Consider the following 87078-nt stretch of genomic DNA (forward strand, 5'->3'; position numbering starts at 1 on the left):
GCGCCCGCGGCAGACGCTGTGGCGGCACAGCCCGCCGCACCAGGGCTGCCAGAGCCCGGCGCAACGCCGGCACCTGCCGGGGCCGCGCCGCAGGCCGCCGCCGCGGAGGCGCAGCGCAGCGGCTGGATCGACCGGCTCAAGAGCGGGCTGCGCAAGACCGGCTCCAGCATCACCACGGTGTTCACCGGCACGCGCATCGACGATGCGCTGTACGAGCAGCTCGAAGAAGCCCTGCTGATGGCGGACACCGGCGTCAAGGCCACGCAGTGGCTGCTCACCGACCTCAAGCGCCGCGTCAAGGACAGCAAAACCACCGATCCCGCGGCGGTCAAGGATTTGCTGGCCGATGCGCTGGCAGACCTGCTGCGCCCGCTCGAAAAGCCCCTCGTCATCGGCCGGCACACGCCCACGGTCATCATGGTCGCGGGCGTCAATGGCGCGGGCAAGACCACATCGATCGGCAAACTCACCAAGCACCTGGCCAACGAAGGCGCGCACGTGCTGCTGGCCGCGGCCGACACCTTCCGCGCGGCGGCGCGCGAGCAACTCGGTGTGTGGGCCGACCGCAACCTGGTCGAGATCGTCAGCCAGGAAGGCGGCGACCCGGCCGCCGTGAGCTTCGATGCCGTCACCGCCGGCAAGGCGCGCGGCAAGGACGTGGTGCTGGTCGACACCGCCGGGCGCCTGCCCACGCAGCTGCACTTGATGGAAGAGCTGAAAAAAATCCGCCGCGTTGTCACCAAGGCCGATGCCACAGCGCCGCACGAGGTGCTGCTGGTGATCGACGGCAACACCGGCCAGAACGCGCTGGCCCAGGTGCGCTCGTTCGACGACGCGCTGCAGCTCACTGGCCTGATCGTCACCAAGCTCGACGGCACGGCCAAGGGCGGCGTGCTGGCGGCGATTGCGCAGGAGCGGCCGCTGCCGGTGTATTTCATCGGCGTCGGCGAGAAACTCGAAGACCTCGAAACCTTCAGCGCGCGCGAGTTCGCCCAGGCCCTGCTGGCCTGAGGCCCGCAGCAGCGCCCCTTCTGCGGGAATGCCCGTGCAGTCCGGCGGCGCTGCACGGGCACATTTACGGCCGGCACCAATTCCCCGATCATGGGAGGCCCTCCACTCCCGTGGCTTTCATGCTCCTTGAACTGTTCAAAGGTGCCGCCCTGCTGCTGGCGCTGTGCTTTCTGCACGGCGCCAACATGCGCCTGTGGCGCCGCCGGCCACGGGTGGGCCAGGCCATGTCGGGCCTGCTGTTCGGCGGCATCTGCGTGGTCGGCATGCTCAGCCCGGTGGCGCTGATGCCCGGGGTCATCATCGACGCGCGCTCGGTAGTGCTGGGCATGGCGGGCCTGTTCGGCGGCCCGGTGGTCGCCGGCATGGCCGCCGCCATGGCGGCGGCATGGCGCCTGTGGATCGGCGGCGCGGGCGCGCCGGTGGGGGTGCTGGTCATCGTGCTGTGCGCTCTGCTGGGCCTGGGCTACCGCCAGGCGCGCCGGCGTGGCCGCGTGGGCGTGGGGCCAGGGGCGCTGCTGCTGTTCGGCCTGCTGCTGCATGTCATGGTGCTGGCCTGCCTGCAGCTGCTGCCCGCCGACGTGGCCCGGCACTTCAACGGCATGCGGGCCTGGGCCTTTTTGCTCATCTTCACGCCAGCCACGGTGCTGATAGGCCTGCTGCTGGGCGACGTCGAAGCACGCCTGAACACCGAACAGGCCCTGGCCGACAGCGCTGCGCGGCTCAGCGCCATCGCCCACGCCATCCCCGACGTGCTGCTGGTGCTGGACGCGCAAGGCCGCTATGTCGAGGTGCTGTCGCCCGACGAATCCCAGCTCGTGGCGCAGGCGCCGGCGCTGCTGGGCAAACGCGTGCACGACGTGCTGCCCACGCAGCAGGCCGATCGCTTCATGGAGCTGATCACGCGGACGCTGCACAGCGGCCAGACCGAGAGCTTTGAATACGAGATGGAGACGCTGTCGGGGCCGCGCCACTTCGAGGGCCGCGCGCAGCCGCTGGGCACGGCGGTCAACGGACGGGCGGCCGTGGTGTTCCTCGCACGCGACATCACCGAACGGCTGCGCAGCGAGACCGCCCTGCGCGAATCCGAGCTGCGCTTTCGCTCGCTGCTGGGCGACATTCCATCGATCTCGGTGCAGGGCTACCTGGCCGACGGCACCGTGAGCTACTGGAACCAGGCGTCCGAACAGCTCTACGGCTACAGCGCGCAGGAGGCGCTGGGCCAGAACCTGCTGGACCTGATCGTGCCGCCGGCCTTGCATGCCGAGGTGCGCCACCAGATGCGGCAGATGTTCGCCACGGGCGCGTCGATCCCCGGCGCGGAAGTGCAGCTGCGGCGCAAGGACGGCACGCCGGTGGACGTGTTCTCCAGCCACACCTACATCGCGGTGCCGGGCCAGCCGCCCGAGATGTTCTGCATCGACATCGACATCTCGGGGCGCAAGGCCGCCGAGAGCGAGGCGCGCTACCTGGCCTTCTATGACGCGCTGACCGGGCTGCCCAACCGGCGCCTGCTGATGGACCGGCTGCAACAGGTGCTGGCCGGCAGCGCGCGCTCGGGGCTCCACGCGGCCGTGCTGTTCGTCGACCTGGACAACTTCAAAACCCTCAACGACAGCCGCGGCCACGCGGTCGGCGACCTGCTGCTGCTCGAAGTCGCCCAGCGCCTGCAGGACTGCGTGCGCGGACAGGACACCGTGGCCCGGCTGGGCGGCGACGAATTCGTGGTGGTGCTGCAAAACCTCAGCGCCGACGCGATCGAGGCCGCCGACCAGGTGCGCCACCTCGGCGAGGCCATGCTCGCGCGGCTGCGCCAGCCCTACGCGCTGGCCGGGCAACGCCAGCACGTCACCGCCACCATGGGCGCCACGGTGCTGGGCGAGCAGTCCGTGACCATCGACGAAGTGCTCAAGCAGGCCGACATGGCGATGTACCGCGCCAAGGACGCGGGCCGCAACACGCTGTGCTTTTTCGACCCCGACATGCAGGATGCCGTCAACCTGCGTGCGCGGCTGGAGGCGGCGCTGCACGCCGGCCTGCGGCTGGCGCAGTTTGTTCTGGTCTACCAGCCGCAGGTGGACAGCGCAAGCCGCGTGACCGGCGCCGAGGCCCTGCTGCGCTGGCAGCACCCGACCAAGGGCCTGGTCGAGCCCGCGGTGTTCATCGCGCTGGCCGAGGAGACGGGCCTCATCCTGCCGCTGGGCCAGTGGGTGCTCGAGACCGCCCTGCGCGAGCAGGCGCGCTGGCGCAGCGACCCGGCATTGGCGCCGCTGCGCATGGCCATCAACGTCAGCGCGCGGCAGTTCCGCCAGGACGATTTTGTCGCGCAGGTGCTGGGCCTGCTGGAGCACAGCGGCGCCGACCCCGAGCGCATCACGCTCGAGCTCACCGAAAGCCTGCTGCTGAGCGACGTGGACGGCGTCATTGCCACCATGCGCGCGCTCAAGGCGCATGGCCTGCGCTTCTCGCTCGACGACTTCGGCACCGGCTACTCGTCGCTGAACTACCTCAAGCGCCTGCCACTGGACCAGCTCAAGATCGACCAGGGCTTCGTGCGCGGCGTGCTGCACAACGCCAGCGACGCCGCCATTGCGCACGCCATCATCGCGCTGGCGGACACGCTGGGGCTGGGGATCATCGCCGAAGGCGTCGAAACCGCCGAGCACCATGCGTTCCTGCAGGCCCATGGCTGCCGGGGCTTCCAGGGCTACCTGTTTGGCCGCCCCGAGCCGCTGGCGGACTTTGAGCAGCGCGTGCGCAGCGCAGGCGCCGCACCGGTTCCGGCTTGAACGACCGCTGACCGCGGGGCACCGCGCTCAAGCAGCGCCGGACGCCCCGGGCGCAACCTCCTGCGCCACCCACTGGGCATAGTCGGCGCTGGCCTGCAGCGGCTGCACCACCAGCTCGGGCACGGTGTAGGGGTGCTGGGCGCGCAGCAGTGCCAGCAGCGCGGGCACGGCCTGCGCCGTGGTCTTGCAGTCCAGGCGCTGCTCGGCCTCTTCGTGCAGCGCGCCCTGCCAGCGGTAGTGCGAGGTGATGGCCTGCACCTGCACGCAGGCCGCCAGCCGCGCCTGCAGAGCGGCCTGGGCCAGGCGGCGCGCGTCGGCCGGCGTGGCCACCGTGGTGGTCACCAGGGAGAGGTCGGGGATGGCGGGCATGGGTGGGGGGAGGGCCGTGGGGCGCACAGTCTGCCACGGCCCGCAGGCTGCGCGCAAGGCAGGTGCGTTCACTATCCATTTTATAGCTTGCAGCGCTTTCCCATTCAGCGTTTGCGGCGCTTTTGACCACAAATCTTCAGCACTGCGGCGGGCCTATCCCCCCGCCAACGCCGCGGCGCGTCGCCAGCGTGCGACCTCGGCCGGAAGCGACCCGATGGCCTGCACCGGCAGCACGCCGGGCAGCGGGCGCTGGTAGAGCACCGGGCACCCGCCGCCGACCCAGATGGCAGTGCGCGGCGGCAGCTGTCGGCGCAGCGCACGCAGCGCCGCGACCACCGCGGGCGCGCCCTGCACCCCAGTGAAGCTCAGGGCGACGATGTCGGCGTCGTGCACCTGGGCAGCGCGCGCAATGTCCCCGAGCGGTGTCTGAGTTCCCAGGGAGAGGCAGTGGCAACCCTCCAGCGCCAGCAGCGCCTCGACCATCAGCAGGCCCAGGCCATGGGCCTCTTGCGGCACGGTGGTCAGCAGCACGCGCGGCGTGCCGCGGCCCGGCGGCGGCGCGATGCTGGCGATGGCCTGGCGCAGCACGCCGGTCAGGCATTCGGTATAGAGGTGTTCCTCGAAGACCTGGAAGCGCCCCTGCATCCAGGCCTCGCCCACGGCCGTGTTCAGCGGCGCCACCAGCTGCGTGACGAAGGCCACCAGGCCCAGGCGCAGCGCGTCCTGGCCGAGCGCGTGGCGCAGACGGTGCATGTCGTGCTGGGCAATCAGCGCCAGGTAGCTCTCCAGCGCCGGCGCACTGGCGGCGGCCACGGGCGCAGCCGGCGCCGCATCGGCCAGCGCCTGCAGCGCCTCGGGTGCCAGCGCCACGATGCGCCCGGGCCGGTGCCCGGCATCCATCAGGCGGCGGATGGCGTACAGGCGCTCGACCTGCTCGGGCGGGTAGAGCCGGTCGCCCGCACCGTCGCGCTCGGGGCGGGGGAAGCCATAGCGGCGCTCCCACACACGCAGCGTGTCCTTCGACAGGCCTGTGTCGCGCTCGACGGCGGCAATGGACAGGTGCTGCGCGAGCACGCGTTCGCGCTCATTCATGGGGATCGGCGCCCTCAGGGCGAAAAAGTGGCATGCAAAAACCGCTCGGCTGCGTAAAGAACACAGGAGCGATTAAAGCGCAAGTGGACAAAATGTGCTGAAATAGCTTCATTGTCTTGGACAAATCAATGGAGCGTCTAATGCGAACCCTGTCCACTCTTTTCCTTGCCGCCATGCTCTTGCCCTGGGCGCCGGCCATCGCGCAGGCCACTGGTGCACCGGCGCCGGCTGCGGCGCCCGCCGCCTGTCCCGCGCTCCTGCAGCACACGGTGCTGCGCCTGCAGGACGAGCAGCCGCAGTCGCTGTGCCAGTACAGCGGCAAGGTGCTGCTCGTGGTCAACACGGCCAGCTACTGCGGCTTCACGGGCCAGTACGAGGGACTCGAAGCGCTGCACAAGCGCTACCAGGGCAAGGGCCTGGTGGTGCTGGGTTTCCCGTCCAACGACTTTGCGCAGGAGGGTGGAGACAACGCGCAGATCGCCGCGTTCTGCGAAAACACCTATGGCGTCAAATTCCCAATGTTTGCCAAGAGCAGCGTCACGGGGACCGGGGCGTCGCCGCTGTACCGCCAGCTGGCGCAGCAGACCGGCAAGGTGCCGCGCTGGAATTTCTACAAATACCTGGTGGGGCGCGACGGCCGTGTGGCGGGCAGCTATTCGAGCCTCACGGCGCCCGACAACGCCGGCCTGGTGCGCGCCATTGAAAAGGCGCTGGCCCAGCCCGCGCCCCCGTCCCGGAGCACGCCATGAAGATCGCCATCGTCGGCTCGGGCATCGCGGGCCTGGCGGCCGCACACCGGCTGCAGGGCCAGGCGCAGCTCACGCTGTTCGAGGCCGGCAGCTACTACGGCGGCCACACGCACACCGTCGATGTGACGCTGCCCACGCCCGCGGGGCCGGTCACGCACGGCGTGGACACGGGCTTTCTGGTGTTCAACGAGCGCACCTACCCGCAGCTGATCGCGCTGCTGGCCGAGCTGGGCGTGGCCACTGCGCCGTCCGACATGTCGTTCTCGGTGCAGGTGCCCGGCAAGGCGGGCGCCCGGGCGCTGGAGTGGAGCGGCTCCCACCTCTCGACCGTGTTTGCCCAGCGCAGCAACCTGCTGAGCCCGCGCTTCTGGGGCATGCTCGCCGACCTGCTGCGCTTCAACCGGCTGGCCACACGCATCGCAGAGGCCAACGAAGAGGCCGCGCTGGCGCAGCCGCTCGGCGAGTTCCTGCAGGCGCACCGCTTTGGCGACGCGTTCCGCGACTGGTACTTTTTGCCCATGCTCGGCTCCATCTGGAGCTGCCCGACGGACCAGATGCTGCGCTTTCCGGTCGCCACGATGGTCCGCTTCTGCCACAACCACGGCCTGCTGCAGATCAGCGGCCGCCCGCAGTGGCACACCGTGGTCGGCGGCGCGCGCCACTATGTCGACAAGATCGTCGCGCGCGTGGCCGACAAGCGCCTCAACACGCCAGTGCGCCGCATCGAGCGCGACGCCGCGGGCGTGCGCGTGCTCACCGACCACGGCGCCGAGCGCTTTGACCGCGTGGTGCTGGCCACGCACTCCGACCAGGCGCTGGCGCTGCTGGCCGCGCCCACGGCGCAGGAACTCGCGGTGCTGGGCGCCATCCGCTACCAGCCCAACCGCGCCGTGCTGCACACCGACGCCTCGGTGCTGCCCATGCGCCGCGCCGCCTGGGCGGCCTGGAACTACGAGCGCGCGCCCACGCAGGCCGGCGAATCGGCGCGCGTGTGCCTGCACTACTGGCTCAACCGGCTCCAGCCGCTGCCGTTTGAGCAGCCGGTGCTGGCGTCGTTGAACCCGGTGCGCGCCATTGCATCGCAGCACATCCTGGGCGAATACGACTATGACCACCCGGTGTTCGACCAGGCCGCGATCCGCGCGCAGGCCCAGGTGGCACAGCTGCAGGGCGTCCAGCACAGCTGGTTCTGCGGCGCCTGGACGGGCTATGGCTTCCACGAGGACGGCCTGGCATCGGGACTGGCCGTGGCCGAGGCCTTGCAGGCCGAGCTGCGCACGCCGCGCGCGGAGGCCGCATGACCGCCGCGGCGCTGCCCGTCGCCACACCGCTGATCGGCTTCGGCCAGGTGCGGCACACGCGGCTGCGCCCGACGCGGCACGCGTTCAGCTACCGCACCTTTTTCCTGATGCTGCCGCTGCGCAGCCTGCGTGCCCACCCGGAGAGCGCCGGCGCGCTGGCCTTCAACAGGCGCGGCGCGCTGAGTTTCCACGAATGCGACCACGGCGATGGCCGCAGCCTGCAGGAAGGCGGCGCGCTCGGCTGGCTCGACGCGCTGCTGCAGGCCGAGGGCATTGACGACGCCAGCGGCGAGGTCTGGCTGCACTGCTATCCGCGCGTGTGGGGCTACACCTTCAAGCCCGTGAGCTTCTGGTACTGCCACCGCGCTGACAACTCGCTGCGCGCCATCGTCGTCGAGGTTCACAACACCTTCGGTGAGCGCCACTGCTACCTGCTCGACCACCCGCGCCTCGGCGCCGAACTGCAGGCGCACAAGGTGTTCCATGTCTCGCCGTTCTGCCGTGTCACAGGCCGCTACCGCTTCCGCTTTGTGCGCTCCAACCAGGGCGGGCGCGATCGCACCGTGGTGCGCATCGACCACGACGATGAGGCTGGTGCGCTGCTGCAGACCAGCGTCAGCGGCGAGCTGCTGCCGCTGTGCGCGCGCACCGTGCGCCGCGCCCTGTGGGGCTACCCGGCCATGACGCTGGCCGTGACCGCGCGCATCCACTGGCAGGCGCTGCGGCTGTGGGCCAAGCGCGTGGGCTTCCAGCGCAAGCCCGCGCCGCCCGCCGCCAGCATCACACGCTGACCCCTTCTTATGCCCCCAAAAGCCATGAACAGCACCACCGCCTCCCCCTCCAGCGCCGCGGCCCTGCCGCCCGGCGTCCCGGCCGCCGCGCGCACCGCACTGCAGCTGCTGCAGCGCCTGCAGCACGGCACGCTCACGCTGCAATTGCCCGACGGCACGCTGCGCCACTACGGCCACGGCAGCCCCGTGGCCGCCATCGCGCTGAAGAACTGGAACGTGTTCGGCGCCGCGCTCAAGTCGGGCGACATCGGCTTTGCCGAGAGCTACATCGCCGGCGACTGGACCACGCCGCACCTGACCGAACTGCTCAAGCTGTTCATCGCCAACCGCCAGCAGATCGAGGGCATGGTCTACGGCAGCTGGGCCGGGCGGCTGCTGTTTCGCCTCAAGCACCTGCTGCACCGCAACACGCGCGCCAACAGCCAGAAAAACATCCACGCCCACTACGACCTGGGCAACGCCTTCTATGCGCTGTGGCTGGACGAGACCATGAACTATTCGTCCGCTTGGTTTGAAGGCGGGCTGGGCGGGGCCGGCACCGACCTGCCCAGTGCCCAGCGCGCCAAGGTGCGCCGCGCGCTGCGCCAGACCGGCGTGCGGCCGGGCGACCGCGTGCTCGAGATCGGCTGCGGCTGGGGCGCGCTGGCCGAGATGGCAGCGACCGAGTTCGACGCCACGCTCACGGGCGTGACGCTGTCGACCGAACAGCTCGCGTTTGCCCGGCAGCGCCTGGAGACGCTGGGCATGTCCGGGCGCGCCGACCTGCGCCTGCAGGACTACCGCGACATCGGCGACGGGCCCTACGACGCGGTCTGTTCGATTGAAATGGTCGAAGCCGTCGGGCGCGAATACTGGCCGACCTACTTCCAGGCCGTGCACCGCCTGCTCAAGCCCGGCGGCAAGGCCTGCATCCAGAGCATCGTGATCGACGACGCGCTGTTCCGGCGCTACATCGGCTCGACCGATTTCATCCAGCAGTACATCTTCCCCGGCGGCTGCCTGCCCTGCCCGAGCGAATTCCGGCGCGCGGCCGAGGCCGCGGGCCTGCGCGTGCAGCAGGAATTCGCCTTCGGCCCCGACTACGCCGAGACCCTGAGGCGCTGGCGCGAGCGCTTCGTCGCGCAGCGCGCGCTCATCCTGCAGCAGGGCTTTGACGAGCGTTTCCTGCACCTGTGGGAGTTCTACCTGGCCTACAGCGAGGCCGCCTTTGCCATGCACAACATCGACGTCGTGCAGTACACGCTGGTGCGCGACTGAGGCACGGCCGGGCGATTACTATGAAAAACAGAGCTGCTTGCGCTTTACTGGTATGGGCTACAGCCGTTTTTCATGCAGAAACGGCGCAGGCCCAGGGTGCCGACACCGCGGCGCCGCTGGCCGGACTGCAGCGCGCCGGCGAGGGCACGCTGCGCGTGTGGGGGCTGGAGATCTACCGCGCCCGCCTCTGGGTCAGTCCGGGCTTCGCCCCCGCCGACTACGCCGCGCTGCCGCTCGCGCTGGAGTTGAGCTACGCGCGCAGCTTCAGCGCCGCGGCCATTGCCGAGCGCTCGATCGCCGAGATGCGCCGCGCCGGGCCCTTCAGCGCCGCGCAGGCCACGCGCTGGCAGCAGGCGCTGCAGGCCGCGCTGCGCGACGTGCAGCCCGGCGACCGCATCACCGGCCTGTACCAGCCGGGGCGCGGCGCGACGTTCCGGATGCGCGGGCGTACCGTGGGCACGGTCGCCGACCCCGAGTTCGCACGCCTGTTCTTCGGCATCTGGCTTGCGCCCCAGACCTCCGAGCCGGGTCTGCGCGCCGAGCTGCTGGGCACCGAGGCCCCGCCATGACGTCGGCCGCCACGCTGTCCGCCCGCCAGGGCCTGACGTATGGCCTCCTCGGCCTGCCGCTGGCGTTCGTGGCGCTGCCGCTGTATGTGCTGCTGCCGCACCACTACGCCAGCGCCTTCGGCATGCCGCTGGCCACGCTGGGAGCGCTGCTGCTGGGCGCGCGACTGTTCGATGCCGCGATCGACCCGCTGCTGGGCCGTTGGAGCGACCGGCTGTTTGCGCGCTCGCTGCGCGCCGTGTGGGCGGTGGGCGCGGTGGCGGCGCTGGTGCTGTCGTTGGGCTTGACGGGGCTGTTTTATCCGGCGCGCACCGGGCCGCAGGCACTGGTGGTCTGGGCGCTGGGCTGCCTGCTGGTTACGTATACCGCGTTCAGCCAGCTGAGCATTGCCCACCAGGCCTGGGGCGCGCGCCTGGGTGGCGATGAACTGCAGCGCGGGCGCATCGTCGCCTGGCGCGAGGGCTGCGGTCTGGTCGGCGTGGTGCTGGCCTCGGTGCTGCCGGGGCTGTTCGGGCTGCCCGCCATGCTGGGCGTGTTTGCCGCCGCGCTGGCGCTGGGCTGGCTGGCCTGGACGCGCGCGCCGCGCCCGCCGGCAGCCGCACCCCACGCCACACACCCGGGCGCGGCAGCCGCCAGCCCGTGGCACCCCTGGCGCTGCGCGCCGTTCCGCCGCCTGCTGGCGGTGTTCATGCTCAGCGGCATCGCCAGCGCCGTGCCGGCCACGCTGGTGCTGTTCTTTGTGCAGGACCGGCTGCGCGCCGCGCCGACCCTGGAGCCGCTGTTTCTCGGCAGCTACTTCGTCTGCGCGGCGCTGGCGATGCCGCTGTGGCTGCGCGCCGTGGCGCACTGGGGCCTTGCGCGGACCTGGCTGGCGGGCATGCTGCTGTCGGTGGCCGTGTTCGCCAGCGTGGCCGGGCTCGGTGCGGGCGACAGCGCCGCCTTCGTGGCCGTGTGCGCGCTTTCGGGCGCGGCGCTGGGCGCCGACCTGGCCCTGCCCGGCGCGCTGCTGGCCGGCGTGATCGCGGGCCAGGGCGACAGCGGCCGCCACGAGGGCGCGTATTTTGGCTGGTGGAACTTCGCCACCAAGCTCAACCTGGCGCTGGCCGCGGGCCTGGCCCTGCCGCTGCTGGGCGCCCTCGGCTACAGCCCCGGGACGCGCGACCCCGAGGCGCTGCGCACGCTGGGCCTGGCCTACGCCGTGCTGCCCTGCGCGCTCAAGCTGCTGGCAGCGGCGGCGCTGGCCTTCTTTTTTGTGCGCCGCAGCCCGCGTGCGCCACTTTTGGTGTGAGGTGTCCCATGGCCCGAAAACGCTTTCTTCTGCTCGCGGCCGCTGTGGCTGCCGGCGTCTCCGTCGCCGCCCTGTCGGGCTGCGCCGCGCCCCAGGCCTCGGACTACGCGGGCGAAAAACCGGCGCTCGACCTGGCGCGCTACTTCAACGGCCGCGTGCTGGCGCACGGCATGTTCCAGGACCGCTTTGGCAAGGTCGCCAAGCGCTTCACGGTGACGATCAACGGCCAGTGGACCGGCAACCAGGGCGTGCTCGACGAGTCCTTCATCTACTCCGACGGCAGCACCGGCCAGCGCGTCTGGCGCCTGACGCAGCACGCGGGCGGGCGCGTGACCGGCACGGCCGACGATGTGGTCGGCGAAGCCGTGGGGTACACCGCCGGCAACGCCTTCCACTGGAACTACACCCTGCGCCAGCCGGTGGGCGACAAGGTCTACGAGGTGCAGATGGACGACTGGATGGTGCTGGTCGACGAGCGCGTGATGCTCAACCGCGCCACCATGCGCAAGTTTGGCGTGCGCCTGGGCGAGGTCACGCTGGCGTTCACCAAGCCCTGAGCATGGCGCTCAACCCGCGCATCCCCGACTGGCAGGGCCGCCGCGTCTGGCTGGTGGGCGCCTCGAGCGGCATCGGCCGCGCCACCGCCTCGGCGCTGCATGCGCGCGGCGCGCAGGTGGTGGTGTCGGCGCGCAGCGCCGCCGCGCTCGATGCATTCACGGCGCAGCACAGCGGCAGCCAGGCGCTGGTGCTCGACAGCACCGAGCGCGCTGCCGTGCAGACCGCAGCGGCCGACTTGCTGGCACGCGGCCCGCTCGACCTCGTCTGCTACTGTGCCGGCACCTACCAGCCGATGCGCGCCACCGCCTTCGACCTCGATGCGATGCTGCGCCACCAGCAGGTCAACGTCACGGGCGCCCTGCAGGTGCTGGGCGCCGTGCTGCCCGCCATGGTGCAGGCGGCAGCGGGCGGGCGCCCGGGCCACCTCAGCCTGGTGGCCAGCGTGGCCGGCTTTCGCGCGCTGCCGCAAAGCCTGGCCTACGGCCCGACCAAGGCCGCGCTGATCCACCTGGCGGAAGCGCTGTACCTGGACCTGCACGACCTCGGCATCGGCGTGAGCGTGGTCAACCCCGGCTTCGTCGCGACACCGCTCACGGCGACCAACGACTTCGCCATGCCGGCGCTGATCTCGCCCGAGGATGCCGCCGCCGCGATGGTGCGCGGCTGGGAGCGCGGCGCGTTCGAGATCCATTTCCCCAAGCGCTTCACGCGCGTGATGAAGCTGCTGCGCCTGCTGCCGTATGGGCTCTACTTCCCGGCCGTGCGCCGGCTGACCGGACTGTGACCATGCCCTCCACCCCGACCACCAGCGCCGATGCCGCCGACGCGGCGGCCTCCGTGGCCGCCATCGCAGCGTTCTTTGAAACGCTCACACCCGACACCATCGGGGCGATGGACCGCGTCTATGCCGCCGACGCCCGCTTCAAGGACCCGTTCAATGAAGTGCAAGGCCTCGCGGCAATCATGCGCATCTACGCACACATGTTCGAGACGCTGCACGGGCCCCGTTTTGTCGTCACCGGCCGCGTGCTGCAGGGCCGCGAGTGCTTTCTGACCTGGAACTTCTGCTTTCGCTTCAAAGGCATCCAGCCGGCGACCGCGCAGACCGTGCGCGGCTGCTCGCACTTGGTGCTCGACGCCCACGGCCGCATCGCGGTGCACCGCGACTACTGGGATGCGGCCGAGGAGCTGTACGAAAAAATCCCTGTGCTCGGCGGCCTGATGCGCTGGCTGAGGAAACGGGCCAGCAGCTGATCGACCACCCCATTCACCCAATCGCCCGCTCACCCGCCATGTCCACCGCCCTCGTCTGGTTCCGCCGCGACCTGCGCTGCCACGACCATGCCGCGCTGCACCACGCGCTGCGCAGCGCCGAACGCGTGCACTGCGCTTTTGTTTTCGACACCGACATCCTGGACGCCCTGCCCACGCGCTGCGACCGGCGCGTCGACTTCATCCACGCCAGCCTGCAGGAACTCGACGGCGCGCTCGACGCCCTGTCGCGCGCGGCGGGCGGCCAGGGCAGCGGCCTGCGGGTGCGCCACGGGCCGGCCACCGACTGCATCGTGCAGCTGGCGGTGGCGCTGGGCGTGGACCGGGTGTGGGCCAACCGCGACTACGAGCCCGCCGCGATCGCGCGCGACCGTGCCGTGGCGCAGCAGCTGGCCGCGCACGGCATTGCCTGGGCCGACTGCAAAGACCAGGTGGTGTTCGAGCAGAACGAGGTGCTGACCCAGGCCGGCACGCCGTTTGGCGTGTTCACGCCCTACCGCAAGGCCTGGCTCAAACAGCTGGACGGCTCGCAGCTGCGGCCCTACCCGATCGAAAGGCACGCGGCGCGCCTGGCCGCGAAACCGGCGGGCGAAGCCCTGCCGCCGCTGGCCGCGCTCGGCTTTGCGCCCAGCAACCTCGCCAGCCTGCCGCTGCCCCCGGGCACGCGCGGCGGCCGCCAGCTGCTGGCCGACTTTGCGGCACGCATCGACAGCTACCGCGCAGCGCGCGACTACCCGGCGCGCAAGGGCGTGTCCTACCTGTCGGTGCACCTGCGCTTTGGCACCGTGTCGGTGCGTGAGCTGGCGGCCTTGGCACAGCAGCACGGCGGCGACGGCGCCGCCACCTGGCTGTCCGAACTGGTGTGGCGCGACTTCTATCAGATGATTCTGTGGCACCACCCGCAGGTGGTGGAGCGCGCTTTCAAGCCGACCTACGACCACATTGCCTGGGACGACGCCCCCGAACTGTTCGCTGCCTGGTGCGGGGCGGTCACCGGCTACCCGCTCGTCGACGCCGCCCTGCGCCAGCTGCACCAGACCGGCTACATGCACAACCGCCTGCGCATGGTGGTGGCGTCGTTCCTGACCAAGGACCTGGGCATCGACTGGCGCCTGGGCGAGCGCCACTTTGCGCAGCACCTGAACGACTACGACCTGGCCGCCAACAACGGCGGCTGGCAGTGGGCGGCTTCCACGGGCTGCGACGCCCAGCCCTGGTTTCGGATATTCAACCCGACCACGCAGTCGCAAAAATTCGACCCCGAGGGCCGTTTCATCCGCCGCTATCTGCCCGAACTGGCGCGCATGCCCGACCAGTTCATCCATGCGCCTGCCAGCGCCAGCGCCGCCGTGCTGGCGCAAGCGGGCGTGCGCCTGGGGCACGACTACCCGAAACCCATCGTGGACCACGCCCGGGCGCGACAGCGCACGCTGATGCGCTTTGGCTTTGCAGCGGCCGAGGCCCGGATGGCTACAGCCGGAACCTCCCAGCATTAAGCGCCGGGCGGCTTTTATTTTGATAGCACGCACCGCTGCCGGGCTCAGCGCCAAAAGGCAAAATGCCTTGAAACAATATCTCTTTTCCCGCCCGCAAATGGAACGCATGCCGCATGCGCGGGAATATACGCGCTGAACCCTGAAATTCCCCACACCGCAGAACTGCTTCCATGGCGGGTGGCACTCGCCCCCATAAAAACTGGAGTCCTGCATTAAGGAAAAGTGCAAAGGCACCGGCCGCGGTGTTGCAAGCCATGGGCCAGCGCGGGCAACGTAGCGAGGTGCCCCCGCTGGGGCACCCTTCCATCACAGTGGTTGGAGGCGCTTGGCCTCAACGGTCGTTTTTGTGGCTCTGGCGTCCCGCTTCCACATGCTGTTCGTGGCTGCCGCCTTGTGTCTTGCCAGCCGAGCCTGCCGCCGCGCTTCCGCCACTGCCCCCTGAAGTGGATTTGCCTGTCCCGGACTTGCCCGACATGTCGGACGTCCCAGGCTTGGCAGAGGATTTGTCGGAGCTGTGGCTGCCTTGGCCCTTGCCACCATGCTGACCGCCGCTGGCGGTGTGCTGATTATGGCCCTGGGGGTTATTGGTTGACATAAACATTCTCCTGAATGAAAAACAATGCACAGCAGGGAAATTCTTGCTGCGCCGGCATTGTTTTATAATCACTCCATGGTTTATGCCAGCGCGCTCCTACTTTTGTGTAGGCCTTGGCCGATGCCACGATACAAAAAGTAATTTCCTGAACCAAGAAGAAATATTGGGAAAATACGCCAATATCCTTGCTCGGGTTGAAACATCGGTCTGCAGGCATTATCCATGCAACCAAAATGCTACTGCTCAATCCAACGTTTTTGGTACGCTTCTGATGCCCGGTTCCACAATGCTGCAGGGTGGGGTCTTTATCGGCGTTGGATGATCTGGTCGGTGACCTTGCCCAGTGCACAACCCTCCCCTTCCGCACCCTGGGTTGGAGGCAGGATTTTTCTGACAAGCAGACAGGAACTCTGCCTTTAGCAGTCTCTCTAACAGAGTGCTAACATGAACCATCGATAACGTAAAGGACCCCTGAATGGTGACTCCCACTGGATCCGCTGCCACTGCCTTGGCCCCTGCCAATCCTTGGGCTTTGGTGCCGCCGCTGGGCAATCTTGATGCATACATTTCTGCAGCCAACCGCATTCCGCTGCTGACGCTCGAAGAAGAGCAGGCTGCAGCGCGCGCGCTGCGCACCCACAACGACCTCGATGCCGCTGGCCGGCTGGTGATGTCGCACCTGCGCCTGGTGGTGTCCATTTCGCGCCAGTACCTGGGCTACGGCCTGCCGCACGGCGACCTGATCCAGGAAGGCAACGTGGGTCTGATGAAAGCCGTCAAGCGCTTCGACCCCGACCAGGGTGTGCGCCTGGTGAGCTATGCGATGCACTGGATCAAAGCCGAGATCCACGAATACATCCTGAAGAACTGGCGCATGGTGAAGGTGGCCACCACCAAGGCGCAGCGCAAGCTGTTCTTCAATCTGCGCTCCATGAAGCAGGGCTTCAAGGCCGGCGCACTCGACGCCGACACGCACCGCAACACGCTGTCCGAGAACGAGATCGACCTCGTGGCCGACCGGCTCAACGTCAAGCGCGAAGAGGTGATGGAGATGGAAACCCGCATGTCGGGCGGCGATGTGCTGCTCGACCCGGCCCCGTCCGACGATGGCGAGCAGGCCTTTGGCCCGATCGCCTACCTGGCCGATGCCGCCCACGAGCCCACGGCCATGATCGAATCGCGCCAGCGCGACGTGCTCTCGACCGAAGGCATTGCCACGGCACTGTCGGGCTTGGACGAACGCAGCCGGCGCATCGTCGAGGAGCGTTGGCTCAAGGTCAACGACGACGGCTCGGGCGGCATGACGCTGCACGAACTCGCCGCGGTCTATGGCGTGAGCGCCGAGCGCATCCGCCAGATCGAGTCCGCCGCCATGAAGAAAATGAAAAAGACGCTGGCCGAGTACGCCTGAACCCGCGCCACCGGCCTGCGGTACGCGGGCGCAGTGGCGATAATCCGAGCGCGCAATCCATGGGTTGCGCGCTTTTTTTCTTGCGGCGCACCCTGCCCCGCGCCCTGCTTCCAAGGAGTCCCCATGCCCCCCTGCCCCGTTCGCCGCGCCACGCTGGTGCTGGCACTTGCCGCTGCGTGCGGCGCCGCCTCGGCCCAGACCGCGCCTGCCACGCCCGGCTGGCCCAGCAAGCCGCTGAAGATCGTGGTGGGCTTTCCGGGCGGCTCGTCGCCCGACCTGGTGGCGCGCACGCTGGCAGAGCCGCTGGCCAAGGCCCTGGGTCAGCCCGTGATCGTGGAAAACAAGGTGGGCGCTGGAGGCAACATTGCCGCCGACGCCGTGGCCCGCGCCACCGACGACCACACCATCGGCGTGATGATCAACGGCAACATGACGATCGCCAAACTCATCAACCCCAAGGTGAGCTACGACCCGCTCAAGGACCTGGCGCCCATCAGCCTGGTGGGCACCGCCCCACTGGCACTGGCGGCGCCGGCCAATGCCCCGGGCGCCACGGCGCAAGAGTTTCTGGCCGCCGCGCGCAGTGCAGGCGACCAGTGGAGCTACGGCACGCCCGGCGTGGGCACGGTGGCGCACATCGGCATGGAACTGCTCAAGGGCCAGACCGGCATGCAGCCCGTGCATGTGCCCTACCCCGGCAACCCTCAGGTCATCAACGCCATCATTGGCGGGCAGATCCAGCTGGCCCTGCTGCCCCCGGCCATGGCGGCGGCGCAGGCGCGTGCCGGCAAGCTGCGCGTGATCGGCGTCACATCCAGCAGCCGCAGCACGCTGGTGCCTGAGTACCCGAGCCTGGCCGAGGCCGGCGTGAAAGACTTCAACCTGGAAATCTGGAACGCCGTGGCCGGCCCGCGCGCGTTGCCCGCGCCCGTGGTGGCGCGCCTGTCGGCGTTGTTCAGCGAGATCGCGCGCAGCCCGGACGTGCGCGCCAAGCTGTTCCAGCAGGGCTGGCAGGTGACCGGCACCACGGCCGAGGGCCTGGCGCGCCGCATCCAGAGTGACGCACAGCTGCTCGGAGGCGTGATCAAGGCGCGCGGCATTACGGCCGAATAAGCCTGCCGCCCCGGCCGGCCCCAGCGCCTCCGCTGCCCGGGCGGCGGTGCAGCGCAGTCAGCCGGCTTCGTGCAGCAGCGCGCGCACATCGGCCGCGAGGGCCTGCGTGCCGCTGCCATAGCGGTGGTAGACCCGCAGGCGGCCTTGCGGGTCGTACACGTAGCTGCCCGCCGAATGGTCCATGGTGTAACTGGTCGGGGTCTTGCCGTCGACCTTCTTGTAATAGATCTTGAAGTCCTTGGCGACGGCAGCAATCTCTGCAGGGCTGCCGCTGAGCGCCAGAAAGCTCGGGTCGAAGTTGGCCATGTAGGCCTTGAGCATCTCGGGCGTGTCGCGCTCGGGGTCCACGGTCACGAAGATGCCCTGCAGCCGCTCGCCGTCGGCGCCCAGCTGCTGCTTGACTTCGGCCAGCTCCTGCATTGAGGTCGGGCAGACATCGGGGCACTGGGTGAAGCCAAAGAACACCACCACCACCTTGCCGCGAAAGTCCTGCAGATGGCGCGCCTGGCCGTTGTGGTCGGTCAGCGGCAGGTCGCGCGCATAGTCGGCCCCCGTGATGTCCACGCCGCGGAATTCGGGCTTGGCCTTGGAACAAGCACCTAAAAGCACTGTAACGCTTGCTGGTATTGCGCAAGCAGCTATTAATTTAAGAGCATTTCGTTTCAACATGGTGTCTCACAAAGCGTAGTGGTCCACCAGCAGCGCGGCAAACAGCACGCTCAGGTGGATCAGCGAAAAGCGAAAGGTCTTGCGCGCCAGGGCGTCGGAATAGTCGCGCCACAACAGGAATCCATAGGCGCAGAAGCCGGCACTGAGCACCACGGCGGCCGCCAGGTAGATCCATGAGCTCATGCCGTAGACGAAGGGCATCAGGCAGCCGGCGAACAGGATCAGCGTGTACAGGAACACCTGCAGCCGCGTGAACTCGTTGCCGTGCGTCACGGGCAGCATCGGCAGGCCCGACTTGCGGTAGTCCTCGACGCGGTACAGCGCCAGCGCCCAGAAGTGCGGCGGCGTCCACAGGAAGATGATGAGGAACAGGATCAGCGCCTCGGGCCCCACGTCGCCGCGCAGCGCGGCCCAGCCGAGCACGGGCGGCATGGCGCCCGAGGCGCCGCCGATCACGATGTTCTGGGGCGTGAGCGGCTTGAGCACCAGGGTGTAGATGACGGCGTAGCCCACGAAGGTGGCAAAGGTGAGCCACATGGTCAGTGGGTTGATCCAGGCATAGAGCACGGCCGAGCCCGCGGCGCACAGCGCGGCAGAGAACACCAGCGCCTGGGTGTCCGACAGCTGGCCCTTGGCGGTGGGGCGCCACGCGGTGCGCTTCATCTTGGCGTCGATGGTTTTCTCGACCAGGCAGTTGAAGGCGGCCGCCGCACCGGCGACGAGCCAGATGCCCGCACAGGCCACGGCCATCTTCAGCAATTCGGCCGCCGTGGGCAGGCCGGGCACGGCCAGCACCATGCCAATGAGTGCGCAAAACACGATGAGTTGCACCACGCGCGGCTTGGTCAGCGCGTAGTACTGCGCCAGGCGCGAGGGTTCGGAAAAGGCGGTGGCGGTGCTCATGCGGAAACTCTCGGTGCGCCAGCGTGCGCACGGTCATCGGTCAGGGGGTCGCTGGCTCGGCGGGCCATGCGGCTGGAACTCAGGGCCCAGGTCAGCACCACCACCAGCGCGGCGGCGCCGCCGGTGTGCAGCACGGCCGCGATCAGCGGCCAGTCGAGCACCACGTTGCTCAGGCCCGTGGCAAATTGCAGCCCTGCCAGGCCGGCGATCCAGCGCGCCTGCGCCCCCCACAGGGCGCCCGGCGCACCGGCTGGAGCGCGGCGCGCCGCCAGGCGCAGGCGCCAGGCCAACAGGCCCAGCATCGGCAGGACCGCATAGGCCACGAGGCGGTGCGCATAGTGGATGGCCGTGAGGGCCGCAAAGCTGACGTGGCTGCCGTCCTGGAGCACGCCCAGGGCGCGCCAGACCTCGAAGCCCTGCGCGAAATCCATGGCGGGCCACCAGCTGCCCTGGCACAACGGGAACGTGCTGCACGCCAGCACGGCGTAGTTGGTGCTGACCCAGCCGCCGAGCAGCACCTGCAGGGCCACGGCGGCGGCCGTCAGCGCCATCAGAGCGCGCAAGCCCGGCGCCAACACGGCAGGCGCCAGGCCCTGGGCCCACTGCGTGTGTTGCACGGCCTGCACGCACAGCAGGGCCAGCAGCACCAGGCCACCGGCGAGGTGCAGCGTCACAATCGCCGGAAACAGCTTCATGGTCACGGTGAGCGCACCAAAAGCACCCTGCAGGCACACCCACACCAGGGTGGCAGTGGGCCACCAGGGACTGGGCAGTGGCACTGCGTTCTGCGCGCCGCCGTCCGATGGAACGCGCTGCGGGCGCAGCCGCAGCCACTGGCGCCAGGCCAGCGCCGTGAGCACCATGATGAGCACGCCCACGCTGGTGGCCAGATAACGGTGCACCATCTCCACCCAGGCCTTGCCATGGGTCACCGGCCCCGTGGGCATGGCCGTTTGGGCGGCCGAGATTTCTGCGTGCGCGCCCACCGGACTGGCGTTGCCGTAGCAGCCCGGCCAATCGGGGCAGCCCAGGCCCGAGTCGGTCAGCCGCGTGAACGCGCCAAAGAGCACCAGGTCGAAGGTGAGAAACAGCGTCAGCACCGTGAGCGCCTGCAGCCGGCGGCCGCGCGCGCCGCCGGCATGGCGACGCCACACCCACACCAATGGACCCAGCGCGATCACCACGCCGAGCAGCATCAGCTCCAGCAGCGGAGCCAGGTCGTACAGAGGCTGCGCGTCCGCCATCAGGGCTTCTCCGCACGCCCTGCGGTGTCCCACGAGGCCGATGCGCGCAGCAGGCGGTCGAGGTCGCGCTTGGCCTTGGCGGCTGCGGGCGCGTCCATGCCGGCAGGAAAGCGCATCATCCAGTTGCCCATGGGGTCGACCACGTACAGGTGCTCGGACAGCGCATGGCCGCTGGCAGGCTGCAGCCACTGCGCAAGCTGTGCGGCATCCACGCGCAGCACCGTCGCCTGGCGCAGGCCCGGCGCCATGGCGGCGGGCGGCGGGGCGTCGTCCGTGACCAACCAGATCCAATCGAGGCGGTCCTTTTCCTTGCCCAGGCTTTCGCGCAATTGGCGCTGCAGGTACAGGTGGTTCTGGCAGGCCGCATCGCAGGCACCGGGGGCCACGCTCACCAGCAGCCATTGGTCCTTGAGCGCGCGCAGGCTGGCCGTCTGGCCATCGAGGCTGGTGGTGACCAGGTCGGGCATGGGGCGCTGCGGCTGGACCAGTTCACCGTAGTTGCGCCGGCCTTCGGGACGCACGACGTAATAGGTCAAATAGGAGGCAATGACCGGGGCAGCGCACACCAGCAGCAGGCCCAGCATCTTCCAGCGCGCGTGGCGGCTTTTTTGTGCCGCCGCCACCGCAGCACCCGCGGGCGGCAGGCTGTGCACGGTCAGGCCCAGGGGCTGGGCACTGCCCGCCTCAGGCGGCGGGGCGGCTGCGGCGGAAACGTCGGACAAGTTGGAACCAGACATAAAGAATTGCAATCAGGCCGCTGAGCCCGAACCATTGAAAGGCATAGCCGTAGTGTTTTTCGACGCCGGAGTTGACGGCGGGCCAGTCGCGCTGCAAACCATCGCCCGAAGCGCCCGTTTGCAGCACGGAGACATCTGCCAAAGGCAGGCCCGTTTCGGCGCGGAACGCGGCCAGATCGAGATTTTGCCGGATACGCGAAGACCCCTGTGCCTCGGGGTCGCCGCTGAATTCGTACAGCCTCGACGGCGGCGGCGCAATGCGACCCTCTACCAGCACTTCTTCCTGCGGGCTGTCCACGGCAGGCAGGGCCGTGCGGTCCTGGAAGTTGCGCGGCACCCAGCCGCGCTGAACCAGCACGACGGTGGGGCTGTGGGCCAACTGCAGTGGCGTCACGACAAAGAAACCCGGCCGGCCGTGCATCTGGCGGTTGTCCAGGTACAGCGTGTAGCGCGAGAGCCAGCACCCCTGCAGCGCCACGCGGCGGTGCAGCACGCGCGCCAGCGCCGCGCCACCATCCACCCCGTCCAGCGCCGCAGCGCCCAGCGGCGGCAGTTGCGCACGCTGGTCGATCGCGGTTTGCAGCGCCTCTTTTTGCGCTGCCCGGGCTAGCTGCCAGCGGCCCAGCGATGCGGTGGCTGCAACGCCCACGCCAGCGGCCAATGCCACAATCCAAAAACGCACATTCGGTCGCAAACGGGTGGCAGAGGTCACGGGATAATGCGCTCCATGAAATATTTCGTGGTGATCGCCTTCCTGGCCATTCTGGCCAGCCTGGGCTCTGCGCTCTTCTTCATGATGCGCAATGGCCGCGACAACAAGGCCCAGAGCGGCCGCATGGCCAAGGCACTGGCTTGGCGCGTGGGACTGTCCATTGTGCTGTTCGTCTGCATTTTGCTGGCCTGGAAGCTTGGGTACATCCAGCCTACCGGCTTGCCGGCCGGCCCACGGTAACCGGGGACACTCCCATCGGCGGTCCGCGCAAGGGCCAGCAAAAAGGCGCCTTGCGGCGCCTTGGGGGTTGGCATGGCGTGTTTACATCCAGTAGACAACGAGGTACAGCCCCAGCCAAACCACGTCCACGAAGTGCCAGTACCAGGCGGCACCTTCAAACCCAAAGTGTTTGTCGGCGGTGAAATGGCCTTTTTGCAGGCGCAGCGTGATGGTCAGCAGCATCAACATGCCCAGGAACACATGGAAGCCATGGAAGCCGGTCAGCATGAAAAATGTGGAGCCAAAGATGCCCGAGTTCAGCTTCAGGTTCAGGTCGGTGTACAGGTGGTAGTACTCGTAGCCTTGCACGCACAGGAAGGTGAAGCCCAGCAGCACCGTGATCCACATGAACGCGATGGTTTTGGCGCGCTGACTTTCACGCAGCGCGTGGTGGGCGATGGTCAGCGTGACGCCGGAGCTCAGCAGCAAAGCCGTGTTGATGGTGGGCAGCCAGAATGGTCCGACGGTCTGGAACGGCTCGACGATGCCAGCGGGCGAAGCGGTCACGCCAACGGCCATGCTGGGCCACACCGCCTTGAAGTCCGGCCACAGCAAAGCATTGTCAAGACTGCCCAGGGCCGGCACCGAGTGCGCACGCGCCCACCACAGGGCGGTGAAGAAGGCCCCGAAAAACATGACCTCCGAGAAGATGAACCAGCTCATGCTCCAGCGGTAGGACAGGTCGACCTTGTGACCGTAGAGCCCCCCTTCGCTTTCCTGGGCCGCATCGCGGAACCACTGGTACAGCACGAACAGCCACCACGCCAGCCCCAAAGCCAGCGAATACTTGCCCCAGTCGTGGCCATTGATCCACTGGCTGGCACCCAGGATGACGAAGAACAGCCCTGCCGCCGCCATGACGGGATGGCGCGACTCGGCGGGCACAAAATAGTACGGCGTTGCGCCTTGGGTTGATGCACTCATTTCAGCTCCTGACTCTCTATATCTTTGTATTTGGTTTTGCGTGCCTTGGCACTTCAAACGACCCAGTTGACCACGGCGATCAGCGCGAACACCAGCAGGAAAAACGCCACCAGCCCCACGGCAATGATGTGCAGCGGGTTGATTCTTTCCAGGTCCTTCTGGTACTCGCTGCCCTTGCGCAGGCCGATGAAGGCCCACGCCACCGCCCGGATGGTGCGCAGCAATGAACCTTTGCGGCGCAGCGCCTGCTGGTCGTTTCCGTGCTCTTCGCTCACGACCCCGCCCCTTGCAACCCCAGGCCGCTCACGGCCGCGGTCGATGGCGGCGCAGGCGGCGTCTTGCCTCCGACCTCAAAGAAGGTGTAGGAGAGCGTGATGGTCGTGACATCCTTGGACAGCCGCGGATCGATCACGAAGGCCACCGGCCATTCCTTTTTCTCGCCCGGCTCCAGCGTGTACTGGTTGAAGCAAAAGCACTCGAGCTTGGTGAAGTGCGCAGCGGCGCGCGCGGGTGCATAGCTGGGGATGGCTTGGGCGGCCATGCGGCGGTTCTGCACGTTCTGGAATTCGTACATCACGGTGGACAGCTCGCCCGGATGCACCTTCATGGAACGCACGGCTGGCTTGAACTCCCAGGGCCCGCGCGCATTCGCATCGAATTCGACCGTGATGGTGCGGCTCGTATCGACCTGCGTGTTGGCCGGCAGTCGCACATTGCGTCCCGCCGCCCCATTGCCCGGCACCTGGCGTTCGGACAGCGTCAGTATGTTGATACCGGTCATCTCGCAAATGCGCTGGTAGATCGGAATCAGCGCATAGCCAAAGGCAAACATGCCAAACGCAATCACGGCCAGCTTACCGACCATTTTGGCGTTTTCACGGCGAATGTTCATGTCTGGTGCTCAACGGGTCAGCAAGGCAATTTTCACCAGAAACCCGACGAAAAACGCCACCGCAATGGATGCCAATACGAGCGCCATGCGCAGATTGCGTTTTTTTTGCTCGGGTGTCATGGGCATGGTCTTCAACCAATCACGCGGGTGGCCGTGGCATCGAGCTTGGGAGGTGTCTCGAAGGTGTGGAACGGCGCTGGCGAAGGCACTTCCCACTCCAGCCCCTCTGCGCCATCCCATGGCTTGGACGGTGCTTGCACGCCCTTGCCGCGCATGGCCGGCAAAACGACGAACAGGAAGAAGTAGACCTGGGCAATACCAAAGCCAAAGGCACCGACACTGACGATGGCGTTGAAGTCGGCAAACTGCATGGGGTAATCGGCATAGCGGCGGGGCATGCCGGCCAATCCCAGGAAGTGCATCGGGAAGAAAGTGATGTTGAACGAAATCAGCGACCACCAGAAGTGGATCTGCCCGTGGCGCTCGCTGTACATCCGCCCGGTCCACTTGGGCAGCCAATAGTAGGCGCCGGCGAACATGGCAAACAGCGAGCCTGCCACCAGCACATAGTGGAAGTGGGCCACCACGTAGTAGGTGTCCTGCAGCTGGATGTCGATGGGCGCCATCGCCAGGATCAGGCCCGTGAAGCCGCCGATCGTGAACACGAAGATGAAGCCGATGGCGAACAGCATCGGTGTCTCGAACGTCATCGACCCCTTCCACATCGTCGCGACCCAGTTGAAGATCTTCACGGCCGTCGGTACCGAGATCAGCATGGTGGCGTACATAAAGAACAGCTGGCCCGTCACCGGCATGCCGGTGGTGAACATGTGGTGCGCCCAGACGATGAACGAGAGGATCGCGATCGACGAGGTCGCATACACCATGGAGGCATAACCGAACAGTTTCTTGCGCGAGAACGCAGGCACGATCTGGCTGACGATGCCGAAGGCCGGCAATATCATGATGTAGACCTCGGGGTGACCGAAGAACCAGAAAATGTGTTGGTACATCACCGGATCACCGCCGCCCGCGGGGTTGAAGAAGCTGGTGCCGAAGTGGCGGTCCGTCAGCGTCATGGTGATGGCGCCGGCCAGCACCGGCATCACGGCAATCAGCAGGTAGGCCGTGATCAGCCAGGTCCAGGCGAACATCGGCATCTTCATCAGCGTCATGCCCGGGGCGCGCATGTTCAAAATGGTCACGATGATGTTGATCGATCCCATGATCGAGCTGGCACCCATGATGTGCATCGCGAAAATGCTCGAATCCATCGATGGGCCCATCTGCAGCGTCAACGGTGCGTACAGCGTCCAGCCCGCGGCGGGGGCACCGCCGGGCATGAAGAACGAGCCCACCAGCATCAGGGCGGCCGGGACCAGCAGCCAGAAGCTGAAGTTGTTCATGCGCGCGAACGCCATGTCGCTGGCGCCGATCTGCAGCGGGATCATCCAGTTCGCGAAGCCTACGAAGGCCGGCATGATGGCGCCAAACACCATGATCAGGCCGTGCATGGTGGTGAGTTGATTGAACAACTCGGGATTCACCAGCTGCAGGCCGGGCTGGAACAGCTCGGCACGGATCATCAGTGCCAGCACGCCGCCGACCATCAGCATGGTGAACGAGAACAACAGGTACAACGTACCAATGTCCTTGTGGTTGGTGGCAAAAAGCCAGCGGCGCCAGCCGGTGGGACCATGGTGGTGGCCGCCGTCGTGTGCGTGGTCACCAGCGTGCCCGGGGTTGTCGAGAACTGCGCTCATATTGGATTCCTCAATGCTTTTCGACGCTGATTACTTGCTGCGCTGTGCCACGACCTCGGCCGGCTGCACCAGCTGGCCAGTTTTGTTGGACCACGAGTTCTTGGTAAAAGTCACCACAGCCGCCAGATCGGTGTCGCTGAGCTGCTTCCACGCAGGCATGGCCCCATTGGCAGCGCCATGGAGAACCACTTGCAGCTGTTTGCCATGGTCGGCATCCACCACGATGGCCGAGCCATCCAGGGGCTTGATCGGACCGGCACCCTTGCCGTTGGCCTGGTGGCAGGCTGCGCAGTTTGCTGCGTAGACCTTTTCACCGCGTTTCATCATGTCTTCCAGCGTCCAGACCTTGCTCGGGTCGTCGAGCTTGGCGGCGGCCTTCTTGCCCTCGGCTTGCACCCACTGGCTGTAATCTTGCGCCGACAGCACCTTGACATGGATGGGCATGTAGGCGTGCTCCTTGCCACACAGCTCGGCGCATTGGCCATAGTAGTCACCCACCTTGTCGGCACGGAACCAGGTGTCGCGCACAAAGCCGGGGATGGCGTCCTGCTTGATGCCGAATGCCGGCACCATGAAGGAGTGGATCACGTCGTTGGCCGTGGTGATGACGCGCACCTTCTTGCCCACAGGCACCACCAGCGGGTTGTCCACCTTGAGCAGGTAGTCGTTGGGCGCATCGGCGACGTTGCCGCTGTTGGACATCTGGCGATGGCTGCTGTCCAGGGTCGAGATGAAGGCCAGACCCTCGCCTTCCCCGTTGATGTAGTCGTAGCCCCACTTCCATTGGTAACCCGTGGCTTTGATGGTGAGGTCGGCATTGGTCGTGTCCTTTTGCGCCACCAGCACCTTGGTCGCAGGCAAGGCCATGAGGACCACGATGATGAACGGAATCACGGTCCAGACCACTTCCACAGTCACGGACTCGTGGAAATTGGCGGGCTTGGCACCCTTGGACTGGCGGTGCTTCCAGATGGAATAGAACATCACGGCGAAGACCGCCACGAAGATCACCGTGCAGATGATCAGCAGCATCCAGTGCAGGAAATGCTGCTCCTCTGCGATCTTGGTGACCGGCGGATGCAGGTTCAATTGGTTGACCGCGGGACCGCCGGGCAGGTCACTGACAGCGTGGGCGGCGGTACCTACCAGGGCCCCTGCCATCCACAGCGCAGAAGCCAGCTTGTTGAAAATGCTCTTCATAGTTCTCACTTACTTCTAAGCCTCAAATAACCTTGCCACGCCTGCCTGGGAAACAGATCGCAATGCCGCCCCACCACCGGCGGACCAGCCGCTGGCACACACTTCACTCAAAAATCTTTGCAGTTACGGACGCGCATGCCCAAAACGACAGGACCTTAAACCGGACCTGTCGCCATGAACACCCCTGAAAACCATCAGTGCGCTGGAGGAATGGCGTCTCATACAGTGCAGGGCACATGCATTGCGTAACAGTGCGTGACCCTGGCTTGCAACGCCGGCGATTGTAGCGCGGCTTGTCCCAGGTCATTGACATTGAAAGTGCGTTCGCAGCAAGGGCGCAATGCTTGCGCCAAGTCATTGACACAGCACCGTGAATTCGGCAGAAAACCGGCTATTTCTGCCCCGCACCGCGCAGCATGGCCCGCATGTCTTGCAAGGACACGGCAGTGTGGGGGTTCACCGGCACGCGCCGTGCCGGCTTGAAGGCGTGGCCATAGACGATTTCGAACGTCAGCGCCAGTTGCCCGTCCTGGCGCGGGTCGGCCAGATGCTGCGCCAGTTCTTGCTGCAGGCGCGCATGCCAGTCTCGCCCGCGCAGCCCCCCGAAACGCTGTGGATGCAGGTTGGCGCCGAGTCCACGCAACTCCTCGAGCAGGCGCGGCGCGCTGGCAAAGGTCAGGGTGATGCGCTCCATGTCCATGACCGGCTCGGCGAACCCCGCCTGCACCAGCATGTCGCCCCAATCGTGCATGTCGGTGAATGCATGGCCAGGCACCGGCCAGCCCAGCTGCGCATACATCGCATGCAGTTCGCGCACGGTGTCCGGGCCCAGGCAGGAAAACATCAGGTAGCCGTTCACTGCGAGCGCGCGGTGCCACTGCGCCATCAGCGCCTGCGGGTCCGGCGCCATGTGCAGCGCCATGTTGGCCCAAAGCATCTGCACGCCCCCCTCGGGCGGCAGTTCAAAGCGCGTGGCCCCGTCCTTCCAGCGCGCGGCACTCCACCAGGGTGCCGCCAGTGCCTTCGCCGCCTGCGGTTGGCGAGAAGGCGCGGTCTCGGCCACGAAGCACTGCGCCTGCGGGTAGCGCTGGCGCACCAGCGCATGGGCCTGCAAGCCGCCGCGCACGGCATCCCAGTGGCACCAGGCCGAGGGCGCCTCGCGGATCCACTGCAAGCGGCCTTCCATGCGCCGGGCCACCTCTTCGTGCAACCAAGGCGACGCCGCTGGCGCGGCAGCATGCCAGCGCGCAGCGGCAATGGGATCGATCGTAGGAGGACGCTCTGGCTGCATGGATGGAAGATGGAATATCGGTAAAGGGAAACGACGCGGGGCGCGCTTATATTGGACACCATCATGTTCAGCCGGATGGCATCAAGGATATCCACGCAGTGGCGCAAGCTGGGCGAGCACCTCCCCAGCCAGTGCGCGGTGTGCCGCGCGTGGCCGGCGCAGCGCGTGTGCGACGCCTGCGCCGCGCGCTTTGCGCCACCCCGGCGGCGCTGCGACCGCTGCGCCGGCTTGCTGGCAGCCCCCGTGCAGCGTTGCGGCGCCTGCCTGCGCGAGCCGCCGCCGCTGGACGCGTGCATTGCTGCGGTCGAATACGCCTACCCCTGGACCGGGGCACTGGGCGAATTCAAGTTCCGGGGCGATCCCGGCTGGGCGGGGGCCCTCGCCACGCTGGTGCGCAGCACGCCATGGGCAGAGCCCGCCTTGGAAGCCGCCGACCTGGTGCTGCCCATACCGCTGTCGCACGCGCGCCTGCGCACCCGCGGATTCAACCAGGCGCTTTTGCTGGCGCGCCTGCTGGCGCCCGCCAAGACCGACGCCGCGCTGCTGCTGCGCACCCACGATACCGAGGCCCAGAGCCATTTGACGCGCGCCCAGCGCCTGCGCAACCTGCGCGGCGCCTTTGCCGTTGAACCCCTGCGTGCGCGCCAGCTGCAAGGCACACGGGTGCTGCTGGTCGACGACGTGATGACCACGGGCGCCACACTGCACGCGGCGGCGCTGGCGCTGCGCCAGGCAGGTGCGGCGCACATCACGGGTTTGGTGGTGGCACGCACTGAGCGGCGCGATTGACGCGCACCGACACCCGCAGCGCCAGGCCGCGCCCGGCCGGCACGACAATACGCACATGTTCAATATTGTTCTGGTCGAGCCTGAAATCCCTCCCAATACGGGCAACGTGATCCGGCTGGCGGCCAACACCGGCTGCGCGCTGCACTTGATCGAGCCGCTGGGGTTTTCCATGGAAGACCGGCTGATGCGGCGCGCCGGGCTCGATTACCACGAATACGCAAACGTGCGGCGCCACCCGGGCTGGACTTCCTTTTTGCGCACCATGCAGCCCGATCCGCTGCGCATGTATGTCTTCACCACGCACGGCACCCAGACCGCCTACGAAAGCCGCTTCGAACCCGGCGACTGGCTGGTGTTTGGCGCGGAAACCCGTGGCGTCCCGCCGGAGCTGCGCGAAACCTTTGCACCTGCGCAACGCCTGCGCCTGCCCATGCGGGAGGGCCAACGCAGCCTGAACCTGTCCAATGCCGTGGCGGTGGCCGTGTTCGAGGCCTGGCGCCAGAACGGCTTTGGCACCGTGCCCGCGCGTTCGCAAGCCTGAGCGGCCTGCGGCTGGCTGCAATGCCGCAAAGTGCAGCCTCGAACGATCCATTTCGCCGGGTGGCACAGTCCTGCAGGCTGCCTCTGCGGTGCGAGCCACCTCAGGCCAGGGCACCTGCGCGATGGGCCTCTGAATCACATTTTCGCAACAAAAATGATACCCAATCCGTCATTTACTGACATTGTGGAATTACTTGTTGCGTAATTTGGGGTATTTATTCGGGTTTTCCCTGCCTACAGTGGCTTGGTCGATGACGGACTTCGGAAACAGAAGCTTCACCGAAAAGCGCTCAAGGCACAGGCGATCCACATTTCTTGGGCGCATGGATGTTCAACACACTAGAAGGAACAACACCATGAAAACGCACCTGATTTTCGCTGCCGCCGCCCTTTCACTGGCCGCAGCCGGCGCCCATGCCGCGCCGCACGACACTTCTGGCACCTACGGCGAACAGTACCCCGACTACACCCAGACCATGGCTGGCAGTAGCTTGACGCGCGAAGCCGTCGTCGCCGACCTCATGGAAGCGCGCAGGGCCGGCACCCTGCCGCGCTACGGCGAGTGGGATCAGGACCGTGCCCCGCTGGCTGGCCCACCCAACACCCTGACGCGCGACGCCGTGCGCAGCGAAGGCATGGCCGCCGAACGGGCAGGCACCATCGTCAACGGCGATCAATAAAGAGGGCAGAAGGCTACAGCAGGGTCAGGGGTAGTAGCGCGCCAGCGACTGCGCCACACAGACGGGCTTGTCGGTGCCCTCGCGCTCGACGCTCACATCCCAGGCCATCTGCATGCCGTTGCCCTCGACGGGCTGGCACTCCACTAAACGCAGGTGCGCGCGCAGGCGACTGCCCACGGGCACGGGCGCCGTGAAGCGCACCTTGTTGAGCCCGTAGTTCACACCCATGCCGGTCTGCTCGACGCGCAAGGCCGAGGCGAAGAACTGCGGCAGCAGCGACAGCGTCAGGTAGCCGTGGGCGATCGGCGCCTTGAAGGGTCCGTTGCGCGCACGCTCCACATCGACATGGATCCACTGGTGGTCGCCCGTGGCCTGCGCAAACAGGTTGACCTGCTCCTGCGTGATGGTGGTCCAGTCGCTGACCGCGACGTTCTGGCCGACACAGGCGGCCAAGTCTTGCAAAGTGGGAAAGATTCTCATGCCCGGCACTCTAACCCGCCGCGCGCGGCCCGCTGTCGAGCACGGGACAGGCCGTATGAACCGCCCGCGCTCACACGCTGCGCGCCAGCCGGATGCCCGAGAACTGCCAGAACGCCGTGGTGGGAAAGAAATTGCGGTAGCTGGCACGCACATGGCCTGCTGGCGTGGCGCACGAGCCACCGCGTAGCACGTACTGGTTGACCATGAATTTGCCGTTGTATTCGCCAATGGCGCCCGGCCCGGCCTGGAAGCCGGGGTAGGGGCCATAGCTGCTCGCCGTCCATTGCCAGGCCTCGCCCCATATCTGCGAGAGGCCTGCGCCGGCGCCGCCCGGGTGCAGCCGGCCGGCATCGGCAAACGGACCTTGCACCGGCAGCGCAGCGGCCGCGTGCTCCCATTCCGCCTCGGTCGGCAGGCGCACGCCGCTCCAGCGCGCAAAGGCATCGGCCTCGTAGTACGTCACATGCACCACCGGCGCGTTGGCATCGAGCGCGCTCAGGCCGCCCAGCGTGAACTCGTGCCAGTCGCCGGCCCCGCTGTCGTGCCAATAGCGCGGGTGCGCCAGACCCTCGGCCGCGCGCCAGTCCCAGCCTTCCGACAGCCACCAGGCCGGGTCGGCGTAGCCACCGGCCGCGACAAAGGCGGCGTATTCGCCATTTGTCACCAGGCGCGAGGCCAGCGCATACGGCTCGAGGTAGACACGGTGGCGCGGCAGTTCGTTGTCGTAGCAAAAGCCGCTGCCGCTGTGGCCGATCTCCACCACCCCGCCGGGGAACGGGTGCCACGCGAGCGGCGCCGGCGCTGCCACGGGCCGCGGCGCGCCCGTGTAGGCCGGGTTCAAAGGGTTGCACCAGAGCAGGTGCTTGATGTCGGTCAGCAGCAGCTCCTGGTGCTGCTGCTCGTGGTGCAGGCCCAGCACCACCACGTTGGCCAGCGCCTGGGCCTGGCCGCTGGCGAGCACGGCGCCCATGCGCCGGTCCACGTCGGCGCGGTACTCCAGCACGCGCGCCAGGCTCGGGCGCGTGAGCAGGCCGCGCTGCGGGCGCGGGTGGCGCGCGCCCACGGCCTGGTAATACGAATTGAACAGCACGCGGAACGCACTGTCGAACGGCTCGAACCCGGGTTCGCAGACTTCGAGCACAAAGGTCTCGAAGAACCAGGCGGTGTGCCCCAGGTGCCATTTGGCAGGGCTGGCGTCGGGCATGGACTGCACGCAGCAGTCCTCGGCCGACAGTGGCGCGGCCAACGCGAGCGTGCGCGCGCGCACGGCGCGGTAGTCGTGTTCCGAGGGCATCGCGGCCATGGCGGTGGGGGCAGACACGCGCGGCTCCCGCTTCAAGGCCGCGCCAACAGCACGGCGTACCAGCCCTGCGCATCGGTCCACGGCTGCGCCTGCGAAAAGCCGGCGCGCGCCAGCAGGTCGGTGATGCCGCCGAGGCTGTACTTGTAACTGTTCTCGGTGTGGATCGACTCGCCGCGCCCGAAGGCGCGCGCATGGCCGGGCCAGCGCACGCGCAGATCGCGCAGCGCCCGCAGGTGCATCTCGATGCGCCCGTGCGCGGCGTTGAAGAACGCGTGGTGCTCCCAGTCGCGCTCGGCAAAATCGCTGCCGAGCAGGCGGTTGGCGTGGCGCAGCAGGTTGCGGTTGAACGCCGCGGTGACGCCCGCGGCATCGTTGTAGGCGGCTTCCAGCACGGGCACCGGCTTGAGCAGGTCCACGCCGAGCAGCAGTGCGCCGTCGCGGCCGAGCAGCCGCCGCATGCGCCGCAGCAGGTCGAGCGCCTGCGGCGGGTCGAAGTTGCCGATCGACGACCCGGGATAGAACACCACGCGCCGCTCGCACGGCACGTCGGCTGGCAGCGCCAGCTCGGCCGTCAGGTCGGCCGCCAGCGCGCGCACCTGCACCGCCGGGCAGGCAGCCTGCAGGCGGCGCGCGCCCTCGCGGAGGCAGTCCGCCGAGATGTCCAGCGCGACGAAGCGGGCCGGCGCCAGCAGGCTGCACAGCTGGCGCGCCTTGTCGCAGTTGCCTGCGCCCCATTCGATCACGGTGGCGCCGGGGGCGATCTCGCCTGCCAACGCCGCGGCGTGGGTGGACAGGATGTGCTGCTCGGTGCGCGTGGGGTAGTACTCGGGCAGGCGCGTGATCTGCTCGAACAGCGCCGAACCCCGCGCGTCATAAAAGTACTTGGGCGAGGCCGTGGCCGGCGTGGCCAGCAGGCCGGCGGCCAGGTCGGCGTGCGGCCCGTGCGCTTCTGCGGTGGGCACCGCGGCAGGTGCCAGTTCCTCGGGGCTGTCCATCCAAGCCATCGTGGCCTCCTTGGAAGTGCATGGGCCCGCCCGCTTGCCGCGGGCAGGCCCGTTTTCATGGCAAAAACGCCATCAACGCCCGTCCCCAGGACGTTTTAAGCTATTGAAACAATAGCTAATGCCGGGCGCTCAACCCGTGCGGGTGCCGCGCTGCACAAAAAACAGCCCGGCGCCCACGGCCATGAGCAGGCCGCCAAACACCCGGTTTTGCGCCCGCACGGCGCGCGCGCTGCGCAGCAGGCGGCGCAGCGCGCTGGCGCTGGCCGCGTAGCCGTGCATGACCACGACGTCCACGGCCACCATGGTGGCCGCGAGGATCAGCAGCTGCGGCGCCAGCGGCCGCTGCTCGGTCAGGAACTGCGGCAGCACCGCGACCATGAAGATGATGCCCTTGGGGTTGGTGGCGTTGGTCAGAAACCCCGTCATGCAGCGCTGTTGCCAGCGGCTGGCGGGCGCGGCGCCCGCGCTGCCCGGCAGGGCCACGGCGCCGCTGGCGCGCCACTGGCTCCAGCCGACATAGATCAGGTAGCACGCGCCGAGCACCTTGACGGTGCTGAACGCCACTTCGGACGCCAGCAGCAGCGAGCCCACGCCCGCGCCGGCGATCAGCAAGATCAACAGCAGCCCCAACTGCAGGCCCGCGATGGTGGCGCCCGTGCGGCGCACCCCGTACGACAGACCATGGCTCATGGACAGGACCGCGCCCGAACCCGGCGACACCGCGATCACGCACGCCGCCGCGAAAAAGGCCAACCAAGTGTGCAAGTCCATCGGTGGGGTGGTGTTTCAGAAGGAGGCTGGCATCTTATCAACGCCGGCCGGCGCAGCGCCAGAAAAATGGTAAAAAAGCCTTCCAACGCATATGGGGTATGCGCCACGCGCTATTATTTAAAGAGCATTTCACGCCCACGCCAGCCGCCCCAGCGCGCCGGGTGCGAAAATCGCCGCTCCCCTGCCGCCCCCGCGCCAGCGGACTTTGCACACACCACCATGGCCCACGCCCCGACCTGGCTCACCTACGGATTCCTGTACCTGGCGGCCGCCGTGCTGGCCGTGCCCATTGCGCGCGCGCTCGGCCTGGGCGCCATCATCGGCTATCTGGCCGCCGGCATCGCGATCGGACCGTGGGGCCTGGCGCTGGTGAGCAACGGGCAGGACATCCTGCACTTTGCCGAGTTTGGCGTGGTGCTGATGCTGTTCCTGGTCGGTCTGGAGTTGCAGCCCAGCCGCCTGTGGAGCATGCGCCGCCCGATCTTCGGCTTCGGCAGCGCGCAGATGCTGCTGTGCGCGGCGCCGCTGTTTGCCGTGGCCTGGGCGGCAGGCCTGCCTTGGCGCGTGGGCCTGGTGGGGGCCCTGGGGCTGGCGCTGTCCTCAACCGCCATCGCGCTGCAGACGCTGCAGGAGCGCAATCTGATGCGCACGCAGAGCGGCCAGGCCGGGTTCTCGATCCTGCTGTTCCAAGACGTGGCGGCGATCCCCATCCTGGCGCTGCTGCCGCTGCTGGGCGCGGCCGCCGGCGCGCAGGCCGAGCACGAGCCGATGGAGCTGGTGTGGGAAACCGCAAAAATCGTCGGCGCGGTCGGCGCCATCGTGGTCGGCGGACGCCTGCTGCTGCGCCCGCTGCTGCGCTGGATCGCCAAGAGCAAGACGCCCGAGATCTTCACCGCCGCCTCGCTGCTGCTGGTGGTGGGCATTGCCATGCTGATGGTGCAGCTCGGCCTGTCGATGGCGCTGGGCGCGTTCCTCGCCGGCGTGCTGCTGGCCGACAGCGAATACCGGCGCGAACTCGAGACCGACATCGAACCGTTCAAGGGCCTGCTGCTCGGCCTGTTCTTCATGGCCGTGGGCATGACCATCGACTTCGGCGTGCTGATGCGCTCGCCGTGGACCATGGCCGCCGTCGTGCTGGGCTTTCTGGCGATCAAGGCAGTGGTGATCTACACGCTGGCCACGGGCGCCAAGATCCCCTACCGCGAGCGCCCGGTGTTCACGCTGCTGCTGTCCCAGGGCGGGGAGTTCGCGTTCGTGGTGTTCCAGACCGCAGCGGGCGCCAAGGCGCTCTCGCCCGAAGTGGCCTCGCTGCTGATCGGCGCGGTGGCGCTGTCGATGCTGCTCAGCCCGCTGCTGCTGGCGCTGCTCGACCGCGCGCTGCTGCGCCGCTACGCCGAGGTCAAGGCGCCGCAGGCCGAGGAGATTTCCGAGCCGCAGGAAGCGCCCGTGCTCATCGCCGGCTTTGGCCGCTACGGCCAGATCGTCGCGCGCGTGCTGCTGATGCAGGGCGTGCCGACCACGGTGCTCGACCACAGCGTGGAAATGCTGGAAGTGGCGCACACCTTTGGCTACCGCGTGTTCTATGGCGACGCCACGCGGCTGGACCTGCTGCGCATCGCCGGGGCCGGTCAGGCGCGCATCCTGGTCGTTGCGGTGGACGACCCGGAGCAGTCGCTCCAGATCGCCCGGCTGGCGCGCGAGCATTTTCCGCAGCTGCAGGTGGTGGCGCGTGCGCGCGACGTGACGCACTGGAACCGGCTGCGCGATGTGGGCGTGGCGCTGGTGCAGCGCGAGCTGTTCGAATCGAGCCTGTGCAGCGCGCACACCGTGCTCGAACTGATGGGCCTGCCGGCCCCCGAGGCCAGCGCCATCACGCGGCGCTTCCGCGAGCACAACATCGCTTTGGTCGACCGCATGTACCCGTACTACCAGGACCGCGCCAAGTCGATCGCGGTGGCGCGCGAGGGCCGCAGCCAGCTGGCCGAGCAGATGGCCAAGGAGCGCCAGGAGCGCGCGCTCCAGGCGGCGTCCAAGGCCCCCGTGGCCCCAGACGGCACAGAGGGCGCCGAAAGCGCCCCCAGGGATACAGCCTAAAACAGCCCCCAGCGCTTATGGGATAAGCGCCAGCAGCTATTGTTTTTGATAGCCGATCAGTCGACGCTGGCGCCCGACTCCTTCACGACCTTGCCCCACTTGATGGTTTCGGCGCGGATGAAGGCGGCAAACTGCGCGGGCGTTTCGTTGACGGTCTCACCGCCCTGGGCGCTGATCTTCTTTTGCACTTCGGGGTTGGCCAGCACCTTGGACAGCGCCGCGCTGATCGTCGCCAGCACCGGCGCGGGCGTGCCCGCCGGCGCGAACATGCCGAACCACGACACGGCCTCGTAGCCCGGCACGCCGGCTTCGGCGATGGTGGGCACATCGGGCAGCTCGGGCGAGCGCTTGGCGGTGGTGATGGCAATCGCGCGCAGCTTGCCCGAGCGCACATGCGGGATCACCGAAGGCATGTTGTCGAACATGATGGAGATCTGGTTGCCCAGCAGGTCGGAGACGGCCGGCGCGCTGCCCTTGTAGGGGATGTGCGTCAGATTGACCTTGGCCATCGACTTGAACAGTTCGCCCGACAGGTGGGGCGACGCGCCGTTGCCGGGCGAGCCGAAGTTGATCTTGCCGGGATGGGCCTTGGCGTAGGCGATCATCTCGGGCACGGTCTTGTACGGCTCCGCGGGGTGCGCCACCAGCAGGTTGGGCACGTTGGCCACACGCGACAGCGGCGCGAAGTCCTTGATGTGGTCGAAGGGCATCTTCTTGTACAGGGCGGCGTTGATGGCGTGCGTGCCCACCGTGCCCATGAACAGGGTGTAGCCGTCGGCCGGCGCCTTGGCGGCCAGGGCGCCGCCGATGTTGCCGCCCGCGCCGGCCTTGTTGTCGACCACCACGGGCTGGCCCAGTTCGGTCGAGAGGTACTGGCCCATCAGGCGCGCCAGGATGTCGGTGGTGCCGCCGGCCGAGAACGGCACGACGATGGTGATCGGCTTGGTCGGGAACGCGGTTTGCGCCAGGGCCGGCACAGTGCCCAGCAGGGCCAGGGAGGCGGCAGCGGCCTGCAGGGCAAACTGGCGGCGCGAGGGGGTGCGGAAGGTGATGCTCATGGTGAAAATTCCTGAAAAAATGCTGCGCAAGGCGCGCAAAAGGGCCGCAGCCCCGGACGTCAGACGCGTTCGAGAATGACCGCAATGCCCTGCCCCACGCCAATGCACATAGTGCACAGCGCGTAGCGGCCGCCCGTGGCGTGCAGGCGGTTCACGGCCGTGGTGGCCAGGCGCGCGCCGCTGGCACCCAGCGGGTGGCCCAGCGCAATCGCGCCGCCCCAGGCGTTGACGCGGGCGTCGTCGTCCTGGAGGCCCAGCGCGCGCAGCACGGCCAGGCCCTGCGCGGCGAAGGCTTCGTTGAGTTCGATCACGTCCATGTGGTCGATGGTCAGGCCGGTCTGCGCCAGCACCTTGAGCGTGGCGGGCGTCGGGCCAAAGCCCATGATGCGCGGCGCCACGCCGGCCGTGGCCATGCCGACCACGCGGGCGCGCGGCGTCAGCCCGTACTGCGCGGCGCTGGCTTCGTCGGCCAGCAGCAGCGCGCAGGCGCCGTCGTTGACGCCGCTGGCATTGCCGGCCGTCACCGTGCCGCCCTCACGCACCACGCCCTTGAGCTTGGCCAGCGCCTCGAGCGTGGTCGCGCGCGGGTGTTCGTCCTGGCTCACCACGATGGCGTCGCCCTTCTTTTGCGCAATGGTCACCGGCACGATCTCGCGCGCCAGGTGGCCGGCGGCGATCGCGGCGGCGGCATTGGTCTGGCTGGCCAGCGCCATGCGGTCCTGCGCGGCGCGCTCGATCTTGAAGTCGTCGGCGACGTTCTCGGCCGTCTCGGGCATCGAGTCGACGCCGTACTGCGCCTTCATCAGCCTGTTGACGAAGCGCCAGCCGATCGTCGTGTCGTACACGGCGTTGTTGCGGCTGAACGCGCTCTCGGCCTTGGGCATGACGAACGGGGCGCGGCTCATGCTTTCGACGCCGCCGGCGATCATCAGGCGCGCTTCGCCCGACTTGATGGCGCGCGCGGCCGTGCCCACGGCGTCCAGGCCCGAGCCGCACAGGCGGTTCAGGGTGGCGCCGGGCACTTCGATCGGCAGGCCGGCCAGCAGGCTGGACATGTGCGCCACGTTGCGGTTGTCTTCGCCGGCCTGGTTGGCGCAGCCGTAGATCACGTCGGTCACGGCGGCCCAGTCCACGCCGGGGTTGCGCTCCATCAGCGCCTTGATCGGGATGGCGCCCAGGTCATCGGTGCGCACGCCCGAGAGGGCGCCGCCGTAGCGACCGAAGGGGGTGCGGATGGCGTCGCAGATGAAGGCTTGGGGGGCGTTGTTCATGGTGTCTCCGAAGGGGGGATTTCAAAAAAGTGAGCATCCAGCGCTTTCTGGATAAGCACTGGAGCCGGTTTTGATGCTTATGGCTGGATCGGCAGGCCGACGATGCGCTCGAGTTCCTCGTGCGAGAGACCGGGCACGGTGTCGATCAGGCGCAGGCCTTCGGGCGTGCATTCGAGCGTGCACAGCTCGGTGTAGATGCGCTTGACGCAGGCCAGGCCCGTGAGCGGGTAGCTGCATTCCTTGACCACCTTGCACTCGCCGGTCTTGGTCAGCAAATCCATCATCACCCAGGTGGACTTGGCGCCCACGGCCAGGTCCATCGCGCCGCCCACGGCGGGAATCGCGCCGGGCTCGCCGGTGCTCCAGTTGGCCAGGTCGCCCGTGGCCGACACCTGGAACGCGCCGAGCACGCAGATGTCGAGGTGGCCGCCGCGCATCATCGCGAAGCTGTCGGCGTGGTGGAAGTAGCTGCCACCGGGCAGCAGCGTCACGGGCTGCTTGCCGGCATTGGTCAGGTCGTAGTCTTCCTGGCCTGCGGCGGGTGCGGGCCCCATGCCCAGAATTCCGTTTTCGGAATGCAGCACCACTTCGCGGCCAGCGGGGATGTGGTTGGCCACCTTGGTGGGCATGCCGATGCCGAGGTTCACATAGGCACCGTCGTAGATGTCCTGGGCCACACGGGCTGCCAGTTCATCCTTGGTTCGTTTTTGGTAGCTGCTCACGCTGTATCTCCTTGGGCTGAACGGGCTTTACTGCTTGATTCCGCCGGCCTGGGTGGCCACGCGCGGCACCTTGACGACCTGGCTGACATAGATGCCGGGGGTGACCACGGCCTCGGGGTCCATCTCGCCGAGCTCCACCAGTTCGTGCACGGTGGCGACGGTGTATTTGGCCGCCATGGCGCAGACGGGGCCGAAGTTGCGCGCCGACATGCGGTATGTCAGGTTGCCCCAGCGGTCGCCCTGCTCGGCCTTCACGAGCGCCACGTCGCCGTAGATCGGGTACTCGAGCACGTAGTGCTTGCCATTGATCTCGCGGGTTTCCTTGCCGGCCGCCAGCTCGGTGCCGTAGGCCGTGGGGCAGAAGAACGCGCCGATGCCGGCGCCGGCGGCGCGCATGCGCTCGGCCAGGTTGCCCTGGGGCACCAGTTCGAGCTCGACCTTGCCGCTGCGGTACAGGTCGTCGAACACCCAGCTGTCCACCTGGCGCGGGAAGCTGCAGATGATCTTGCGCACCTGGCCGCTCTTGAGCAGGGCCGCGAGGCCCGTCTCGCCATTGCCGGCGTTGTTGTTGACCACGGTGAGGTCGCGCGCGCCGTGGGCGATCAGGCCGTCGATCAGCTCGACCGGGTTGCCCGAGGTGCCGAAGCCGCCAATCAGCACCGTGGCACCGTCTTTCACGCCGGACAGCGCCTGGGCCACCGAGTCGGCAATCTTGTTGATCATGGATGCGCTCCTGGTAAATTCAAAACCCGGTATTTGTTCGCTATAAGAACAAATGTTCGTATAATGAATTATAGGACGCACGCCGATGCCCCCCCCCAATTTCCCCCAAAGTCCCCGGCCCGGTGACAGCTACGTGCAGTCCTTCGCGCGCGGGCTCGAAGTGATCCGCTCGTTCCGCGCCGAGGCGCCGCAGCAGACGCTTAGCGAAGTGGCCGCGCGCACGGGCCTCACGCGCGCCGGCGCGCGCCGCATCCTGCTGACGCTGCAAACCCTGGGTTATGTCGAAAGCGACGACCGGCTCTTTCGCCTGACCCCACGCATCCTGGAGCTGGGCTTCTCGTACCTGTCGTCGATGCCGCTGTGGAACCTGGCCGAGCCCGTGATGGAGACGCTGGTGGACCAGGTGCGCGAGTCCTGCTCGGCCGCCGTGCTCGACGGCCTGGAGATCGTCTATGTGATGCGCGTGCACACGCACAAGATCATGCGCAACCACCTGGCCATCGGCTCACGCCTGCCGGCCTGCTGGACCTCAATGGGGCGCGTGCTGCTGGCGGCCCTGCCCGACGACGTGCTGCGCGCACGCCTGGAGAGCGTGCCACTGCAGCGGCTCACCCAGCACACCACGGTGGACCGCTCCGCGCTGCTGGCGCACATCCGGCAGGCGCGCGCACAGGGCTGGTGCCTCGTCAACCAGGAGCTCGAAGAGGGCCTGATCTCGGTGGCCGCGCCGCTGACCAACCGCGCCGGCCAGACCGTGGCGGCGCTGAACATCAGCGGCCAGGCCAACCGCACCAGCGCCGACGCCATGCAGGCCGGCATGCTGCCCCCGCTGCTGGAGGCAGCGCAGGCCATCTCGCAGATGCTGGGCGCACCGGGCCGCTGACCCGCTGCTTGCGGCGTCCGCGCGCCGGGCTAGCGCCGGCGAAAGCCCAGCACCAGCACCACGGCCCCCAGCGCCATGGCACCCAGGCTCAGCCATGGGGGCACATTAACGGACTCTTTTTCCGTCACGGTCAGCTCCAGCGGTCCGAGCTTGGCCTGGGTGGTGTCCTTGGTGAAGCTGAACCCTCCGGTGAAGAAGCCGGCCAGACCCAGCACGATCAGCACCACGCCGGTGATTCTCAAAGCATTCATGGGGAAATTTCCTCGGTCTGGTAAAGGGACAGGTCTGGCACTGGCGGGGCAGCCCTCTGCGCCGGCCCAGGCCAATGTAAGGGCCGCGCTGCGCCGCCAGCGTAGGACGGCGCCGCTGCCGCCCCGCGCGCACCTTCCCGTGCGTGCTACGCTTGCCCGCATGTTCAACCCGTCCCAAGCCGATGTGCGGCGCTTCTTCTGCGCCACGCATGCCAAAACCCAGGCCGGCGCCCCGATGGAGGCCATCGAAACGCTGGCCAGCCTCTGGATCGCCGAGCACCCCGAATACCACGCCGACCTCGCCGATACCGATGCCGCCCTGGCGCGCAACTACGACGAAACGCCGCAGCACACCAACCCGTTCCTGCACCTGTCGATGCACCTGTCGATCAGCGAGCAGTGCAGCATCGACCAGCCGCGCGGCATCCGCCAGGCGGTCGAGCTGCTGGCCAAGCGCCTGGACTCGCTGCACGACGCGCACCACGCCGCCATGGAATGCCTGGGCGAGATGCTGTGGGAGAGCCAGCGCTCGGGCCGACCGCCCGACGGCGACGCCTACATCGCGGCCGTGCAGCGGCGCGCCACGCGCGACTGAGGCGCCAGGCCGAAAGCTATCGATTCGATTGCTATCAGCGCTTACCAGTTGGGCCCTGCAGGCCAAAACACCATGAAATGCAAAAACCCGCCGAAGCGGGTTTTGCGGTCAGAGCGTGCGCAGCGCGCTCAGCGGAAGCGCGACTCGGGCACCACCTTTAGGTCGCCCTGGACCGCGCTGATGTAGCTGGACAATGCCTTCAGTTCGGCATTGCTGAACTGCTTTGCGACGCCGCCCATGATGGCATTGCCGCGCCCCACGTTGGCGTTCTTTTCCACCTTGTACGACTTGAGCGCGACGAACAGGTAGTCGGCGTGCTGGCCGGCGATGTGCGGGTACGACGGGTCGATTGGCTTGGCGAAGTTGTCGCCGTGGCAGGACACGCAAGCGCCCTTCTTGAGCAGCTCGGCCACCTGCACGCTGGGCTCGCGCGCGGGCTTGGGCGGCAGCTGCACCTCGGTCTTGCCGTGCTGGGCATAGTAGGCGGCGACGTCGGCAATGTCCTGTTCCGTCAGCGAGTCGGCGATGGCGCGCATGGTGGGGTGCCGGCGCTCGCCCTTCTGATAGGCGTGCAGCGCAGCGCTGATGTAGTTCGCGCTCTGGCCCGAGATCATGGGCACCTTGTAGACCTCGGGGAAGCTCGACTGGTAGCCCACGATGCCATGGCATCCGATGCACATGGCGACCTTCTGCTCTCCGGCCTTCGCATCGCCCTTGACTTCCTGGGCGTGGGACAAGGCGGTCACGGAAGCGACAGCCAGGGCAAATATCGTGGTCAACGTCTTGTTCATTTTGCGCGCACAATCTCTCGTGGAAGTTCAGCTTGAGGGCTCAGGATTGAGCAGGCAATTATAGCCAGCACCTGTCAAGCCCATTTGTCAACGATTCGGTGTTTTAGCTCCATGAAATTTCAAGGCTCCCAGAACTATGTCGCCACCCCAGACCTGATGCTGGCCGTGAATGCAGCCAGCACCTTGCAGCGCCCGCTGCTCGTCAAAGGCGAGCCCGGCACCGGCAAGACGATGCTGGCCGAGGAGGTGGCGCAGGCCCTGGGCATGCCGCTCTTGCAGTGGCACATCAAGTCGACCACCAAGGCGCAGCAAGGCCTCTATGAATACGACGCCGTGAGCCGCCTGCGCGACAGCCAGCTCGGCGGCGTGGACGGCAACGAACGCGTGCAGGACATCCGCAACTACATCGTCAAGGGCGTGCTCTGGCAGGCCTTCACGGCCGACGAGCCGGTGGCGCTGCTGATCGACGAAATCGACAAGGCCGACATCGAATTCCCGAACGACCTGCTGCGCGAGATCGACCGCATGGAGTTCTATTGCTACGAGACGCGCGAGCTGATCCGCGCCAAGCACCGCCCGCTGGTGTTCATCACCTCGAACAACGAAAAGGAACTGCCCGACGCGTTCCTGCGCCGCTGCTTCTTCCACTACATCAAGTTCCCCGAGGCCGAGACGATGCGCCAGATCGTCGGCGTGCACTTTCCCACGCTCAAGAGCGAGTTGCTCACGGTGGCGATGAAGACCTTCTACGACGTGCGCCACCTGCCGGGCCTCAAGAAGAAGCCGTCGACCTCCGAACTGCTCGACTGGCTCAAGCTGCTGGTGGCCGAAGACATTCCGCTCGAAGCGCTGCAAAGCGCCGACAACAAGGTCGCCGTGCCACCGCTGGTCGGCGCGCTGCTCAAGAACGAGCAGGACGTGTCGCTGTTCGAAAAGCTGGTGTTCATGAACCAGCGCAACCGCTGACGGCGGCGACGCCATGGGCGCGGGCAAGCGTTTACTGTTGGAAGGCGTCTCGGACGCCGTGGGCTTCGTCGGCGGCGCGTTGGCGGGGTTCGGTCTCGGCCAGGCCTTCGGCCTGGATGTGTTTGCCGCCGGCTACGGCACGGCCAGCCTGCTGGGCATTGCGCTCGTGGGCGTTGGCGGCGGCCTGGGGCTGCACGCGGCGCGGCGCTGGCGCGCGCTGCAGCGCCAAAAAGCAGAGGACTGACATGGCTTTCGTCGAACCCGTGGTGCTGCGCGACCGCGGCCTGCGGCTGGAGCCGCTCGCCCTGGCGCACGAAGACGGCCTGGCCGCCGCCGCTGCAGACGGCGAGCTCTGGAAGCTGCGCGTGACCTCGGTGCCCGAGCCGCAGGAGACGCGCCTGTACATCGAGACCGCGCTGCAGATGCGCGAGCAGGGCAGCCGCTTTGCCTTTGCCGTGGTCGACGAGGCCACAGACCGCGTGCTCGGCAGCACCAGCTACCACGACATCCTGCCGGCCGTGCGCCGGCTCGAGATCGGCTACACCTGGTACGCCCGCAGCGCACAGCGCAGCCACGTCAACACCACCTGCAAGCTGCTGATGATGGGCCACGCCTTCGACCAGCTCGGCTGCCACGTCGTGGGCTGGCGCACCGACAACTTCAACTTTGCCAGCCAGCGCGCGATCGAGCGCCTGGGTGCGCGCAAGGACGGCGTGCTCCGCGGCCACGCGCTGCGCCGCGACGGCACCATCCGCGACACCGTGATGTACAGCCTGCGCGCCGGCGAATGGCCCGAGTCGCGCGCCCAGATGCTCTCTTTATTAGAGCAGCATGCGCAGGCTGGATAAGCGCTGGAGGCCAAAAACATGCTGATTGACTTCTTCTACACCTTGCGCGCGGCCAAGCTGCCCGTGTCGGTCAAGGAATACCTCACGCTGCTCGAAGCGCTGGAGGCCGGCGTGGTCGGCCCGAATTCCGACAACGCCTGGAGCCTGGACGACTTCTATTTCATGTCGCGCCTGGCCCTGGTCAAGGACGAAAAGCACTACGACAAGTTCGACCGCGCCTTTGCCGCCTACTTCAAGGGCGTGGAGATGGTGGCCGACTTCACGAAAGAGATCCCCGCCGACTGGCTGCGCAAGCTCCTGGAGCGCGAGCTCACGCCCGAACAAAAGGCCGCGATCGAGAAGATGGGCTGGGACGAGCTGATGGAGACGCTGAAAAAGCGCCTCGAAGAGCAGAAAGAGCGCCACGAGGGCGGCAGAAAGTGGATCGGCACGGGCGGCACCAGCCCGTTCGGCCACGGCGGCTACAACCCGCAGGGCATCCGCATCGGCGGCGCCGGCAAGAACAAGAGCGCCGTCAAGGTGTGGGAGCAGCGCGCCTACCGCGACTACGACGACACGCAGGAGATCGGCACGCGCAACATCAAGGTGGCGCTGCGCCGGCTGCGCAAGTTCGCGCGCGAAGGCCATGAACTCGAACTCGACCTGCCCGACACCATCCGCAGCACGGCGGCCAACGCCGGCTGGCTCGACATCAAGATGGTGCCCGAGCGCCACAACAACGTGAAGGTGCTGCTGCTGATGGACGTGGGCGGCACCATGGACGAGCACATCCAGCGCGTCGAGGAGCTGTTTTCGGCCGTAAAGACCGAGTTCAAGCACCTGGAGTTCTATTACTTCCACAACTGCGTCTACGACTTCGTCTGGAAGAACAACCGGCGCCGCTTCGCCGAGAAGTTCCCGACCTGGGACATCCTGCGCAAGTACAACAAGGACTACAAGCTGATCTTCGTGGGCGACGCGACCATGAGCCCGTACGAGATCCTGCAGCCCGGCGGCAGCGTCGAATACAACAACGAGGAGGCCGGCGCCGAATGGCTGCAGCGCCTCACGCACACCTTCCCCAAGTTCGCCTGGATCAACCCCGAGCCCCAGGGCGTGTGGCAGTACCGCCAGAGCATCAGCATCGTCCAGCAGCTGATGGGCGACCGCATGTACCCGCTGACCTTGAAAGGCCTCGAAGACGCGATGCGCATGCTGTCAAAATGACCCCATGATTGCGCGTCCGCCCCCCTCCACGCCGGCCCGATGGCCGGCGTTGCTGCTTTTTAGCGTGCTGGGCCTGGCGGGGTGCAGCCTGCTGCCGGTCTCGCTCGGCGGACCGCGCGACACGGCGCCTGACGTGGCCGGCGTGCCCGACGACGTGCCGCTGGCGTTCACGCTCGACGTGCAGGCGCCGCGCGACATCGAGGCCTACCTAACGAAGAACCTGGAACTGCAGCGCTTTCGGCGCTTTCCGGGCCTGGAGGCACGCGAGCTCTCGCGCCTGCTCGGCGCCGCCGACAGCAACGCGCGCGAGCTGCTGGCCACGCTCGGCTACTTCGCCCCGACCCTGGCGCTGGACATGCAGGAGACCCCGGGCGCCGAGGCGCCGCGGCGCATCGTGCTGACCGTGGCACCGGGCCCGCAAACGCACATCCGCAGCGCCACGATAGACGTCACGGGCCCCGCCGCCACCTCGGCCGAGGCCGCGCCACAGCGGGCCCGGGTGCAGAACGAATGGGCGCTGCCGCCGGGGCAGCCGTTCACGCAATCGGACTGGGACGGCGCCAAGGACCAGGGCCTGCGCACGCTGCGCGCGCGCCGCTACCCCACCGCGCGCATTGCCAACAGCCGCGCCGAAGTGGACGCCGACCGCCACGAGGCGGATTTGGCGGTCAACTACGACTCCGGCCCGGCCTACCGCTTTGGCCCGCTGCGCGTGGAAGGCAGCGAGCGCTACGACCCCGACGGCGCGCGCCGGCTCGCGCGCCTGCCCACGGGCGCCGTCTACAGCGAAGCGCGCCTGCTGGACGCACAGCAGCGCCTGGCCAGCAGCGGCTATTACGACGCCGTGTTCCTGACGCTCGACACCGACGGCACCGACCCCGAGGCCGCACCCGTCACCGCGCAGGTGCGCGAAGCCAAGCTGCAGAAGTGGGTGTTCGGCGTGGGCGTGTCCACCGACAGCGGGCCGCGCCTGAGCGTGGACCACACGCACAACCGCTTGCCGGGCATCGGCTGGCGCGCGCTCAACAAGCTGCAGCTCGACCGCAAGAACAAGCTGCTCAGCACCGAATGGACGGCGCTGCCGGCGGACGACGGCTGGCGCTGGTTCAGCGGCGCTCAGGTGCAGCGCGAGGCTACCGGCAGCTACGAAGTCAACAGCGCGCGCCTGCGCGGCGGCCGCACCCGCAGCGACGACCGCATCGACCGCACGGCGTTCCTGCAATACGACTACGCCCACAACCAGGGGCCGAGCGCGCCGCCGTCGAGCACCGCCGTGACCGCCAACTACAGCTGGACCGGGCGCTACTTCAACAGCCCGACCACGCCCACGCGCGGCTTCGGCGTGGCCTGGGAACTGGGCGCGGGCACCACGCTGACGCCGCAGCGCGACCCGTTCGTGCGCGCGATGGCGCGCTGGCTGCACTTTGTGCCGCTGGGCAAGGTGCAGCTCGACAGCGGCCTGCCGCGCGACAGCCGGCTGGCGCTGCGCGCCGAAGGCGGCGCCGTGCTGGCGCGCAGCGGCGCGCAGATCCCGGTCACCCAGCTGTTCCTGACCGGCGGCGACACCACGGTGCGCGGATACGGCTACCGCACCATCGGCGCACGCAAGGAAAACGATTTGCTCTTCGGCGGCCGCTACCTGGCGGTGGCCAGCGTGGAGTGGCAGCGCCCGTTTGCGGTGCGCGGCAATGTCACCGACTGGGAAAGCACCGTGTTCGCCGACGCCGGGGCCGTGGCCGACCGCGTGGGCGACCTGAGCCCGCAGGTGGGCGTGGGCGCGGGCGTGCGCTGGCGCAGCCCCGTCGGGCCACTGCAGGCCGACCTGGCCTATGGCCTCAAGGCCAAGAGCCTGCGCCTGCATTTGCGCCTGGGCTTCACCTTTTAAGACCGGCACGCATGGCCACGCGCAAACCCACCCCTCCCGACGCTGGCGCGGACACGTTTGCCGCTGCCGCCAGCGGCCCGCCCCCGGCCAACCCCTTTGCGGCCGCCTCGGCCCGGCACGCGGCCGTGCCGCCGCGCCAGCGCCCGCGCGTCTGGCGTCTGGCCGCCGGCCTGCTCGCGCTGCTGGTGCTGTCCGTGGTGCTGCTGGGCGCAGGCGCCTGGATCTGGTCGGGCCGCGGCACCTCGCTGGCCGCCACGCTGGCGCAGGCGGCGCGCTGGCTGCCGCCCGACCAGCAGCTGCAAACGCGCGATGTGAGCGGCTCCCTACGCGGCGGCGGCACCATCGGCTGGCTGCGCTGGAGCAGCCCGACCCTGGCGGTGGAGGTGGAGGGCGCGCGCATCGGCTGGAGCCTGGCGCCGCTGTTGCAGCGCAGCCTGACGCTGGGCGAGGTGCACGCCGCCCGCGTGCGCATCACCTCGACCCCGAAGCCCGATGCGCCCCCACCCGAGCCCCTGGAGCAACTGGTGCTGCCGGTCCGCATCGACCTGCCGTTCAAGATCGACCTGCTGGAATGGGCCGGCCCCCCAGCGGTGCAGGCCCATGCGCTCGCAGGCCGCTACCGCTACGACCGCGTGCAGCACGCACTGACGATCGACGGCGTGGACCTGGCCCAGGGCCACTACAGCGTTGAAGCCACCGTGCAGGCCCGCGCGCCCATGGCCGTGAAGGCCACTGTGGAGGGCCAGGTGCAGACCGCGACGCCGGGCAGCGACCAGCCGCTGAAGCTGGCGGCCCACGCCACGGTGAATGGCAGCTTGGCCACGGCGGCCGCACGCCTGCAGGTGGCGGCCCAGCTGCGCCCGTCTGCCGCAGGCGCTGCTGCGGCCCCCGCACCGGTGCCCCCCGCGCCAGAAAAGCGCCCTCCGACCACCGCAAGAAATACCCGGACGGCTGCCGCCAAAGCCCCCGCTATCCCCCCGCCCCCGCCCACCAATACCATGCAGGCCGACGTGCGCGCCGAGTTGGCGCCCTGGGCGGCGCAGCCACTGCGGCAGGCCAGCGCCGAGCTGCGCGCGCTCAATCTCGCAGCGCTGTGGCCTCAGGCCCCCGCCACCGCGCTGGACGGCAGCGTGCAGGCCGGTCCGCAGGACAGCGGCTGGCAGGTGGCAGCGCAGCTCAGCAACGCCCTGCCCGGTCCGTGGGACCAGGGGCGCCTGCCGGTCAGCGGCCTGGACGCCCAAGCGGACTACGACGGCGCGCGGTGGCGCGTCCCCCAGGCCGAGCTGCGCGTCGGCCACGGACGCATCACGGCACAGGGCAGCTACACGGTGGCGAGCAGCGCGGTCGAAGGCAGCGCTGACGTGCGCGCCTTGAGCCCCGCGGCCGTGCACACGCAGTTCGACGCTGCCCCCCTGAACGGCCAGTTGCGCGCGCAGGTGCAGGACGGCGCGGTGCGTTTTCAGGCCGACCTGCGTGCCAGCGGCCGCGCCGCGCCCGCGCGCGCGCCAGCCCGCAGGGCCGCCAGCGCCCCGCTGCGCATCCAGACCGTGCGCGCCAGCGGCCGCTGGGCTGCGCCGCAGCTGACGTTGCAGCAACTGGACGTGGATGCGCTGCAGGCGCAGCTGCGCGGCCAGCAGATCGAAGCCACGCTGGGCGACGCCCTGGCAGTGCGCGGCAAGCTGGCGCTCACCGTGCCGGGCGCCACCGCGCGCACCCAGGGCGAGCTGGGGCAGGCCAACGGCGCAGGCGAGCTGCAGCTCAACGTGGCCTCGGCCGAACGCGTGCAAGCCTGGCTGCAATCGCTGCCCGGCCTGTCCACGGCGCGGCAAGGCACCACCGTGCAGGGCCAGGCACGCCTGGACGCGCGCTGGCGCGGGGGCCTGCGCAGCCTGCAGCAGCAGCTGCACCACGCGGGCGGCGCTGCGGCGCCCAGCCCGGCGCGCGGCGAGACACCGTTCACGCTGCAGGCCACACTGAGCGCGCCCAGCATGGACATCGCCCTGCCTGCGCCCAAAGACAGCGTGGCCGCCACGCGCTTCCAGCTCAGCCGCTTCAACGCCCAGCTGTCCGGCGCGCTCGCGCAGGCTACGCTGGCGCTGGACGGGCAGGCCGTGCTCGGCGAGCGGCGCATCACCTTGAACACGCAGCTCAGCGGCGGCCTGGCCGCGTCCAGCGCCACGGCCGCGCAGTGGCGCGCCAATGTGGCCACGCTGCAGCTCCAACTGCAGGACGCCGCGCGGCCCGGCACCTGGGCACTGCGCCTGCAGGACCCCCTGGCGCTGACGCTGCGCCAGACGCGCGGCGCCGCTGCCAGCCACACCGTGGAAGCCGGCGCCGGCCAGGCGCAGGTCAGCGGCCCGGTACCCGGCGCCGTGGCCGTGCGCTGGCAGCCGCTGCGCTGGGCGCAGTCGGCCGAGGGGGGCATGCAGCTGCAAACCCAGGGCGAGCTGACCGGCCTGCCGCTGGCCTGGGTCGATGCGCTGGCCGCGCCGGGCGAGTCGCCGCTGGAGACGGTGGGCTTGGCGGGCAACCTGGTGTTCAACGGCCGCTGGGACGTGAACGCCGCCGACACGCTGCGCGCCAGCGCCGTGCTCGAGCGCGCCAGTGGCGACCTGCGCCTGCTGACCGGCGGCCCCGCCCCGGTCACCAGCGTGCGCAGCAGCGGCAGCCAACCCCAGCCCACCACCGCCACCTCCGCCGCCGCAGACGCCGACACCGCCGCCGGCGTGCGCGCGGCGCGCCTGGAGCTCCATGCCGAGGGCAGCCAGGTGCGTGCGCAACTGCAGTGGGACAGCGAGCGCGCCGGCGAGGTGGATGCCCAGGCCAGCAGCACGCTCACGCGCCAGGGCGGCGGCTGGACCTGGTCGCCCGACGCGCCTTTGAACGCGCGGGTGCGCGCCCGCCTGCCCGACGTGGGCGTGTGGTCGGCGCTGGCGCCGCCCGGCTGGCGCATCCACGGCACGCTGGACGCCGACGCCACGCTGAGCGGCAGCCTGAACGCGCCACAGTGGCAGGGCACGCTGGGCGCCGACCGCATCACCGTGCAGTCGCTGCTCGACGGCGTGGACCTGAAGGAGGGGCGCCTGCGCGCAGCCTTGCGCGGCAACCAGCTCGACATCACCGAGCTGAGCCTGCGCGGCGGCCCAGGCAGCCAGGCGCGCATCGCCGGCTACAGCGGCAACCTGACGCGCCCGCCGCAGGACGGCGGCAGCCTGCAAGGCAGCGGCACCCTGCGCTGGGGCGTCCCCCGCGGCGCGAACGCGGCCGGCGGCTCCGGGGTTGCACTGGACTTCACGGCGCAGCTGCGCGCGCTGCAGGTGCTGGTCCGCGCCGACCGCCAGGCCAGCGTCTCGGGCACGCTGCGCGCCGGCCTGCAGCAGGGCCAGATCACCGTGCGCGGCAACCTCACCGTGGACCGGGCGACCATCATCCTGCCCGAGGCCTCGGCACCGAAGCTCGGCAGCGACGTCGTGGTGCGCTCGGCCGCCATCGACCGCGCCAACGCCGACAAGGCGCAGCGCGCCGGCCAGTCTGCCGCCCGCGCCCAGACCACCCGGGTGCCCGACATCGACGTCGCGCTCGACCTGGGCCGCGACTTTGCCTTGCAGGGCTTTGGCATCACCACCCGGCTCGAAGGCGCGCTGCAGGTGCGCGGCAGCAGCGTGGCCAGCGCCCCGCCCCGCATCACCGGCGAGGTGCGCACCGTGCAGGGGCGCTACCGCGCCTGGGGCCAGGTGCTCGACGTGAAAACCGGCATTGCGCGCTTCAACGGTCCCTACAACAACCCCTCGCTCGACATCCTGGCAATCCGCCCGAACATCAGCGTGCGCGCCGGCGTGCAGGTCACGGGCTCGGCGCAGGCGCCGCGCGTGCGCCTGTATTCCGACCCCGACCTGCCCGACGCGGAGAAACTCTCGTGGGTGGTGGTGGGCCGCAGCACCGCGGGCGGCGGCGCCGAGGCTGCGCTGCTGCAACAGGCCGCGCTGGCCCTGCTGGGCGGCGGCGGGCGCGGCACCGGCAGTTTCGCCCAGCGCCTGGGGCTCGACGAAGTCGGCTTCAAGGGACCGGGCAGCGGCAACGACGCCAGCGGCGCGGCCATCACGCTGGGCAAGCGGCTCTCGAGCAAGCTCTATGTCACCTACGAGCAAAGCCTCTCGGGCGCGCTGGGCGCCATCTACATCTTCTACGACCTGTCCCAGCGCCTGACGCTGCGCGGCCAGACCGGCGTGCAGAGCGCGGTCGATATCATCTACACCGTGCCGACCGATTGAGGCCGGTCGGCCCCTCTGACCGGCGCCCTACAATACCGCGCGTCCTCCTCGTAGTTCAATGGATAGAACGAGTGCCTCCTAAGCGCTAGATACAGGTTCGATTCCTGTCGAGGGGACCACCAGACACCCATGGTCAAATCGGCCTCCGGCGCTTGGTACACAAGCGCCATAAGCTATCAAAATAGAAGCAACCCCGGGGCAGGGCCTTCACAAAGTCCCCGCCGCACCACCCCGGGACCTCACAGCTGAAACCCCACCGCCCGCACCACGCCCTCGAAAATGTCGCGCGCCCACGACGGGGGCCGCGCACGGTAGGGCTGGGCCAGCGCGCGCTGGTGCTCGAACCAGTCCGACAGCCACTGCACCTCGCCCAGCCCGTAGAACGCGGCCATGGCCTCGTAGTTGAGGAACAGGCTGCGCGCGTCGAGGTTGAGCGAGCCGCACAGGGCCAGCTCGCCGTCGATCAGCACGGTCTTGGCGTGCAGCATGGTGGGCGCCAGCCACACCTCGCCGCCGGCGGCCACCAGCTGGCGCAGCGCGCGCTCGCGCGCCCAGTCGGCCAGGCGGTGGTTGGAGCGGCGCGGCAGCAGCAGGCGCACCTGCACGCCGCGCCGGCAGGCCAGGCACCAGGCGTCGAGCAGCGCGTCGTCGGGCACGAAGTACGGCGTGGCGGCCCAGATGCGCTGCTGGGCCTGGTAGGCGCCCGACATCAGCAGCGCGTGCAGCGTGTCGTCGGCATGGTCGGGGCCGCTGGGCACCCACTGCGCCAGCGCGCCTCCGGACCGCTCGGGCGCGACCGGCGGCGCCAGGATGCGCGCGGCACGGTGCGGGCGCCCGCGCGCGGCGCGCCAGTCGGTCCGGAACTGGGCCAGGGCCTGGGCGGCCAGCGGGCCGTGCACGGTGAAGCTCAGGTCGGTCCAGGCGGGCCGGCCGGGGCGGTCGGTGAAGTACTCGCTGGCCAGGTTGCGGCCGCCGCTCCACAGGCGCACGCCATCGGCCACGGCCAGCTTGCGGTGGTTGCGCAGGTTGGTGCGCCCGCGCAGCGGGTTGTGCAGCAGCGGCATGAAGCGGCGCACGCGCACGCCGCCCCCCGCCCACTGGCGCAGCACCGGGGCGGGCGTCTGCAGGCCGCCCACGGCGTCGAGCAGGACATGCGTGGTGACGCCGCGGCGCGCGCAGCGCAGCAGCGCGTCGGTGACGCTGCGGCCCACCGCGTCGTTGCCGAACAGGAAAGTGCACAGATCGAGGCTGTGCTCGGCCGAGTCGATCAGGCCGATCAGCGCCTGCAGCGAGGCCGCGCCATCGGCGTGGAAGGCGACGGCGTCGTTGGGCACGGCCGGTGCCAGCTCCATGCCCGAGAGCAGGCGCGTGGCCCAGGCCGGCGCGCCGGCGGGCATGTCCGCCGCGGGCGCGGGCGCGCGCTGGTGGCGCGCAGGGCGGGCGAACTTGCGCGTGCCAAACAGCAGGAACAGCGGCAGCGCCACGTACGGGAACGCGACCAGGCCCACGACCCAGGCCAGCGCCGTGGAAGGGTGGCGGCGCTGCTGACCGATGCGCGTGGCCATCACGTACAGCAGCAGGCTGGCGGCGACCAGCACCGCATGGCCCAGGCCCGACAGCAGCGCCAGCCGCGTCATGCCGCGCCCTGCGGGGCCGCGGCCCCGGCAAAGCGCACGGTCGCGCGCAGGCCGCCCAGGCGCGGCGAGGCGTCCAGCGCCAGTTCGGCGCCGTGGCGCTGCGCGATGGCCTGCACGATGGCGAGGCCGAGGCCACTGCCCTGGACCTCGCCGGCCTGGGCCTCTTCGCAGCGGTAGAAGCGGTCGAGCACGCGCGCGCGCTCGCCGGGCGCGATACCGGGGCCGCTGTCTTCCACGGTGAGCACGACCGCGCCCGCGTCGGCACGGACGCCCACGTCGACGCGGCCGCCCGCGGGCGTGTACTTGACGGCGTTGTCGAGCAGGTTGCGCACCAGGATGCGCAGCGTCTCGCGCTGGCCGGGCACGGTGGCGGCATCGGCCGCGCCCAGGCCCAGGTCGATCTGGCGCGCCTGGGCCGCGGGCATGGCATCGGCCAGGGCCAGGCGCGCCACCTCGGCAAGCGCCACGGGCTCGGGCTCGGACTCGGGTGCGGCGCCGGCCTCGCTGCGCGCGAGCTCCAGCAGCTGCGCGACCAGGCGGGCCGCGCGGTCGATGCCGGCCGCCAGGCGCGCCACGGCCACGCCGCGCGCCGCGTCGTCGCCCGCGCGCTGCAACCCTTGCACCTGCAGCTTGAGCGCGGCCAGTGGCGAGCGCAGCTCGTGCGCGGCGTCGGCGACAAAGTGCTGCTGCGCCGCAAAGGCCTGCTGCACGCGCGAGAACAGCAGGTTCAGCTCCTGCACCAGGGGCCGCACCTCGTCGGGCAGGTCGGCGTCGCTGACGGGCGAGAGGTCGTCGGCCTGGCGGCTGGCGACCTGGCGGCGCACGCGCTCGACCGGCGCCAGCGACCGGCTCACGACCCACCAGATGGCCAGCGCCAGCAGCGGCGCCATGAAGGCGATGGGCGCGGCCGTGCGCAGCGCCAGCGTGCGCGCCATGGCGCGGCGCGCCGCCATGTCCTGCGCCACCTGGATGACCTGGGCACGCGTCTGCACCGAAAAAACGCGGTAGGTCGTGCCGTGCGCGGCCACGTTCGAAAACCCGAGCACCGCGCGCTGCGGCAGCGCAACGCGCGCGGCCGACTCGAACACGCGCAGCCCATCGGCGGACCAGACCTGGACGACGAATTCGGTGTTCTCTTCCTCGTGCGCCGGCGCTCCGCCCGCGCCGCCGCCCGCGGGCAGGCCCGAGCGCAGCGCCAGCGCCATCTGCTGCATGTGGTAGTCGAAGATCTCGTCGGCCTCGGCCAGCGCCGTGCGGTAGGCCACGGCCACCTGCGCCAGCGCGGCCAGCGCGATGGCCGCCAGCAGGAACGCCAGCAGGCGCGTGCGCAGCGAGTGGGACAGCGGCAGGCTCATGGCTTGGGCACCATGTAGCCGACGCCGCGCACGTTCAGGATCAGCGCGGCGCCGAGCTTTTTGCGCAGGCCGTGGATGTAGACCTCGACGGCGTTGCTGTTGATCTCGTCGCCCCAGCCATAGAGCTTTTCTTCGAGCTGGCTGCGCGAGAGCACGCTGCCCGGGCGCGCCAGCAGCGCTTCGAGCACGGCCCACTCGCGCGCCGACAGCCCCACCGGGGCGCCGTCCACCGCGGCCTCGCGCGTGGCCGGGTCGATGGCCACGCCCTGGTAGGTGTAGGCCGTGTCGGAGCGGCCGGCGGCGCGGCGCAGCAGCGCACGGATGCGCGCCAGCAGTTCGTCGAGGTCGTAGGGCTTGAGCACGTAGTCGTCGGCGCCGGCGTCGAGCCCGGCGATGCGCTGGGCCACCGCGTCGCGCGCGGTGAGCACGAGCACCGGCGTGCGGTTCTTGCGCGCGCGCAGGGAACGCAGTACCTCCAGGCCGTCGCGCCGGGGCAGGCCCAGGTCGAGCAGCACGAGGTCATAGGCCTGCGTGCGCAGCGCCGTCTCGGCCAGGTCGCCATCGCGCACCCAGTCCACGGCGTAGTGCTCGGCGCGCAGCAGGTCCTGCACGGCCTCGCCGATCATGGCGTCGTCTTCCACCAGCAACAGTCGCATGGGCCCACCTTGTCCAGTGCTGCGCCCCGGCCGGCCGGGCGGCCGCGGGGCACACCCCAGCATAGCGTGCTGCGGGCCAAGCGCGCGCACCGAAGGCAAAAACCATAGCTGCCCGCGCTGGCTGGCATTGCGCTGCGGCCTGTTTTGGCTTGAAACCGTGCTGCCCTGCCTCCGACCCCGGGCGGCGGCGCTGCGGGCGCTCAGCCGATGCGAACCGGCACGAAGATCTTGTTGCCGTCGCGCAGCACCAGCAGCGCCACCGTCTTGCCGGCCTTGGCCACGGCCGCACGCACCTGGTCCACGCTGCGTGCCGGCGTTCCGTTGATGGCCAGCAGCACATCGCCGCCCTGCACGCCCGCGTTGGCGGCGGGGCCGCTCGCGTCTTCGATCAGCAGTCCGGAGTCGACGCCGGCCTCGCGCTTTTCTTCGGTGGCCAGGGGCCGCAGGGCCAGGCCCAGCTTGCCCTGGTCCGCGGCCTGCGCGGTGCGCTCGGCCTTGGCCCCCTTGTCGCCGGCGTCACCCAGCGTGGCGGTGAGCTGCTTGCCCTGGCCCTGGCGCCAGATGTCCAGCTGCACCTTTTGCCCCGGCAGGGCCTGGCCGATCAGGGCCGGCAGATCGCCCGAGGCCACGATGGGCTTGCCGTCGAGCCGGCGGATCACGTCGCCCGGCTCCAGCCCGGCCTTGGCCGCAGGGCTGCCCGGTTCGACGCTGGCCACCAGCGCGCCCTCGGGCTTGTCGAGCTTGAACGAGTCGGCAAAGGCCTGGTTGACCTCCTGCACCGACACGCCCAGCTGCGCATGGCTGGCCTGGCCGGTCGCCAGGATCTGGTCCTTGACGCGGCTTGCGACCTCGATCGGTATCGCGAACGACACGCCCTGGTAGCCGCCGCTGCGGCTGTAGATCTGCGAGTTGATGCCCACGACCTCGCCGCGCGCGTTGAACAGCGGGCCACCCGAGTTGCCGGGGTTCACGGCCACGTCGGTCTGCAGGAAGGGCACGAAGCCGTCGTCGGGCAGCGAGCGGCCCTTGGCGCTGACGACGCCAGCCGTGACGCTGTTCTCGAAGCCGAAGGGCGAGCCGATCGCCAGCACCCATTCGCCCACGCGCAGGTCGCTTGTGCTGCCCAGCTTGACCACGGGCAGGTTCTTGGCATCGATCTTGAGCACGGCCACATCGGTCCGGGGGTCGGTGCCCAGCACCTTGGCCTGGAACTCGCGCCGGTCCGTGAGCTTGACGCTGACATTGGTGGCGCCGTCGACCACGTGGGCGTTGGTCAGGATCACGCCATCGGGGCTGAGGATAAAGCCCGAGCCTTCGCCGCGCGTGGGCACCGGGCGCTGGTTCGGCATGCTGCCGGGCATGCCGAAGCGGCGGAAGAATTCATAGAACGGGTCGTTCGGGTCCATGCCCGGCACGCCGCGCCGCTGGGCGCCGGCGCCCTCGCCGCCGTCGAGTGCGGTTTTGGTCATGCCGCTGACGCTGATGTTGACCACGGCCGGGCCATTGCGCGCGGTGATGTCCGAAAAGTCGGGCAGCGCCATCGGGGCCGGCGCCGCAGCGGCGGCCACGGGCGCAGCGGGCCCCGCAATGGCGTGCGCGTGCATGCCGCTGACCAGGCCCGCGCCCGAAGCGCCCACCACGCCGGCGGCGACCAGGGCCAGCACCAGGCGGCGGGGAGAAGAAAGCAGGGAGTTCATGGTGTGTGCCTTTCCAAAACAGGAGCAATGGAAGGCAGTCTGAACCGGCAGACTTAGGCGAGGCTTAGACCGTTTGCCAGGCTGTGCTGGCATCCAATGTGATAGCAGCCAGCGCTTGCCCAGACAGCGCCCGGGGCCAAAAAGACCCCGAATCACAGCGGGGGCAGCAGCTCCAGCACGCGCTCGGGCGGGCGGCACAGCAGCGCGCCGCGCGGCGCCACGACGATGGGGCGGTTGAGCAGCTCGGGGTACTGCACCACGGCGTCGAGCAGCTGTGCCTCGGTGCAGGCGGCATCGCCCAGGCCCAGCGCCGCGTAGGCCGCCTCCTTGCTGCGCAGCAGCTCGCGCAGCGGCACGCCAGTGGCCGCCACCAGGGCCTGCAGGGCGGCGCGGTCCAGCGGGGTCTTCAGGTAGTCGACGATGCGCGGCACGAGGCCGCGCTCCTGCAGCAGGGCCAGCGCGGCGCGCGAGTTGCTGCAGCGCGGGTTGTGGTAGATCGTGATCTGGTCGTCCATGGACGGGCTCCCCTCAACAGGTCAAAAAATCCAATGCCGGCTCAGGCCACGAGCGAACGCGCCTCGTCCACGGCGGCCTCCTGCGCGCTGCCCGCGTCCACCGCTGCGGCGGCGCCGGCGCGTGCAGGCGGGGGCGCGGCGCGCAGCGTGCGGCTGAGCAGCAGCACCGGCAGCAGGCCCACGGCCACCAGCGCGAGCGAGGGCAGCGCGGCCTCGCCCAGGCGCTCGTCGCGCGCGAGCTGGTAGGCGACCACGGCCAGGGTGTCGCTGTTGAACGGGCGCAGCACCATCGTGGCGGGCAGCTCCTTCATCACGTCGACGAACACCAGCAGCGCGGCGGCGGCGGTGGAGCGCTTGAGCAGCGGCCAGTGCACCTGCGCCATCAGGCGCGCGCTGCCGGCGCCCAGCATGCGGGCCGAATCGTCGAGGCTGGCGGGAATGCGCGCATAGCCGCTTTGCACCGACTGCAGCGCCACGGCGCAAAAGCGCACCAGGTAGGCCCAGACGATGCCCACCGCCGTGGTGGTGACGAGCGCGCCCACGCCCCACTGCGGCGCGGCCTGCTGCAGCCAGCCCACGGGCAGCAGCAGCCCGACGACGATCACCGCGCCGGGCACGGCATAACCGAGGCTCGCCAGTTGCACCACGCCGCGCGTGGGCAGGTCGGGGCGGCGGCGCACCGCAAAGGCCAGCGCCAGCGCCACGGCCACGGCCAGGCCGGCGGTGATGCCGCCCAGGCGCACGCTGTTCCAGGCCCATTCGACGAAACGGTCCCAGGGCAGCACCGACCAGTCGGACGCCAGCGGCCGCAGCATGAAGGCCACCGGCGCGAAGAAGCCCATGAGCACGGGCAGCGCGCACACGCCCCAGGCCAGGGCCCGCGCCGCGCCGCGCAGGGCCACGGGCTGGGCCTCGGTGGCGCCGGCGTGGCCCGCGCCCTTGGCGGTGAAGCGCATGCGCCGCTCGGCGCGGTGCTCCAGCCACAGCAGCAGCACCACCAGCGCCAGCAGCATGGTGGACAGCTGGGCGGCGGCGGTGCGGTTGTCCAGCGACAGCCAGGCCTTGAGGATGCCGGCGGTGAAGGTCTGGATGCCGAAGTAGCTGGTGACGCCGAAGTCGGCCAGGGTTTCCATCAGCGCCAGCGCCACGCCGGCGGCGACGGCCGGGCGCGCCAGCGGCAGCGCAATGGTGGCGATGCGGCGGGACAGCGGCGCGCCCAGCAGGCGCGCGGCCTCCATCAGGTGCGCCGCGCGCTCGCCCAGCGCCGAGCGCGCCAGCAGGTACACATAGGGGTAGAGCGCAAAGGTGAACACCCAGATCGCGCCCCAGAGGCTGCGCACCTCGGGCAGCAGGCGCCCCTCGAGCCCGAAGGCCTCGCGCAGGCCGACCTGCAGCGGGCCGCTGAACTGCAGAAAGTCGGTGTAGGCATAGGCCGTGACGTAGGCCGGCATGGCCAGCGGCAGCAGCAGCAGCCACTCGAACACGCGCCGCCCCGGGAACTCGAACAGCGTCACCGCCGCCGCCGTCGCCGTGCCCACCACGGCCGCCCCCACGGCCACCCACAGGCCCAGCCACAGCGTGGTCCACAGGTAGCCGGGCAGCACGGTGGTGGCCATCTCGCGCAGGATGGCGCCGCTGTCGGCCTCGGCCAGGCCCCAGGGCAGCCAGGACGCCAGCAGCGCGAGGATGGGCAAGGCCAGCAGGCCCGCCAGCAGCATCATGGGAAGGGCGCGCGCGGGTGCAGTGGAGCGGGGCAAGGGATGGACTCGGTGGGAAATCGGACTGGCGCAGACGCTGGCGCAGCGCACGGTGGGGGACGCCCCGCTGCTCAGCAATGCAAATGCGAATTCTAAGCATTCGCCCCGCCCTACAATGGCAAGCATGTTTTTGGCGGTCAACCAACTCGACGTGCGCTATGCCGGACAGGCGCAACCGGCCGTGCGCGGCGTCACGCTGGGCCTGCGCGCCGGCGATATCGGCGTGCTGATCGGCCCCTCGGGCTGCGGCAAGACCACGCTGCTGCGTGCCGTGGCCGGGCTCGAGCCCGTGAGCGCCGGCACCATCCACTTGGGCCAGCAGCTGGTGGGCAGCCCGCGGCACAGCCTGGCGCCCGAGGAGCGGCGCATCGGCATGGTGTTCCAGGACTACGCGCTGTTCCCGCACCTGAGCGTGGGCCGCAACGTCGCCTTCGGCATTCACACCCTGCCGCGCGCCGAGCAGGCCGCGCGCGTGGCCGAGGTGCTGCAGCTCGTCGGCCTCGAGGGCAGCGAGGGGCGCTTTGCGCACGAACTCTCGGGCGGCCAGCAGCAGCGCGTGGCGCTGGCGCGGGCCCTGGCGCCGCGCCCGCAACTGATGCTGCTCGACGAGCCCTTCTCCAACCTCGACGTGGACCTGCGCGAGCGCCTGGCGCACGAGGTGCGCGGCATCCTGAAAGAGGCCGGTGCCACGGCGCTGTTCGTCACGCACGACCAGCTCGAAGCGTTTGCCATCGGCGACGTGATCGGCGTCATGCACCACGGCATGCTGCACCAGTGGGACGATGCCTACACGCTCTACCACCGCCCGGACACGCGCTTCGTCGCCGACTTCATCGGCCACGGCGTGTTCGCGCCGGCCACGCTCGAGCAGCAGGACAGCGGCGTGGTCGTGCACACGCCCCTGGGCGACCTGGCCAACCTGACCGAATGCCCCCTGCCCTCGCTCTACCCCGGCGGCGAATGCGACCTGCTGCTGCGCGCCGACGACATCGTGCACGACGACGACGCGCCAGTGAAAGCGCAGATCCTGCGCAAGGCGTTTCGCGGCTCCGAATTCCTCTACACCCTGCGCCTGGCCAGCGGCCAGACCATGCTGGCCCATGTGCCCAGCCACCACGACCACGAGCTGGGCGAGTGGATCGGCATCCGTGCGCAGATGGACCACGTGGTGACCTTCGCGCGCGAGATCTGAGCCTCAAGCCGCAGCAAAGCGCACCGTGGCCCGCAGGCCATGGATCTCGTGCGGGTTGCTCGAAAGTTCCACGCTGGCGCCATAGGCGCGCGCGATCTGCTGCACGATGGCCAGCCCCAGCCCGGTGCCCTCGGTGTCGTGCGAAGCGCGGTAGAAGCTGTCGAATACGCGCTCGCGCGCCTCGGGCGCAATGCCCGGGCCGTTGTCCTCCACCCACAGCTCGACGACCGCACCGTCGTGCGCGTCCCAACGGCGCACCCCCACGGTGACGCGGCCGCCCTCCTGCGTATAACGCAGCGCGTTGTCCAGCAGGTTGGCCGCAAGCGCATCGAGCAGGGCCGTCTGTGCCATCACCAGGGCGTGCGCCGGCGCGGCCGCCAGGTCCAGTCCCAGGTCGATGCGCCGGCGATCGGCCAGCGCGGCCAATTGCTCCACGGCGCGCAGCGCCACGGCGGCGAGATCGACCGGTTCGAGCTGGGTGTGGGCATCGCTGTGCTCGGCCTGGGCCAGCAGCAGCAGCTTGTTGGTCACATCGATCAGCCGGCGGTTGCTGGTCTGCATGGCCAGCCACAGCTCATCCATGTCCGCGCGCCGGGTGTCCCATTCCTGCCGGTGCTGGCGCATGTAGCGCGCGTACTCGATCTGCGAGGCCTGCAGCGCCAGCGGCGTGCGCAGCTGGTGGGCGGCGTCGGCAATGAAGCGCCGCTGTGCCTCGGAATGCGCCTTGAGCTGCTGCACGAAGTGGTTGAGGGTGTCGGCGATCGGGCGCAGCTCGGTGTGCAGGCTGCCTGCGTCCACCACGAGGTCCAGGTGCAGCGGGTCGCGCTGCGCCAGCTGTCGGCCAAGCCGCACGAGCGAGCGCAGCTCCAGCGTCAGGGCCAGGGTGGCGAGCGCAATGGCCAGCAGCAGCGCCACCAGCAAGTACTCCATCGTGGGCCACCACAGCCGGCGCAGCATGTGGTCGCGGCTGGCAGTGGTCTTGCCCACGGCAATGGTGATCTCGCGCGCACCTGCCACGTCGAACATCGAGCGCGTCGTGATGACCGCGCGCAAAGGCAGGCCCTCCAGGCGCGTGTCGTACCACTGCGCATGGTCCACGCCTTCGGGCCGGCGCTGCGCGGGCAGCGGGAAATCCGGCGAGCCCGCCAGCAGCTCGCCCGCGGCGCTGGTCACGCTCAGAAAGACGCGGTCGCGGTCGGGCGATACGAACAGGCTCAGGGCCGAGGGCGGCACACTGGCCTGCACGTTGTCGTCTTCCCAGATCAGCCGGTCGGCCAACACCTTGGCGGAAGACAAAAGGTCGTGGTCTTGCACATAGTCGGCCACCGCCGCCGCGTTGCGCCAGCTCAGATAGCCGCACAGCGCCACGAACACCGACAGCGGCAGCAGCAGCCACAGCGCCAGGCGCAGGCGCAGGCTGGCCCGAACGTGCGGCCCGAACAGCTCAGCCATCATCGCGGGTGCGCAGCAGGTAGCCCACGCCGCGCAGAGTGATGATGGTGGCCTCGCTGGCCTCGAGCTTCTTGCGCAGGCGGTGGATGTAGAGCTCGAGCGCATCGGCGCTGGGTTCGTCGTCCAGGCCAAAGATGCTGTCGATCAGCACCTGCTTGGGGACGGTGCTGCCGGCCTGCAGCACCAGCGTCTCGAGCACGCTGCGTTCGCGCGGCGGCAGCGCCAGCTCGACGCCCGCCAGCGCGAACTGCCGCGTACGCAGGTCGTAGTGCAGATCGCCGCAGGCGATGTCGTTGGTCTTGCCCGGCATTTGCCGGCGCACCAGCGCCTTGATGCGCGCCACCAGCTCGCTCGCTTCAAAGGGCTTGACCAGGTAGTCGTCGGCGCCGATCTCCAGGCACAGCACCTTCTGGTCGAGCGAGGCACTGGCCGTCAGGATGATCACCGGCACGGCATCGCCGCGTTCGCGCAGCCGCCGCAGCACGGCCTTGCCCGAAAGCTGCGGAAGGTTCAGGTCGAGCAGCACCACGTCGTAGCGCGCCCGCAGCAGCAACAGGTCGGCGGCGTCGCCCTCGGCTACATGGTCGACCACGAAGGCCTGCTCGCGCAGCAGGCTGGCCAGCCAGTGGGCGAGCTGCAGGTTGTCTTCAATGAGCAGGAGCTTCATGGCATGGGCGGGGCGGCGACCGATTCTAGGAGCCGGTGCCATCCAGCGTCTTGGAATCAGGGTTAACCCCAGCAAATGCCGCAGTGCAGCGAAAGCTGGCCGAAGGGTACGGCTTTCTAGACTGGATTCGTCCTGCGGCCGCTGCGCGCAGGTTGTCTCTCGCACCCCAGGAGTCACCATGACCACCTCACGCCGTACCCTGCTGGCCGCCGCCCTCTGCACCGCCCTTGCCGCGGCCACGCCGTGGGCGCAGGCGGCCGATGCGCCCCTCATCATCATGGTGGGTGGCATCAACAAGATCATCTACCTGCCGGCCAAGCTGACCGAGGCGCTGGGCTATTTCAAGGACGAGGGACTGGCGGTGGAGCTGCAATCGCAGCCGGCTGGCGTCGACGCCGAGAACCAGCTGATCGCCGGCGCCGTGCAGGGCGTGGTGGGCTTTTACGACCACACCATCGACCTGCAGAGCAAGGGCAAGGAGATCGAGGCCATCGCCGTGTTCTGCAAGGTGCCGGGCGAGGTCGAGATGGTGTCGACCAAGGCGGCCCCCACGTTCAAGTCAATGGCCGATGCCAAGGGCAAGACGCTCGGGGTGACCGGCCTGGGCTCGTCGACCGAATTTCTGACGCGCTACCTGGCCGCGCGCCAGGGTGTGGCCTCGAAGGACTATTCGCTGCTGCCAGTGGGCGCCGGCAACACCTTCATCGCCGCCATCAAGCAAGACCGCATCCAGGGCGGCATGACGACCGAGCCGACGGTGTCGCAGCTGCTCAAGAGCGGCGACGCCAAGGTGCTGGTGGACCTGCGCACCGAGCAGGGCACGAACGCGGCGATTGGCGGGCTGTACCCGGCCGCCAGCCTCTACGTGCAAAACGCATGGGCCGCGTCCCACCCGGAGCAGGCCGGCAAGCTGGCCCGCGCCTTCGCTCGCACCATGGCCTACATCCACAGCCACACGGCCGAGCAGATCACCGAGCTGGTGCCGCGCGACTATTACGGCAGCGACAAGGAGCTGTATGTGCAGGCGCTGAAAGCCTCGTTGCCCATGTTCACCTCCGACGCGAAGATGCCCGTCGGCGGCCCCGAAACCGTGCTCAAGGTACTGGCCACCTACAAGCCACAGGTCAAGGGCAAGAACATCGACCTGTCCAAGACCTACACCAACGCCTACCTGACAGCCCGGCAGCCATGAAAAACGATCTGCCCGCAGACACGGCGGCCGCCAGCGTGGCCGCGGCATCGGCCATCGACTTCCACGATGTGTCGCTGCGCTTCATCTCGCAGGACGGCAATGCCACGGTGGCGCTGCGCAACTTCAGCATGTCGGTGGCACGCGGCGAGTTCGTGGCCATCGTCGGCCCGACGGGCTGCGGCAAGTCGACCACGCTGAACATGGTCACCGGCCTGCTGCGCCCCACCGTGGGCGAGGTGCGGGTGATGGGCCAGCCGGTCACCGGCATCGACCCGCGCATTGGCTTTGTGTTCCAGGCCGACGCCGTATTCCCGTGGCGCAGCGTCGAAAACAACGTCGCCGCCGGCCCGCAGTTTCGGGGCAAATCCCACAAAGAAACCATGGCGCTCACACAGCAGTGGCTGCAGCGCGTGGGCCTGTCCAAGTTTGCCCAGCACTACCCGCACCAGCTCTCGGGCGGCATGCGCAAGCGCGTGGCGCTGGCGCAGACCTTCATCAACCAGCCCGAGATCTTGCTGATGGACGAACCCTTCTCGGCGCTCGACATGCAGACCCGCACGCTGATGCAGGACGAGCTGCTCAAGCTGTGGTCGGGCACCGGTGGCTCGGTGGTGTTCGTCACGCACGACATCGACGAGGCGATCGCGCTGGCCGACCGCGTGTTCGTGCTGTCGGCGCGCCCGGGCCGGCTCAAGCGCGTCTACGACATCCACCTGCCGCGCCCGCGTGCCATGTCCGAGGTGCGCTACGACCCGCGGTTCATCGCGCTGTCCCGGCAGATCTGGGACGATTTGCGCGAAGAGGTCGTGATCCAGTAAAGCCCGCCACCGGAGCCTTCCATGACCGATCTTGCCCTGCCCACCTCCCTGAGCGACGAAGCGCTGGCGCGCGAGTCCGCCGCGGCGCAAGCCGGCATGCGCCGCTACCGCCACATGATCATCGGCCTGCGCGTGCTGGTGCTGGTGCTGGTGCTCGGCGGCTGGGAACTGGCTGCCGCCCGCAAGTGGATAGACCCGTTCTTCTACTCCCAGCCCTCGCTGATCTGGGCGCAGATCGTCGAATGGACGCGCGACGGCACCTCGCAAGGCCCGCTGTGGGTGCAGGTGGCGGTGACGCTGGAGGAAACCGTGATCGGCTTCCTGATCGGCGGCATCGGCGGCATCGTTTGCGGCATCCTGCTGGGCCGCAACAAGCTGCTGTCGGACGTGTTCAGCCTCTACATCCAGATCGCCAACTCGATCCCGCGCGTGGTGCTGGGCTCGGTGTTCGTGATCGCGCTCGGGCTGGGCATGGCGTCCAAAGTGGCGCTGGCCGTGGTGATGGTGTTCTTCGTCGTCTTCGGCAACGCCTTCCAGGGCGTGCGCGAGGCCGACAAATACCTGATCGCGAACGCGCGCATCCTCGGCGCCTCGCCGCGCCAGGTCACAACGTCGGTGGTGATTCCATCGGCCATGTCGTGGATTCTGGCCAGCCTGCACGTGAGCTTCGGCTTTGCCCTGGTGGGCGCGGTGGTCGGCGAATTCCTGGGGGCCAAGCAAGGCATCGGCCTGCTGATCGCCACCGCGCAAGGCGCCTTCAATGCCAGCGGCGTGTTTGCCGCCATGATCGTGCTGGCGGTGGTGGCGCTGGCGGCAGACTACCTGCTCAGCCAGATCGAAAAACGCTTGCTGAAATGGCGGCCGGCGGCGTTTTGAGCCTCCGTGCCCACGGCTCTGAGCCCGCACTCACCGGATTCAGCCTTGGCGCAGTCCGTCCACCATGCGCTGCAGGTGTGCGCTCCACGCGCGCCGGTCCCGCCCCTGCGCGTGCTGCGGCGTACCGTAGTGCACGACCGCCATGAGGGGCGGCGCACATGCGGTGCGCCAGATCGAGCCCAACAGCGTCTCGTCGCCCGCATAGCTGGGCGCATGGCTGACGGCGCCCGAGGCACGGTCGACGAAGCGCAGGCCCACCGGCAGCACGGGCGCGTCGGCCGACACCGCGGCCTGCAGCAGGTTGGCATGGAAGGGCAGCAGGCTGCGGCCGTCGCCCGTCGTGCCCTCGGGGAACACGGCCAGCACCTCGCGGGCGCGCAGCGCGTCGGCCATCTGGTGCACCACGCGCATTGCGTCGCGCCGCGTGCCGCGTTCGAGGTAGAGCGTGCCCGCGGCCGTGGCCAACGCGCCGATCAGCGGCCAGCCCTGGACGTCGGATTTCGAGACAAAGCGGCAGTGGCGCGCCGCGTGCATGACCGTGATGTCGAGCCAGGAGAGGTGGTTGGCCACCAGCAGCACGGGGCCGGCGAGCGGCGGCTGGCCGCGCACCTGCAGCGCAATGCCCAGGTGGCCCAGCAGCGCCATCGACCAGGCTTGCACATGCACGCCCTGCTGGTCGGGCGACAGCCGTGGAAAGCGCAGCGCCACGGTCCACAGCCCGATGCCGATGTGGCCGAGCACGCGCAGCAGGCGCCAGCAGGCGCACAGCTGCCTCATGCGCGGCCCCGGGCGCCGAGTGCGCCGCGGCGCTCAGCCGCGCTCAAACGCCACCCGGCCCGCCACCAGCGTATGGCGCACGCGGCCGGGCAGCTCGTAGCCGGTGAACGGCGTGTGCTTGCCCTGGCTGCGCAGCGCCGCGTCCTGCACCGTCCAGGCCGCGCGCGGGTCGACGATGCAGACGTCGCCCACGCCGCCTTCGACCAGCCGGCCGACGCTGGCCTGCAGCGTGCCCAAAGCGCTGCCCAGCACCTGCGCCGGCGCGCTCGTCACCACGGCCAGCGCGCGCGCCAGCGGCACGCCGCTGTCCTGCGACCACTTGAGCGCCAACGAGAGCAGCAGCTCGAGCCCGGTCGCGCCGGGCTCGGCCTCGGCAAACGGCAGGGTCTTGGCGTCTTCGTCGACCGGCGTGTGGTCGGACACCAGCGCGTCCACGGTGCCGTCGAGCAGCGCCGCGCGCAGCGCGTCGCGGTCGCGCTGCTGGCGCAGCGGCGGCGACAGGCGTGCGCGGCTGTCGAAGAAGCCGATGTCGTTCTCGGTCAGGTGCAGCGTGTTGATGCTGATGTCGCACGTCACCTGCAGGCCGTCGGCCTTGGCGCGGCGCACCAGCTCGACGCCGGCGGCGCTGCTGAGGCGGCACAGGTGCACGCGCGCGCCGGTGGTCTTGAGCAGCTCGAAAATGGTGTGCAGCGCAATCGTTTCGGCCGCGACGGGCACGCCCGATAGGCCCAGGCGCGTGGCCAGCGCGCCGCTCGCGGCCACGCCACGGCCCAGGTGCAGCTCCTGCGGGCGCAGCCACACGGTGTAGCCAAAGGTGGCGGCGTACTGCAGCGCGCGCTGCAGCACCTGGGTGCTCGAGAGCGGCACCTCGGCCTGGCCAAAGCCGACGCAGCCCGACTCGGTCAGCTCGGCCATCTCGGTCAGCACCTCGCCGGCCAGACCGCGCGTGAGCGCGCCAAGCGGGAACAGGCGCGCCTGGTGCAGCTTCTCGGCACGGAACTTGAGCATCTCGACCAGGCCGGGCTCGTCGAGCACCGGGTCGGTGTCGGGCGGGCAGACCAAGCTGGTCACGCCGCCGGCCACGGCCGCCGCCATCTCGGACTCGAGCATGCCCTCGTGCTCATGGCCGGGCTCGCGCAGGCGCGCGGCCAGGTCGACCAAGCCGGGCAGCACGAGGCAGCCCGTGGCGTCGATGGTGCGGAAAGGCGCAAAGTCCGGGGCCACGCGGCCGATGGCGACGATGCGGCCCGCTGCCAGTGCGATGTCGCAGGTCTGGTCGAAGCCGCTGGCCGGGTCGATCACACGGCCGTTCTGGATCAGTATCTTCATGGTTTGGTGCCAAATGGGCCTCTAGCGCTTATGCAGCAAGCGCAAGCAGCTATGAAAAACAGAGTAAATCCATCGCTTGCAGCCATGCCAGACGCGGCCTGCGCCGCAGCAGACGCCAGGCCAGCGCCACCGTGGAACCGGCTTTGCCGGGCCACCGGTGGCGTCCCCCCTGGGGGAAGGCGCAAAGCGACGCAGGGGGGGTCATGCCTCATTTCCGGCGACGATCGACATCACGGCCATGCGCACCGCGATGCCGAAGGTGACCTGCGGCAGGATCACGCTCTGCGGGCCGTCGACCACGGCGGAGTCGATCTCGACGCCGCGGTTGATCGGGCCGGGGTGCATGACGATGGCGTCGGGCTTGGCCAGCTGCAGGCGCTCGGGCGTGAGGCCGAAGCTCTTGAAATACTCCTGGCTCGACGGCAGCAGCGCGCCGCTCATGCGCTCGTTCTGCAGGCGCAGCGTGATGACGACGTCGGCGTCGCGGATGCCTTCCTCGAGCGTGTGGCAGACGCGCACGCCCATTTGCGCCATGTCGGACGGCACCAGCGTGCGCGGGCCGACCACGCGCACTTCGGCGCAGCCCAGCGTCGTCAGGCCGTGGATGTCCGAGCGCGCCACGCGCGAGTGCAGCACGTCGCCGACGATGGCCACCGTGAGGTTGCTGAAGTCCTTCTTGTAGTGGCGGATGGTGTACATGTCCAGCAGCCCTTGCGTGGGGTGGGCATGGCGACCGTCGCCCGCGTTGATCACGTGCACATGCGGCGCCACATGCTGGGCGATCAGGTACGGCGCGCCCGACTCGCTGTGGCGCACCACGAACAGGTCGGCCGCCATCGCCGAGAGGTTGGCGATGGTATCGAGCAGCGACTCGCCCTTGCTCGCCGAACTGCGCGCGATGTCGAGGTTGAGCACGTCGGCCGACAGCCGCTTGGCCGCGATCTCGAACGTGGTGCGCGTGCGCGTGCTGTTCTCGAAGAACAGGTTGAAAACGCTCTTGCCGCGCAGGAGCGGCACCTTCTTGACCTCGCGGTCGTTGACGCTGACGAAGTTGGCGGCGGTGTCGAGGATGTGCGTGACGATGTCGCGCGGCAGGCCCTCGATGGACAGCAGGTGGATCAGCTCGCCGTGGCGGTTGAGTTGGGGGTTGCGCTGGTGCAGCACGGCTCAGGCCTCTTGGACTTGGAAATGGAAGGCGCCGGCGTCGGTGCGCGCCAGCGCCAGCGACTGGCTCGCGGGGAGGGCCACGCGCGCCGCGGCGAAATCGGCCTGCACGGGCAGCTCGCGCCCGCCGCGGTCCACCAGCACGGCCAGGCGCACGCGCGCCGGGCGGCCGTAGTCGTAGAGCTCGTTGAGCACGGCGCGCACCGTGCGGCCGGTGTAGAGCACATCGTCGAGCACCAGAATGTCGGCGCCGTTCACGTCGAACGGCAGGCTGGTCTGGGCGCTGGCGGCCAGGCCGCGCTGGGCAAAGTCGTCGCGGTGCATGGCCGAGGACAGCACGCCGGCCGCGCCGTCGAGGCCCAGGTCTTTTTGCAGGCGCTCGGCCAGCCAGGCGCCGCCCGAGGCGATGCCGGCTAGGCGCGTCTCGGCCGCGCGCAGGCTGCGCACGCCGCGCAGCAGTTCGCCATACAGGGCCTCGGCGTCCAGCACCAAGCTGCCGCTGCGGGGAGGACTGGCAGGAGGTTGTGCGGTCATGAAAGATTCCTCAAAAACTGTTCCAGAATGATGCAGGCCGAGGCCGCGTCGGCGTCGCGTGCGCCGCCCGCCAGGGCTTCGGTGGTGCTGTAGCGCTCGTCGACCTCGAACACCTGCAGGCCGAAGCGCCCGCGCAGCTGGCGGCCGAATTTGAGCGCACGCGCCGTGTTCTCGTGGGCCGCGCCATCGGGGTGAAAGGGCACGCCGATGACGAGCGCGTCGGGCTGCCACTCGGCGATGCGTTCGGCCACCTGGGCAAAGCGCGCATCGCCCTCGGCGCGGATCGTGGCCTGCGGGCTGGCCGTGCCCAGCAGGCGGTTGCCCACCGCCACGCCGGTGCGCTTGAGGCCGAAATCGAAGGCGAGAAAGGTCTGGTATTGCCCTGGGACCGCCGCGGGCGCCGCCGCGGCGCTCATGCGTGCCCCGCGCCGGGCGACAGGCGCCAGGCCTGCAGGCCGAGCAGGCTCAGGGCGCTGTCGTAGCGCTGGGCCACCGGGGTGTCAAAAATCACGGCCAGGTCGGCCGCCACGGTCAGCCAGCTGTTTTCGGCCAGCTCCGATTCGAGTTGGCCCTCGCCCCACGCGGCGTAACCCAGCGTGACCAGCACGCGGCGCGGACCGGCGCCCGTGGACAGGGCTTCGAGCACGTCCTTGGACGTGGTCATGTCCAGCCCGCCCGGGATGTGCATCGTGGAGGCATAGGCGGATTCCTCGTCCGTCTGGGCCTCGCCGCGCATCGGGTCGTGCAGCACGAAGCCGCGCTCGGTCTGCACCGGGCCGCCGAGGAACACCGGCGCCTCCAACAGGTCGCTGCGCCCCAGAGTCAGGTCGACCTTGTCGAACAGGTTTTTGAGGTTGATGTCGGTGGGCTTGTTGATGATCAGGCCCAGCGCGCCGCGGTCGCTGTGCTCGCACAGGTACACGACGCTGCGCGCGAAGGAGGAATCCTCCAGGCCCGGCATGGCGATCAGGAAGTGGTGCGTCAGGTTCATGGACGCGCTATTGGCTGGCATGGGCCAATTTTAGCGGCGAACCCGCCGCCCCTTCGGCGAGCGCCGGCGCCCGGACCCGGCACGCACCCAGGGGCGTGCCGGGCCCGGATCAGGCCTCTGCCTGGGCGGTCGCCAGTCGGGCGTAGTGCTGCACGAGGCTCAGCAGCTCCTCGTCCGAATACGGCTTGCCCAGGTAGTGGTTGACGCCCAGCTCCAGGGCATGCTCGCGGTGCTTCTGGGCAATGCGCGAGGTGATCATGATGATGGGCAGGTCGCGTGTCGCCTCGTCCGCACGGATGTTGCGCGCCAGGTCGAAGCCGTCCATGCGCGGCATTTCGATGTCCGAGAGCACCACGGCGGGGCGCTCTGCCTGCAGGCGCTCGAGGGCCTGCAGGCCATCGGCCGCCAGCGCCACGCGGTAGCCTTCGCGCTGCAGCAGGCGCTGGGTGACGCGCCGCACGGTGATGGAGTCGTCCACCACCAGCACCAGAGGCACCTGGCCTGCGGCAGGCAGCGCGGGCAACACAGGCGGTTTGTCGGCCGGCATGTCGGTGACTGCAAGCTCTGCCCTTTCGGGGGCCACGCTGCCCGCGGCGCGCACCTGCTCGCCATAGACGGTGGAGAGCGCCACCGGGTTGTAGATCAGGACCACGGCCCCGGACGCCAGCACCGACATGCCTGCCAGGCCCGGCAAACGCGACAGCTGGGGCCCCAGGTTCTTCACCACCACTTCCTGGTTGCCCAGCACTTCGTCGACGTGCAGGGCCATGCGCTGCGAGGCACTGCGAAACACCACCACCGGACGGGTCTTGCCCCCTGGTTCGCTGCTGCGCTGCGAGGCCTGAAGCAACGCGCCGGCCCAGTAGAACGGCAAGCGTTCGCCGGCCACCTCGAAAAAGCCCGTGCGGTAGGCCGCGTCGAGCTCGGGCCCCGCCACGCGGCGCACGATTTCCACGACGTTGGCCGGCACGCCCACCGTCAGGTGGTCGGCGCGCAGCATCACGACCTGGGTCACTGCGGTGGTCAGGGGCAGCACCATGCGGAACGCGGCACCCTGCCCTTTTTGCGTGCGGGTCTCGATGCGGCCGCCCAAGGCGTTGATTTCCGAACGCACCACGTCCATGCCAATGCCGCGGCCCGAAAGCCCGGTCACCTCGGCGGCCGTGGTGAAGCCGGGCATGAAGATCAGGCTGGCCGCCTCCGCGTCGCCCACGGCATCGCCCGGCACGATCAGCCCCTGTGCGAGCGCCTTCGCGCGGATACGCTCCAGGTCCAGTCCTGCGCCGTCGTCGCGGAATTCCACGGACACGTCGTTGCCCTCGTGGCGCAAATCGACTGTGATGGTCCCGACCGCGCTCTTGCCGGCCGCCAGCCGCTGTTCGGGCGACTCCAGGCCATGGGCGACACAGTTGCGCAGCAGGTGTTCGAAGGCGGGCGTCATGCGGTCGAGCACGCCGCGGTCCATTTCAATCGAACCGCCCGTGATGTCCAGCTTCACTTGCTTGCCCGCTTCCTTGGACGACTGGCGCACCACGGCATACAGGCGCTCCGAGATGCCCTCGAACTCGACCATGCGCGTGCGCAAAAGATCGCGCTGCAGCTCGCGCGCCTGGCGGCCCTGCGCAACCAGCTCGTCCTCCGTCCCTTCGAGGGCGCGCTGGAGGTTGCGCTGCACCGTGGCCACGTCGTTCACCGACTCGGCCATCATGCGCGTGAGCTCTTGCACGCGCGTGAAACGGTCGAACTCCAGGGGGTCGAAACCGGCAGCGGAATCCTTGGACAGGGCCAGCCGGGACTGCATCTGCGATTCGGACTGCACTTCGATATCGCGCAGTTGCTGGCGCAGGCGGTCGAGGTTGCCCGACAGGTCCGCCATGGAACCCTTGAGCTGGCCCAGGCGCGCTTCCAGCCGCGAGCGCGAGATCATGACCTCACCCGCCTGGTTGACCAGGCGGTCGAGCAGCTGCGCGCGCACGCGCACCGACTGGTGGGCTGCGGCGCGCGAGGGCGCCAGCGCCAGCGGCCCTTGAGGGCGTGCCAGTACCCGGGCTGCCTCGGGCGCTGGCGACGGCTCACCCGCTGCCGCTGTCGGTGCGATCGCTGCCTCGGCGTCGGCAGACGCCTGGGCGCTGATCGCGCGCAGTGCGTCAAAGCTGGCCTGCAGGCCGTCGAAGCTGCCCAGCAGGGGCTCGATCTGCTCGGCGCGCACGGTGTCCGCGCCGAGCTGCTCAATGGCCGATTCGAGGCGGTGCGACATTTCGCCCAAGCGCATGGCCCCGGCCAAGCGCGAGCTGCCCTTGAGGGTGTGCAGGGCGCGCAGCACTTCGCTGCGTGCACCCTGGTGGTCGGGCCGGGCCGTCCACTGGCGCAAGGCCATGCCCAGATGGGGCAGCAGTTCGGTCGCTTCTTCCTCGAAAATGGGGAACAGGTCGGGGTCGATGAGGTCGACCGCATCAATGTCGTCGTCAATGTCGGTGCCCAAAGACACCGCACGGGCAAGCGCTTGATCGCCTTGCTGCCCCGGCTCGGCGCTCGGCGCAGGGGGAACGATCGACAGGGGCGGAGCGACATGGCCGGTCTGCACGACGGGCGCCGGGGCCTGGGCCTCTGCAGGCACGATTTGGCCATCGTCCCGCCCGTCCACCCAGGCAGTGAGATCCGCTTCCGATGCGCTCGAGCTGTCGTCCAGGGGCGGCGACAGCGTATGCGCCACCTCGGTGGCGAGAATCTGGCGCAAATCATGCAGGACCTGTGCCTGGGTTTCCTTGAGGAAGCCGGCCGCAAACTGGTGCAGCAGGCGGCGGATCTCGTCGGCCGCTGCCGTGAACACCGCCGCATGCTCAGGCAGGCCCTGGGGCTGCAGTTGCACATGGGCCAACGCATGCTCAAGCAGCCGCGCGGTATCCGACAGCGCCGTGAAACCGACGGTGGCCGAGCTGCCGGCCATCGAATGCGCCAACGCCACGGCCACATCGGGCAAGGGTCGGTCCAGTTCCAGCGACCACTCTTGCAGCGCTGTCACCAAGCGGCGCGACCATTCGTCGGCCTCGTTCAGGTAGACGTTGTACAGCGGTATGCCGATGCGCAGCGAACCAATGACCTTCACTGCCTCATCGCTGGCTTCTTGCACCAGGCGCTCGGCACCGTCGCCCACGACATGCAGGAACGGGCGCTGCGCTGCGTGTGCGACGGAGCTGTCGTTGGCGGCCAGGCCGTCAGGCGAAGGCTCCAACCCGAATTCCACATCCGACAGGGAGTCGAAGCCTTGCGGCGGCGCCTCGGGAGACGCGAGCGCTTCCAGCTCTGCTGGTTCGTCGGTCTGCGCGGTGGTCGGTGCGGCAGCGTGCTCGTCGTCTGCCCACGGCACCGTGTTCGGGGGGAAATCGACATCAGACACTGGGGGCTGCGCCGTGTCCTCCAAGGCTGCGGAGAACGTGGCAAAGTCGATCTCCTCCGCCTCGGCAGGCCGCATGGGCAGTTCAGATGCCGTCTCGGCCTCTTCCACGGACACGGGAAGCGGCGGGAACTCCAGCGCCGGCACCATCTCGTCATCGGCGGGTCCGTCGAACGCGTCCATGCCGGCAACGTCTTCGGGTTCAGTCTGGGAGAAATCCATGGCGCGGGAGGGCGCTTCGGCAAAAGGCGGTGCGGCAGTTTCGGCAGCGCCAGCACTCCACTCTGGCACCTCTAGCGCAAATGCCACAAGCCCATCGCCCACCTCGTCGCCGGGCAACACCAGGGGCAACTCCGCGCCCTCCAGCCGCAGACCATCGGCCGCATGGCCGAACGGCGCCGCCTGCCAGGCACCGGCATCGCCGGCCGCGATGTCATCGGCCCACCGGCTGAAGCCGTGCAGTGCACGCGCTGCCAGGTCTAGCAGAGGCGGCTGCATGGGCTTTTGCTCGGCCAGCCAGGCGTTGAGCAACTGCTCGAGCGACCACGCTGCTTCGCCGAACTCCTGCAGCCCGACCATGCGCGAGCTGCCCTTGAGCGTGTGGAAGGCGCGGCGCAAACTCGTCTGCTCGGAGAGTTGAGCGGGCTCTTGCCGCAGGGCCTCGATGGCGGCAAAACCGGTTGCCACCACCTCGCGCACCTCTTCCAGGAAGACCTCCTGCAGATCGTCCTCCGTGTCTGGCACGGTGTTGGACACTGCAGCCGCGCCGAGCACCGGGGCGGAGTCAACGCCCTGGCCGTGCTGTGGGTCCTCCTGCGCAAGCACTGCGAGCGGTTCGTGCTCGGCCAGCGCACCCGCGTCCATGCCGGACTCCGTCGGGGCATCGGACGGCAAGATCCAGTCAAAGTCCACGGCTTCCGGGGTAACCGGCGGGGCCGGCACCGATGTCGCAACCTCTGGCAAGGGGACAGGCACGCGCTCTGGCAACGGCTGCGGTGCAATGCCGCTGCCCTCGGTCGCATGCAAACGGGTGCGGCCCATGAGGGCGCGCAATTCGCCCAGCTCTTCGTCATAGACGAACAGCTTGCGCGCCAGCGCGCGCTGGTAGCTGAGCATGTCGATCAGAAAGCCCAGGGCGCCCAGGCTGTTGCCCAGTTTTTCAAACGTCTGGCTGCGCTGTGCCTCCTCGCTGGGCTCGTTGATGAGCAGACGCTCCACGGTGTCGCGCATGCGCACCACCGCCAGCGAGGCCTGGTCCAGCCCCAGCACCGAGAGCACGCCGCGCATCTGGGCCATATGGCCCGGAACGACCGTCAAAGGGGCGGCATCCTGCGGATTGCGGAAGAACTGGTCCATCGCCCTTTCGGCCTCGCCCAGCGTCGCACGCAGCTCATCGACCACACTGCCCATGGTCTGGTGGTCGCTGACACGGCGGTACAGCTCTTCCATCCACAGTTCCAGCGGCTCGGGCTCGGCACCGCCGCATACGCTGTCCAGGCGCTCCGCCAGCCGCTGCGCCCGGTCCGCCATCTGTTCGTCGGACGTATCGAGGTCTTCCAGCACGGCCTGCAGGTACAGCACCGCGGTGGCCACCTCCATGGCCAACGCCGCCGGCGGCGGTTCGCCAGACTGCGCGCTCAGGCCCACCGCCTGGGTCAAAGCCTGCGCCAGGCTTTTGCTGTTGCGATCGAGCTTGCGCAGCGAGTCGCACACCAGGCTGAATTGATCGACCGCCGGCTTGAGCTTGTTGCGATCGCCGCCGGCCAAGGCGGACCAGGTCTCGGCGGCCGCAGCGATACGCTTGCGGGCCTGTGCCAACACGGCCGGATCGAACCGGCCGAAACGCCGGGCTTCGTAGTCCACCGGCGCAAATCGATCCAGCGCAAAAGCCGCGCGCACGGCGCCGAGTGCCGGCGCCTGGTCTGGCGCTGTGGGGCGCGCCTGGGCGCAGAAAAACAGCAGGTCCTGCACCAACCGATCAGAGATGTCCGGGTCGCCCTTGGCCAGCGTGGCGTACTGCATCAGGATGCGCGATGCCACGCGCTTGACGTATACATCGGGCGCCAAGAGGCCCAGACTGAAGGCCTCGAAAAAACCGGCGCCGATCTTCCAGAAGGCGCGCGCCTGCGGGTCGTTCTGCCCCGCGACAAAGCCCTGGCATGCATCGCGCAGGTCGCGTGCCGCATCGAAATCGCCTTCTTTCACCATGCGCAGAACCGCCTGGTCCAGGCGCGCGCGAGCCTGCACCCCGTACGCCACGGGAGCGGCCGAGGCATCGCTCTGCGGCTCACGGAAACGGCGCTCGGCAGGCCACAGGTCGGCCGGGTGCACGCGGTCCGCGCCGGCCAGCGCCTGCACATCGCGGTACTGGGGAAACAGGGTCACCGCGGAGACGAATTTGCCGGCCAGCACGCTTTCGAGGTACTCGCTGAGCGCGAAACTGGCGCGTTCAAGGGCCCCTGCGGCGTCGTCGGTGCACATTTCGGGGCGTTGCACAAAGCGCTGCACCGCTGTTTCCATGGCCCGCAGCACCAAGGCCGGAGACGCCATGCCTACCATTTCGAGCGCCCCGCAGGCCTGGTGCAGCTGCTGGCGCGCGATGCGCAGGGCAGACGCATCCAGCGCGGCGAGGTCCGAGCCCCGTGCCAGTTCGGCATCGTGCACGAAACGGCGCAGGGCCTTGACGGCACCGTCAAGCGATTTGCGCAATTCGTCCAGGACCCACGCGAGCGGCCCGAGGTCCTGCTCGTCCTGGGCCCCCTCGGTCAGGGCGGCGTTTACAGCATCAATGGAGGACATGGATTCATTCCCGACGGCACAGAGCCCATTCGTTGTTCACTGCGTCAGGCAATCTTGAACCGCGCCACCGATTGCAGCAGCTCCTCGGCCATGTGCGAGAGTTCACGCACCTGCTGCGCGGTGGAGCGCGTGCCCTCGCCGGTCTGCTCGGTCACGGCAAAAATGTGCTGGATGTTGTCGGCCACTTCGTTGGCCAGCGTGGCCTCGCGTGAAGTGGAAGAAGAAATCTGCTCAATCAGATCTGCCAGTCGGCGCGACACGCGGTCAATCTCGGACAGCGCCGTGCCGGCACTGTCGGACAGGCGGGCCCCCTCCACCACGCCCTGTGTGGAGCGCTCCATGGCGGCCACGGCATCCTGGGTGTCGGTCTGAATGGCTTTCACGAGCGCAGAGATCTGGCGCGTGGCGTCGGCCGAGCGCTCGGCCAGCCGCTGCACCTCTTCGGCCACCACCGAGAAGCCCCGCCCAGCCTCGCCCGCCGATGCGGCCTGGATGGCGGCGTTCAGCGCAAGCACGTTGGTCTGCTCGGTAATGTCCGAGATCAGCTCGGTGATTTCACCAATCTCCTGCGACGACTCGCCGAGCCGCTTGATGCGCTTGGAGGTGTCCTGGATCTGGTCACGGATGGAGTTCATGCCGCCGATGGCGTTCTGCACCGCCTGCAGACCCGAGTCGGCCGCCTGCAGTGACTGGCGCGCCACCGTGGCGGACTCTTGCGCCTGCGCAGACACCTCGTTGATGCGCGATGCCATGTCGAGCACCGAGCGGCCGGTCTCCCGAATCTCGCGCAGTTGCTCGGTGGACGCAGCCAGCAGTTCGGTCGACGTGCTGTCCACCTGAGCCGTGGTCTGCGCCACCCGCGTGACGGTGGTTTGCACGCTGCCCACGAGCTGGCGCAGCTCTTCCACCGTGTAGTTGACCGAGTCGGCAATGGCACCCGTGATGTCTTCGGTCACGGTCGCCTCCTGCGTCAGGTCGCCCTCGGCCACGGACTGCAACTCGTTCATGAGCCGCAAAATGGCAGCCTGGTTGGCATCGTTGACGCGCTTGGCTTCCTGCTCCTGGCGCTGCGCATCCCGGTGCTGCAACTCTGCCGATTGCTGGCGGCCGCGGCTGTCGAGCAGCTGCACGCGCGAAATGCCGATACCGCACAGCAGAACGAACAGGCCGGCCAGCGTCAGGGCCGCAAACTGCCCGGCACCCATGCCGGTCTGGGCCGAGAGCTTGTTTTGCAGGCCTTCGAGCTGGCGGCGCAGCGGTTCGCTGTCGGCCACGATGGCAGACTGCGCTTCGCGCGCGGACACCAAGCCCTGCAGATTGCCCAGGATGGCGCTGGCTTGGGTGCGCGTCTCCTCGTAGAGCTTCACCAGCGCGTCGAGTTGCTCGCGCGTCTGCGCATCCCTGGTGGGCGCCAGTCGCAGTTCGGCGCTGCCGTCGAGCAGGCCCTGGGCGATTTCCTTGAACGAGTTCAGGTCCTTGCCCAGCAGGAACACGGCCTCGGGGCTCACGCCTTCGGTGGTCTGGAACTCGTTGGCCGACTTGCCAATGCGCTGCGTCAGCATCACCAGTTGGCCGGAAGCCGAAATCTCGGATGCCGGCGCGTTCTGCTGCAGCTTGAGCGAAGACACGGTCTCGGCGATCTCCAGCAGGTCGGACGACTGCCGGTTGATGGTGCGCAGGGCGTCGCCGACCTGCATCAGGATTTTCTGCTGCCCCATGACCACGCTGGCATTGCGCTCTGCGCGCTCCATCAAGGGCTTGATGGACTCCAGGTCCGATTGGAAGGACTCACCCAGGGCCTGAACCCCGAGCTCGGCATCGCCACCTTTGAGCGCACGCACGTTGCGCGCGAGCACCCCCGAGCTTTCCACCACGTCGGGGAACGCCTGGGGACTGCCCACCAAGGCCTGCGACACCGATTTGGCCAGCCGCTGCGACTGCATCAGGGACTGCCCGGTCGCCGCCAACTGCTGCGCTGAGCGGTCCGCCTGCCGCAGCACCCACCCGGCAATCAGGGCCAACAGCACCACGCCAACGGCCAGCAGGATCAGCAAGCGCCGCTGGTGCGCGCTCGCGCTGGCCTGGCCCAGCAGCGGCAGGGAAAGGAGGTCGCTGTCCCCGTCCGTCGCCGCGCCGCCGGACGCACCACCGACGGCCCCCGGGTCACCTTGGACGCTGTGGAGCGCATCCCCCTGGTAGGTGCTGCGCAGCTGCGCCGTGTCCAGCGGCGCATCGCTCAGCAGAGCCTGGTCCATGGCCGAGGCCGTGCCCATGCCAGAGTCCGAGTTCTGCGGCACGCGGTTGAACAGTTTTCCAAATTGTTTGACGACAGACATGGTGCGGCCTTAATAAAGAACTCAAGCGCTGATGCTCAAAAACTCGGGATGTTGAGAGAGAACCTGCAAATTCAGCTCCTGCCAGCGGACACCGCTGGAGTCGAGGTAGGCAGTGCCAAAAAATGCGGGCGCGCCTTCGCCCGGAGGCTCGGACGAGACAAAGGCCTCGGTGCCGCGCAAGCCGGCGAGCCGATCGACCAGCAAGGCGGCGTTGACCTCCAGCGCCGCATTGAAAGCCAGCAGGCTGGCTTCGGCCAAGCCCTGTTCAGAGCGCACCGGCGCAGCACCCAGCAGCCGGGCCAGGTCGACCACCCCGGCCAAGCCGCCACGCAGGTTGGCGACGCCCAAAAACCACTCCTGGGTGTAAGGGACCGGCTGCACCGCAGACCAGGGAAAGATTTCACCCGCATGGCCCAGCGGCAGCAGGTAGAACTGCCCGGCCGACTCGACGGCCAGCCAGGAAGATACTGTCAGGCCCTCAGTTCTGGCGGCCTGCAGGCGGTCGGCAAGGCGTATCTGGAGCGCTCGGAGGGCTTCGCGGTTGGCCATGGCAGGGGCGGGCTGCTCAGCTCAGTGCGTCGATTTTGGCCTGCAGCTCGGCCGCATCCACCGGCTTGGTGATGTAGCCCCGCGCGCCTTGGCGCATGCCCCAAACCCGGTCGGTCTCCTGGTTTTTGCTGGTGCACATGATGATGGGCACATCGGCGTACAAAGGGTCCCGCGTGATGGAGCGGGTGAGCTGAAACCCGTTTTGCCCGGGCATTACCACGTCCATGAGAATCAGGTCGGGCTTTTCTTCTGCCAACCGCTTGAATGCCTCTTCTGCATTTTCAGCGGTGCGCACCTGCATGCCTTTCTTTTGCAGCAAGTCGGTCAAAAACATCAACTCGGTTTTCGAGTCGTCAACGACCAGAACTTTCTGAATGGGCATTACATGGCTCCTTGATTTCGATTACCAAATTGCTGCACAGCCTGCAGCAACTGGTCTTTGGTAAATGGTTTGGTGAGATATTCCTGGCAGCCCACCATGCGTCCGCGTGCCTTATCGAAAACGCCGTCCTTGGACGAAAGCATGACCACCGGGATATCGGCAAAACGCGCATTGCGTTTGATGATGGCGCAGGTCTGGTAGCCATCGAGCTTGGGCATGAGGATGTCGCAAAAGATCAGGTGCGGCTGGTAGTCGTTGACCTTGGCCAAAGCGTCAAATCCGTCGTCGGCCAATAACACCTCGTGGCCGCCCTGCTTGAGAAAAATTTCTGCACTGCGGCGAATGGTATTGCTGTCGTCTACCACGAGAACCTTGAAACATGCACCAGTAGTAGTCAATTATCTGCACTCCGGATGGAAAATAAACAACGCAGGCGAATGCCTGCGCTTCAAATCTCAATCATCTCGAAGTCTTCCTTGCGGGCGCCGCATTCAGGGCAGGTCCAGTTCATGGGCACCTGCTCCCATGGGGTGTTGGGTGCGATGCCGTGCTCGGGAGAACCCGCAGCCTCGTCATAAATCCAACCGCAAATCAAACACATCCAAGTTTTAGAGTCTGTCACAGCTTAAAGGGCCTTCACGTAGAATGCAACGATTGTATCTAGTCATCACTGTCGGCTGCCGTTTCCGCGCCACCCCCAACCCCGGAACTGGTCCATGACACACAGCCCTTCCACCCCCACGAGCGACGCACCGGAAGAGGCGCCCGAAGGCGCCAGCCCGGCCTGCGTGATGGTGTTCAATGCCAGCGACCCGAGCGGCGCCGGCGGCCTGACGGCAGACATTGCCACCATCGCTTCGGTCGGCGGCCACCCGGTCGCCGTGGTGACAGGCGCCTATGTGCGCGACACCAGCGAGATCTTCGACCACTACAGCTTCGACGACGAGGCCGTGACCGACCAGGCGCGCGCCGCGCTGGAAGACCTGCCGGTCCAGGCGATCAAGGTCGGCTTCGTCGGCAGCCCGGAAAACATCAGCGCCATTGCCGAGCTCACCGCCGACTACGCCGACCTGCCGGTGATCAGCTACATGCCCAACCTGTCGTGGTGGCAGGACAGCCTGATCGACCAGTACCTGGACGCCTTTCGCGAACTGATGCTGCCGCAGACCACGGTGTTGGTTGGAAACCACAGTACGCTCTGGCGCTGGCTGCTGCCGGAATGGGGGCGCGAGCACAGCCCGACCGCGCGCGACCTGGCGGCCGCCGCGGCCGAGATGGGCACCCCCTACACCCTGGTGACCGGCATACCGCTGCCCGAGCAGTTCGTCGACAACGTGCTCGCCTCGCCCGAGACCGTGCTCGGCAACGGACGCTTCGAACTTTTCGATGCCACTTTCACCGGCGCCGGCGATACCCTGTCGGCGGCCCTGACCGCGCTGGTCGCGTGCGGCAGCGACCTGGGTGAAGCCTGCAGCGAAGCGCTCGGCTACCTCGACCGCTGCCTCGACAATGGCTTTCGGCCCGGCATGGGCCACATCGTGCCCGACCGCCTGTTCTGGGCCGAGCCCGACGACGACGCCGAAGGCGCCGACGACGCAGCGCCCGGCCAGGACATTGACCTGCCGTCCGTGGACGGCTTTGTACTCCCTCCCCATGACACCAAGCACTGACCGCAACCTCGCCCTCTTCCAACGCGCCCAGTCGCTCATCCCCGGCGGCGTGAACTCGCCCGTGCGCGCCTTCAAGGCCGTCGGCGGCACGCCGCGCTTCATCGAGCGCGCGCAGGGCGCCTACATGTGGGACGCCAACGGCCAGCGCTACATCGACTACATCGGCTCCTGGGGCCCGATGATCCTGGGCCACGGCCACCCGGCCGTGCTCGAAGCGGTGCAAAAGGCCGCGCTCGAAGGCTTCTCGTTCGGCGCGCCGACCGAGCGCGAGGTCGAGCTGGCCGAAGCCATCGTCGCCCTCGTGCCCTCGATCGAGATGGTGCGCCTGGTCAGCTCGGGCACCGAGGCCGGCATGAGCGCGATCCGCCTGGCGCGCGGCGCCACCGGGCGCAAGAAGATCCTCAAGTTCGAGGGCTGCTACCACGGCCACGCCGACGCGCTGCTCGTCAAGGCCGGCTCGGGCCTGGCCACGTTCGGCAACGCGACCAGCGCCGGCGTGCCGGCCGAGGTGGTGCAGGACACGCTGGTGCTCGAATACAACAACGTCGCGCAGCTCGAAGAAGCCTTTGCGCTGTACGGCCCAACAATAGCCTGCGTGATGATCGAGCCGATCGCCGGCAACATGAACTTCGTGCGCGCCAGCGTGCCCTTCGTGAAGCGCTGCCGCGAGCTGTGCACGCAGCACGGCGCGCTGTTCGTGTTCGACGAGGTCATGAACGGCTTCCGCGTGGCGCTCGGCGGCGCGCAAAGCGTCTATGCGCGCGACATTCCCGGCTTCGAGCCCGACATCACGGTCATGGGCAAGGTCATCGGCGGCGGCATGCCACTGGCGGCCTTCGGCGGCAAGCGCGCCGTCATGGAGCAGCTGGCGCCGCTCGGCGCGGTCTACCAGGCCGGCACGCTGTCGGGCAACCCGGTCGCCACGGCCTGCGGGCTGGCGACGCTGCGCGAGATCAGCCGGCCCGGCTTCTTCGAGGCGCTGTCATCCAGCACACGCAGCCTGGTCGACGGCCTCGTGGCCGCCGCCGCGGCCGAGGGCGTGCCGTTCAGTGCCGACTGCGAGGGCGGCATGTTCGGCTTCTTCCTGCTGCCGACGCTGCCGCAGAACTACGCCACCGTGATGCAGAGCGACGGCGCGCGCTTCAACCGGCTGTTCCACGGCCTGCTCGAGCGCGGCATCTACATCGCCCCGGCGCTCTACGAAGCCGGCTTCGTCAGCGCCGCGCACACGCCGGCCGACATTGCCGAGACCGTGGCCATCGCCCAGGACGTGTTCAAGTCGCTCGCAAAATAAGAGCTGCCCGCGCTTGCTGCGCAAGCGCTGGAGGCCAAAACTGCTCCAAACCCCGTCGGCCCGCGCCGGCGGCCTTTTTTTCGCCCTGCCCGCCCATGCTTGCTGCACTGAAGTTCTGTTTTGCCACCCTGGTCCTGGTGCTCAACACCCTGGCCCTGTGCGCCCTGATGGTGCCGTTCGCGCTGGCCAAGCTGCTGCTGCCGTTCACGCCCGTGCGCCGCCTCACCGACCGCGTGCTCAACAAGATCCCCGAGGGCTGGATCGCCATCAACAGCTTCTGGCTGAGCGCCGTCAACCGCGGCCGCTGGCAGGTCTCGGGCCTCGAAGGCCTGCGCCGCGATGGCTGGTACTTGGTGACCTGCAACCACCAAAGCTGGGTCGACATCGTGGTGATCCAGCGCGTATTGAACCAGCGCATCCCCATGCTCAAGTTCTTCCTCAAGCGGGAGTTGATCTATGTGCCCGTGCTCGGCCTGGCCTGGTGGGCGCTCGACTTTCCGTTCATGCGCCGCGGCAGCGGCGGCGGCAGCGCGCGCAAGGACCTGCGCGACGCGCGCCAGGCCTGCGAGAAATTCCGCCTGCTGCCGACCTCGGTGATGAGCTTTGCCGAAGGCACGCGCTTCACCGCCGCCAAGCATGCGCAGCAGGCATCGCCCTACCGGCACCTGCTCCAGCCCAAGGCCGGCGGCATGGCCATGGCGCTGGGCACCATGGGCGAGCTGTTCGACGGCCTGGTCGACGTGACCATCGTCTACCCCGGCAAGGTGCCAACCTTCCTCGACGCGCTGTGCGGACGCCTGGGCGATGTGGAAGTGCTCGTGCGCCAGCAGCCGATTCCCGCCGAGCTGCTCAAAGCCAATGCCAAACAGCGCGCGCTTCTGCAGGCCTGGCTCGACGGCATCTGGCAGGACAAGGACCGGGCCATCGACCGGCTGCTCGCGCAGCACTCCACAACTCCTGAATAGATAGCTGCCTGCGCAGGCCTGTCTTGTGTTTTAGGCACTTTTTACCTCAAACCCCATACGGATTCCGCGCTGGCACCCTGCCCTGCAGCGCAACAAAAAAGCGGCCCCTGGCCGCTTTTTGTTGTGCGGGGCGAAGGCCCCTTCTCCGTATCTCAATGGCGGAAGTGGCGCACGCCGGTGGTGACCATGGCCACGCCGCGCTCGTTGGCGGCGTCGATCACCTCCTGGTCGCGCATCGAGCCGCCGGGCTGGATCACGCAGGTCGCGCCCGCGTCCACCACCACATCGAGGCCGTCGCGGAACGGGAAGAAGGCATCGCTCGCCACCGCCGTGCCCTGCAGCGACAGCTGGGCGTGCTCGGCCTTGATGCTGGCGATGCGCGCCGAGTCGAGGCGGCTCATCTGGCCCGCGCCCACGCCCATGGTCATGCCGTCCTTGCAGAAGACGATGGCGTTGCTCTTGACGTACTGGGCCACCTTCCAGGCGAACAGCAGGTCCTGCAGCTGCGCGGGCGTGGGCTGCACGGTGGTGACGACTTTCAGGTCGGCCAATTGCAGCACGTGGTTGTCGGCCGTCTGCAGCAGCAGGCCCGAGCCCACGCGCTTGGCGTCCATGGCGTTGCGGCCCTGGTCCCAGGCGCTGGCACCGCCGGCCGGCAAGGCGATCTTCATCAGGCGCACGTTGGCCTTGGCCTTGAAGATGTCGAGGGCCTCGGGCGTGAAGTCGGGCGCCATCAGCACTTCGACGAACTGCTTGGACACGGCCTCGGCCGCGGCCCGGTCCACCGGGCGGTTGAACGCGATGATGCCGCCGAAGGCGCTGGTCGGGTCGGTCTGGAAGGCCTTGGCATAGGCCTGGTGCGCATCCTGGCCAACGGCCACGCCGCAGGGGTTGGCGTGCTTGACGATCACGCAGGCGGGCTCGTCGAAGCTTTTCACGCACTCCCAGGCCGCGTCGGCGTCGGCGAGGTTGTTGTACGACAGCTCCTTACCCTGCAACTGCACGCCGGTGACCAGCGAGCCCGGGGCCGGGTACTGATCGCGGTACAGCGCGGCCTGCTGGTGCGCGTTCTCGCCGTAGCGCAGGTCCTGTACCTTGGTAAACATGCCGTTGCTCTGGCCGGGGAACAGGTTGCGCCGGGGCACGTAGGTCTCGGCGAGCTTCTCGGACTCGAAGGTGACGGACGAGAGGTAGTCGCTGATCGCGCCGTCGTACTGGGCGATGCGGTTGAACGCGGCCACCGACAGCGCAAAGCGCAGCTGGTCGGACAGCTTGCCGGTGGCCTGCAGCTCGGCCAGCACGTCGGCGTACTGCGAGGCGTCGGTCAGCACGCCCACGTCCTTCCAGTTCTTGGCGGCGCTGCGCACCATGGCGGGGCCGCCGATGTCGATGTTCTCGATCGCGTCGGCCAGCGTGCAGCCGGCCTTGGCCACCGTGGCTTCGAACGGGTAGAGGTTGACCACCAGCAGGTCGATGGGGGCGATGCCGTGCTCTTGCAGCGCCGCCATGTGCGCGGGCAGGTCGCGGCGCGCCAGCAGGCCGCCGTGCACCATGGGGTGCAGCGTCTTGACGCGGCCGTCGAGCATCTCGGGGAAGCGCGTGACCTCGGCCACCTCGGTGACGGGCAGGCCGGCGTCGGCCAGCAGCTTGGCGGTGCCGCCAGTGGACAGCAGTTGCACGCCCAGCGCATGCAGCTGCTGGGCGAACGCGACGATGCCGGTTTTGTCGGAGACGGAAAGAAGTGCTTTCATGGGGGGTTGCCAGAGTTTGGAATTGGAATGAAATCGGGCTCCAGCACTTATGGGGAAAGCGCTGGCAGCTATGAATAAGTGAGTCTGAAGCCTGGCGTCAGAGCAGCTTGTGCTCGACCAGCTTCTTGCGCAGCGTGTTGCGGTTGAGCCCGAGCCACTGGGCGGCGCGCGACTGGTTGTTGTCGGCGTGGCCCATCACCACTTCGAGCAGCGGTTTTTCGACCAGCCGCACCAGCATGTCGTACATGCCATCGGGCGCCTCGCCGTCCAGGTCGCGAAAGTAGCCTTGCAAGCTCTCGCGCACGCATTCTTCTATGTGTTGTTTGCTCATGCTGCCAATCCCTCGGGTTCTTCATCGATGGCCGCGTGGGCGCTGGCGGCGGGCAGGCGCTCCATCCGGTCGCCCAGGGCGTCCAGATAGGCGGCCACCGCATGCCACTGCGTGTCGCAGTCCTCGATGGTGTTGATGTGTTGTCTGAAGGCTTCGCCGCCCGGCAGTGCGCGCACGTACCAGGCAATGTGCTTGCGCGCCGTGCGCACGCCGGTGAAGGCGCCGTACAGGCTGTAGTGGTCCTGCAGGTGCTCGAGCAGCAGCGCGCGCACCTCGGCCACGCGCGGCGGCGCCAGATGCTCGCCCGTGGCGAGGAAATGGCCGATCTCGCGGAAGATCCAGGGCCGCCCCTGGGCGGCGCGGCCCACCATGAGGGCGTCGGCGCCCGTGGCGGCCAGCACGTCGCGCGCCTTCTCGGGGCTGGTGATGTCGCCATTGGCCACCACCGGAATGGCGACCTGCGCCTTGACGGCGGCGATGGTGTCGTACTCGGCCTGGCCTTTGTAGCCCTGCTCGCGCGTGCGGCCATGCACCGTGAGCATCTGGATGCCCACGCCCTCGAACTGGCGCGCCAGCGCGACGGCGTTCTTGTGCTGCTGGCACCAGCCGGTGCGCATCTTCAGCGTGACGGGCACGCCGTGCGGCGCGCAGGCCTCGACCACGGCGGCGGCGATCTCGACCGCCAGGGCCTCGTTCTGCATCAGCGCCGAGCCGGCCCATTTGTTGCAGACCTTCTTGGCCGGGCAGCCCATGTTGATGTCGATGATCTGCGCACCGCGCGCCACGTTGTAGGCAGCGGCCTCGGCCATCATCTGCGCATCGGTGCCGGCGATCTGCACGGCGATCGGCCCCGGCTCCCCCTCGTGGTTGGCCCGGCGCGAGGTCTTGAGGCTGTTCCACAGGTCCTTGCGCGAGGTCACCATTTCGCTGACCGCATAGCCCGCGCCCAAGGCCCGGCACAGCTGGCGGAACGGGCGGTCCGTCACGCCGGCCATGGGGGCGGCGAACAGCGCGTTCGCCAGGGGAATCGGGCCGATCTGCATGGATGAAAAGGAGTCGGGTGGATTGCTGAAAAAAGAGGCGGCAATTGTACCTGCACAAATTTTAGGCAGCCACAGCACCCCGCAAAAAGGGCCGCGCCCGGGCAAGGCCAGGTCCGCGCTCTGGGACGCGCGCTAAGACGCGCGGTGCAGCGTGTAGTGCCACCACGCCTGGGGCAGGTTGCGAAAGCCGTGGCGCTGCAGCAGGGCGCGCAGCCAGCGCCGGTTGTGCTGCACGTCGGGCGCGAGCGCGGGGTGGTCGGTGTGCGCGGGTGCGCCGAGCCGGCCGAACGGCGTGCCCATGTCCACCTCCTCGCCCTCGGCCAGCGGACCGCGCACGGCGGCGCTGGCGCGCTGGGCGCGCACCACGACGAGCGTCAGGTCGACCGCGGTGCCCGGGGCGGTGTCGCTGCGCTCGGGCAGCGCGTTCGGGAACCCGTCGCACCCCAAGACCTTGAGCGAGAGCCCCTGCGCGCGCAGCTCTTCCTGGGCCGACTGCAGGGCGCGCGCGGCCGGCTCGGTCAGCAGGCACGCCGGCGCTGCGGGGGCGGCGGCCA

General features: G+C 68.7%; 84 protein-coding genes and 1 tRNA gene. 35 read left to right on the top strand and 50 right to left on the bottom strand.

Going from position 1 to position 87078, the window contains the following annotated elements; all coding sequences use genetic code 11:
• The first annotated feature begins 18 nt into the window (after window positions 1-18).
• Window positions 19-1011, top strand: a complete 993-nt coding sequence (gene ftsY / locus B2J89_RS07795) for a signal recognition particle-docking protein FtsY (protein ID WP_371809050.1) — start codon at window positions 19-21, stop codon at window positions 1009-1011.
• A gap of 119 nt (window positions 1012-1130) precedes the next feature.
• Window positions 1131-3797, top strand: coding sequence for an EAL domain-containing protein (locus tag B2J89_RS07800; protein ID WP_169168582.1), 2667 nt, complete (start codon window positions 1131-1133; stop codon window positions 3795-3797).
• 27 nt (window positions 3798-3824) lie between these two features.
• On the opposite strand, the gene cutA is transcribed toward B2J89_RS07800, so the two are convergent.
• Complete coding sequence (gene cutA / locus B2J89_RS07805; protein WP_169168583.1) at window positions 3825-4166, bottom strand: divalent-cation tolerance protein CutA; 342 nt, start codon at window positions 4164-4166, stop codon at window positions 3825-3827.
• Window positions 4167-4319: 153 nt separating this feature from the next.
• Window positions 4320-5258, bottom strand: a complete 939-nt coding sequence (locus B2J89_RS07810) for a MerR family transcriptional regulator (protein ID WP_169168584.1) — start codon at window positions 5256-5258, stop codon at window positions 4320-4322.
• A gap of 173 nt (window positions 5259-5431) precedes the next feature.
• Here B2J89_RS07810 and B2J89_RS07815 point away from each other — a divergent pair, with 173 nt between their 5' ends.
• Genes B2J89_RS07815 through B2J89_RS07860 form a run of 10 tightly spaced genes read left to right on the top strand, consistent with a single transcriptional unit; the run spans window position 5432 to window position 14537 of the window.
• Window positions 5432-6007 carry a glutathione peroxidase gene (locus tag B2J89_RS07815; RefSeq protein WP_240964774.1) on the top strand — a complete coding sequence of 192 codons (576 nt, stop codon included), beginning with the start codon at window positions 5432-5434 and terminating at the stop codon, window positions 6005-6007.
• Window positions 6004-7308 (top strand): NAD(P)/FAD-dependent oxidoreductase, encoded by a 1305-nt coding sequence (locus B2J89_RS07820; RefSeq protein WP_169168586.1) that lies wholly within the window; start codon window positions 6004-6006, stop codon window positions 7306-7308. The genes B2J89_RS07815 and B2J89_RS07820 overlap by 4 nt, the downstream gene beginning before the upstream one ends.
• Window positions 7305-8099 (top strand): DUF1365 domain-containing protein, encoded by a 795-nt coding sequence (locus B2J89_RS07825; RefSeq protein WP_169168587.1) that lies wholly within the window; start codon window positions 7305-7307, stop codon window positions 8097-8099. The genes B2J89_RS07820 and B2J89_RS07825 overlap by 4 nt, the downstream gene beginning before the upstream one ends.
• A 24-nt stretch (window positions 8100-8123) precedes the next feature.
• The gene (locus B2J89_RS07830; RefSeq protein WP_169168588.1) at window positions 8124-9356 is read left to right on the top strand and encodes a cyclopropane-fatty-acyl-phospholipid synthase family protein; all 1233 of its coding nucleotides are present in this window, start codon (window positions 8124-8126) and stop codon (window positions 9354-9356) included.
• A gap of 20 nt (window positions 9357-9376) precedes the next feature.
• On the top strand, window positions 9377-9925 hold the full coding sequence (locus B2J89_RS07835; RefSeq protein ID WP_169168589.1) for a chalcone isomerase family protein: 549 nt from the start codon (window positions 9377-9379) through the stop codon (window positions 9923-9925).
• Entirely contained in the window at window positions 9922-11211 is a 1290-nt protein-coding gene (locus tag B2J89_RS07840; protein ID WP_169168590.1) for an MFS transporter, read from the top strand. Before B2J89_RS07835 ends, B2J89_RS07840 begins: the two co-directional genes overlap by 4 nt.
• Window positions 11212-11219: 8 nt before the next feature.
• A complete protein-coding gene (locus B2J89_RS07845; protein WP_169168591.1) occupies window positions 11220-11768 on the top strand; it encodes a DUF3833 domain-containing protein in 549 nt (182 codons plus the stop codon).
• Between the two features lie 2 nt (window positions 11769-11770).
• Window positions 11771-12553, top strand: a complete 783-nt coding sequence (locus B2J89_RS07850; protein WP_169168592.1) for an SDR family oxidoreductase — start codon at window positions 11771-11773, stop codon at window positions 12551-12553.
• A 2-nt stretch (window positions 12554-12555) separates the two neighbouring features.
• Window positions 12556-13023: a nuclear transport factor 2 family protein gene (locus B2J89_RS07855; RefSeq protein ID WP_169168593.1), complete on the top strand. Its 468-nt coding sequence runs from the start codon at window positions 12556-12558 to the stop codon at window positions 13021-13023.
• 38 nt (window positions 13024-13061) lie between these two features.
• The gene (locus tag B2J89_RS07860; RefSeq protein WP_169168594.1) at window positions 13062-14537 is read left to right on the top strand and encodes a deoxyribodipyrimidine photo-lyase; all 1476 of its coding nucleotides are present in this window, start codon (window positions 13062-13064) and stop codon (window positions 14535-14537) included.
• A 331-nt stretch (window positions 14538-14868) separates the two neighbouring features.
• On the opposite strand, the gene B2J89_RS07865 is transcribed toward B2J89_RS07860, so the two are convergent.
• Both B2J89_RS07865 and B2J89_RS22485 read right to left on the bottom strand, forming a co-directional pair.
• Entirely contained in the window at window positions 14869-15132 is a 264-nt protein-coding gene (locus B2J89_RS07865) for a hypothetical protein (protein ID WP_169168581.1), read from the bottom strand.
• Entirely contained in the window at window positions 15119-15349 is a 231-nt protein-coding gene (locus B2J89_RS22485; protein ID WP_205763752.1) for a hypothetical protein, read from the bottom strand. Before B2J89_RS22485 ends, B2J89_RS07865 begins: the two co-directional genes overlap by 14 nt.
• A 258-nt stretch (window positions 15350-15607) precedes the next feature.
• On the opposite strand from B2J89_RS22485, the gene rpoH reads away from it, so the two are divergent.
• Together rpoH and B2J89_RS07875 are read left to right on the top strand one after the other, a co-directional pair.
• Entirely contained in the window at window positions 15608-16543 is a 936-nt protein-coding gene (gene rpoH, locus B2J89_RS07870; RefSeq protein WP_169168595.1) for an RNA polymerase sigma factor RpoH, read from the top strand.
• Window positions 16544-16666: 123 nt separating this feature from the next.
• Window positions 16667-17656, top strand: a complete 990-nt coding sequence (locus B2J89_RS07875) for a tripartite tricarboxylate transporter substrate binding protein (RefSeq protein ID WP_169168596.1) — start codon at window positions 16667-16669, stop codon at window positions 17654-17656.
• 57 nt (window positions 17657-17713) lie between these two features.
• Here B2J89_RS07875 and B2J89_RS07880 read toward each other — a convergent pair whose 3' ends face one another.
• The 5 genes from B2J89_RS07880 to B2J89_RS07900 are packed head-to-tail and all read right to left on the bottom strand — an operon-like array spanning window position 17714 to window position 21891.
• Window positions 17714-18325, bottom strand: coding sequence for an SCO family protein (locus B2J89_RS07880; protein ID WP_169168597.1), 612 nt, complete (start codon window positions 18323-18325; stop codon window positions 17714-17716).
• Between the two features lie 6 nt (window positions 18326-18331).
• On the bottom strand, window positions 18332-19228 hold the full coding sequence (cyoE, locus tag B2J89_RS07885) for a heme o synthase (RefSeq protein ID WP_169168598.1): 897 nt from the start codon (window positions 19226-19228) through the stop codon (window positions 18332-18334).
• A complete protein-coding gene (locus tag B2J89_RS07890; protein WP_169168599.1) occupies window positions 19225-20472 on the bottom strand; it encodes a heme A synthase in 1248 nt (415 codons plus the stop codon). The genes cyoE and B2J89_RS07890 overlap by 4 nt, the downstream gene beginning before the upstream one ends.
• Window positions 20472-21209, bottom strand: a complete 738-nt coding sequence (locus tag B2J89_RS07895; RefSeq protein WP_169168600.1) for a hypothetical protein — start codon at window positions 21207-21209, stop codon at window positions 20472-20474. Before B2J89_RS07895 ends, B2J89_RS07890 begins: the two co-directional genes overlap by 1 nt.
• Entirely contained in the window at window positions 21157-21891 is a 735-nt protein-coding gene (locus tag B2J89_RS07900; RefSeq protein ID WP_169168601.1) for an SURF1 family protein, read from the bottom strand. Before B2J89_RS07900 ends, B2J89_RS07895 begins: the two co-directional genes overlap by 53 nt.
• Window positions 21892-21936: 45 nt before the next feature.
• Between B2J89_RS07900 and B2J89_RS07905 the strand changes: the two genes are divergently transcribed.
• Window positions 21937-22161: a twin transmembrane helix small protein gene (locus B2J89_RS07905; RefSeq protein WP_173025015.1), complete on the top strand. Its 225-nt coding sequence runs from the start codon at window positions 21937-21939 to the stop codon at window positions 22159-22161.
• An 81-nt stretch (window positions 22162-22242) separates the two neighbouring features.
• On the opposite strand, the gene B2J89_RS07910 is transcribed toward B2J89_RS07905, so the two are convergent.
• The 7 genes from B2J89_RS07910 to B2J89_RS07935 all read right to left on the bottom strand — a co-directional run bounded on the left by B2J89_RS07910 (window position 22243) and on the right by B2J89_RS07935 (window position 28270).
• Window positions 22243-23124: a cytochrome c oxidase subunit 3 gene (locus B2J89_RS07910; protein ID WP_169168603.1), complete on the bottom strand. Its 882-nt coding sequence runs from the start codon at window positions 23122-23124 to the stop codon at window positions 22243-22245.
• Between the two features lie 53 nt (window positions 23125-23177).
• Window positions 23178-23399 carry a DUF2970 domain-containing protein gene (locus B2J89_RS07915; RefSeq protein WP_169168604.1) on the bottom strand — a complete coding sequence of 74 codons (222 nt, stop codon included), beginning with the start codon at window positions 23397-23399 and terminating at the stop codon, window positions 23178-23180.
• Window positions 23396-24016, bottom strand: a complete 621-nt coding sequence (locus B2J89_RS07920; RefSeq protein ID WP_169168605.1) for a cytochrome c oxidase assembly protein — start codon at window positions 24014-24016, stop codon at window positions 23396-23398. Before B2J89_RS07920 ends, B2J89_RS07915 begins: the two co-directional genes overlap by 4 nt.
• A 9-nt stretch (window positions 24017-24025) precedes the next feature.
• The gene (locus B2J89_RS22720) at window positions 24026-24136 is read right to left on the bottom strand and encodes a cytochrome oxidase small assembly protein (RefSeq protein ID WP_216842313.1); all 111 of its coding nucleotides are present in this window, start codon (window positions 24134-24136) and stop codon (window positions 24026-24028) included.
• Window positions 24137-24147: 11 nt separating this feature from the next.
• Window positions 24148-25779 (bottom strand): cytochrome c oxidase subunit I, encoded by a 1632-nt coding sequence (gene ctaD / locus B2J89_RS07925; protein ID WP_169168606.1) that lies wholly within the window; start codon window positions 25777-25779, stop codon window positions 24148-24150.
• A gap of 30 nt (window positions 25780-25809) precedes the next feature.
• Window positions 25810-26979: a cytochrome c oxidase subunit II gene (gene coxB / locus B2J89_RS07930; RefSeq protein WP_169168607.1), complete on the bottom strand. Its 1170-nt coding sequence runs from the start codon at window positions 26977-26979 to the stop codon at window positions 25810-25812.
• A 391-nt stretch (window positions 26980-27370) separates the two neighbouring features.
• Window positions 27371-28270 carry a class I SAM-dependent methyltransferase gene (locus B2J89_RS07935; protein WP_169168608.1) on the bottom strand — a complete coding sequence of 300 codons (900 nt, stop codon included), beginning with the start codon at window positions 28268-28270 and terminating at the stop codon, window positions 27371-27373.
• Window positions 28271-28333: 63 nt separating this feature from the next.
• Between B2J89_RS07935 and B2J89_RS07940 the strand changes: the two genes are divergently transcribed.
• The 3 genes from B2J89_RS07940 to B2J89_RS07950 all read left to right on the top strand — a co-directional run bounded on the left by B2J89_RS07940 (window position 28334) and on the right by B2J89_RS07950 (window position 30279).
• Window positions 28334-29059: a phosphoribosyltransferase family protein gene (locus B2J89_RS07940; protein WP_169168609.1), complete on the top strand. Its 726-nt coding sequence runs from the start codon at window positions 28334-28336 to the stop codon at window positions 29057-29059.
• A 55-nt stretch (window positions 29060-29114) separates the two neighbouring features.
• Window positions 29115-29600, top strand: a complete 486-nt coding sequence (locus B2J89_RS07945) for a tRNA (cytidine(34)-2'-O)-methyltransferase (RefSeq protein ID WP_169168610.1) — start codon at window positions 29115-29117, stop codon at window positions 29598-29600.
• 355 nt (window positions 29601-29955) lie between these two features.
• A complete protein-coding gene (locus B2J89_RS07950) occupies window positions 29956-30279 on the top strand; it encodes a DUF4148 domain-containing protein (RefSeq protein WP_169168611.1) in 324 nt (107 codons plus the stop codon).
• Between the two features lie 24 nt (window positions 30280-30303).
• Here B2J89_RS07950 and B2J89_RS07955 read toward each other — a convergent pair whose 3' ends face one another.
• The 4 genes from B2J89_RS07955 to B2J89_RS07970 all read right to left on the bottom strand — a co-directional run bounded on the left by B2J89_RS07955 (window position 30304) and on the right by B2J89_RS07970 (window position 33837).
• Window positions 30304-30759, bottom strand: coding sequence for a MaoC family dehydratase (locus B2J89_RS07955; protein ID WP_169168612.1), 456 nt, complete (start codon window positions 30757-30759; stop codon window positions 30304-30306).
• Window positions 30760-30829: 70 nt separating this feature from the next.
• Window positions 30830-32062 carry an ergothioneine biosynthesis protein EgtB gene (gene egtB / locus B2J89_RS07960; RefSeq protein WP_169168658.1) on the bottom strand — a complete coding sequence of 411 codons (1233 nt, stop codon included), beginning with the start codon at window positions 32060-32062 and terminating at the stop codon, window positions 30830-30832.
• Between the two features lie 32 nt (window positions 32063-32094).
• The gene (gene egtD / locus B2J89_RS07965; RefSeq protein ID WP_169168659.1) at window positions 32095-33057 is read right to left on the bottom strand and encodes an L-histidine N(alpha)-methyltransferase; all 963 of its coding nucleotides are present in this window, start codon (window positions 33055-33057) and stop codon (window positions 32095-32097) included.
• A 138-nt stretch (window positions 33058-33195) separates the two neighbouring features.
• Entirely contained in the window at window positions 33196-33837 is a 642-nt protein-coding gene (locus B2J89_RS07970) for a LysE family transporter (RefSeq protein ID WP_169168613.1), read from the bottom strand.
• A gap of 219 nt (window positions 33838-34056) precedes the next feature.
• On the opposite strand from B2J89_RS07970, the gene kefC reads away from it, so the two are divergent.
• Window positions 34057-35931: a glutathione-regulated potassium-efflux system protein KefC gene (kefC, locus tag B2J89_RS07975; protein ID WP_169168614.1), complete on the top strand. Its 1875-nt coding sequence runs from the start codon at window positions 34057-34059 to the stop codon at window positions 35929-35931.
• Between the two features lie 56 nt (window positions 35932-35987).
• Here kefC and B2J89_RS07980 read toward each other — a convergent pair whose 3' ends face one another.
• From B2J89_RS07980 to B2J89_RS07995, 4 genes are all read right to left on the bottom strand, one after another.
• A complete protein-coding gene (locus tag B2J89_RS07980; protein ID WP_169168615.1) occupies window positions 35988-36989 on the bottom strand; it encodes a tripartite tricarboxylate transporter substrate binding protein in 1002 nt (333 codons plus the stop codon).
• A gap of 59 nt (window positions 36990-37048) precedes the next feature.
• Window positions 37049-38260: a 3-oxoadipyl-CoA thiolase gene (gene pcaF, locus B2J89_RS07985; RefSeq protein WP_169168616.1), complete on the bottom strand. Its 1212-nt coding sequence runs from the start codon at window positions 38258-38260 to the stop codon at window positions 37049-37051.
• A 77-nt stretch (window positions 38261-38337) separates the two neighbouring features.
• Window positions 38338-38982, bottom strand: coding sequence for a 3-oxoacid CoA-transferase subunit B (locus B2J89_RS07990; protein ID WP_169168617.1), 645 nt, complete (start codon window positions 38980-38982; stop codon window positions 38338-38340).
• A gap of 27 nt (window positions 38983-39009) precedes the next feature.
• Window positions 39010-39705 carry a 3-oxoacid CoA-transferase subunit A gene (locus B2J89_RS07995; RefSeq protein WP_169168618.1) on the bottom strand — a complete coding sequence of 232 codons (696 nt, stop codon included), beginning with the start codon at window positions 39703-39705 and terminating at the stop codon, window positions 39010-39012.
• Window positions 39706-39790: 85 nt separating this feature from the next.
• Here B2J89_RS07995 and B2J89_RS08000 point away from each other — a divergent pair, with 85 nt between their 5' ends.
• A complete protein-coding gene (locus tag B2J89_RS08000; RefSeq protein WP_169168619.1) occupies window positions 39791-40588 on the top strand; it encodes an IclR family transcriptional regulator C-terminal domain-containing protein in 798 nt (265 codons plus the stop codon).
• A 29-nt stretch (window positions 40589-40617) separates the two neighbouring features.
• On the opposite strand, the gene B2J89_RS08005 is transcribed toward B2J89_RS08000, so the two are convergent.
• Window positions 40618-40839 carry a hypothetical protein gene (locus B2J89_RS08005; RefSeq protein ID WP_205763753.1) on the bottom strand — a complete coding sequence of 74 codons (222 nt, stop codon included), beginning with the start codon at window positions 40837-40839 and terminating at the stop codon, window positions 40618-40620.
• A gap of 160 nt (window positions 40840-40999) precedes the next feature.
• On the opposite strand from B2J89_RS08005, the gene B2J89_RS08010 reads away from it, so the two are divergent.
• Complete coding sequence (locus tag B2J89_RS08010) at window positions 41000-41434, top strand: DUF1841 family protein (protein WP_169168620.1); 435 nt, start codon at window positions 41000-41002, stop codon at window positions 41432-41434.
• 128 nt (window positions 41435-41562) lie between these two features.
• On the opposite strand, the gene B2J89_RS08015 is transcribed toward B2J89_RS08010, so the two are convergent.
• Window positions 41563-42225, bottom strand: coding sequence for a cytochrome c (locus B2J89_RS08015; RefSeq protein ID WP_169168621.1), 663 nt, complete (start codon window positions 42223-42225; stop codon window positions 41563-41565).
• A gap of 111 nt (window positions 42226-42336) precedes the next feature.
• On the opposite strand from B2J89_RS08015, the gene B2J89_RS08020 reads away from it, so the two are divergent.
• From B2J89_RS08020 to B2J89_RS08050, 7 genes are all read left to right on the top strand, one after another.
• Window positions 42337-43191 (top strand): MoxR family ATPase, encoded by an 855-nt coding sequence (locus tag B2J89_RS08020; protein WP_169168622.1) that lies wholly within the window; start codon window positions 42337-42339, stop codon window positions 43189-43191.
• A 13-nt stretch (window positions 43192-43204) separates the two neighbouring features.
• On the top strand, window positions 43205-43435 hold the full coding sequence (locus B2J89_RS08025; RefSeq protein ID WP_169168623.1) for a hypothetical protein: 231 nt from the start codon (window positions 43205-43207) through the stop codon (window positions 43433-43435).
• A gap of 1 nt (window position 43436) precedes the next feature.
• Window positions 43437-44039: a GNAT family N-acetyltransferase gene (locus B2J89_RS08030; protein WP_169168624.1), complete on the top strand. Its 603-nt coding sequence runs from the start codon at window positions 43437-43439 to the stop codon at window positions 44037-44039.
• Between the two features lie 18 nt (window positions 44040-44057).
• On the top strand, window positions 44058-45245 hold the full coding sequence (locus tag B2J89_RS08035) for a VWA domain-containing protein (protein ID WP_169168625.1): 1188 nt from the start codon (window positions 44058-44060) through the stop codon (window positions 45243-45245).
• A gap of 4 nt (window positions 45246-45249) precedes the next feature.
• Window positions 45250-47130, top strand: coding sequence for an autotransporter assembly complex family protein (locus B2J89_RS08040; RefSeq protein ID WP_169168626.1), 1881 nt, complete (start codon window positions 45250-45252; stop codon window positions 47128-47130).
• Window positions 47131-47141: 11 nt separating this feature from the next.
• Entirely contained in the window at window positions 47142-51401 is a 4260-nt protein-coding gene (locus tag B2J89_RS08045; protein ID WP_169168627.1) for a translocation/assembly module TamB domain-containing protein, read from the top strand.
• 44 nt (window positions 51402-51445) lie between these two features.
• Window positions 51446-51520: transfer RNA gene (locus B2J89_RS08050), tRNA-Arg, on the top strand.
• A 120-nt stretch (window positions 51521-51640) separates the two neighbouring features.
• Here B2J89_RS08050 and B2J89_RS08055 read toward each other — a convergent pair.
• The 6 genes from B2J89_RS08055 to B2J89_RS08080 all read right to left on the bottom strand — a co-directional run bounded on the left by B2J89_RS08055 (window position 51641) and on the right by B2J89_RS08080 (window position 58982).
• On the bottom strand, window positions 51641-53038 hold the full coding sequence (locus B2J89_RS08055) for a phospholipase D-like domain-containing protein (protein WP_169168628.1): 1398 nt from the start codon (window positions 53036-53038) through the stop codon (window positions 51641-51643).
• Window positions 53035-54393 carry an ATP-binding protein gene (locus tag B2J89_RS08060; RefSeq protein ID WP_169168629.1) on the bottom strand — a complete coding sequence of 453 codons (1359 nt, stop codon included), beginning with the start codon at window positions 54391-54393 and terminating at the stop codon, window positions 53035-53037. The genes B2J89_RS08055 and B2J89_RS08060 overlap by 4 nt, the downstream gene beginning before the upstream one ends.
• Window positions 54390-55049, bottom strand: coding sequence for a response regulator transcription factor (locus tag B2J89_RS08065; RefSeq protein WP_169168630.1), 660 nt, complete (start codon window positions 55047-55049; stop codon window positions 54390-54392). The genes B2J89_RS08060 and B2J89_RS08065 overlap by 4 nt, the downstream gene beginning before the upstream one ends.
• A gap of 200 nt (window positions 55050-55249) precedes the next feature.
• Entirely contained in the window at window positions 55250-56746 is a 1497-nt protein-coding gene (locus B2J89_RS08070) for a DegQ family serine endoprotease (RefSeq protein WP_169168631.1), read from the bottom strand.
• Between the two features lie 152 nt (window positions 56747-56898).
• The gene (arsC, locus tag B2J89_RS08075) at window positions 56899-57261 is read right to left on the bottom strand and encodes an arsenate reductase (glutaredoxin) (RefSeq protein ID WP_169168632.1); all 363 of its coding nucleotides are present in this window, start codon (window positions 57259-57261) and stop codon (window positions 56899-56901) included.
• Between the two features lie 41 nt (window positions 57262-57302).
• On the bottom strand, window positions 57303-58982 hold the full coding sequence (locus B2J89_RS08080) for an iron ABC transporter permease (RefSeq protein ID WP_169168661.1): 1680 nt from the start codon (window positions 58980-58982) through the stop codon (window positions 57303-57305).
• 160 nt (window positions 58983-59142) lie between these two features.
• Here B2J89_RS08080 and B2J89_RS08085 point away from each other — a divergent pair, with 160 nt between their 5' ends.
• Entirely contained in the window at window positions 59143-60210 is a 1068-nt protein-coding gene (locus B2J89_RS08085; protein WP_169168633.1) for an ABC transporter ATP-binding protein, read from the top strand.
• A gap of 3 nt (window positions 60211-60213) precedes the next feature.
• On the opposite strand, the gene B2J89_RS08090 is transcribed toward B2J89_RS08085, so the two are convergent.
• Both B2J89_RS08090 and B2J89_RS08095 read right to left on the bottom strand, forming a co-directional pair.
• Complete coding sequence (locus B2J89_RS08090; RefSeq protein WP_169168634.1) at window positions 60214-61662, bottom strand: sensor histidine kinase; 1449 nt, start codon at window positions 61660-61662, stop codon at window positions 60214-60216.
• On the bottom strand, window positions 61655-62329 hold the full coding sequence (locus B2J89_RS08095; protein WP_169168635.1) for a response regulator transcription factor: 675 nt from the start codon (window positions 62327-62329) through the stop codon (window positions 61655-61657). Before B2J89_RS08095 ends, B2J89_RS08090 begins: the two co-directional genes overlap by 8 nt.
• 178 nt (window positions 62330-62507) lie before the next feature.
• Between B2J89_RS08095 and B2J89_RS08100 the strand changes: the two genes are divergently transcribed.
• The 3 genes from B2J89_RS08100 to B2J89_RS08110 are packed head-to-tail and all read left to right on the top strand — an operon-like array spanning window position 62508 to window position 65215.
• Window positions 62508-63521, top strand: a complete 1014-nt coding sequence (locus B2J89_RS08100) for an ABC transporter substrate-binding protein (protein WP_169168636.1) — start codon at window positions 62508-62510, stop codon at window positions 63519-63521.
• A complete protein-coding gene (locus tag B2J89_RS08105) occupies window positions 63518-64339 on the top strand; it encodes an ABC transporter ATP-binding protein (protein WP_169168637.1) in 822 nt (273 codons plus the stop codon). Before B2J89_RS08100 ends, B2J89_RS08105 begins: the two co-directional genes overlap by 4 nt.
• Before the next feature lie 21 nt (window positions 64340-64360).
• Complete coding sequence (locus B2J89_RS08110) at window positions 64361-65215, top strand: ABC transporter permease (protein ID WP_169168638.1); 855 nt, start codon at window positions 64361-64363, stop codon at window positions 65213-65215.
• A gap of 39 nt (window positions 65216-65254) precedes the next feature.
• On the opposite strand, the gene B2J89_RS08115 is transcribed toward B2J89_RS08110, so the two are convergent.
• From B2J89_RS08115 to B2J89_RS08170, 12 genes are all read right to left on the bottom strand, one after another.
• Entirely contained in the window at window positions 65255-65992 is a 738-nt protein-coding gene (locus B2J89_RS08115) for a 1-acyl-sn-glycerol-3-phosphate acyltransferase (protein ID WP_169168639.1), read from the bottom strand.
• A gap of 33 nt (window positions 65993-66025) precedes the next feature.
• A complete protein-coding gene (locus B2J89_RS08120) occupies window positions 66026-67321 on the bottom strand; it encodes a dihydroorotase (RefSeq protein WP_169168640.1) in 1296 nt (431 codons plus the stop codon).
• 201 nt (window positions 67322-67522) lie between these two features.
• Window positions 67523-68485, bottom strand: a complete 963-nt coding sequence (locus B2J89_RS08125) for an aspartate carbamoyltransferase catalytic subunit (protein ID WP_169168641.1) — start codon at window positions 68483-68485, stop codon at window positions 67523-67525.
• 3 nt (window positions 68486-68488) lie between these two features.
• Window positions 68489-69019 carry a bifunctional pyr operon transcriptional regulator/uracil phosphoribosyltransferase PyrR gene (pyrR, locus tag B2J89_RS08130; RefSeq protein WP_169168642.1) on the bottom strand — a complete coding sequence of 177 codons (531 nt, stop codon included), beginning with the start codon at window positions 69017-69019 and terminating at the stop codon, window positions 68489-68491.
• Window positions 69016-69435, bottom strand: coding sequence for a Holliday junction resolvase RuvX (gene ruvX, locus B2J89_RS08135; protein WP_169168643.1), 420 nt, complete (start codon window positions 69433-69435; stop codon window positions 69016-69018). Before ruvX ends, pyrR begins: the two co-directional genes overlap by 4 nt.
• On the bottom strand, window positions 69432-70031 hold the full coding sequence (locus B2J89_RS08140; protein ID WP_169168644.1) for a YqgE/AlgH family protein: 600 nt from the start codon (window positions 70029-70031) through the stop codon (window positions 69432-69434). Before B2J89_RS08140 ends, ruvX begins: the two co-directional genes overlap by 4 nt.
• 88 nt (window positions 70032-70119) lie before the next feature.
• Window positions 70120-76203, bottom strand: coding sequence for an Hpt domain-containing protein (locus B2J89_RS08145; RefSeq protein ID WP_169168645.1), 6084 nt, complete (start codon window positions 76201-76203; stop codon window positions 70120-70122).
• A gap of 44 nt (window positions 76204-76247) precedes the next feature.
• Window positions 76248-78539: a methyl-accepting chemotaxis protein gene (locus tag B2J89_RS08150; protein WP_169168646.1), complete on the bottom strand. Its 2292-nt coding sequence runs from the start codon at window positions 78537-78539 to the stop codon at window positions 76248-76250.
• Between the two features lie 21 nt (window positions 78540-78560).
• Complete coding sequence (locus B2J89_RS08155) at window positions 78561-79088, bottom strand: chemotaxis protein CheW (protein ID WP_169168647.1); 528 nt, start codon at window positions 79086-79088, stop codon at window positions 78561-78563.
• A 16-nt stretch (window positions 79089-79104) separates the two neighbouring features.
• Entirely contained in the window at window positions 79105-79470 is a 366-nt protein-coding gene (locus B2J89_RS08160) for a PleD family two-component system response regulator (protein ID WP_169168648.1), read from the bottom strand.
• Window positions 79470-79868, bottom strand: a complete 399-nt coding sequence (locus B2J89_RS08165; RefSeq protein ID WP_169168649.1) for a PleD family two-component system response regulator — start codon at window positions 79866-79868, stop codon at window positions 79470-79472. The genes B2J89_RS08160 and B2J89_RS08165 overlap by 1 nt, the downstream gene beginning before the upstream one ends.
• Before the next feature lie 50 nt (window positions 79869-79918).
• Complete coding sequence (locus B2J89_RS08170; RefSeq protein WP_169168650.1) at window positions 79919-80092, bottom strand: rubredoxin; 174 nt, start codon at window positions 80090-80092, stop codon at window positions 79919-79921.
• Window positions 80093-80186: 94 nt separating this feature from the next.
• Between B2J89_RS08170 and B2J89_RS08175 the strand changes: the two genes are divergently transcribed.
• The 3 genes from B2J89_RS08175 to B2J89_RS08185 all read left to right on the top strand — a co-directional run bounded on the left by B2J89_RS08175 (window position 80187) and on the right by B2J89_RS08185 (window position 83399).
• A complete protein-coding gene (locus B2J89_RS08175) occupies window positions 80187-81140 on the top strand; it encodes a bifunctional hydroxymethylpyrimidine kinase/phosphomethylpyrimidine kinase (RefSeq protein ID WP_169168651.1) in 954 nt (317 codons plus the stop codon).
• Entirely contained in the window at window positions 81124-82434 is a 1311-nt protein-coding gene (hemL, locus tag B2J89_RS08180) for a glutamate-1-semialdehyde 2,1-aminomutase (protein WP_169168652.1), read from the top strand. The genes B2J89_RS08175 and hemL overlap by 17 nt, the downstream gene beginning before the upstream one ends.
• 95 nt (window positions 82435-82529) lie before the next feature.
• Complete coding sequence (locus B2J89_RS08185) at window positions 82530-83399, top strand: acyltransferase (RefSeq protein WP_169168653.1); 870 nt, start codon at window positions 82530-82532, stop codon at window positions 83397-83399.
• Between the two features lie 152 nt (window positions 83400-83551).
• Here B2J89_RS08185 and purH read toward each other — a convergent pair whose 3' ends face one another.
• The 4 genes from purH to B2J89_RS08205 all read right to left on the bottom strand — a co-directional run.
• Window positions 83552-85150: a bifunctional phosphoribosylaminoimidazolecarboxamide formyltransferase/IMP cyclohydrolase gene (gene purH / locus B2J89_RS08190; protein WP_169168654.1), complete on the bottom strand. Its 1599-nt coding sequence runs from the start codon at window positions 85148-85150 to the stop codon at window positions 83552-83554.
• 97 nt (window positions 85151-85247) lie between these two features.
• Window positions 85248-85481: a Fis family transcriptional regulator gene (locus B2J89_RS08195; protein ID WP_169168655.1), complete on the bottom strand. Its 234-nt coding sequence runs from the start codon at window positions 85479-85481 to the stop codon at window positions 85248-85250.
• Window positions 85478-86524 (bottom strand): tRNA dihydrouridine synthase DusB, encoded by a 1047-nt coding sequence (gene dusB / locus B2J89_RS08200; protein WP_169168656.1) that lies wholly within the window; start codon window positions 86522-86524, stop codon window positions 85478-85480. Before dusB ends, B2J89_RS08195 begins: the two co-directional genes overlap by 4 nt.
• A gap of 132 nt (window positions 86525-86656) precedes the next feature.
• Window positions 86657-87078, bottom strand: a 422-nt coding sequence (locus tag B2J89_RS08205) for a M15 family metallopeptidase (RefSeq protein ID WP_305792653.1), incomplete at its 5' end; no start/stop codon positions are given.

It is taken from the genome of Acidovorax sp. SRB_24 (assembly GCF_012931925.1).

Excerpts from the sequence above, each read along its gene's own strand:
- B2J89_RS07935 (WP_169168608.1), bottom strand. The coding sequence starts at position 28,270 with ATGCAGCCAGAGCGTCCTCCTACGATCGATCCCATTGCCGCTGCGCGC.
- B2J89_RS07910 (WP_169168603.1), bottom strand. The coding sequence starts at position 23,124 with ATGAGTGCATCAACCCAAGGCGCAACGCCGTACTATTTTGTGCCCGCC.
- B2J89_RS07800 (WP_169168582.1), top strand. The coding sequence starts at position 1,131 with ATGCTCCTTGAACTGTTCAAAGGTGCCGCCCTGCTGCTGGCGCTGTGC.
- B2J89_RS08065 (WP_169168630.1), bottom strand. The coding sequence starts at position 55,049 with ATGCGACTGTTGCTGGTGGAAGACGACGCCATGATCGGCGAGGCCGTG.
- B2J89_RS08010 (WP_169168620.1), top strand. The coding sequence starts at position 41,000 with ATGTTCAACCCGTCCCAAGCCGATGTGCGGCGCTTCTTCTGCGCCACG.
- B2J89_RS08095 (WP_169168635.1), bottom strand. The coding sequence starts at position 62,329 with ATGAAGCTCCTGCTCATTGAAGACAACCTGCAGCTCGCCCACTGGCTG.
- B2J89_RS07850 (WP_169168592.1), top strand. The coding sequence starts at position 11,771 with ATGGCGCTCAACCCGCGCATCCCCGACTGGCAGGGCCGCCGCGTCTGG.
- B2J89_RS07815 (WP_240964774.1), top strand. The coding sequence starts at position 5,432 with ATGCTCTTGCCCTGGGCGCCGGCCATCGCGCAGGCCACTGGTGCACCG.
- B2J89_RS07895 (WP_169168600.1), bottom strand. The coding sequence starts at position 21,209 with ATGTCTGGTTCCAACTTGTCCGACGTTTCCGCCGCAGCCGCCCCGCCG.
- B2J89_RS07940 (WP_169168609.1), top strand. The coding sequence starts at position 28,334 with ATGTTCAGCCGGATGGCATCAAGGATATCCACGCAGTGGCGCAAGCTG.
- B2J89_RS08085 (WP_169168633.1), top strand. The coding sequence starts at position 59,143 with ATGTTTTTGGCGGTCAACCAACTCGACGTGCGCTATGCCGGACAGGCG.
- B2J89_RS08000 (WP_169168619.1), top strand. The coding sequence starts at position 39,791 with ATGCCCCCCCCCAATTTCCCCCAAAGTCCCCGGCCCGGTGACAGCTAC.
- B2J89_RS07980 (WP_169168615.1), bottom strand. The coding sequence starts at position 36,989 with ATGAGCATCACCTTCCGCACCCCCTCGCGCCGCCAGTTTGCCCTGCAG.
- B2J89_RS08015 (WP_169168621.1), bottom strand. The coding sequence starts at position 42,225 with ATGAACAAGACGTTGACCACGATATTTGCCCTGGCTGTCGCTTCCGTG.
- rpoH (WP_169168595.1), top strand. The coding sequence starts at position 15,608 with ATGGTGACTCCCACTGGATCCGCTGCCACTGCCTTGGCCCCTGCCAAT.
- B2J89_RS08060 (WP_169168629.1), bottom strand. The coding sequence starts at position 54,393 with ATGAGCCTGCCGCTGTCCCACTCGCTGCGCACGCGCCTGCTGGCGTTC.
- B2J89_RS07860 (WP_169168594.1), top strand. The coding sequence starts at position 13,062 with ATGTCCACCGCCCTCGTCTGGTTCCGCCGCGACCTGCGCTGCCACGAC.
- cyoE (WP_169168598.1), bottom strand. The coding sequence starts at position 19,228 with ATGAGCACCGCCACCGCCTTTTCCGAACCCTCGCGCCTGGCGCAGTAC.
- egtD (WP_169168659.1), bottom strand. The coding sequence starts at position 33,057 with ATGGACAGCCCCGAGGAACTGGCACCTGCCGCGGTGCCCACCGCAGAA.
- B2J89_RS08195 (WP_169168655.1), bottom strand. The coding sequence starts at position 85,481 with ATGAGCAAACAACACATAGAAGAATGCGTGCGCGAGAGCTTGCAAGGC.
- B2J89_RS08175 (WP_169168651.1), top strand. The coding sequence starts at position 80,187 with ATGACACACAGCCCTTCCACCCCCACGAGCGACGCACCGGAAGAGGCG.
- B2J89_RS08040 (WP_169168626.1), top strand. The coding sequence starts at position 45,250 with ATGATTGCGCGTCCGCCCCCCTCCACGCCGGCCCGATGGCCGGCGTTG.
- B2J89_RS07855 (WP_169168593.1), top strand. The coding sequence starts at position 12,556 with ATGCCCTCCACCCCGACCACCAGCGCCGATGCCGCCGACGCGGCGGCC.
- B2J89_RS07840 (WP_169168590.1), top strand. The coding sequence starts at position 9,922 with ATGACGTCGGCCGCCACGCTGTCCGCCCGCCAGGGCCTGACGTATGGC.
- cutA (WP_169168583.1), bottom strand. The coding sequence starts at position 4,166 with ATGCCCGCCATCCCCGACCTCTCCCTGGTGACCACCACGGTGGCCACG.
- B2J89_RS07890 (WP_169168599.1), bottom strand. The coding sequence starts at position 20,472 with ATGGCGGACGCGCAGCCTCTGTACGACCTGGCTCCGCTGCTGGAGCTG.
- B2J89_RS08150 (WP_169168646.1), bottom strand. The coding sequence starts at position 78,539 with ATGTCTGTCGTCAAACAATTTGGAAAACTGTTCAACCGCGTGCCGCAG.
- B2J89_RS07905 (WP_173025015.1), top strand. The coding sequence starts at position 21,937 with ATGAAATATTTCGTGGTGATCGCCTTCCTGGCCATTCTGGCCAGCCTG.
- purH (WP_169168654.1), bottom strand. The coding sequence starts at position 85,150 with ATGAAAGCACTTCTTTCCGTCTCCGACAAAACCGGCATCGTCGCGTTC.
- B2J89_RS08115 (WP_169168639.1), bottom strand. The coding sequence starts at position 65,992 with ATGAGGCAGCTGTGCGCCTGCTGGCGCCTGCTGCGCGTGCTCGGCCAC.
- B2J89_RS07995 (WP_169168618.1), bottom strand. The coding sequence starts at position 39,705 with ATGATCAACAAGATTGCCGACTCGGTGGCCCAGGCGCTGTCCGGCGTG.
- dusB (WP_169168656.1), bottom strand. The coding sequence starts at position 86,524 with ATGCAGATCGGCCCGATTCCCCTGGCGAACGCGCTGTTCGCCGCCCCC.
- B2J89_RS08055 (WP_169168628.1), bottom strand. The coding sequence starts at position 53,038 with ATGACGCGGCTGGCGCTGCTGTCGGGCCTGGGCCATGCGGTGCTGGTC.
- B2J89_RS07835 (WP_169168589.1), top strand. The coding sequence starts at position 9,377 with ATGAAAAACAGAGCTGCTTGCGCTTTACTGGTATGGGCTACAGCCGTT.
- B2J89_RS07920 (WP_169168605.1), bottom strand. The coding sequence starts at position 24,016 with ATGAACATTCGCCGTGAAAACGCCAAAATGGTCGGTAAGCTGGCCGTG.
- B2J89_RS07880 (WP_169168597.1), bottom strand. The coding sequence starts at position 18,325 with ATGTTGAAACGAAATGCTCTTAAATTAATAGCTGCTTGCGCAATACCA.
- B2J89_RS07955 (WP_169168612.1), bottom strand. The coding sequence starts at position 30,759 with ATGAGAATCTTTCCCACTTTGCAAGACTTGGCCGCCTGTGTCGGCCAG.
- B2J89_RS08080 (WP_169168661.1), bottom strand. The coding sequence starts at position 58,982 with ATGATGCTGCTGGCGGGCCTGCTGGCCTTGCCCATCCTCGCGCTGCTG.
- B2J89_RS08145 (WP_169168645.1), bottom strand. The coding sequence starts at position 76,203 with ATGTCCTCCATTGATGCTGTAAACGCCGCCCTGACCGAGGGGGCCCAG.
- egtB (WP_169168658.1), bottom strand. The coding sequence starts at position 32,062 with ATGGCCGCGATGCCCTCGGAACACGACTACCGCGCCGTGCGCGCGCGC.
- B2J89_RS08120 (WP_169168640.1), bottom strand. The coding sequence starts at position 67,321 with ATGAAGATACTGATCCAGAACGGCCGTGTGATCGACCCGGCCAGCGGC.
- B2J89_RS08140 (WP_169168644.1), bottom strand. The coding sequence starts at position 70,031 with ATGCCAGCCAATAGCGCGTCCATGAACCTGACGCACCACTTCCTGATC.
- pcaF (WP_169168616.1), bottom strand. The coding sequence starts at position 38,260 with ATGAACAACGCCCCCCAAGCCTTCATCTGCGACGCCATCCGCACCCCC.
- B2J89_RS07820 (WP_169168586.1), top strand. The coding sequence starts at position 6,004 with ATGAAGATCGCCATCGTCGGCTCGGGCATCGCGGGCCTGGCGGCCGCA.
- B2J89_RS07825 (WP_169168587.1), top strand. The coding sequence starts at position 7,305 with ATGACCGCCGCGGCGCTGCCCGTCGCCACACCGCTGATCGGCTTCGGC.
- B2J89_RS08160 (WP_169168648.1), bottom strand. The coding sequence starts at position 79,470 with ATGCCCATTCAGAAAGTTCTGGTCGTTGACGACTCGAAAACCGAGTTG.
- B2J89_RS07830 (WP_169168588.1), top strand. The coding sequence starts at position 8,124 with ATGAACAGCACCACCGCCTCCCCCTCCAGCGCCGCGGCCCTGCCGCCC.
- B2J89_RS08035 (WP_169168625.1), top strand. The coding sequence starts at position 44,058 with ATGCTGATTGACTTCTTCTACACCTTGCGCGCGGCCAAGCTGCCCGTG.
- B2J89_RS08100 (WP_169168636.1), top strand. The coding sequence starts at position 62,508 with ATGACCACCTCACGCCGTACCCTGCTGGCCGCCGCCCTCTGCACCGCC.
- B2J89_RS22720 (WP_216842313.1), bottom strand. The coding sequence starts at position 24,136 with ATGACACCCGAGCAAAAAAAACGCAATCTGCGCATGGCGCTCGTATTG.
- B2J89_RS07810 (WP_169168584.1), bottom strand. The coding sequence starts at position 5,258 with ATGAATGAGCGCGAACGCGTGCTCGCGCAGCACCTGTCCATTGCCGCC.
- coxB (WP_169168607.1), bottom strand. The coding sequence starts at position 26,979 with ATGAAGAGCATTTTCAACAAGCTGGCTTCTGCGCTGTGGATGGCAGGG.
- B2J89_RS08030 (WP_169168624.1), top strand. The coding sequence starts at position 43,437 with ATGGCTTTCGTCGAACCCGTGGTGCTGCGCGACCGCGGCCTGCGGCTG.
- B2J89_RS07945 (WP_169168610.1), top strand. The coding sequence starts at position 29,115 with ATGTTCAATATTGTTCTGGTCGAGCCTGAAATCCCTCCCAATACGGGC.
- B2J89_RS07875 (WP_169168596.1), top strand. The coding sequence starts at position 16,667 with ATGCCCCCCTGCCCCGTTCGCCGCGCCACGCTGGTGCTGGCACTTGCC.
- B2J89_RS08045 (WP_169168627.1), top strand. The coding sequence starts at position 47,142 with ATGGCCACGCGCAAACCCACCCCTCCCGACGCTGGCGCGGACACGTTT.
- arsC (WP_169168632.1), bottom strand. The coding sequence starts at position 57,261 with ATGGACGACCAGATCACGATCTACCACAACCCGCGCTGCAGCAACTCG.
- kefC (WP_169168614.1), top strand. The coding sequence starts at position 34,057 with ATGGCCCACGCCCCGACCTGGCTCACCTACGGATTCCTGTACCTGGCG.
- ruvX (WP_169168643.1), bottom strand. The coding sequence starts at position 69,435 with ATGAGCGCCGCGGCGGCGCCCGCGGCGGTCCCAGGGCAATACCAGACC.
- B2J89_RS22485 (WP_205763752.1), bottom strand. The coding sequence starts at position 15,349 with ATGCCTGCAGACCGATGTTTCAACCCGAGCAAGGATATTGGCGTATTT.
- B2J89_RS07970 (WP_169168613.1), bottom strand. The coding sequence starts at position 33,837 with ATGGACTTGCACACTTGGTTGGCCTTTTTCGCGGCGGCGTGCGTGATC.
- B2J89_RS07865 (WP_169168581.1), bottom strand. The coding sequence starts at position 15,132 with ATGTCAACCAATAACCCCCAGGGCCATAATCAGCACACCGCCAGCGGC.
- hemL (WP_169168652.1), top strand. The coding sequence starts at position 81,124 with ATGACACCAAGCACTGACCGCAACCTCGCCCTCTTCCAACGCGCCCAG.
- B2J89_RS08025 (WP_169168623.1), top strand. The coding sequence starts at position 43,205 with ATGGGCGCGGGCAAGCGTTTACTGTTGGAAGGCGTCTCGGACGCCGTG.
- B2J89_RS07845 (WP_169168591.1), top strand. The coding sequence starts at position 11,220 with ATGGCCCGAAAACGCTTTCTTCTGCTCGCGGCCGCTGTGGCTGCCGGC.
- B2J89_RS08105 (WP_169168637.1), top strand. The coding sequence starts at position 63,518 with ATGAAAAACGATCTGCCCGCAGACACGGCGGCCGCCAGCGTGGCCGCG.
- B2J89_RS07950 (WP_169168611.1), top strand. The coding sequence starts at position 29,956 with ATGAAAACGCACCTGATTTTCGCTGCCGCCGCCCTTTCACTGGCCGCA.
- B2J89_RS08070 (WP_169168631.1), bottom strand. The coding sequence starts at position 56,746 with ATGAACTCCCTGCTTTCTTCTCCCCGCCGCCTGGTGCTGGCCCTGGTC.
- B2J89_RS08185 (WP_169168653.1), top strand. The coding sequence starts at position 82,530 with ATGCTTGCTGCACTGAAGTTCTGTTTTGCCACCCTGGTCCTGGTGCTC.
- ctaD (WP_169168606.1), bottom strand. The coding sequence starts at position 25,779 with ATGAGCGCAGTTCTCGACAACCCCGGGCACGCTGGTGACCACGCACAC.
- pyrR (WP_169168642.1), bottom strand. The coding sequence starts at position 69,019 with ATGACCGCACAACCTCCTGCCAGTCCTCCCCGCAGCGGCAGCTTGGTG.
- B2J89_RS08020 (WP_169168622.1), top strand. The coding sequence starts at position 42,337 with ATGAAATTTCAAGGCTCCCAGAACTATGTCGCCACCCCAGACCTGATG.
- B2J89_RS08110 (WP_169168638.1), top strand. The coding sequence starts at position 64,361 with ATGACCGATCTTGCCCTGCCCACCTCCCTGAGCGACGAAGCGCTGGCG.
- B2J89_RS08155 (WP_169168647.1), bottom strand. The coding sequence starts at position 79,088 with ATGGCCAACCGCGAAGCCCTCCGAGCGCTCCAGATACGCCTTGCCGAC.
- B2J89_RS08005 (WP_205763753.1), bottom strand. The coding sequence starts at position 40,839 with ATGAATGCTTTGAGAATCACCGGCGTGGTGCTGATCGTGCTGGGTCTG.
- B2J89_RS08090 (WP_169168634.1), bottom strand. The coding sequence starts at position 61,662 with ATGGCTGAGCTGTTCGGGCCGCACGTTCGGGCCAGCCTGCGCCTGCGC.